The following is a 115,343-nucleotide window of genomic DNA, read 5'->3' on the forward strand; positions in this document are numbered from 1 at the left end:
AAAGTGTGCCGGTTTCCTATCGCGGGATCTTGCCTGATCTGTTTCGCGAAGGTCAGGGTGTTGTCGCCGAAGGCCATATGAACAGCGACGGTACCTTTGTCGCATCCGAAGTTCTGGCCAAGCATGATGAAAACTACATGCCGCCTGAAGTCGCCGAATCGCTTAAGAAAAGCGGTTATTGGGAAGAAATCGAAGCCAAGAACGCCGAACAAATGCGCAATTAAGCCACATTCTGCCGCCATAAAGCCCGACCATACGCGCAAGAAAAACATAGCCGCGACCATTGCCCCTTGATCTGTACCCGACCGATCGGGCAATAGGGCGCAGGGGAACTATTGGGGAAGTCATAGACGCACATGTTTGCAGAGTTAGGACATTTTGCCCTGCTGCTGATGGTGGTCACGGGAATTGGACAGGCGATCCTGTTCAGCCCGCTTTGGCTACGTGCATCGCTGCTCATGCTCTCCCCGCAACGGGCTTCTGCCACACCGGCAGGCAGCCCCGCCTTTTCCGATGACGATGATAATGACGGTGCTTTCGGGCAGACTACGGTAAAACCGGCCAGTCTGTTTCTTTTGCCTGCGGTCATTCTGATACTTGGCCTTCTGGCCGAGGGGGCGTTGATCAATGCCTTTATCGTTAGTGACTTCACCCTGCCCATCGTCTCGAACGTCAGTCATTCATCGACACCATTGCTTTATCGCATTGGGGCGGCTTTTACCCCCGATGGCGGGGCCATGCTGCTGTGGCTTCTGGCCCTTTCACTGGTCAATCTTCTGATTGCCATCCAACTGCGCAGTTCTGCGGCCATCTGTACCGATCGCTTTGCGCGCAATGCCCTTTCCGTTCTTGGCGCACTGATCACAATTCTTGGTGTCGTGACACTGATTGATGCCGACCCGTTCCTGCGCGTCACTGTTGCGCCACTTGACGGTCGTGGGATGAACCCGCAAAGCCAGGACCTTCTTAAAGTTCTGCGTGAACCGTTTCTTTATCTTGGTCTGGCGGGGCTTGCCGGTATCTTTGCCATGACACTGGCCGGGTTGCTTGACCGCAAGATTGACCGCCGGTTTGCCGAAACCATGCGATCCTGGACCATTATTTCCTGGGTCTGCCTTGGCACCGCGATTGCGATCAATGCCTATCGCTCCTACAGCGAACAGGCATGGGGTGGCTGGTGGTACTGGGATACGGCGGAAAACAGCCTTCTGTTACCATGGTTGCTGGCAACCGCCCTTTTGCATTGCCGGGCTGTTTTGGAAAAAACCGAAACCCTGCGCGCCTGGACAGCCTTTCTGGGCATCACGACGCTTGCGGTGGGATGGTTCGGGGTCTACCTGACCCGATCAGATCTGTTTGCGCCCCTGCCCGAAACACAGCTTCTGCCGATTGACAGTACCGGACTTCTGGTCGCGTTCTGTCTGGTGTTTGCGGTCGCCTATTACCTGTTCTGGCGATCTGTCGATCAGATGGGCGATGGTCGCGGTTTTGATGTCATTTCGCGCGAAAGTGCGATGTTCCTTAACAGCGTGATGCTGTCGCTGGTTGCTGCTGTCGTGCTGATCGGAACGATTTATCCACTGGTTTTGCAATGGATTACGGGCGACCCGATCACGGTCGGTGCGCCGTTCTATGTCAAAGCTCTGATCCCGATTGTTCTGCCCTTGCTGTTTCTGATGGCCTTTGCGCCAGCACTGCGCTGGCGACAGGATGAAGTCTGGATGATCGGGCGGCGCATGAAGCTTGCAGCCATCCTGTCGCTCATCACGGTGCTGTTCGTTTCCATCCGCTTTATCGACCTGTCCCCCGCACCGCTGATCGGTATCGGTCTTGCCGGTTGGGTTCTGACCGCGTCGCTAAGTGATCTGTGGGCGCGGCTTTGGCGTCACCCTGAATACGGCGAAAGCAAATATCGCAATCTGCAACTTCTGGGTCCGCGCTATATCAGCATGACCCTTTCCCATATCGGCCTTGCAATCCTGATTGCAGGTGGATCGGCCAGCAGCATCTGGGAAGAACAGGTTGTTGTCTCTGCCCGTGCCGGACAAAGCATTCAGGCAGGCCCCTATAACCTGCAATATGAAGGTGTCTCGCTTCTGGCTGGTGAAAACTATGCCACCCGTCAGGCGACCTTTATCCTGTATCGGCACTCCCTGCCGGTCACCGAACTTTTCCCTGAAATTCGCTATTACCCGATCCGTGGCGTTGAAACCCGCGAAGCCGATATCTGGCATGGTCGCGATGGCGATCTGCATGTCTCGATCGGTGACCGTGATGATGACGGCGGCCGGGTGGTAACGGTTCATTATTTGCCCATGATGCCCTGGGTCTGGGGTGGCATGTTATTGATGTTGATCGGTGGATGTTTCAGCATCCTCACGCGCGTAATCCTGCGCTTCAAGAAGACTGGAGTTCCCGCTTCATGAGATTTTCGATCGCTGTCATTCCGCTGGTTTTGTTTGCCGCACTGGCCGGGGTGTTCTTGTTAAACATCGACAAGGATGCATCGGTTGTGCCATCGGTCCTGATCGATAAACCGGCACCGGAATTCTCGCTGCCGCCACTGCCGGGCCGGGACAAGGGCCTGTCGCGTGCGGATCTGACCAAGGGCGAGGTATCGGTTCTGAACGTCTTTGCAAGCTGGTGCGTCCCGTGCCGTGCAGAACATCCGCTGATCAAACGCCTGTCGCGCGAAGCCGACATTCCGGTCTATGGCCTGAATTACAAGGAAAAGGATCCCGAGGACGGCGTGAAATGGCTGGCCGAACTTGGCGATCCCTATGCCGCTGTCGGCATGGATCTGTCGGGTCGGACCGGCATTGATTTTGGCGTCTATGGCGTGCCGGAAACCTTCATCATCGATGGCACTGGCCAAATCCGATACAAGCATGTCGGGCCGGTTACGGTCGAAGTCCTTGAAAAGGTCCTGCTGCCGAAAATCGCGGAGTTAAAGGGATGATAAGCCGCTTTAAACTTGTTTTTGGCGCACTTGCCATTCTGGTTCCGGTCATTGCATCGAACCCGGCATTTGCGGTCAACCCCGATGAAATGCTGTCCAACCCGGTGCTTGAAGAACGCGCGCGTGAAATCAGCAAGGAACTGCGCTGCCTTGTCTGTCAAAACCAGTCAATTGATGATTCTGATGCCGAACTGGCGCGTGATCTGCGCGTGCTGGTGCGTGAACGCCTTGTTGCCGGCGACGACAACGAAGAGGTCATTGACTATATCGTTGCGCGCTATGGCGACTACGTCCTTTTGAACCCGCCGCTAAAACCGGAAACCTATATTCTGTGGGCAAGCCCGGCTGTTCTGGTGCTGCTGGCGTTGCTTGCGGTCTTTGCATTCTATCGCCGCAAGCAGCGCGAAGGTTCCCCGGCATCCGCATCCCTGTCCAAAGACGAACAGGAACGTCTGGACGAACTTCTTGGCACTTCAAATGATGACGGCAAAACCTGATGAAACGTGATCGCCTGACATATCGTCAACCGGTCGGAGGTTTCGCGTGATCTGGGTTGGCTTGACGGTTCTGGCAGTTCTGGCGGGTTCTGCACTCTATGCAAGCCTGCCGAAATCCGACGGGCACGGATCGCGTGCGCGCCGTGTGACGTTTGCCGCACTGCCGGTCATCGCGGCACTGGGTCTTTATGCGATCATTGGCAGCCCGACCCTGCCATCGCGGCCCTATGCAGACCGTGCCGGTGAACGCAACCTGGCCGCAGCCGCGGCCGTTGCTGATAATGCCACCGACCCGGATTTCAAAACAGATCAACAGATCAGACGCTTGCTTAATCAGATTGTCGTCTCGCTTGAGGTAAACCCGCGCAATCTTCAAGGCTGGGTCGCGTTGGCCCGTGGATCGCTCCGCCTTGGCAATATTGAACGGGCCGTTGCCGCCTTTGCGCAGGCCTATGCCCTTTCGGGGCACAATCCGTTACTTGCCATTGAATATGCCGATACCCGCATCACCGCCCAGGATGGCCAGATCGATAGCACATCACGCGATCTTGTACTTCATGCCCTGGGGCAAATGCCCAACCATCTGTTGGCGCGCTACTATTACGGCATGATGCTGAAACAAAATGGCAAGTCCGATCAGGCACTTCGCGTGCTTAGTGACCTTTATCGCGACCTTCCCAAGGACGACCCGCTGGGCAATGCCACTGAAAGCGAAATCAAGGCCCTGCAATCCAGTGCCGATGCCGTGATCAGCGCCGACTAGTCTGGATTGCGGGAACTAGGCCGCAAACAGATAAAGCACCCCGAGCAACACCGCGACAATCAGAACCAATGTCCCGCCCAGTGCCATTAGTTTGATGATCGGATGAAGATTATCAAGCTCGCCCGGCTGCGGCGCATTCCCGCCGCCATTTGCCGATGACTGCCCCTCGTTAAACCGTCGCAAAGCTTCTTCGCCGCTCATGGGCGGCATCTTGATACGATCAAGGACCGTCCCCTGATCCGGGCGGCGGTCCTTGTCATTGGATGGATGCTTTTGCGGGGTGTCGCCGTTACTGGCTGTCATCGCAGGTGATTGTGCTTAACGCTGCGCTGTCAGGCCGCGATCATTTTCCTGATCCTGCGGCTGATAGGTTGGCCATTCACCGGCCGCCAGAAGATCAAGCGACGGCGTTTCCTGACCGAACCGCGAACGATACATCCAAAGGTTTGCCATCACGCGTTCGATGAACAGTCGGGTTTCACGCGACGGAATGCTTTCGATGAAATACAGCGGATCGACATTGTCCTTAAGCGCCTTCTGCCAGCGGCCAAGATTGCCAATGCCACCGTTATAGGCTGCCATCAACTGCAAGAAGCCGTTATCAACGCCATTCTGTTCAAGTAGGTGATCAACGTATTTCTGCCCCAGCGACAGATTGATTTCCGGCTGATACAGCTCGGCACGCTTTTCACCCCGGTAACGGGTATTGCCGATATAGCTTGCCGTTGCCGGCATCAGTTGCATCAAACCACGTGCACCGGCATGACTACGGGCGTCGGTATTGAAACCTGATTCCTGACGCATGAAGGCATAAATCACCGCCCGGTCAACTTCGTAACCACCTTCCGGCTCCCATGGCGGGACCGGATAAAGTGCGTTTACAAACACATCACCTGTCTTCTGGGCGATGTAGCTGCCAAGGCGCATGGTCAGCGATGCAAAGTTGGCGGTATCGGTCAGCGCAAGAACTGCACGGCGCAGCGAATCATCATCTTTTGCCGCGGCCTTGCGCAATTCACGTTCGGCTTCATCGCGCTGCCCGATCTGCAACAGCGAAAGCGCACGGCGCCCGTGCGGATCAAGCTTCAGCTTGTTGGCGCGGTTTTCATCAAGCTCAAGGCTGTCCCAGTCAAAGACATCATCACGGCCAAGGGCGCGCATCGCCAACTGACCATAGAACGAGCGCGGATATTCCGCCGCGCGGTTCAACATGGCATCGGCCTCTTCGAACCGGCCTGCGGCCAGATCAATACGCCCCGCCCAGAACGCACCGGCGGTCCGGGTCCAGCTGGATGCATATTTGTTGGTGCTCAGCGCTGCGAAATGGGCGTGCGATTCATCCATCTTGCCCAGACGCCACGCGGTCAGGCCCGCCGTCCAATGCGCCTGCGGCAGGTACTTGCCCGAACGCTTTGCCGCTTCACCGGCATATTTCAACGCAAGGTCCGGTTTGCCAAAGTAATAGTAACCAGATGCAATTGCCGCCTTGGCATGGTCCTGCTCATAGGCATCAAAAAGACGCTGCGCCTCGTCACTTTCAAGAACTTCCAGCGCGCCGGTCGGCCAGCCACTGCCGATGCGATGGCGAATACGACTTTTCAGGGTCGCGACGCGCGAACGTTGCTTGGACGACAGCTTCTTGGACGACTTGTGATAATAGGGTGTGATGTTCTCGTAATCATAACCAGCACCCGAAACATAACTGCCCACAGGCTTTTTCGGATAATTGGCCGATCCGCGACGTGTCAGCGCAAGTTTATAGATGCGCGGTGCCTGCGGATGATCGGCATAACTGGCAAGCCAGTCTTTTAGTTCCTTGTAACGCGAACGGTAGGCCGTCGGATGCAGATAACGCTGCGCCATCACGTGCCCCATCAGGACATCATCAGACAGGCGCGAAATCAGGCGGTCGGCATCTTGCCAACGGCCCTGTTCCTGAACGGCAAAAATCTGTTCGTAAAGTTCGGCGTCACGTTCGGAAAGTGGCTTGGGGATTACGGTCGAAAGCGCGTCATCCAGAACCGGGCTGCCAAGGGCTGCCTGTTCCTGCGTGCTCGCAGCAGCAGGTGACGTGGCCCCCATGACGGTCATGGTGCCAAGAAACGCGAAGAATAGGCCCTGCCTTAAGGTGCTTTTGACACCCGGCAGGCGTGTTCTTATTGCTTCGATCAAAATTAGTTTCCCCAACGAGACTTGTTTTCAAGCCGCGTGTTTATCCCGAAGCAGTTTGGTCTCGCAACCCGTTGCCTGCGGTGTTCCCCCTCGTGCAACGGCGTCCCTTATAGCAGCAAATGGCCAAACCGCGAAATCATTTATCTGGAATCAAGCACTTGGCCCACCCCAGAATACGCACCTCGAACGCATGCATATCTCCCATGCATACAGTCAGTTTATCGCCAATTCCTTAAAGCTTTTGTGCGATCGCGCGCAAATCACGCCAGGCAAGGCGTTTCTGTTCCGGCGTACGCAAAAGATAGGCCGGATGGAACATCGCGGTCAGGTCGACCTTTTTGCCATCGGCAAAGGAAACTTCCTTCCACGTGCCGCGCAAACGCGTGATTCCGCGATCTTCTTCCATCAGGGTCTTGGCCGAACTTCCGCCAAGACACACCACAACCTTTGGCCCGATCAATTCAAGATGTCGGCGCACAAACGGTTCACACACCGCGACTTCGGCTGTGGTTGGCTGTCGGTTTCCCGGTGGCCGCCATGGCAGGATATTGGTGATGTAAACTTCTTCACGCGCCAAGCCGATGGATCGTAACATGGCATCCAGTAACTTGCCACTGGGCCCGACAAACGGCAGTCCCTGACGGTCCTCTTCTGCCCCCGGCGCTTCGCCGACCAGCACCAGCTTGGCCTCGACATTGCCGGTGCCAAAAACGGTATTGCTGGCGGACTTCTTAAGGGCACAGCCTTCAAACTTTTCAATTGCTGCCTTGAGCTCCTCAAGACTGTTTGCCGCGGCGGCCGCATCACGTGCGGACTGGCGTGCTTCATGCGGCGTGTCAGACAGTAAAAAACCACCATCCGCGCCAGCCAGGATTGGCGCCGGGCCGTTGCCTGCCGCCTGTGCCGGACGGGCCGACGCCCCTGCCGGACGTTGCGGGTTGGTACCCGCATTCGCACCAAAGCCCGGCCGGTTCGCCGCGTTCTGACGCAGGCTTTCGGACGCCTTGAAACGGTCAAGCGGCTCGTCGGCAATGGCCTCGTCCGCGCCCATTTCAAATTGCCAGACAAGGGCCTCGAACGGGTCAAGATTATTTACATCAAAGTCTGTAATTGGTTTGCTCATCTACACTAAGGCGATGTATGTTGCACCGCGAACGGGATCGCGGCTGCTGCTTGGGACGACCTTATACGATTTTGGGTCCTTTGTGCCAGAGTACAAACGCGACACCGTTCGTGACTATGGATTGTCAACTGATCCCATGATCGGTATAGCTGTATTCATAGAGAATTATGAGAGAATTCAGGGCTTGGGCGAGACTCTGAACGGTGAATACCGGCTCACGGCCAACGAACGGAAACAGTTCGATACGGTCGCCAGCCAAAGGAGAGAGGCCAAATGGAACGGGAATCCATGGAATTTGACGTGGTCGTTGTTGGCGCCGGTGTATCCGGTCTGTCAGCGGCCATCAAGCTGATGCAACTCGCCCAGGAACAGGAAAAAGAAATCACCGTCTGTGTGGTTGAAAAAGGTTCCGAGGTCGGCGCACACACCCTTTCAGGTGCCGTGATGGAGCCGCGCTCGATCAATGAACTTTTCCCGGACTGGAAAGAACGCGGCGCACCGCTGAACGTGCCGGCTGGCGAAGACCAGTTCATGATGCTGAGCGAAACCGGCGCTAAAAAGCTGCCGACCCCGCCGCAAATGCACAATAAAGGCAACTATATCGTCAGCCTTGGCAATGTCTGTCGCTGGCTTGGCGAACAGGCAGAGGCCCTTGGTGTCGAAGTTTATCCGGGCTTTGCCGCCGCCGAAGTTCTGTTTAACGAAGACGGATCGGTCAAGGGTATCGCCACCGGTGATATGGGCCTGCAACGTGATGGCACGCCGGGCCCCAACCACGAACCGGGCATGGAACTGCATGCCAAATACACCTTCTTTGCCGAAGGGTGCCGTGGTTCGCTGTCCGAACAGCTGATCAAGAAATTTGATCTGCGCAAAAATTCCGATCCGCAAACCTATGGCATCGGCATCAAGGAGCTTTGGGAAGTTGACCCCGAAGTGCACAAGGAAGGCCTGATCCAGCACACCGTTGGCTGGCCGCTTGATAAGGACACCTATGGCGGGTCGTTCCTCTATCATCTTGATAACAATCAGGTGGTTGTCGGTTTCGTCATCGGTCTTGATTACGAAAACCCGCATCTCAGCCCGTTTGATGAGTTCCAGCGTTTCAAGACGCATCCGGAAATCCGCAAGATTTTCGAAAATGGTCGTCGCATCTCGTACGGTGCACGTGCACTGAACGAAGGCGGGTTCCAGTCGATCCCCGATCTTGTCTTCCCGGGTGGTTGCCTGATCGGATGTTCGGCGGGCTTCATGAACGTGCCGAAAATCAAGGGTTCACACACCGCAATGAAGACCGGCATGCTGGCCGCCGAGGCCGCGTTTGAGGCCCTGACGGCCGATGAAGTTCCTGCAAAGATGGAAAGCTACCCGCAGCGCCTCAAAGACAGCTGGGTCTATCCGGAACTGCACAAGGTGCGTAACATCCGACCGAGCTTCGCCAAGTGGGGCTTCTGGGGTGGCATGGCCTACAGTGCGGTTGATACCTACCTGTTCGGCGGCAAGGCCCCATGGACCTTTAAAAATCATGCCGACCATGCCTGCCTGAAGCCGGCGAGCGAAATGCCAAAGATCGACTATCCGAAACCGGATGGCAAAATCAGCTTCGACAAGCTGTCATCGGTCTTCTTGTCGAACACCAATCACAGCGAAGATCAGCCGATCCACCTGACGCTGAAAGATGCAAGTGTTCCGGTAAACACCAACCTTGCCGTCTATGACGGGCCCGAAGCCCGTTTCTGCCCGGCCGGTGTTTATGAATTTGTCGAAGACGAAGACAATGGTGGCAAGCGTCTGCAGATCAACGCGCAGAACTGCGTGCATTGCAAAACCTGCGACATCAAGGACCCGACCCAGAACATCGTTTGGGTCGTGCCCGAAGGCGGCGGCGGACCTAACTACCCGAACATGTAAGCCTTTTGGCTTTCCTCATACAAATAAGGGCCGCTTCTTGCGGCCCTTATTATTTAGTCTGATGATTTGATCACTTGGTCATTTGATCATTTGATCATTCTGGCGCATAGCCAAAAGCAACCGGCGGGTTTGCTGCGGTTTCGGTCCAGACACTTTTGGGCTGCATATATTCCATCAAGCCTTCCTTGCCGCTGGATCGGCCATAGCCACTATGTCCAAATCCGCCAAATGGCGACATGACATTGATGGTCTTATAGCTGTTAATCCAGAACGTCCCGGCCCGCACGTTCGCAGCCACCCGATGCGCGCGATCCACCGCACCGGTCCACACCGCACCGGCCAGACCAAATTTGCTGTCGTTGGCGATCGCAATGGCTTCGACCTCGTCATCAAACGGGATGACCGAAACAACCGGTCCAAAGATTTCGTCGCGCGCAATCGACATGTCGTTGCGAACATTGCCAAGAACCGTCGGACGCAAGAAATACCCATCGGCACAAGCGCCCCCATCCGGGCGGACACCACCTGCAAGAATTTCAGCCCCTTCGGCACGCCCCGCCGCGATCAGGCGATTTACCGTCTGATACTGGGCATCATTGTTGATCGGCCCAACCTGAGTTGCGGCATCAAGCGGATCGCCCACTGGAATATGATTGGCACCTGTAACCAGCATTTCCTGGAACTGATCCAACACGGAACGCTGAACCAACAGGCGCGAACCGGCAACACAGCTTTGCCCGGCTCCGCTAAAGATCGCGGCCTGCGCGCCAGTCACGGCACGCTTAAGATCGGCATCTTCGAACACGATGTTTGCCGATTTCCCGCCAAGCTCAAGAACACAAGGCACGATATTCTGGGCGGCTTGGGCCGCGATAACAGAGCCGGTTTTGGGGGATCCGACAAAGACAACCTTACGGGTGGCATCGTGGGTTGTCGCCGCAACACCCGTGGTATGGCCCAATCCTGCCAGCACCGAAATCACCCCATCAGGCAAACCTGCCTTTTTCGACAGAACACCAAGCGCAACAGAGGTCAGCGGCGTCATTTCCGACGGTTTAAGAACCGCTGCATTGCCCGCACACAAGGCCGGGGCCAACTGCCAACCGGCCGTGAAGATCGGCGCGTTCCAGGGCGTTATTTGCGTAACAACGCCATATGGCTCGGGGCGGGTATAGTTCAGATGGCTTGTCGGCACCGGAATGACATCGCCATGAAGCTTGTCCGCCCAACCGGCATAATATTCAAACATCTCAGCGACTTTAAGCACCTCGACCCGCGTATCGCGGATCGGTTTACCGGCAGAAACGCATTCCAGAAGTGCCAGCTGTTCAAGATGATCGCGGACCTGGGCACCAATTTTCCAAAGAATACGGCCACGTTCAGCTGCCGTCATTGCCCACCAGGCACGCTGTCCGGCAACCGCCGCCTTCATAGCAGCGTCCACGACATCGCCACCAGCATCCTTGAAGGTCATAAAAGCCTTGCCGGTTGCAGGATCGATCAATTGGACATCATCACCTGTGCCCGGCATGATCGCACCATTGACCCAACTGCCAACAACACCATCCGCAAAGAACGGTGCCATGGCCATGGCATAGTCAGGCGTCATCAGTTTATCTGCGCTGCTCATTGTCATTCTCCTGCCTGGGCGGTGTTGGTGCTCGCGGTTAATTCGGTGATGCGATTGAAATCCATGTCATCGGAAAGCGCCGCTGCACTGTCCTGCCAAATCTGTCCCGCCAGTTGACTGACCGGAAGCGCCACGTCCTTTTGCGATGCCAAGGCCATGGCAAGGCGCATATCCTTGCGCATCAACCCCATGGTAAAGCCACTGTCAAACTGCCCGGTAAGAACCCATTTCGGATAATTGACTTCGCTAACAGCACTGCGCCCGGAACCGGCATTAAGTGCGGAGATCAGGTAGTTGGTATCCACCCCGGCCGCCTTGCCCAGCGCGACTGCTTCGCGCATGGTCAAAAGATGGGTCGCAACCAGCATGTTGTTGATAATCTTGACGGCGTGACCAGCCCCCACCGGGCCAACATGGGTAATCTTGCCACCCAGAACTGAAAGTATCGGCATCGCCTTGGCAAAATCGGCATCATCGCCGCCAACCATCATGGTCAATTGCCCACTATTGGCACCAGCGGGGCCACCACTGACCGGCGCATCAATCAGGACATGACCGATCACACGCAAAGCCGCGTCAAGTTCGCGGGTCACATCGGGTTCAGACGTTGTCGTATCAATGATCAGGCGCGGCGCAAGATCACAAGATACAAGGCCATTATCCCCGATCAGAACGGTTTGCACGTGTCGTGCAGTCGGCAAGGAAAGAATGATGGTCTCACAGGCGCTAAAAAGTTCCTGCTGGGTGGCAACGATGGTCACACCATCGCGCGCAGCATCCGCCTGGCGTTCGACGGAAAGGTCAAACCCGGTTACCGCGTGGCCCTCGCGCAAAAGTGTGCGCGCCATACCAAGTCCCATATTTCCAAGCCCAATGACCCCGACGGTTCCGCTGCCATTGATGTGTGTTTGTGTCACGATTGCTGCCTCTTTGCTGCTTTGGGGTCGTTACGCGCTGTATCAAAGGCGACAACCTTCACCTTTGAACGCCCTTTTCCGCCCTTTTCTGTTTTGATTTCCTGATCAACTTCCGGCGGAAGCACCGCTGTTTCAAGATCAATTGCCGGAACATGTTGTTGCCGAAACAGCAACAGATATGCTCTGATTACGACATCGCCCCACAATTCGAAGCCCCGATATGAAGATCGATGACAAACCTCTCCGTTATTTTTTGGCTGTTTTCGAAGCCGGCTCGATCCGGACTGCCGCCGAGAACTTGCGCATTGCCCCCTCGGCGATCAGTCGACAGATCTCAAGCCTTGAGGCTCATCTGAATACGCTTTTGATGGAACGCACCAAACGCGGGATCATCTTTACCGAAACGGGGCATATGGTTGCGGCACATGCACGCAAGCGCATTGAAATCGACGAAGCATTTGCGGTTGATCTTGCTGCGGCCCGTGGCGCCATTGCCGGGACGGTGCGCATCGCAACCGGGGAAGGCTTTGTTGTCGATCTTGTTAATCACGTGATCCGCCCGCTGCGCGACGAGTTCCCCGACATTCGGCTTGAAGTCGATGTTGCCGGAACCGAGAAGATCACCCATGGCATTCTGCGCGATGACTATGATCTGGGGCTGGTTTTCAACCCGCCGCGCACGCCAGAGCTTGAATTACTTGCCGAAAACCATAGCCCGCTTTGCGTGCTGGTCCCGCCGGAATTTGCCCTTGCCTCCAAGCAAAGTTGCAAACTGAATGAAACGCTGAATTATCCGGCCGCCTTGCTGGATCAGAACTTCGGGGTATCCAAACTTTTGGCAAATGCCGATCCGGGGAATCGCGTTGCGCGGGATGCTTTTCTGACCGCCGATTCGATCAATGTTGCCATTCACTTTGTCCTGTCGGGGGGCGGTATTACCTATCTGCCCGCATTTGCGGTATCACGACAACTACGCAGAGGAGAAGTCGTTGCCATCCCGATGACCGATCCCTTCCTGGCGCGTGTTCCTTCACACTTGCTGGTGCGCAAGGAGCGCCCCAAAACCGCCGCAGTGCGGGCGGTTACAGGCATGATCCGGGATCGGATGGAGGCATTTGGCTCCGCCTGGTATCCCGAAGAACATGAATAACCTTGCGTGACCTGTTGCCATTTCGGCAACAGAAGCATCCCAAAATGGCACTTGCCCATGAATCGGCATGTTCCCATTCTCGGACGGAAATTCCGGATCTAAAAATGGCAAAACGATGAATTTTGCGTCGCCGGATTTTACAGGGATGACAAGGCGCGTTTGGTTTCCCGCATCAATGGGAAAGGTGTCCTTGCGTCGTAAACGCCACTGTCTGTCAAGGAGACTGGGAAATGAATGCGCTTCGGGGACAAATGGGGCTATGGAAGCTCCATTTAGCCGTTATCATCATTGGGGCAATCGCCGAGCTGATCGGCATCCGCAAAATTCCGTTGGGAATTGGGGCAATCCTTCTGTTGCCGCTGCTTTATGCCTTTATCATGGCAGCCCTTATGAATCCGAATGTCATGCCGAAATTTGGCAAGTTCATCGGTGAAAAAGAAGTCAAGGCAGCCTCACCGCTGATCGTCATTGCGATCATGCCGTTCATCGCCAAATTCGGAACCACCATCGGCCCGGCAATCGAAACCATCATCGAAGCGGGTCCTGCGCTGTTGCTGCAGGAACTCGGGAACCTCGGCACGATTGTTCTGGCATTCCCGCTGGCGGTTTGGGGCCTTAAAATGGGCCGTGAGGCCATTGGTGCGACCTTCTCGATCGCACGTGAACCGAACCTTGCCATCATTGCCGACCGTTACACGCTTAAAAGCCCGGAAGGTGCGGGTGTCATGGGCGTTTATGTGATCGGTACGCTTTTCGGCACCTTTATTTTTGCCATTCTGGCGTCACTGTTTGCCAGCATTGATGTTTTTGATCCGCGCGCGCTTGCAATGGCATGCGGGATCGGCAGCGGATCAATGATGGCGGCCTGCACTGGTGCGCTGACGGAAGTTGTCCCGGGCATGAAGGACGAAATCCTTGCACTTGCCGGGGCGAGCAACCTTTTGACCTATGCAACAGGTCTTTATGCCGGACTGTTTATTGCTCTTCCGATCGTTGAAAAACTCTATAACGCGACGGCTGGTAAGCGTGACCTTGCCGCTGCTGACAACAAGGGGGCTTGATCATGTCTGATAGCGTTGTTGCAAAAGAAACCACCCGCCCGAAAATTGATCTTGTCGATCATGCCATCGTCCTGATCATTGTCTGCCTTGTGGGACTTGTGATGAACACAGTTGGACCGGCGATACCGTTGATGGACGGATTTATGGGCATGATCGTGATCTATTTGATCTCGATGGTTGGCCTTATCCTGACCCGCTTTGCGCCGTTCTATCTGCCAAGCGTTGCATGGATTTCATTGGTTGGCATTGTCGCGACCCTGCCCTGGACCCCGGGTTCGGAATGGATTGTCGCACAGGCCAAATCGGTTAACTTCCTGGCCCTTGCAACCCCGGCTCTCGCCTATGCCGGCTTTGCGATTGCCAAAAAGGAAATCGAAGTTGCCAAACATTCCGGCTGGAAACTGGCACTGGTTGCCTGCCTTGTCTTCCTTGGCACCTATGCCGGTTCGGTTCTTGTTGCCGAAGCGATCCTGAAACTTCAGGGTATCTGATAACATCCTGTAACCGGGACCATCTGAAATATGGTGGTCCCGGTGCTAAGTTACCGGGTTTACGCCCGCACATATCATCCAAAATCGAGTATGCAGATGACTGTCCCTTCTTGCTCCCTTCATCCTCGCACCACCGAACTTGTCGATGAATTCATCAGCTGGCGTCACCATCTGCATGCTCACCCTGAAACCGCATTTGAAGAAAACCTGACCAGTGCCTTTGTCGCAGAAAAGCTGAAATCCTTTGGCTTGGAAGTCAAAACCGGCATCGCCAAGACAGGCGTTGTCGCAACCCTGCATGGCAACAAAGGGGCAGGAAAGCGGATCGGGCTTCGCGCCGACATGGATGCACTTGATATCCATGAAACAACCAATCTGCCTTATGCGTCAAAGCATCCGGGTAAAATGCATGCCTGTGGCCACGATGGGCACATGACCATGCTGCTTGGTGCAGCCAAAATCCTTGCTGAAAACCCGGATTTTGCCGGAACCGTCGATTTTATTTTCCAGCCTGCCGAAGAAAACGAAGGCGGCGGGCGCGAGATGGTCAAAGAGGGCCTGTTTGACAGCCATCCGGTCGATACGGTTTATGGCATGCATAACTGGCCGGGCCGCGATATCGGCACCATGGCCGTCAAGGCTGGCCCGATGATGGCAAGCTATGACGTGTTTGAAATCGTGATTGAGGGCAAAGGGTGCCACGCGGCCATGCCCCATCTCGGACATGATCCGATTACGACAGCAGGTCAGGTTCTGCTGGCACTGCAAACCATTGTCGCACGCGAAATCAATCCTTTGAAAAGCGCTGTCATTTCGCCCACGCAGATTTTCGGCGGTGACACATGGAACGTAATCCCCAATACCGCAACCATTCGCGGCACTGTGCGCACGTTTGATCCTGATATTCAGGATGTTATCGAAGCGCGTCTGGTCGACACAGCCAAACACACGGCACAGGCCCTGGGCTGCGATGCCCGCGTGAATTATCAACGCCGCTATCCGGCAACAATCAACAGCCCGGCAGAATCCGAAATTGCCCTTTCGGTGGCATCGAAGATTGTCGGCGCAGATCAGGTGGACACCAATCCGGAACCGTCCATGGCCAGCGAAGATTTCGCCTTCATGCTGAATGTCAAACCGGGTTGCTATATCTGGCTCGGCAATGGCCCGACGGATGGCGACCGGTTGCTTCATAACGCCGCATATGACTTCAACGATGACGCAATCACGCATGGTGTCAGCTATTGGATTGCGCTGGTCAAAGAAGCCCTGTCGCGGGACTGAAGACATATTATCCTGTGCTGCGTATTCCCGTGTCAGTGATCCCATTCAAAGATAGCGGTTTGTCGTTGTTGCAAATGCTTTGCCTTATAATTGCCGACTGAGTAGGCTAATCCCGAAATTCACTATGGCGATGCGCCAGATCTGGCATCGCCGAACCCGAATTGCGGACGCAGGAAAAGCCTTTGAAACGTAAATTGTTACATCTCCTCATCCCGATGACGGCTATTGCGCTTTCGGCCTGTGGCACCATGCCACAGAACAGCGGCGATGCCGTTTTCGAGTATCCGCAATCCAACGGGTTTTCGGGCAACTTCCTGGCTGGCAAGGCCGCCCAGATGGAAAGCCGGTCGGACTACGCAGCGCAATATCTATTGCGCGCCCATCAACTCGACCCCGATAACGCCGAATTGCGCCGCCGTGCCTTCCTGGCATTGATCAGCGACGGGCGCATCAGCGATGCCGTCGACATTGCCACCAGCTTGCAATCCGAAAACGATCAGGACCTGTTTGCGGCCCTGACGGTGATGGATGCTGCCATTCGTGAAGATCGTTATCAGGATGCGCTTGATATTGTCTCAAGCCTGCCAGAACGCGGCATCAATGCCCTGATTGCTCCGCTGGCAAAGGCCTGGCTTTACACCGGCCTTGATCAAAAAGACGCGGCAATGACCGCCCTTGATGGCATGCAGGGCAATGGCGCGCTTAACCCGCTTTCTGAATACCATCGCGGTCTGATCCTGGCGCATTTTGGTGATTTTGATGCCGCCGAACGCGCCCTTGCCAGTGCCTATGGCGATCCGGCCGACGCGCCGCTTCGCGCCGCCGAGGCCCTTGGCGCTGTTTACGAGCGTAAAGGCCAAGTGCAAAAGGCGTCGCTTCTGTATGAAAGCTATATGGATCGGCATCCGCAATCGCTTGCCATGCCGTTCCATCTCGCACGGCTTGATCGCAAAGAACCACCGATCGCCACCATGCTGACCCCGGCAGAGGGTCTGGCAGAGGCCTATCTCGATATCGCCACCCTGCTTAGTCAGGAAAACGCGGTTGATCCATCCTTGCTGATGGCGCGCTATTCGCTGTCGCTGCGTCCCGATGATGACATTACCCGCCTTCTGGTGGGTGAAGTGATGGAAATTCAGAACCGCTTTGAAACGGCAATTGAGGTTTACAAAGGGATCCCGCGCTCATCCCCGCACAGCTGGAACGCACGCCTTCGTACCGCCTCAAGCCTTGAGCAGATCGGCCGCGCGAATGAAGCGATTGATATCCTCAAAGACATGGTCAGCGAACGCCGAGATCGCCCGGATGCGCTGATCCAGCTTGGCGATATCCTCCGCATTCAGCAACAATATGGCCCGGCCGCAGACGCCTATGACAAGGCGATTGAACGGCTTGGTGGCCAGACACAGGTTGGCTGGCGTTTGCTGTATCGTCGCGGCATTGCCCATGAACGTGCCGGGGACTGGGCCAAGGCCGAGGCAGATTTCCTTCAGGCCCTCGAAGTCGAACCGGAACAGCCCTATGTGCTCAACTATCTTGGTTATAGCTGGGTTGATATGGGCATGAATTTCGAACAGGCCGAAGACATGCTTAAACGCGCTGTCGAATTGCAGCCTGATGATGGCTATATCGTCGACAGTCTGGGGTGGGTTTACTACAAGCTTGGCCGGTTCGAAGATGCGGTCGAACAGCTTGAAAAGGCGGTCGAACTGAAACCCGACGATCCGACCATCAATGATCATCTGGGGGATGCCTATTGGCAGATCGGGCGCTATCACGAGGCCCGCTTCCAGTGGCACCGTGCCCTGTCCTTCAATCCGACCGAAGAACTGCGCAGTACCGTCGAAGCCAAGATCAATGGTCATGTACCAAGCGTGGCCCCGACCGTCGTAAACTGACGCATTTGGGAAGAAACGTTCATGTCTGCGACCTATCGCCAGCAGGCACCTGCCAAGGTTAACCTGTTTTTGCACGTCACCGGCAAACGCGATGACGGCTATCACCTGCTTGAAAGCCTCGTCTGCTTTACCGCATCCGGCGACGTGGTAAGTGGTGAGGTGCGCGACGATGGCAACATCACCCTTTCGATCACAGGCCCCATGGCCGCCAACCTCGCCCTTGAAGACACCAGCGACAATCTTGTGATGCGTGCCGCCCGGATGCTCCAGGCCGAAAGTGGCACGACACAGGGGGCCGACCTGATCCTTGATAAGCGATTGCCGATTGCATCGGGCATCGGTGGTGGGTCGGCTGATGCGGCGGCGACGATCCGGTTGCTGTGCGAAATGTGGAAACTTGATCTCGACGCAGACACCCTTTCACGTATTGCCCTGTCACTCGGGGCAGATGTTCCGGTTTGCCTGCATGGTAGAACCTGTCTGATGTCGGGCATTGGCGAGGAAATCACCGCACTGCCCGACCTGCCGTCCGTCCCGATGGTCCTGATCAATCCCGGCAAGGCGGTTTCAACACCCGAAATCTTCAAGGCCCGGGCGGACGAGGAGTTTAGTCCGACCGGCGCATGGGATACCCAGCAGACCTTTCAAAGTGGTGCGGCCCTTGCCGATGCATTGTCGGAATGCGGCAATGACCTGACCCTGCCGGCCACAGGTATCCTTCCGGAAATTTGTGATGTGCTAAATGCGCTTGCCCGCGAAGAGGGATGCTTGCTGGCCAGAATGTCAGGCAGCGGGGCGACGTGTTTTGGAATTTACGACACAAACGATCAGGCCGAACGTGCGGCAAATGCCATTGCGGCACAGAACCCGGACTGGTGGATTTCGCCCACCCATATCCTGACGGAAAAGAGCCGCGAGCAGGCAGATATGGGGGCTGCCTTCCCCGACTGAGCGCGAGATAAAAAAACCTTCAAATAGAGGGTTGCACTCTTGTCATGAGGGCGCTATTTTCCGCGCCACGCACGCTGATGGGGCGTGGCCAAGTGGTAAGGCATCGGTTTTTGGTATCGTGTACCGTAGGTTCGAATCCTACCGCCCCAGCCAAGACAAACCGCTTTGAGGTTTTCCTCAAAGCGGTTTTCTTTTGCCCGCTTGATGCAACATGGCCGCACACGAAGGTGCGACCACACATTATCCGTTCAAGACTGCTTTGACTGGTGCATGGCTATGCTGGCGCGCGACACCAGTTTATCAAGCGTATCGCCCGCCTCGGCGATGCCAAGGCCGATGCTGAGTGTAAGCTTCGGGTGTGCGCTTCCGGCCTCGAAATCCTCGGCACCAACGCGCTCGGTCAGGCGCTGTAGGTAGTTAAGCGCACCTGCGGCCCCGGTTTCAGGCATCAGGATAATGAATTCCTTGTCGCTCCAGCGCGCGATGACATCGGTTTCGCGCTTCATGCCCGATGCCACCTTGGCAAACAGTTTCAACGCCGCATCACCGGCATCATAGCCAAAGTTCTCATTCAGGTTCTTGAGATTGTCGAAATAGACCATCCCGATCACAACCGCATTGCCATAACGGTTTGAACGTTCAAGCTCGGTGCGCAAGATACCTTCCATGTAATGGCGATTGTAAAGCCCCGTCAGCGGATCGGTATTGGTCGAAAGCTCGATATCCTTGCGCGCCTGATCAAGTGCCTTGCGATCATGGATATGGGCAACCGCCTGCCCGATTGAGTCTGCAAAAAGCTGCACCAGATCGATATCATGCTTGGCAAACGCCTTCACCGGTACCGGGCTGCCAAATGCAAGGGTCCCGATGCATTCACCTTCGACAACAATCGGTGCGCCAAGATAGGCGGCAAACCCGAATTTCTCGCCCGCCGGATGCGACCCCAGTTCGCTTTCACTGACATCATGAAAGGCAAAGACTTTACTGGCCGAAATAACCTGACTGCAGAATGTCTCATCAAGATCGAATTCCATGCCCGGGGTCAGGACATTTTCCGGATGAAACACCTGTCGAATTTCATAGGTCTGTTCGCCAATCGCACTAAAGATGCCGACTGGCAGACCGAACTGCTCAATACCGAGCTTCAGGATCCCCTCAACACGCTGTTCGAACATTTTGGCCATTTCGCCTTGATGATCGGTCTCAAACTCGGTGGTCATGTGATTTCCCATTTTTTGACTGGCACGGCTTTGCGCAAAAACGCCAGTCATAAAGCCTTGTTATAGTGCGACAATTAAGTCCGATAATCGCATGCGGCAAATTCTAAACCGTAAGCATACCAAGGCATAGGCCATTCTTCTGATTGGATAATATTTTTCTGATATGACCGGATCGGTTATGCGAATTTCGGCCGGGCTGTCATCTGGTGCAACAGGGCCGCCCCCCGCAAACCGCCATCCCTGGCATAGGCGCCGGGCACCACCAGCGGCCCGTCATATCGCCCCAGGGCATGCTTACGCACCCGGGTGTCAATCTCTGCGATCAAGGCGGTCTCGGATGCCAATCCGCCGCCCACCGGGACACAGTCCGGATCGAGAACATTGATCATCAATGCCAATTCACGGGCAACCAGATCACAATAGATGTCGATAACCCGCGCTGCCTTGTCATCCCCGGCCATCCATGCAGTTGTGATGTCGTGGCTTGCAGGTGCCTGATCATGGAGTTGCGCGTAAATCCGTTCAAGCCCGCGCGCCCCGCCCCAGCTATCAAGGCACCCTGTGCGCCCGCAGCCGCAGGCAACCGCCGACAGGCCATGTTTGATGAGGCTACCGGTAACATCATTGCCATGCCCCCATTCGCCGCGAATACCGCTGTTGCCGCCAACGAACTGACCATCGAACACAATGCCGCCACCAACCCCGGTGCCAAGGATTATGGCAAAGACGGTGCGTGCGTTTTGGGCGGCACCTGTTGTTGCCTCGGCCAAGGCAAAACAATCGGCGTCATTTTCGACCAGAACAGGACGGTCCAGAATGGCTGAAAGCTCGGCCGACAGCGGCCAATCCTTGATGGCCGGAATATTGGCAGAAATGACCGCCCCGCTTTGCGGATCCATCCCGCCGGCAAGACTGATGCCAACATCGCATCTGCCATATTGCTCATCGGCCTCGTGCACAAAGCCCGCCAGGATTTTGACAAAGGCATCTCGGTCACCAAGCGGTGTTGATGCCTTGCGATGAAGCACCATCGCCCCACCCGCATCAAAAACACCGAACTCGATATTCGAGCCCCCTATGTCAAAGGCATATTGCATGCTGCACTTTCCACGAACTGTCCTGCTATCGGGATACACCAGCCGAAGCACCGCCGCAAAAAGAAACGGCACCAGCCGGGTCAGGCAGGTGCCGTTAATGCGTTCAAAGCCCGCCGCATCCTAGCTACGCAGGCGTGCCGCCAGATCGTCGTAGGACGGCATCTGATCGACAGGGCCGAGGGCCGTCACGGTCGGCGTGCCATCCAGCAATGCCTTACCCGAACGTCGCACGCTTTCAAGGTCAACACCGTCGATCTTTTCAACGATTTCTTCCATGCTTTGCGGGCGGCCGAAAATCTGGATCTGACGGGCAAGTGTTTCACAGCGGCCGGAATTGCTTTCCATCGCCATGACCACAGATGCCTTGAGCTGCGCACGTGCACGTGCGACTTCTTCTTCGGTCAGATCCTCGGTCGCGCGGACCAGTTCATCACACATGACGGGCATCAATTCGCCAACGTCATTGGCACCGGTCCCGGCATAGATCGAGAACAAGCCACCATCAACATAGTGCGACGAGAAGCTATAGACCGAATAAACCAGCCCGCGCTTTTCGCGGATTTCCTGGAACAGGCGCGATGACATGCCACCGCCCAGCAGGGTGTTGAACACCTGCAGGTCATAGAAACTGTCATCGGTGTAGGACACGGTCGGCAGACCAAAGATCACATGCACCTGTTCAAGCTTGCGGTTTTCAATCCGGCTGCCGCCTTCGTATTTAAGCGGCTCCATCTCGTGATCTTCATGGGCCGGAAGACTGTCGAATTTCTTGGCGACCATATCGACAACGCGATCATGTTCAACCTTGCCCGATGCCGAAAACACCATGCGTTTCGGGCTGTAGCGGCGCGACATGAAATCAAACAGATGATCACGGCTAAGCGACGATACATTTTCCGGACTGCCCAGGATTGAGCGCCCCAGTGCCTGATTGGGCAGGGCGGTTTCCTGGAAATAATCGAAAATGATGTCGTCAGGCGTGTCATTGGCCTGACCGATTTCCTGCAGGATCACCTGGCGTTCGCGTTCAAGTTCCTTCGCATCCAGTGTGGAATGCTGAAGAATGTCGGCAATCACATCAATTGCCAGTTCCTGATCTTCGTGCAGGACCTTGCAATAATAGGCCGTGTTTTCACGCGACGTGTAGGCATTCATCTGCCCGCCAACTGCTTCGATTTCTTCGGAAATCTGAAGCGCGGAACGACGACGCGTGCCCTTGAACGCCATATGTTCAAGCATATGGGAAATGCCGTTAATGTCGGGCGTCTCATTGCGCGCCCCGACATCAACCCACGTGCCCAAGGCAACCGACTGCACATGATCAAGGCGGTCAGTCGCGACAATCATTCCATTGTCAAGCTGGGTGAGCTCGACTGTCATATAGCATTACTCCTGTTTCGCATTCTTTTCCCAACCACGGCTGGTCTTCAGGCTGCACGCCGGTTCTTGCGGACATGCGCCATCAAGGCCGCCACATCGTTGGACATTGGTTCGACCTTTTCAGGTCGGTCATATAGATCAGAAAGACGCGGCGGCAAGTCCGGGTAGATACCCGACGCCTGCTTGACCGCATCCGGGAATTTCGCCGGATGTGCGGTTGCCAGTGCCACCATCGGTACCGATTTGTCGCGATTGCAGTGACGGCCTGACACGATACCGATCACCGAATGCGGATCCACCAGTTCGCCGCTGGTTGCCAACACATCCTTGATCGCGGCTTTCGTTTCTTCGTCATCCAGTCGATAGCCATCGAAATGTTCACGCGCGCGGCCAAACTGGCCCTGCGACATTTCCATAACACCGGTTTCACGGAACTTGGTCAGCATCTCGGCAATCGCAAGCCCATCACGATCATAAAGATCAAACATCAGACGTTCAAAATTCGAACTGACCTGAATATCCATCGACGGGCTGAGCGACGGCTCAACGCCTTCCATCTTCATGGTCCCGGTCTCAAAGAAACGGGCAAGGATGTCATTGCGGTTGGCACCGACCACGAACTGCTTGATCGGAAGGCCCATCTGCATGGCGGCATAACCGGCATAAACGTTGCCAAAGTTGCCCGACGGCACCGAGAACGAAATTTCGCGTTCCGGCGAGCCAAGCTGCACACCCGCCCAGAAGTAATAGGCGATCTGGCACATGATGCGCGCCCAGTTGATCGAATTCACCGCCGACAGACCAACCTCATCGCGGAAGCCATGGTCGTTAAACAGCGCCTTGACCAGATCCTGGCAATCATCAAACGATCCTTCGACGGCAACGTTGTGCACATTGTCCGAAAGGACTGTCGTCATCTGACGACGCTGAACTTCAGAAACGCGGCCTTTGGGATGCAGAATGAAGATGTCGATATTTTCTCGATCCCGGCAGGCCTCGATCGCTGCCGACCCGGTATCACCCGACGTCGCCCCCACAATCGTGATACGCTCGCCACGTTTGGCCAGAACATGATCAAACAGACGGCCAACCACCTGAAGCGCGTAATCCTTAAACGCCAGCGTCGGACCATGGAACAGCTCCATCACCCAGTCATTCGGGCCAAGCTGTTTAAGCGGAGCGACCGCTTCGTGATTAAAGCCGCGATAGGTATCTTCGAGAATGGTCTTAAGGGCGTCGTCATCAACAGTGCCGGCAACAAACGGCTGGATGACTTTAAAGGCCACTTCGGCATAAGTCAGAGTTCGCAGCGCACGAATGTCATCCTTGGAAAAGGTCGGCCAGGTTTCGGGAACATAAAGCCCCCCGTCACGGGCCAGACCGGCAAGAAGAACTTCATCGAACTGCAAAACGGGGGCGCTTCCCCGCGTGCTGACATAGCGCACTAGACCTGCTCCTGCATAAGGCGAATATCGGTTGCGTGCATTTGGGCGCAAATCGCCCCCAAACAACACGCCAAAGCCTGATTTAGTGAGGGTTTGAGCAGATATAGTCAAGGGACAATCCAGCAAGCCTGCCGTGCTTTACGCATTATCGCGCAAGCCACGGCCCCACCCCGCATTCAGCCCACCCTAACCGTCAAGCGGAATGCCATGTTCCTTGAGCTTCGACTCAGCCAATGCCGCCCGGCGCACAACCGTGCGGTAGTTGCCCAAAAGGATTCGCAACACGGCTTTGATAAACCGGTCCGACCCCGACATTTTCTTTTCAAACGTCTGGCGGCTGATCGCGATCAAAACGGTACGTTCTTTGGCCCGGGCAGAGGCCATTCGCGGCTGATTATCGACAAGTGCAAGTTCACCAAAAAGACCACCGGCCTCGATCGAGCCGAGAATAACCTCTTTGCCTTCGCCCAGCGTCTTGAAGATTTCGACTTGGCCTTCCTGCACCACATAGGCAGCGTTTCCAGGCTTTCCTTCGCGGAAAATAACCTGATCGATGGCAAAGACCTGTCGGTCCATCACCTTTTTGTTGCCGTCGGTTATGCCCATGTGTTTGCAGAGCCCATGAAAGGTTTGGGAACTTCTTGTCCCGCGGATCGATGGCAGCGTGTATCACCGATCAATAAATCAATGCTAGCAGATTGCCGGGCCCATTCAATTGAATTTACTGGCCGTACCTATTCTCAAGATGGGTCCTGAAGGCATCCACGCCAAGGGGCTTTCCGGTCGCGGCCTCAAGGATTGCATCGGTGGATTTTCTTGAAGCCTGACTGTGAATGTTTGTGCGAAGCCAGCCCATCAACGGGGCGAAATCACCACGCGACAACGCGTTGGGTATTTCAGGGTTGGATTCCTTGGCTGCGGCAAAGATTTGCGCTGCGGCCATCGCCCCTAACGTATAGGTCGGGAAGTATCCCCACGCGCCCGATGGCCAGTGGATATCCTGCATGCAGCCATTACGGTCATCTTCGGGGACAATGCCCAGAAGTTTTTGCATCAACTCGTTCCAGGCGCCCGGCAGATCGGCAAGCTTCATATCGCCTTCGATCAGCGCACGCTCCAACCGATAGCGCAAGATCACATGCGCCGGGTAGGTCACCTCGTCGGCATCAACACGGATCAGGCCCGGCTCAACGCGGGTATAAAGGCGATGCAGGTTTGCGGCCCCCCACGCGGCATTGTCACCGCCAAAGGCTTCCTTGAATACGGGGCCGGCATAGGTCAGGAATTCTTCCGACCGGCAGGCCTGCATTTCCACCAGAAGCGACTGGCTTTCATGCATGGTCATGCCACGCGCCTTGCCCACCGGCTGGTTCTGCCAATCGGCGGGCAATCCGCGTTCATACATCGCATGGCCGGTTTCGTGCAGAACCCCCATGATGGCCGAGGTAAAATCGTTCTCGTCATAGCGCGTGGTCAAACGCACATCTTCCGGAATACCGCCACAGAACGGATGATGGGAAATGTCCAACCGTCCGTGGTCAAAATCGAAACCAACCGCCTTCATCAGATCAAGGCCAATCCGGTTTTGGGTTGCAACCGCGAACGGACCGGTTGGTTTAAGCGGCTTGTCTTCGGATTTCTGGCGTTCGATCACATCGGCGGTAAAATCGGGCAGGAAGCTTTCCAGCTCGGCAAACAGGCTATCAATCCGATCAGAACGCATCATCGGATCATACTGATCCAACAGCGCATCATATACCGAGGTACCCAATGCCTCTGCCTTGGCTTTGCCCGCCTCGATCGACAGATCAAGCACTTCCTGCAAGTGCGGCAGAAGCCCCTTGAAATCGTTGTCGGCGCGCGCCTTGCGCCATGCCACTTCACAGCGTGTTTCCGCCCGTGACATTTTCTCAACCAGATCGACTGGCACCGCCGTTCCATGAACCCATGCGCGCTTCATCTCCGCCAGATTGGCCTGCTGCCAATCGTCAAGGCGCTCACTTTCCGCACTGCTGATCAAATCGCCCAGATCCGGTGCATTGATCAGCTCGTTTTCCAGAACACTCAATGTTGCAAGCTGTTCGGAACGGGCATCTGCACCGCCATCCGGCATGATCACAGCCATATCCCAGTGCAACATCCCGCCAATACCGGACAGGACACTCATGCGGTGAAAACGGGCTTCGAGCTTTTTATACGCTTCGGTCATGGGAACTCCTGCGCGGGCAGTCTGGCTGCTGTCCGCAAAATATCAGTCAACTGGTGGCGACAAGATCAGGCTTACGCGTCTTTTTCGTCATCGCTGCTTGGGCGACGGTGATAAAGGACAAACATCACGATCAGGGTAAGTGCCAGGCTATACCAGGTGATGGCATATTCCAGATGGTTGTTGGGCAACTCAACCTTGGCCTGCCCGCCAATCGGCAATCCGCCGGGGATCGGCGTATCGTCGAGTTCGAGATAATACGGGCTTGCAAGGTCGGCACCGGTATCTTCGGCCATGTGATTGACATCGACATAGAACCATTGATTGCGGATCGCGTCATTTTCCGGCTGCGCCCAATGCTTTTCGCTTGGCAGGCGCAAAACACCTGATACCCGCACCGGGCCCTCGATCAGGCTGTCGGGGCGGGTTTCAGGTTCGCGGTAATCCTGGGGCACCCAGCCACGATTGACCAGAATGATGCGGCCATCTTCCTGTTCAAGCGGGGTGATCAACTGAAAACCGACATTGCCACGCCGGGTGCGCGCCATCAGGTATTTTTCCTGATCGTTCAGGTAACGACCTTCGGCGTAGGCTGCGCGAAATGCCATATCAGGATCAAGGATGGTATCGGTCGGCACGGCAATTGGTGGCATTTGTGCCTGCGCCTGGCGCATTTCGATCAGGTCTTTTTTCCAGAACAGTCTGTCAACCTGCCAGGAACCAAGCCCCAAAAGAATGATCAGAGACAGTCCGGCGGAAATTTTCATCGCCAGACTCGGACGCGTTTTAAGAAGTGGCATGAAGGGTCAGTCCTGTTCGGATGTCGATCGGTGGCGGTATTGCAGCGCCACCATGATGCCTTTAAGCGGCCTTAGCAAGACCAGCGTCAAACCAATGATCACCGGTCCCCACACAACCGCGTGCAGCCAGAGTGGAGGCATATAGGTCATTTCGACCCATAGCGCCATCGGCACCACCAGAAATCCGAGAATAAAGATGATGAAAACAGCCGGACCATCACCGGAATCATGGCCACGCAAATCCAGTCCGCAAACCTCGCAGGTTTCACGCACTGTCAAATAGCCCGAAAACAACTTTCCCCCACCGCAGCGGGGGCATTTGCATACCAACCCGGTACGAATGGGGGAAAGGTTTGGATAATAATCATCCATGATCTTTTATGTCACCTGACGACGGCTTATTCGCCACCCCAGATGTAAACGGCAAAGAACAGGAACAGCCAGACAACGTCAACGAAGTGCCAATACCAGGCTGCTGCCTCAAGGCCGAAATGATGATCCTGTTTGAAGCCATCTTTCATTGCGCGCACAAGGCAGACCGCCAGGAACACCGTTCCGACAAACACGTGGAAACCATGGAAACCGGTCGCCATGTAGAAGGTCGAGGAATAGATGTTGTCAGAGAAGCCAAATGCCGCGTGGCTGTATTCATATGCCTGCAGGAACAGGAAGATGACGCCAAGACCAACGGTCAGTGCCAGACCCTGAACAAGGTCCTTTTTCTTGCCTTCAAGGATGCCATGATGCGCCCAGGTCAGGGTGCAACCCGACAGCAGCAGGATCAGGGTGTTCAGGAACGGCAGATCCCACGGATCAAGCACTTCAACGCCTGCGGGCGGCCATTCGGTAACACCGGGGCTGAAAATCACAAACGCGTTGTGGAAGAATGCCCAGAAGAAGGCGACAAAAAACATCACCTCGGATGCGATGAACAGCGACATCCCGTAACGCAGGCCGATCTGAACGACCTTGTTATGATAGATGTGTGATTCGCTGATCACGTTGCTCCACCAACGGAACATCACAAACAGAATGCCTGCAATGCCGATCGCCGCCAGCCAGAAGTCAGCCGGCGCACGGTCCGAATGCATGAACATGACCATACCACCGGTGAAAAGACCGGCTGACGCCGCAGCCACCAGTGGCCACGGGCTCGGGTCTACCAGGTGGAACGGATGCTTTTGTGCATGATCACTCATTCCTTGCCCCCCTCAATCCTTACAAAAGAAACTCTAAGTTCGCTTTGTTAACCAAAGACCGTCCAGTTCACGAAACCGTGTTCTGTCAGCCTCCCTGATCTTCGTTCCCGTCATTTGCTTCCACCGATGCCTCGGATTTGAAGAAAGTGTATGACAGGGTAATCGTCTTCACGTCCTGGGTATTGATGTCGTCGGCAATCGCCGGATCGACATAGAAACTGACCGGCATGTCAACGCGCTCGCCCGGTTGAAGGGTTTGCTCGTCAAAACAGAAACATGCGATCTTGCTGAAATACTGCCCGGCTTTGAGCGGCGTCACATTATAGACAGCCTGACCGGTGATCGGCTTGACCGACATGTTTTCGGCCACGTAATGGGCCAGATTATCTTCGCCAAGACGCACCGTGATTTCACGCTGTTCGGGTTTGAACTGCCACGGCAGGCCGGAATTCACATCGGCATTGAACCGGACCTTGATGGTCTTTTCCGAGACTTCAACGCCGGTGTCTTTGCCCACCTGCGGCGTCCCGCCAAAGCCGGTGACCTGACAGAACAGTTCATAAAGCGGTACGGATGCATAGGACAGACCGATCATGCCGCCAACGACGACAACACAGCTCAGCAAAACGCGCTTGTTGCGTGCCTTGATACTATCTGTGTGTTTCTGATCAGCCATGGTTTCCTAGCTCATCTTCAAAATCGTGATCGCAAAGAACAGGACGATCAGGCTGGTCAGGATAACCAGAAAGGCCCAGTTCTTCTTTTTGCGCTTGGCATAGAACGCGTCGAGTTCCGCCTTGTTCATTTTGGGTTCCTCACTCATGCGATCAACCCGCCAAGCCAGACGTCTGCAACCATCGCCCCGAACAGGACAAACAGATACAGGATCGAATAGCCAAACATCTTGTGCGGGGCGCGTTCCTCGGCATTGCGCAGAACACGAACCGCATGACGCAGGAACCAAAGCCCGGTCAGGCCCGCGGTCACCGCGTAAAAGACACCAAGCAACCCGGTCGCGACCGGCACAAGCGTCACCGGCAACAGCAGGATGGTATAAACCAGCATCTGCTTTTTGGTCGCGGCTTCACCAGCGACCACCGGCATCATCGGCACGCCGACCTTGGCGTAATCGCCACAACGGAACAGTGCCAGCGCCCAGAAATGCGGCGGTGTCCACATAAAGATAATCATGAATAGCGCGATTGAATTGATATCAATCCCGCCGGTCACCGACGCCCAGCCGATCATCGGGGGAAAGGCCCCGGCGGCACCGCCAATGACGATATTCTGTGGTGTGCTGCGCTTAAGCCACATGGTGTAAACGAACACGTAAAACGCAATCGACACCGCAAGCAAAGCCGCAGCTGCAAAATTGATGGCAACCGCCATGACGGTTACTGAAACGATCGACAGGGCAATGCCAAGTGACAAGGCCTCGTCTGCGGGCACCCGCCCTGCCGGGATCGGTCGGTTCTGAGTGCGTTTCATGTGGATATCGATATCGCGATCATACCACATGTTAATCGATGCAGCCGCACCACTGGCAACGGCAATACAGGCGATTGCGACGAGTCCAAGGAACGGATGAATGGAGCCCGGGGCAATCAACAGACCAACAGCACCGGTGAAAACCACAAGGGTCATCACGCCCGGCTTAAGCAATGCGATATAGTCGCGCACATCGGAAACCGGCAGCGATACTGCGTTTTCGAGTGCGATGGTCTGGTTGGCAGCCTGCTTGGTCATTTGAACTCTGGTCTTCTCTTTCGGGGCGGTAGGATGTCCCCCGCAAACCGGGGTCTGCGGGGGACTTAAACCAGGATCACTTACTTGATACGCGGCAGTTCGTCAAAGGTATGGAACGGCGGCGGAGAGCTCACAGTCCATTCCAGCGTATCGGCACCTTCACCATACGGATTTGCTTCGGCCTTCTTGCCACGGATGAAGGCATGCGCCACCACACCGAGGAAGAAGATGGTCGCGGCAAACGAGATGTAAGCGCCATAAGACGAAACCATGTTCCAGCCTGCAAACGCATCCGGGTAGTCGGCATAGCGACGGGGCATGCCAGCAAGACCCAGGAAGTGCTGCGGGAAGAACGTCAGGTTAACGCCGATGAAGAACAGCCAGAAGTGGATCTTCGCACCGAGATCGGAAATCTCGTAGCCCGACATTTTGCTGAACCAGTAATAGAAGCCAGCAAAGATCGAGAAGACCGCACCAAGCGACAGCACGTAGTGGAAGTGCGCCACAACAAAGTAGGTGTCATGCAGTGGCAGATCCATGCCCGAGTTCGCCAGCATCACACCTGTCACACCGCCCACAGTGAACAGGAAGATGAAGCCGATCGCCCAAAGCATCGGAGCGCGAAGCGAGATCGAGCCGCCCCACATGGTCGCAATCCACGAAAAGATCTTAACCCCGGTCGGCACCGCAATCACCATCGTTGCCGCGGTGAAGTATGCACGGGTGTCAACATCCATGCCGACCGTGTACATGTGGTGCGCCCACACGATAAAGCCGACAACACCGATCGCCACCATCGCATAGGCCATCCCGAGATAACCGAAGACCGGCTTGCGCGAGAAGGTCGAGATGATGTGACTGATGATGCCAAAGCCCGGCAGGATCATGATGTACACTTCCGGGTGACCGAAGAACCAGAACAGGTGCTGATACAGGATCGGGTCACCACCGCCGGCCGGATTGAAGAAGTCCGTGCCAAAGTTACGGTCGGTCAGAAGCATGGTGATCGCGCCACCAAGAACCGGCACCGCCAGCAGAAGCAGGAAGGCTGTCACCAGCATCGACCATGCAAACAGCGGCATCTTGTGCAGGGTCATGCCCGGCGCACGCATGTTGAAAATGGTGGTGATGAAGTTCACCGCACCAAGGATCGAGCTGGCACCGGCAAGGTGCAGCGCAAAGATCGCAAGGTCAACCGACGCATCCGGATGCCCCAGCACGCCCGAAAGCGGCGGGTAAACCGTCCAGCCGGTGCCTGCACCACTGCCGACCACTGCTGAAAGCATCAGCAGGATAAAGGCCGGAACAATCAGCCAGAACGAAATGTTGTTCAAACGCGGGAACGCCATATCCGGCGCGCCAATCATGATCGGAACGAACCAGTTGCCGAAACCGCCAATCATGGCCGGCATGACAACAAAGAACACCATGATCATGCCGTGTGCGGTCACGAGCACGTTGAAGAAATGGTGATCTTCAATGATCTGCGTTCCCGGCTGAGCCAGTTCCATACGGAACCAGACCGAGAATGCGCCACCGATCAAGCCGGCGATCACAGAGAAGATAAGATAAAGCGTCCCGATATCCTTGTGGTTGGTCGACAGGAACCAACGGGCAAAGAAGCCGGGGGTATGATCGTGATCATGTGTGTCAGCGTGAGCCATCAATCTCTCCCTCACTCTGCCGATGCCACTGATACCGCAGACGGCAAATCAGCAGATGCGAACTGTTCTTGGGCCTTGGCTACCCAGGCCTCGTATTCTTCCATCGTAACAGCTTTGACAGCGATCGGCATATAGGCGTGGTTTACGCCGCAAAGCTCGGAACACTGACCATAGAATGTCGTACCGGCATACTCGCCTGGAATGCGGGTCCAGGTTTCGTTCAGTCGGCCAGGAACGGCATCAAGCTTGATGAACAGCGATGGCATGGCCCAGTTATGGATCACGTCGTCAGAAGTCATGATCAGGCGGATATTCTGATCCACCGGCAAGACGACCGGATTATCCACATCCAGAAGGCGGTTCATGCCCTCGGCAACAGCGGTTTCTTCATCGATCATCAAAGAATCAAAGGTGAAGTTTCCGTTGTCCGGATATTCGTAGGTCCAGTACCACTGCTTGCCAATGATCTTGAGCGTAAGATCGGCATCCTCAACGCGGTCTGCAAAATACAGAAGGCGGAAAGACGGGATCGCGATAACAAGGAGGATCAGTACCGGAACAACCGTCCAGACCACTTCAAGAAGGGTATGGTGGGTCGTTTTCGACGGCACAGGATTGCGTTTCGCACTGAAGCGGAAAAGCACATACAGCAGCAAAAACAAAACGATCACGGTAATGATCGTCATCAACCAGATCAGTAGATTAAAGAATTTCTGGCCTTCAACAGCCACCGGTGAAACCGGGTCCTGCAGCCCAAGCTGCCACGGCTCGGGCTGACCAACGGCAGCAATCGCTGCACTGTCTAACCCGGTAAGTACCGCCAATCCCAACAACAGAATGGGAAATAGCTTCTTGATCGACATGCGAATCTGCCCCCTCGCATTACATCTCAAGGCGATATGCCTCACTCTTCCCCACCCCCGTGTGCTTTTGTTGACCCGGCGTCATGTGCCCTGCGGGGGACATTTCACCGCTTCAACCAAAGATTAAAAATCAACGGGCCGGAGCATTTCCTCTGACATATCTTATTCTTAAATAGCCTGCACATGAAAGTACATTGGTAACGCAGGCAAATAGCGTATCTTCGACACCTGTTCCAGAAAAAACCTCGCTGCGTTGCACAAAAAATGTATTTGATAATCCATCAAATTAGCGCAGTGGTTTTGGCTGAAATCGTTCTAAACACCCACCCTTGGATAGAAAAACCGCCATTCCGCATGGCCGATTTTCACCTTCCCAACGAATGCTGCTTTGCAATATATGCGCAAAACTCGTTAGAATCACTTCAACCAATGGCTAAAGCCGTTTCTTTTCAAATCCTACGCGATCCGCACATTACCGGATCAACACGACGTTACGTCATCCTGACAGCGTCCTGATCCGGGCTGATTTTTCGCAACAGACCGCTCCAGGATCGATTTTGCCAACGATTCGGACACGGGCTTGACGCAAGCCGTAAAAAGCCAAATGCAAAAATACTGTCCGAACCCTTTAATTGAGCGGACTTTTCCCCAATATCACGGATAGAAATTCGGTTGGATATATCAGCTTTGCGGACTATTCTACCAAAACGTATGCATTCCCGATGTTCCGTGCACCGCAACCAGCCAGGTTGCTGCCCGATGCAGACGGTTCAAAGACAGAGGTTCGTCTATGGCACGCTCAGGAAGTAAAAGACTATTTACCGCGGAAATGCGGTTGCTCAACAAACTCGAAACCATGAGCGACATGGTCGCCTTGCCGACCGACATGCCGACTGATGCGAATGGCTCTGTCGGCGGGGCCGACATTTCGAGCCTGCATACCGCGATTGAGGATCTCAAGCTTGAACTGCTTACCGACATCCGCGTGATGATCGAGGAGCAGAAAAAGGCGAACAAGGCAATCGACCCGGAAGACGACGAACAGGCCGACGCCCGCAATGAGCTGCGTCTGGTCAAAAACGAAGTTCGCGCCCTTGCCAATTCCATTCAGGAAACAAAACGCGAAATCGCGGCCCTTTATACCGCGCCCGAAGATGACAGCGGCACGCGTCTTAATATCGTAAAGGGTGAACTTGATTCCGTCGTCGCCGCCACCGAGGATGCGACTGCCAACATCCTTGAAACCGTCGAAAAGATTGACGCGGTTGCCCACAATATTCGGTCCGCCGCCCCGGATGACTACACGCAAGGGCTGGCCGATGACATTGTCGAACTGGTGGTGAAAGTCTTTGAATCCTGTAACTTCCAGGATCTGACCGGGCAGCGGATTACCAAAGTCGTCAATACCATGAAGTATATCGAGGAACGCGTGAACCGCGTGATCGAAATCTGGGGTGAGGATGACTTTGGCGACTTTGATCTGCCGCCAGATCCCAAAGGCCTCGACAACCTGGACAAAACCGTCACCAAGGCACCGCAGAATGCCAATCGCGTGTCCCAGGATGAAGTCGACCAGATCTTCTCACAGGAAGAAATCGACGCCCTGTTTGATTGATCGATCACGACGCTACGAAATGCAAAAGCCTGCCAATCTGGCAGGCTTTTCTTATGGCGGGTTCCTCGGGTTTCAGCACAGAACGCCTTAAGCGTGTCCGGCTTCCCCCGAAAGCAGTTCCGGCGCAAAGCCAAGCCGTGAAAACGCCTGTTCCCACTTGTCTTCGCAATCGGTATCAAACAGCAGATCCGCATCGGCATCGACATGAAGCCAGCCATTGGCAAGGATTTCACTTTCAAGCTGACCGCTGCGCCAGCCGGCATAACCAAGGGCAAGGATGCGGTTTTGCGGACCTTCGCCGACGGCAATCTGTTCAAGAATATCAACCGTCGCTGTCACCGACACGCCACGATCAACATGAAGGGTCGCCTCGTTCGAGAAATCGGTCGAGTGCAGAACAAAGCCACGGCTGCTTTCAACCGGTCCACCGAAATGGACCTGAATGTCTTCGATGGTCGGTGCCGGGCGTGCAATGCCAAGCTGTTCAAGCAATTCCGGGAAAGTGATGCTGTCGATCAGGCGGTTGATCACCAGCCCCATCGCACCGTCTTTGTTATGCGCACAGATATAGACCACACTTTGCGAAAAGCGCGGATCACGCATGCCCGGCATCGCTACCAACAGCTTGCCGCCGAGATAATCACCCGTGCCTATACCTTCTGCCATGTCGCAACTCTCTTTATCCTGTTTCACAGAGCCTAGCGCGAATACCTGCCCATTTCCATCAAGAACCCGGAAAACCGTGTTTTTTGTCGTTTGACATTCCGGATTCCCATATACCTCATGTAGGTAGGAACGCACTGCCATGGCAATGGATCCATCTCGTTTTGCGTTGGATCAGGACAAGCCCCTGCCTGCATGTGCTAGTGATAGGGCGTTCACACAGTCGTGGCTTGATTTGAACGGGGACTGGAATTACGCCTCTTCTGTGCCACAAGTTTGGCCAACACTGCGCAAATCGGTTTTTCGTGCTTAAGGAACAACACGTGCTCCGCCACCTTATCACCCGCTTGGCTCTTTTGATTGCCATCTGCCTTTCATCCATCGGTGCAAGTTCTGCTGCACTGGCGGCATCGGATATGGCAACCGACTGGGTCGATGAGGACTTCACATCAGTCCGCCTGATCAGTGCGCAAACCGAAACCGGTGGCAAACAGACACTCCGTCTTGGTCTTGAATACGAACTGCAACCCGACTGGAAGATTTATTGGCGCAGCGCAGGCGATGCCGGTTTCCCGCCGCAACTTGACTGGACCGGTTCCGAAAATGTCGGCGACGCAAACATCCTTTGGCCGGCCCCTTACCGCTTTTCGATCTTTGGCCTCGAAACATTCGGCTACAAGGATCACATCATTCTGCCGATTGATGTTGCGATCCCCGATCCGGCCCAGCCGGTCGCGATTCGCCTTGATGTCGATTATCTGGTGTGCAGCGACATCTGCATTCCGGCAAATGCCAGCTTTAATCTTGATGTCCCGGCAGGCGCGTCCGCAGGTGCAGGCACCTCGATCGCCAGCAATCACGCCCACCAGATCGAAAAATTTGTTTCCAAGGTGCCGCTGCGTGGCACCGGCCTTCCCATCGAAGTCACCAGCGTTTCCAGCATCAGTCAGGGCGATGCGCACAGCCTGCGTCTGGGTGTTCGCGGCCTTGATGATGCCGGGGTCGACATTGATGACATCCTGATTGAAAGCGACCTGCGTGCGGGTTTCGGTCTGCCCGAACCGCAAACGACCGCGACGGGCAGCAACGAGGATATTCAGTATTTCGATCTGACCGTCATGGGCTTGGCCGAAGACCAGACACTGAAAGATCAGCCGGTCACCGTCACCGTCATCGCCGGTCCGCTTTCTGTTGAGCAAAACCTTGTTGTCGGTAATGGCAAAGCCGCCATAAGCACAGCATCCAGTGCGGGCGCAACGGCGGGCATGAGTTTCGCGATGATCGGATTGTTTGCCCTGCTTGGCGGCCTGATCCTGAATGTCATGCCCTGTGTGTTGCCGGTCCTGTCGATCAAGGTCATGTCAGCCCTTAAAGCCCGCGAACAGGACATCAATCGGGTGCGCATCGGTTTCCTTGCCAGTGCGGCCGGGATCATCACATCCTTCTGGGTGATTGCCGCTGTTCTGGTCGGCATCAAACTGGCCGGGGGCACCATTGGCTGGGGCATTCAGTTCCAGCAACCTCTGTTCCTGACGGTTATGACGATCATACTCGCCCTGTTTGCGCTGAATATGTGGGGGCTGTTTGAAATTTCCGGCCCGGATCAGCTTGGCAACGCGGCAAATGACGCCATCACACGCAGCGAAAGCCACGGCCACCATATCAGCAGCAACTTCCTGACCGGTATGTTTGCCACCTTGTTGGCAACCCCCTGCTCTGCCCCGTTCCTTGGCACGGCGGTTGGTTTTGCACTGGCGGGCAGTGTGTTTGATATCTTCTGCATATTCACCTTGCTGGGGATCGGCTTGGCCCTGCCGTATTTTGCCATCGCCATCCAGCCGCGTGTCGCCCATATCCTGCCCAAACCCGGACGCTGGATGAATGGTGTCAAAGTTGTTCTGGGTCTGGCCCTGATCGGCACGGCGATCTGGCTTCTGGGTATTCTGTCGGTCCAGATCGGCATGGGTGGTGCGATTGCTGTCGGGCTTGGTTTGATTTTGGGCGGTGTCTTTATCTGGGCCCGCAAACGCACATCAAACCTGCGTCCACGCTTTGCCTTTACGTCACTGGCCGTGTTGGGCTTCCTTGTTGCACTGTTTGCGCCCGGCTTTTCACAACCGCCGTCGTCGCCGCGCGCATCATCGGACAATGGCACACTTGTCTGGCAGGCGTTTGCACCTGAAACCATTGATGGTTTGGTTGCCGATGGAAAAACGGTCGTGATCGATGTTACCGCCGAATGGTGTGTGACCTGTCAGGTCAACAAAAAGCTGGTTCTCGAAAAACCCGACGTCCGAAATGCATTGATGCAGGATGATGTGGTTCTGATGCAGGCCGACTGGACCCGCCCGGATCAAAAGATTGCCGACTACCTTGCCTCTTATGGCCGGTTTGGCATCCCGTTCAATGCGGTATTTGGTCCGGGGGCACCGGATGGCATCCTGCTTTCAGAATTGCTCGGTGTGGACGAGGTTCTTGGTGCGCTTGAAGATGCAAACGGTTCGGCAAGCCTTGCCAGTTCCGCAAAGTGATCACATCTGATTGAGAACGCGTAGTGATTTGGCGCCGGTCAGCAGGCAGGCGCTAAGGCACACACAGGCCCAAAATTGCTGCCAATTGAAGTCAGGCAGATGAAACCTGTTAAAAACTCTGCGTGAAAGCATTGAATGCCAAGCAGATTTGGTGTTTGATTCCGGCATGCGATCCAGCGCGCAGTCAACGGGATTGCGCCAAATAACGGAGATACCCATGACCATTTCAGTCGGTTCCGAACTCCCGGAAGTTACCCTTTTCCGCGCAACCAGCGACGGTCCGGAAGCCGTCAATTCCAAGGAATTCTTCGCAGGTCGCAAAGTTGTCCTGTTTGCCGTACCGGGCGCCTTTACCCCGACCTGCTCGGCCAAACACCTTCCGGGCTTTGTTGCCAAATCCGATGAGATCAAAGCCAAAGGTGTCGATGAGATTGCCTGCCTTGCATCAAACGATGCCTTTGTCCTTCAGGCATGGGCCGATGCGGAAAAGGCCAACGACGTCACCATGCTTTCGGACGGGGATCTGGCGTTTGTCGACGCAACCGGGCTTGGACTTGATCTGACCGGCCGCGGCCTTGGCAAGCGTGCCAACCGTTTCGCCATGATTGTCGAAGACGGCAAAGTCACCGACATTGCCATCGAAGAACCGGGCGCGTTTGAAGTTTCAAGTGCCGAAGCTGTTCTGAAAAAGCTTTAAAACCGGAAACTTTCCCGGAACAAGCGCTTAAAGCTCCGCAATCATTTGCGGAGCTTTTTGCTTTGAATGTAGGGAATATTATTGCCTGATCAGCGCGGAAGCAGAACCGGTATCGGGTCTTCCTTGCTGTCATAATCGCATTCAAAGGTCGGGTTGGTGTGCTTGGCAATGAAATGCACAACACCTTCCCGGAAACTGTCTTTGATCGGTGACCAGCTCATATAGACCCCGCCACGGGTGTCATATTCGCGAATATCCGGATCTCGCATCAGTTCAGAAAAACTGTGTCCAAGATCTTCTGTTGCACCAGCCACCAGCCAAGACGGCTTCAGGCCACCATGCCACAGCAAGTAAACGCCACCGACCCCATCCAGGCTAAGCTCTGAAATATCGTCGATCATGAACAGGCGGTAGTACTCCCCACGTGGGCTTTTTCGCCATTTTATATCTTGTGCCTTTGGCTGGCGAATAGCACCGAGAGACCAAAATCCCATATTAACCTCCAAGCACGCCAAAACGCGTGCAACCGTATGTCACACGCATCCCAACATAGCTTCTTATTCTTATAGGTAAGAACTTACCTTACATATGTAAACTTTTGATTGACAAAAGACTGGGCGAAAACGCCCGAGGCGCTCTTTGCCAAGAAGATATAGCTCACGCTACTACCTTAAATCACAGCACAAAACCAAGCATTTTTCGAATTATTCGAACAACTTGTCGATATCGTCCTGACTGATGCCTTCCCCTTCGAGCTGCGGACCATTCAGAAGATCTGCATCCTCGGGCCGTGATTCTTCCTCGACCTCAGGAACCGGCAGTTCGGCAAACGCATCTTCACCCCAGATCGAGATCATGTTGTGGACGCGCTCTTCAACGAACTCAAGCGTGCTGACCACCTTGTTGATGCGCTGGCCGGTAATGTCCTGGAAGTTACAGGCTTCAAAGATCTTGGTCACGATGAAGGCAATCTGTTCGACGTGATCGGCGACAAAATCGCTCGGCGCCGAGTTTTTAAGCGTCATCGTCAGATCGTCAATCTGCTCGGCGGATTCCAGAATGGTGTGGGTCGCCATTTCGGTATCTTTGACGATGGCATCAAGTTCCGAGGTCGCACTTACCAATCGGTCATCCTGTGCCTTTGGATGGCGCAGCGACGCAATCTGAACCTTGGCACGGTGGATGTGCTCGTTCATTTCCGCGATCTGGGTGCGGATCAGTTCCAGATCGTCACGATCGGGCTCTGCCGCACCCGGGCGATTGGAGTGACTTGGGTTACTTGAAACCGGTTCGGGCAATTCATCCATCGGCGCATCGTTTGATGCAAACGGGGCGGCGACATCACTGGCCGGAACACCACCGGCTGCCACCGCCTGACGCAGTTGTGAAACTTCACCACGCAGGGCTCTGATTTCATCAAGAACAGCCTGGGTAATACCGGATGTTTCCGGGGCACTCGTCGCTGCCGGCAAGGATGCCTGCATCGGTTCCCCTGCCCCCATGCCGCTTTCCAGCGTCGGGTCAAAAAAGGAGTCAGACCAATCCTCAACAACACCACCGGTGCGTTCTTTAAGACGACGTTCGGCAGTGAATACTTTTTGCACGCGACGAGACATAACTGACTTTAACCCTCCGGAACGGACATGCGTCCGATCACTAAATCCCCAAACGCACCTTTTTGACGGCGTTCATTACTATTACGGCAAGTATAAGGGTGCAGATTGCGACAAGTCCAATGGGTTTCAAGTCCAAGTCTTTGAAAAAGAACACCCCGGCCAAAAGACCGGGGTGCTCCAAAAGGTCAGGTTGCGTTGGTTATCAAGCTGTTTCAGGCTTCCAGCGCAAAACCGGCTTACGGGCAGCCGCCGTTTCATCAAGGCGTCTGCGCGGGGTCAGGTACGGTGCATTCTTGAAGAATTCTGCATCGCCCGACTCGGCCTTGGCCACAAGCGACAGAATCGCATCACAGAACTGATCGATCGATTCCTTGGTTTCGGTCTCGGTCGGTTCGATCAGCAACGCCCCATGAACCACCAGCGGGAAATACATCGTCATCGGGTGGAACCCTTCGTCGATGATTGCCTTGGCCAGATCCAGCGTCGAAACACCGGTATCTTTCAGGAAGCCGTCGTCAAACAGGGCTTCATGCATGCAATAGCCCGGGAAGGCCACACTGAGCTTGTCCTTAAGACGCGCCAGCAAATAGTTGGCATTCAGAACCGCATCACCCGATGCCTGACGCAGGCCATCTGCACCATGGCTTTTCATATAGGTCAGGGCACGAATGAACATCCCCATCTGACCATGGAAGCCCTTCAGACGGCCAAACGGCTTCATGCCGTCTTCTTCGTCTGCGGTTTCGACCAGATGGAAACCCTCACCCTTTTTCACGACATACGGGATCGGGGCAAACGGTGCCAGTGCCTCGGAAAAGACAACGGGTCCTGAACCCGGTCCACCGCCGCCATGCGGGGTCGAGAACGTCTTGTGCAGGTTGATATGCATGGCATCAATGCCAAGGTCTGCCGGGCGCACCCGACCGACAATGGCGTTGAAGTTCGCACCATCACAATAGAAGTAACCACCCGCTTCATGCACCAGATCGGCAATCTTGCGCACATCGCGTTCAAACAGACCGCAGGTGTTCGGGTTGGTCAGCATGATGCCAGCCACATCGTCGCCAAGCTTGGCTTCAAACGCCGCCAGATCAACCCGGCCATCTTCGGTCGCCGGGATCGAATCAACTGTAAAGCCACAGGCGGCTGCGGTTGCCGGGTTGGTCCCGTGGGCTGATTCCGGCACCAGAACACGACGACGGTTTTCACCGCGTGCATCAAGGGCCGCGCGAATGGCCATCATGCCGCAAAGCTCGCCCTGCGCACCCGCTGCCGGGGACATGGAAACCGCCGGCATGCCGGTCAGGACTAGAAGCCAATGCGCACACTGATCAATCAGTTCCAGCGCACCCTGAACGGTGCTTTCGGGCTGCATCGGATGCAGATCGGCAAGACCGGGCAGACGGGCGACTTTTTCGTTCAGGCGCGGGTTATGCTTCATCGTACACGAACCAAGCGGGAAGAAACCGGCATCAATGCCGTAGTTCTTTTGCGACAGGCGCGTGAAGTGACGCACGACTTGCGGCTCCGAAAGCCCCGGAAGACCAACGTCGCTATCACGGTCAAGACCGCCAAGGCGCGATTTGGTGCCCTTTGGTTCCGGCAAATCAACGCCGGTTCGGCCGGGCTGGCCCTGCTCGAAAATCAGCTGTTCTTCAAGAACAAGTCCACGGTTGCCGGTATGGGTTGTAAAGGTCATGCCAGCGCCTCCTTCAATGCGGACGCAAGGGCCGCGATATCCTCGTCCGTGTTGGTTTCGGTGACCGCAACCAACAGGTAGTTATCCAGATCCGAACGGTTCGGATACAGGCGCGACAGCGGCACACCGGCAAGGACGCCCTTGGCAACCAGTGCTTCAACCACTTCGGCGGCCGGCTTGGAAAGCTTCACGGTGAATTCGTTAAAGAAGCTGTCATTGACCACAGATGCGCCTTCAACGGCGTCAATCGCATCGGCTGCCTTGCAGGCATTTTCATGGTTCAAAGTCGCCAGACGGCGATAACCATCTTCACCCAGCAGGCTCATATGCACCGTAAAGGCCAACGAACACAGGCCCGAGTTGGTGCAGATGTTCGAGGTCGCCTTTTCACGGCGGATATGCTGTTCGCGGGTCGACAGCGTCAGAACAAAGCCACGTTTGCCGTCCTGATCGACCGTTTCACCACACAGGCGGCCCGGCATCTGACGCACGAGCTTTTGCGTGGTGGCAAACAGGCCAACATACGGCCCACCATAATTCAGCGCATTACCGATCGACTGGCCTTCGCCGCAAACGATGTCTGCGCCAAAGCTGCCCGGTGATTTCACTGCACCAAACACCACCGCCTCGGTAAAGACCACCACCAGAAGCGCACCCTTGGCATGGCAAAGATCGGCCAACTGGGTGTGATCCTGAATGCGGCCAAAGACGTCCGGGTACTGCACCACAACGCAAGCCGTCTGATCATCAATCAGATCGTTGAGTTCTTCGGCAGTTGCCTGATGTTCCGGATGCCCATCACGTCCGGCAACTTCGGTGTCGCTATACTGGCAATAGGTTTCGGTCACTTCGCGGTAATGCGGATGCAAACCACCCGAAAGAACTGCCTTCTTGCGACGGGTCGCACGGCAGGCCATCAGCACCGCTTCGGCACAGGATGTCGCACCATCCCACATCGACGCGTTGGCAACATCCATCCCGGTGATCGAGGCAACCTGGGTCTGGAATTCAAACAGGTATTGCAACGTGCCTTGCGCGATTTCCGGCTGATACGGGGTATAGGCGGTCAGAAACTCACCGCGCTGGATCACGTAATCAACCGTCGCCGGAACATGGTGGCGATAGGCACCGGCACCCAGGAAACTGGGCACGCTTGATGCGCCCATGTTTTTGGCGGCCAAGGCCATCATATCGCGTTCGACCTGCATTTCGCCAAGGTGGGATGGCAAATCAACAGGTGCATCAAGCAACGCGCCGTCCGGCACATCACAGTAAAGTTCATCAACCGATGATGCCCCGATGGTATCAAGCATCGCAGCACGATCAGCGCGTGTCAGTGGGAGATAACGCATGTTTTAAAGGCCTTCGACGAAGTCTTTGTAGGCAGCTTCATCCATCAGCTCATCAAGCTGGGATTCATCGGTCAGTGTCATTCTAAAGAACCAGCCATCCGATTCCGGGGCTTCATTGACCAGTGCAGGATTGTCATCGAGCTCTTCGTTAACCTCGACAATTTCACCATCGAGCGGGGCGTAAACGTCGCTGGCGGCCTTGACCGATTCAACAACTGCGGCGTCGCCATCCTTGGTCAGTTTCTTGCCAACTTCCGGCAGCTCGACATAGACGATATCGCCCAGCGACTGCTGCGCGTAATCGGTAATGCCAACGGTTGCCACACCGTCTTCAAGCTCGATCCATTCATGTTCCTGCGAAAATTTCTTAGTCATCTTCCATTGTCCCTGTTGATCAATTCAGTGCCAATGCAGCGTAGCGCCGCTCTCTCTATGATAAATTCTGGTTCTCAACCGCGGAAATAACGATGCGGCGCGAACGGAAGTTCGACCACCTCGGCCGGGCGCGCCTTGCCACGCACCATAAGATCGACCTTGGTACCCGGTTCGGCAAATTCAATTGCGACATACCCCATGGCAATCGGGCCATCGACGGTCGGGCCAAACCCGCCCGATGTAATCTCGCCGATTTCTTCGCCATCCGCGTTCAAAATCTGGGTGTGTTCGCGTGCAGGTGCCTTGCCTTCGGGCTTGATGCCGACACGTTTGCGATCCGCACCGTGTTCAAGCTGATCAAGGATCACATCCGCGCCCTTGAAACCACCCTCGGCCCGGCGACGTTTATTAATGATCCAGTTCAGATCCCCTTCAACCGGGGTCGTGGTGGTATCAATGTCGTTACCATACAGGCAAAGACCTGCTTCGAGGCGCAGTGAATCACGTGCACCAAGGCCAATCGCCTCGACCTCTTCCTCGGCCAACAGCTTGCGTGCAAGCGCCTCGGCATCGGCGTTGGGTACAGATATCTCAAAGCCGTCTTCGCCAGTGTAACCCGAACGGGTGACAAAGCACGGACTGCCAGCGATGTCGACTTCGGCAAAGCTCATGAATTTCAGATCGGCAACCGATGGTGCAAAGCGTGCCAGAACCTTGGCCGCGTCCGGGCCCTGAAGCGCCAGAAGCGCGCGGTCATCGATTTCTTCAAGCGATACACCATCGCCAAGGTTGGCACGCATGTGAACGATATCATCGTCCTTGCAGGCCGCATTGATCACCAGAAACAGGCTGTCACCCGCATTGGTAATCATCAGATCATCAAGGATCGTGCCGTCGTCCTGGGTAAACGCGGAATAGCGGGTGCGACCGGGTTTGAGGATGGCGATATCACCGGGCACAAGCTTTTCAAGCTCCGCCACGCGGTTCTCGCCGGTCAAACGCACCTGCCCCATATGGGACACATCAAACAGGCCTGCCTTCGCACGGGTATGAAGATGTTCGCCCTTCACACCAAGCGGATATTGCACAGGCATGGCATAGCCAGCGAACGGCACCATTTTGGCACCGAGTTCCACATGCAAATCATAAAGGGCAGTTTTTAGAAGTTCGGATTCTTGATCCGCCATCAGGTTCTCCAGGACAATCGTTGCGAAATATAGCCGACCAGTGGCCAACCACATTCCCCCTCTGTCTTTGGAGCCTGAAAGAATCACATCCGGGGTAGGAAGCCGGTCTGCTTACATCTTCGGCGAGGTGTTCCTGATCAGAAATTCAGGTCACCTGCTTTCCAGAGTCCCATCTCCACGCGGTCCTGTTGCCTGAGAGTTTCCGGGGTGGTTGCTCCTTCGGCGTCCGCTCATCCGATAAGGACTGCGGCCTCTCCCACGTGCATCATTTGGGTATGTTTCTGTTATACGGGTTTCCGCGCAAACCGACCAGCCCCTATTTTTCGGGCACGATCGGCCTGCCGCGTCTCAGATGACCAAACCCGAATAAAATCAATCGGTTCCGAAGCGGCGATTATACTCAAGTTGGTCCGCGCTCAGCTGGAAACCAAGATAGATTTCGTAATCCGGACCGGTCCAGACATCGTCCAGCGGCACCGACAGGGTCACCTGTTCGTCCCGGATGCGTGCCATGTTCAGATTGTCGGCAAACGCCATATTAACGTCAAACACCGACTTCTGAATGAAGGTGCCGTTCGGGTCGCGCAGGGCGACGAAATATTTAAATTGAACGTTGCGGTTCTGGGCTGCCGGTCCAAGCTCGGCGGTAATGATCGGGCTGATGATGACATCAAGTTCCTTGTCATCAAGGTCATAGCCGCAATCACCGAGGTATCCGGTAAATTCGGCTTCGACGATCACATCGGTCAGGTCACGGCCAGCACCACTGAACTGGACAAGTTTTGCCGTATCCTTTGGCAGATAGGCCGCCGGACAAACCGGGACCGGCTGTTCTTCGAACGGGTTGCCACCGCCGCATGCGCTTAGCAATCCACCAAGCGAGACCATACCCAATGCATAAACGCGCCGAAGTCCGTTACCGATTGTCATCCAAGCCTCTATCAAACCAAATGTTTTCGGGCCGCATCGCGACGACCGGCCCGCGCGCAGTCTATTCTGTCGCGGATGTCGGCACAACCCGCTTCAAAGGCCTTGGGCCGTGTAAAACGTCAAAAATTCGGCCAACCCGCACCGACCATTTACCCCAGAGTCATTGCACCGCATGATCAGGCAGGTTATGTAACGTGAATGTTTGAAAAATGCGTCGGCAACGCCCGCACGCAATTGGGAAAGCCGGACCTGTATCATGTCTGACAAAGCCAGCCTTCGGATCGTTCTTGCCAATCCGCGCGGTTTCTGCGCGGGGGTTGATCGCGCCATCGAGATCGTCGAAAAGGCACTCGAAAAATATGGCGCACCGGTCTATGTCCGCCACGAAATCGTGCATAACAAATTCGTGGTCAATCGCCTGCGCGATATGGGTGCCGTTTTCGTTGACGAACTTGATGCCGTTCCCGATGGCGTGCCGGTGATCTTTTCGGCCCATGGTGTCCCGAAATCCGTGCCCGAGGCGGCCGAAACCCGCAAACTTGAATATCTTGATGCGACCTGCCCGCTGGTCTCCAAAGTCCATCGCGGGGCGGAACGCCATCACGCCGATGGCAAACATATTCTTCTGATTGGTCACGCTGGTCATCCCGAAGTCATCGGCACGATGGGCCAGTTGCCGCCCGGCAGCATGACCCTGGTCGAGACCGAGGAAGACGCCGAAACCATCGAAATCAGCGATCCGGAAAATCTGGCCTTCGTGACCCAGACGACCTTGTCACTTGATGACACCGCCAAGATCATTGAAATCCTGCAACGGCGTTTCCCGTCAATCGCGGTGCCGAAAAAGGAAGATATCTGCTACGCCACGACCAACCGCCAGCATGCGGTCAAACTGATCGCGGAAAAGGCCGATGCCATTCTGGTCCTTGGCGCGCCGAACTCTTCGAACTCCAACCGCCTGGTCGAAGTCGCCAAGCGCGAAGGCTGCACACGGTCGGTTCTGGTCGAACGGGCAAAGGATATCGACTGGTCCAAGCTTGACGGTATTTCAAGCCTTGGCATCACGGCCGGCGCATCCGCGCCCGAAATCCTGGTCGAGGAAGTCATTGATGCCTGCCGCGAACGCTTTGACGTGACGGTCGAAACAATCACGCTGACCAACGAGAATGTCACCTTCAAACTGCCGCGTCAGCTTGCCAGCTAGGTCTGCGGACATGCTTATTTTCAGCTCAGGACGACGATAGAACTCATGGCCGTCTATACCGACGTTTCAGACGAAGATATTTCCCGCTTTGTGGCCGAATACGATATCGGTGACGTGGTGTCGTTCAAGGGGATCGCAGAAGGCGTCGAAAACACCAATTTCCTGCTTCAGACGACCAAGGCTCCTTATATCCTGACCCTGTATGAGAAGCGGGTAAATCCCGATGATTTGCCCTTCTATCTTGGCCTGATGGATCACTTGTCGGCCAAGGGACTGAATTGCCCGACCCCGATCCACGGCAAGGACGGTGTTGCCCTGCGACGCCTTTGTGGTCGCCCGGCTGCCATCACGTCTTTCCTGCAGGGCATGTCGCCCAGGCGCATTCAACCCCATCACTGTGCCGGGGTTGGCGCCGCACTGGCAGAGTTGCACTCAGCCGGTCAGGACTTCGAAATGCATCTGCCAAATGCGCTGAGCATCAAGGGATGGCGTTCGCTTTTTGACAGCTGCGCTGAACATGCCGACGATGTCGAACCCGGCCTTGGCAAGATGATTGGCGAAGAGCTCGCATTTCTTGAAGAAAACTGGCCGCACGCCCTTCCAAAAGGGGTCATTCATGCGGACCTGTTCCCCGATAACGTCTTCTTCTTTCCAAACAAGGAAGCCGTTTCCGGGCTGATTGACTTCTATTTCGCGTGCAATGACCTGTTTTGCTACGACGTTGCCATCTGCATGAATGCCTGGTGCTTTGAACCAGACAACAGCTTCAATGTAACCAAGGCCAAAAACCTTCTGTCGCATTACAGCAAGGTCCGTCCGCTTTCGGACGTCGAAAAGGCCGCCCTGCCCATTCTGGCGCGCGGCGCAAGTCTTCGGTTCCTTCTGACACGGCTGTATGACTGGGTGAATACACCCAAGGATGCGCTGGTCACCCCGAAGAACCCGCGCGAATACATCAACAAATTGCGGTTCCACCAACGTGTGGAAAACGCAACAGCCTATGGCCTGGATTAGGCACAAAGGCGGGGAACACGACAATATGACTTCAAGTAACGGTGACGATAACCGCGTCGAGATTTACACGGACGGCGCGTGCAGCGGCAATCCCGGCCCCGGTGGCTGGGGCGCTATTTTGCGCTTCAAGGGTGTCGAAAAGGAAATGTCGGGCGGCGATCCGGAAACCACCAACAATCGTATGGAAATGATGGCGGCCATCAGTGCGCTGGAAGCCCTGAAACGTCCCTGTGTCATCGATATCTACACCGACAGCAGCTATGTCCGCGACGGCATTACCAAATGGATTTTCGGCTGGCAGAAACGTGGCTGGAAAACCGCCGATAAAAAGCCGGTCAAGAATGTGGAACTATGGCAACGTTTGCTCCAAGCCCTTGAACCGCATAAGGTCGAGTGGCACTGGGTCAAGGGTCATGCCGGTCACCCGGAAAACGAAAGATGCGACGAATTGGCCCGCCAAGCCGTGCCCCGATAACGAATTTTTCGCGGTTATCGGGAAAACCGCTTGAAGCTGAGGGACTTCGCTACAAGATAAATAGCTTTGCTGGCTTGTGTCAGATAATTGAATGTTTAACGAAATCAAACTTGCGTTTTCATCAAGTTGCGGTTTGACTTGAGACTAATTCAAGGGGGTGTTGGCACCCATACAAAGGTCGAGTACATTATATTCGACTAGCCTAAAGTGGGTGTCAGGGAGAGAACGCTTGTCACGCGGATCGTACGGGTTTTTACAACGAAAGTCCTTGAGCAGTCGGCTGCTGTTTATCGCATTGCCGCTGGTTTCGCTGTTCTCGCTCGCGCTTTTCATCGTCTTTGGCTATGTCAGCTACAAGGTGCTGCGCGACGACCTGAATGGCAAAGTCGAACAGACCGCCGACATCAACGCCCGCGTTCTGGCCACACCTTTCTGGTATCTCGACGTCGATAATATTGAATCTGCCCTAAACGCCATGGCGCGCGATCGCGACATCGTTGCCGTGCAGGCACTGGGCGCAGACGGCACCGAATTTGCCCATACCGGCGTATCGCAATCCGAATTGACCGACACGCTTCGACTTTCGCGCCGTGTCTATTTCGAACGCAACAACGTCCGCCATGACGTTGGCGAACTGGTGATTTACTTCACCGACGCCCGCGTTCAGGATTTGCTGTTCCGCCGTATTGCGATCGACATGATCCTGTTCGGGCTTTTGATCTCGGTCGTGGCCGCAAGCCTTCTGATCGCCAACAAACGCTCGATCAAGGAACCACTCAACCGATTGCTGCATTCCATTCGAATGACCAAGCACGGCCGTCTGCGCCGTCCGGTGGAATGGAACAGCTCGGACGAACTCGGGCTTCTGATCCGCGAATATAATGAAATGGTCGCCCTTCAGGGGCAGGCGCAGGAAGAAGCCCAGCGCAAACAGGCCCTGCTGGAAGCAACCCTTCACAATATCGGTCAGGGCATCTGTCTGTTCGATCAGGACCTGAACCTGATGGTCTGGAACGAACGCTATATCGAATTGCTGAACCTGCCGCGCGATCTGGTCAAGGAAGGCACCCCGCTTTCCGATATCCTGCGCTATAACGGCGAACGCGGCGAATACGGCGATGTCAGCATTCAGGCACTGATTTCCGACCGCGTTGCGATTGCCCGGCGTCGTGAACCCTATCGCATGGAACGGACCCGCCCGAATGGTCGTGTCATTCAGGTTGATCACAACCCGATGCCGGGCGGCGGTTACGTTGCGACCTACACCGATATTACCGAACGTAAACAGACCGAAGCCCGCATGCGTCACCTTGCGGTCCATGACGTTCTGACCAGCCTGCCGAACCGCACCCTGTTCCTTGACCGCCTGCGTCAGGCGCTGCTGTCGGCCCGTCGTTTCCAGCGCGGCGTGACGGTTCTGTTTGTCGACCTTGACCGGTTCAAGGATATCAACGACCACTTCGGCCACGATGTTGGCGATCTGATGATCCAGGAAATGGGGCAGCGTCTGTCGCGTATCATCCGGGATTCGGATACCGCCGCCCGCCTTGGTGGCGATGAATTCGCAATCATCCAGACCGATGTCCAGAACATCGAAGACACCATCGCCCTTGCCCAACGCATCATTGACGAGCTGTGCCAGCCATTTGATTGCCGCGGCATCCGCCTGCATTCGACCGCCAGTGTCGGTATCACCCTGTTCCCGGAAGACGGCGAAAACCCCGAACAGCTGGTCAAGAACGCCGATATGGCGATGTATGCCGCCAAGGCCGAAGGGCGCAATAATTACCGCTTCTTCCTGCCGTCGATGCACGAACGGGTCAAGGAACGCAAAACCATCGAGGAAGATCTGCGCAACGCGCTCGAACACGATCAACTCGAACTTTACTATCAGCCGAAAATCGATTGCCGCACCGAACGCGTCGTCGGTGCCGAGGCGCTTGTACGCTGGCATCACCCGGAACGCGGCCTGATCCTGCCCGGCGAATTCATTTCCGTTGCCGAGGAATGCGGCCTGATCAACCGTCTGGGTGCATGGGTTCTTGAAAAGGCCTGCCGTCAGACACGCATCTGGCGCGACTCATCACTTTCCGATCTTCGGATTGCCGTCAACCTGTCCCCGGCACAGTTCCAGGATGCCGAACTGGTTGATAGTGTGACCAAGATCGTCAAGGAAACTGCCCTGCCGCATGGCACGCTGGAACTTGAAATCACCGAATCCATTCTGATGAACAACCCGGAAAAGGCCGTCTCGACGCTCAAGGAACTCAAGGAACTTGGTGTTCTGATCGCGATTGATGATTTTGGCACCGGCTATTCGTCGCTGAACTATCTCAAACGTTTCCCGGTGACCTCGATCAAGATCGACCGATCCTTCGTGAACGACATTCATGTCGATGTCGATGACAAGGCGATTGTCGATGCCGTCATCGGCCTTGGCCACAGCCTTAACCTCGAAGTCGTTGCCGAGGGCGTGGAAGAAGTCGAACAGCTTGTCTATCTGCAGGAAAAGGGCTGCGACTTTATCCAGGGCTTCCTGTTCTCCAAACCACTGCCCGCCTCGACCTTTGAAAGCTGGGTCAACGAGCGCCATGGCACCGAACAGGAAACTGTTTCAGCCAAGTCCTGATCCGGGCACATCCAAAAAGAACCGGTCGCACCCGTTGTTGGGTCCGACCGTTTTTTTGTCAGATGGTTCTGCCCGCATGGACGTTAATAAAGCGCTGCATCCCCATGCGCATCGCTGGCACCATTTGATGAAACCGCTGTTTTGTCAGATGACTTGCGATCCACAAGATCAACAATCTCGGAAATCACCTTGGCCAACTGATAATCCTTGGGGGTATAGACCGCGGAAACGCCCATCTGGCGCAGCACCAGCATATCAGATTCCGGGATAATCCCGCCGACAACGACCGGAATATGACCGGCCCCTTGGGCACGCAGCCCGTTGACCACTTCACGCACCAGCGGCACATGCGACCCGGACAGGATCGAAAGACCGATGACATGCGCGCCGTCTTCGATGGCATTGCGCACCAGCTCCTCTGGCGTCCAGCGTATGCCTTCATACAAAACCTCGATCCCGGCTTCGCCCGCCTTGACCGCAATCTGTTCGGCGCCGTTGGAATGACCATCCAGACCCGGCTTGCCGACCAGCATCTTCATACGTTCGCCAAGCTTGTCGGAAACCTCATCAACGCGTTTGCGCAAATCCTGAAGGTTTTCGGCATCCCCGGTCACGATCATCGATGTAATCCCGGTCGGCGCACGGTATTCGCCAAACACGTCGCGCAGGGTTTCCGACCACTCGCCGGTGGTGACCCCGGCATGGGCGCAGGCAATGGAACTTTCCATGATGTTGCGACCTTCGCTGGCGGCTGACTTCAAATCGGTCAGCGTGGCATCGACTTCGGCCTGATTGCGCTCTGACCGCCAGGCTTTAAGTTTTTCGATCTGGTCCTGTTCGGCCATGTCATCGACGGTCAGGATCGACTTTTCCCCCGATGTCAGCGGCGAAGGTTCGGTTTCGGTAAAGGCGTTTACACCGATCACCTTTGTCAGCCCGCTTTCGATATCGGCCAGACGCAGCGCGTTGGACCGCACCAGTTCCTGTTTCATATAGCCGCGATCAACTGCGGCAATCGCCCCGCCCATCTCATCAATCTTTGCAAGTTCTGCCCGCGCACCTTCCTTAAGCGCGCCGACCTTGCGTTCAATCGCCGGGTTGCCATCAAACAGGTCTTCATATTCCAGAAGATCGGTTTCATAGGCCATGATCTGTTGCAGGCGCAGCGACCATTGCTGATCCCATGGACGCGGAAGGCCAAGGGCCTCGTTCCAGGCGGGCAACTGCACGGCGCGCGCCCGCGCATTCTTTGACAGAACCACTGCCAGCATCTCGATCAGAATACGATAGACGTTATTTTCGGGTTGCTGTTCGGTCAGGCCCAACGAGTTGACCTGAACGCCATAGCGGAACCGGCGATATTTGGCGTCTTCGATGCAGTAACGATCACGGGTGATTTCATCCCAAAGTTCGCAGAATGCCCGCATCTTGCAGATTTCAGTAACAAAGCGAATCCCGGCATTCACAAAGAACGAAATGCGACCGACCACCTTGGCAAAGTCCTCTTCGGGCACCTGACCCGAATCGCGCACCGCATCCAGAACCGCAATCGCCGTTGCCAGCGCATAGGCCAGCTCCTGCTCGGCCGTCGCCCCGGCTTCCTGCAGATGGTAGGAGCACACATTCATCGGGTTCCATTTCGGAACCTCGCGATAGGTAAAGGCCGCGACATCCGTAATCAGCTTAAGGCTGGGCGCTGGCGGAAAAATATACGTCCCGCGTGACAGATATTCCTTGATGATGTCGTTCTGGGTCGTGCCCTGCAGGCTGGCGCGCGCGGTGCCCTGCTTTTCGGCCACCGCAATATAAAGCGACAAAAGCCAGGCGGCTGGTGCGTTGATCGTCATCGACGTGTTCATCTGATCAAGCGGGATACCGTCAAACAACGTCATCATGTCACCCAGATGGGACACCGGAACGCCGACCTTGCCGACTTCGCCGCGTGCCAGAACATGGTCAGAATCATACCCCGTCTGGGTCGGCAGATCGAAGGCCACCGAAAGCCCGGTCTGCCCCTTTGCCAGGTTCTGACGATATAGCGCATTCGATGCCTGTGCGGAGCTGTGCCCGGCATAGGTCCGGATCAGCCACGGGCGATCGCGTTCCGGCTTTGCTGCGTTGCGCTTGTTTTCCATCGACATCGCGACCTCTTGTATTTTTATTACTCAATGTCTTTACGATAATTACGCCTGAACGTTATTAAATTATCTACTAGACATCACTTGGGTAATTATATAACAATTTGTGCAACGCGATAAAAGCGAAAACAAATATCGCCCAGGTTATCCTTGCTGAAATTCCGCAGGAAACCGGGAGATGCCCGGGGAAAATAAAATAAATTCCGTGGCTTGGAGGATCCGTCGACCGCAACGCAGCATTGGTAATTTAATTACCCTGCAAACCGGATCGACCCCGAACAAGGAGTGAAGGCCATGAATACGTCTGCTGAAGTGCTGCCTTTCCGTGGCGGTCAGGAAGAAAAAGATCTTTATGAAATTGGCGAAATCCCGCCATTGGGCCATGTGCCAAAGAATATGTATGCATGGGCGATTCGCGAAGAACGCCATGGCGAGCCCGATACGGCCATGCAGTGCGAAGTTTTGCCGGTGACCCAACCCGACAGCCATGAAGTGCTTGTTCTCGTGATGGCGGCCGGGGTGAACTATAACGGTGTCTGGGCATCCCTTGGCAAACCGATCTCGGTCTTCAACGTCCATGATTGCCCGTTCCACATTGCCGGATCGGATGCATCGGGCATCGTCTGGGCGGTTGGATCGAAAGTCACCCGTTGGAAAGTCGGCGACGAAGTGGTCATTCACTGCAACCAGGATGACGGCGACGACGAAGAATGTAACGGCGGCGATCCGATGCTGTCCCCGACCCAGCGCATCTGGGGCTATGAAACACCGGACGGATCCTTCGCGCAGTTCACCTGTGTTCAGGCACAGCAGCTCATGCCGCGTCCCAAACATCTGACCTGGGAAGAAAGTGCGTGCTACACGCTGACCCTTGCCACCGCTTATCGCATGCTGTTTGGCCATCGTCCGCACATCCTGCGTCCGGGGCACAATGTTCTGGTCTGGGGCGCATCGGGTGGTTTGGGCTCGATGGCGATCCAGCTGATTACAACGGCCGGGGCCAACGCGATTGGTGTCATTTCCGATGAAACAAAGCGCGACTTTGTTCTGGGACTGGGTGCCAAGGCCGTGATCAACCGCAAGGATTTCAATTGCTGGGGACAGCTTCCCACCGTCAACGGCCCGGAATTTGGCGATTACATGAAAGAAGTCCGCAAATTCGGCAAGGCGATCTGGGACATCACCGGCAAGGGCAATGACGTCGACATCGTCTTTGAACATCCCGGCGAACAGACCTTCCCGGTATCGTGCAACGTTGTAAAACGCGGCGGCATGGTTGTGTTCTGTGCCGGCACCACCGGCTTTAACCTGACCTTTGATGCGCGCTTTGTCTGGATGCGCCAAAAACGTATTCAGGGCAGCCACTTCGCCAACCTGAAACAGGCGGCGCAGGCCAACAAGCTCGTGATCGAACGCCGTCTGGATCCGAGCATGTCTGAAGTGTTCAGTTGGGAAGACATTCCGCGCGCTCACATGAAGATGATGCGCAACGAACACAAACCCGGCAACATGGCCGTTCTGGTGCAGGCAAAGCGCCCGGGCATGCGCACCCTTGAAGAAGCAGTCGAAGGCTAGTCCCACATTAATCTTCGACTGATAGCTGGCACCCCGAGCGCATTCTCGCCCGATCTGCGCATGGGGTGCCACCACCCTTGATGCTTTGATGCACTCATAACTGATCCGCGCAATCGCCCCACAAGATTGCACGACGAGGACCTGATCCGAGGACCCGAAGAATGACGAACAACGCCCTTTTGCCTGACCTCGAACGTTTGTGCGATGACGCCCTTGCGGCACTCAGCCCGGTTTATGATGCGGCCGAATATGCGCTGCGGACAGCTGTAACGGTCGATGGCCGGGTTAATGCCGATGCCTTTGATGACAACCAGTTTGCCGCACACGGCTTTGCCTGGTTTACCACCTATGTCACCGCCCTTGGCCAGATGAAGGCATGGGCAAATCGCCTTAAGGACCAGGGCAAATTCGGCAATCTCGAACAACTGATCCTGCAATCGGCGTTTGGGGAATATCTGGCGCAGATCATCGGTGGCATTCCGATGTCACAGGGCGAGATCATCCGTCTTTCGACCCTTGGCGTTTCTGATGACCTGATTGCATCCCTTGCCGCCAACCCATCGGTCGCGACCCTTGCACGTGGTGGCAATTCCGATGCCGCACGCCGGGCGATTGCCGCTGAAATCGAAGACAGCCTTGATACCGGTCGCTTTGGCGAAACCGGTCTTGAAGACGAAACCCTTGATATGGTGCGCGATCAGTTCCGCCGCTTTGTCGAGGAAAAGGTATCGCCGCATGCCCATGGCTGGCACGAACGTGACGAGCTGATCCCGATTGAAATCGTCAATGAAATGTCCGAACTCGGCGTTTTCGGCCTGACCATCCCCGAAGAATTCGGCGGCCTTGGCATGGGCAAAACCGCGATGTGCGTTGTCACCGAGGAACTATCACGTGGCTATATCGGTGTCGGGTCGCTTGGGACACGTTCTGAAATTGCCGCCGAACTGATCCGCCTTGGCGGAACCGACGCGCAAAAGGAACATTACCTGCCCAAACTGGCATCGGGTGAAATCCTGCCGACCGCCGTCTTTACCGAACCCAATAACGGATCGGATCTGGCACACCTGCGCACGCGTGCGGTGAAGGATGGCGATACCTATAAGGTCACTGGCAACAAGACATGGATCACCCATGCCGCGCGGTCTGACCTGATGACCCTTCTGACCCGCACCAACCCCGACGAGTCCGGTTATCGCGGCCTGTCGATGCTGTTGGCCGAAAAACCACGTGGCACCGATGATAACCCGTTCCCGGCCAACGGTATGTCTGGTGGCGAGATTGAGGTGCTTGGTTATCGCGGCATGAAGGAATACGAGCTTTCCTTTGACGGGTTCGAAGTCCCGACCGAGAACCTTTTGGGCGGCGAAGAAGGACAGGGCTTCAAACAACTGATGGCGACCTTTGAGTCGGCCCGTATCCAGACCGCAGCCCGTGCTGTCGGCGTCGCCCAGAACGCGCTTGAGATCGGCATGCGTTATGCCAAGGATCGCATCCAGTTTTCCAAGCCGCTTTACGCCTTCCCGCGGGTGTACGGCAAAGTCGCATGGATGGTGGTTGAAACCATGATCGCCCGCCAGCTGACCTATTTCTCGGCCTTTGAAAAGGATCAGGATATCCGCTGCGACATTGAGGCCGGCATGGCCAAGCTTCTGGGCGCACGCGTCGCATGGTCGAATGCTGATAACGCCCTGCAGATTCACGGCGGCAACGGCTATGCGCTTGAATATCAGATCAGCCGCGTGCTGTGTGATGCGCGCATTCTGAACATTTTCGAAGGGGCTGCCGAAATTCAGGCACAGGTGGTCACGCGCGGCATTCTGACCCGGTGAACGACATAACATTCTGAAATACTGATGAAATTCTCATCCGAACCGTGGCCCCTGTGAACAACGAGGGCAAACTTGGCCCGCCAACACTGGCGGGCCTTTTTCCATATCAACCTAAAGTATGATATATTTTGGACTTACCAGTAGTGATACACTCCCCAAAAGCACACACAGACCACTGAAAGTCTGTGAAAAAATCGGGCCAAAAGGTCCGCCGGGAATAAGGGAGAGAATGGCAAATGAATCACAGCTCTGCAATGCCAGAAAGTACAATCTATGCGCGTATAAATGCCGCCACGGATTTGTTTGCGCAACATGGAGAACAGCTTGCAGAAAATCTGGTCACCGAACTGTTGGGGACCGGCCAAAGCAGTGCTGCGCCAAGTGATCCGCAACATCATGTTGCCGAACTGTCCCGACGTTTTGCAACACTGATCAATGCAAACAGCTCCGATGCATTCAACCAATGCTTTAACGAGCATGTTCTGGCCAATGCGGTCATCGGACTGGCTCCCGATCATATTGTACTGGCCTACCACAAGGTTTCAGCACTTTGCGCAACGCTTGCCGCGCGGTCCAAGGGCGGCACTGCCGCGGCTGATGCGGCGCGATGCCTGCTGATGGCGGATATGGGCAGCCTGATATCGGCGCGCCAGACCGTTTTGGCCAACCAGCGCTCCGCCTCTGAAATCCAGTCGATGTCGGAAATCATTGAACGCGAAACCGACAACATCATTTCCGAGGTCGGCTTCCAGGCCGGGCGCACCAATGACGTGGCGCAGGCCATGGAAAGTGACGCCAGTGAACTGTCCCAACTGGTCGAACGCATCACTGCCACCACGGAAGTCGCCAGCAGCAATGTCGCAACCGTGGCATCCGCGACCGAGGAATTGCAGGCATCCAGCCACGAAATTGCCGAACGCATCCACAAAACCAATGACATTGCCAGTCAGGCCGTCACCCGCGCCCAGGAAACATCCACCACCATGGGCAGCCTGTCGGAAACCGCGACCGAGATTGGCAAGGTTGTTGATATCGTCAAACGCATTTCCGATCAGACCAAGATGCTGGCACTCAACGCCACCATCGAGGCCGCGCGCGCCGGCGACGCTGGCAAGGGCTTTGCGGTCGTCGCCAACGAGGTCAAGAACCTCGCCACCCAGACCGAAAAAGCCATCCTTGATATCAACGCCCAGATCACCGCCATTCAGGGCGCCACATCCGAGGCGGTTACCGCGATTGAGGGCATCGGCGGCGCGATTGACGAAGTCAGCCAGCTTTCAAGCGATATCTCAGCATCGGTCGAGCAACAAACAGCGGCGATTGCCGAAATCTCGACAAGTGCGCAGGAAGTCTCCACCCACATGCAGGGCATTTCCGGCGACATCGAACTGGCCAGCCACAAGTCGCACAATGCCAGCCAGACGGCGGAAAACCTTCGCATTCTGTCTTCGAATATCCGCAATGATATCAACGAAATGGAAACGCGCTTCCGCATGGTTCTGCGCAGTGCAGACAACACTAACCGCCGTCACGAAGAACGGGTTCCGATTGCAGTTGATATCAAGGTCGACTTCGGCAACGGTGATGTGCGCCAGGGTGTCACCGCAGACATGTCGCTTGCCGGCCTGCTTGCGCGTATTGATGCCAGCGAAGATGACCGCAACAAAGCAATCACGATCACGATGACCGACGGCACCCGGCTTAAGGGGACGGTCAAAGCGTACTCGACACTCGGAACCCACATCCAGTTCACCGAAATCGACGACGAAGCAACCAAGGTCATCTTGGGATTGCTTAAGAAAACCCACGAACATGACGCCAAGATTGCCGACCTCGGCAAGCAATTGGCCGGCGAGTTGGGCAAGGTTCTTGAAGGCGGTTTGCGCAGTCACGAATTCACCCATGATGATCTGTTCAACACCCGGTACGAGCCGATTGACGGCACCGATCCCAAGCAGTTCATGACGCCGTATGTGCCCTTCACTGACCGCAATTTCACCCCGCTACAAGAAGCCATTCTTGCAAAGGACGAACATATCGTCTTTGCCGCCGGGGTGGATACCAACGGCTATCTGCCGACCCACAACAAGGTTTACAGCCAACCGCAAAGACCGGGCGAACCCGCCTGGAATATGGGCAACTGCCGCAACCGGCGCATCTTTGATGACCGTGCCGGTCTGATGGCCGGGCGCAACACCAAGCCCCACCTGCTGCAGACCTATTTCCGTGACATGGGCAATACCGTCGTCTTCATGAAGGAATGCGACGTGCCGATCATGGTCAATGGCGAGCAGTGGGGCAACCTTCGGATCGGTTACAAATCCTAGGCATTGCCAAACCAATCAGGATAACGAGCAAACGAAAAGCGGGCGGTTCCATCACGGACCGCCCGCACTCTATTCAACGCCAAACTCTGGTTTTCCTATCTGAAATCAAACAGCTCCTGATGGAAGGCATAGCTGTGCAATCCGGCTGCGACCAAATCGTTTTTGACATCTTCGCCAAATTGGCGCGGCCCGCAGAACCAGACTTGGGCTTCTTGCCAATGGGCCACATCAGAACGGATTTTCTCGCCGGTCAGAAAACCATCACGCGCATCGCGCCATTCACGCAACCGAACACCGGCACGCCCGGCCAGATCGTTGATCCGCGCCATCAATTCGGGATCGCAATGCGGCGCAACCTGATAAAAATCGATCTCAAGCTTTGCCGGATTGGCCACCAGATCTTCAAGCCAGGCAACAAACGGCGTCAGTCCAATACCCCCGGAAATCCAGATCTGATGGAGCTTTTCCCGATCCAGTACAAAGGTGCCATAAGGACCCTCAAGCGCCACCCGGTCGCCCGGCTTCAATGTTTCGTAAAGCGTGTTGGTATAGTCGCCGAGCTTCTTGGCGATAATGGTCAGGCCCGGAACCCCGTCACGCCAGGCAGACGCAATGGTAAACGGATGCGCTTCGTTGCTATTGCCAAACCGGACAAAGGCAAACTGCCCGGCAAGGTGGCCTTTCCAACCGCCATCTGATCTGATCGCGATCTGAAGCGATTTCATCTCCGGAAGATAATCAACCTCGATCACCTCGCCGGTGGATCGGCGCCCGGCCCCGATTTGGCCAAACAGAACAATGATGGATGACACCGTGCCCACCAGCAACATCACCGCCAAAACATAGCCAACCGGTGTTGCCCAGTTGGTGAAATCAAGCAAAACGATGCTGTGATAAACCAGCACTAGATAGATCACGGCCAGAACCGTGTGTGTTCTGGCAAACCAGCGATACGGAATGCGCTTAATCAACGCGATCAGGATCAAGGCAACGGCAACATAAAACGCCCATTCCCCGACCGTTTCCGCCAGCCCGCGCTGCTCATTAAACAACGATTGCGCCCAATGCAGGCCCGCCCCATCGGGCCTCGGTCCACGCCGCCCCCGCTCCAGAAGGCCAAGTGCAACACCCCATTTCGGTGCCATCCGCCAGGCCCAGTGCAGGGTCGCGACGACAAGCACAGCAATGCCAAGCCACTTGTGCTGGCGATACGCCTTGTCCAAGCCGCCCAACCGTCGCGTCAGCCACACAGGTCGAACCGACAACAACAAGATCAGGCTCATCATGCTGATCGCAAGGAAGCCAGAATACTGGACCATGAAATGGCGAAGGCTGATGAAACTGGATGCCGCAAAAAGATCGGGATTTGAAACCAGCCAGATACCGGTCACCGCCAGAACGAACCCAACAAAGACCTTTGAAATCGTTCTCATGACCGGCCTCCATCCTCAAATGAGTGATGCCGTGGGCGATTGAGCGCAAATATTTGCGCGCGCCCCGACATCAACCCGTTAAGGTTACCAGACCGCACTGGGTGGTTCGTTGCGATTCGTCAGTTCAGCGAAATAGATCAGCTGTGCGATTGCAGGATCGCTTGGGCAATTTCGCGTTCGACATCTTCCGGATAGGCATAAAAGCCCGGCTTGAACGACGTCGCCCCGCCCGATGCCAGCCAGTCGATCCCGCGGATCAGAATGGCCGAGAACGGATCAAACAGATCCTTGCCCGATCCCCCCATGCCGGGGGCGAGGTTCAGCAAGCTGCCCCGGTTCAGCAGATACACCTCGCGACTATTATCCAGCTCGAACCGTTCGATATGGCGGCGCATTTTCGTGCGCGTCTGGGTATCAAGCCATTTGACGTCAATCTCGGTATTGGAATGCCCGACATTGACCAGGATCGCGCCGCGACGGCACTGCTTGATCTGCGCCGCACCCAGAATGCCCGAAAGGCCGGTGGCGGTCACAATGATTGCGTTTTCTTTCAGGCCATCTTCAAGGCTGACAACCCGGCAGCCATGATGCTGCGCCTCAAGGGCACGGACCGGATCGCGTTCGGCGACAGACACCACCGCACCCAGATTGCGCGCCCGTTCGGCCACACCACGCCCGACCGGGCCAAAGCCGATCACAAGAACCGTGCGCCCATAAAGCGCAAGCCCCGTGACATTCGAAAAGACCGGCCACATTTCCTGTGCCACGTGGTGGCGGTTATGCAGGCGATCCTTGATCGCGATATCGTTCCAGTTAAAGACCGGGAAGGAATAATCAAGCTTCTCAACGCGATGTACACCAGTCGTGGTCGCTTCAAGCGCGCCATCGACCTTGTGGCCCTTCTTCACGAACGCCTCAATCAGCTCCCCGCCCATATCAGCAATGATGTCTGCGGGCTCGGACGACAGGATATCGATGCTTCGGGCATATTCATCGGGCGTCATGCCGGAAAAGGCATGGACCTCGACCCCATGGGCGGCAAGGTAGGCGGCGGCCGCGTCATCGGTGCTGTCAGGGTTACATGCGCCAACCTTGACCTTGGCGCCGGCCTTCACAAACGGCAGCAAGGTGGGAATGGTATCTTCAAGAACGTGCTGGAAACTGACGATGGTTTTGTCGCGCAGATCACGCTTGGCAACATAGTTTCCGTATTTCGCCGTCACCGGACAAATCACCTCGCGCCAGGCAAGGGTCTCGTCAGTGATCTGTTGGGCAAGGGCGGCGTCCTTGATGCGGCTGGTCATGAATTAGTCTCTTAACTTCGTGGGACAATGAATGCCCTCCTAATTAAGGCCAGCCTGACCGGATGAAAAGCATTTGTCTCCATCCGGTCAAAATCAACGGGGATTAATCGCGGGCCGGGATGTTCAGTCCACGCTGAACGGCCGGCCGATCAAGGCCGCGCTCCAGCCACGCCGGAACGTTTTTAAACTCGTGATAATCAACAAGACTACCCGCGTCATAGAAACCGATCAGGTTGCGCACCCAGCCAAGCGACGCAATGTCGGCAATGCTGTATTCATCGCCCATGATCCAGTCACGGTCCTCAAGGCGGGTTTCAAGCACGCCCAGAAGCCGCTTTGATTCCTTGCGATACCGATCCAGCGGACGCTTGTCCTCGATCTCCTTGCCGGCAAATTTGTGGAAGAAGCCAAGCTGGCCAAACATCGGGCCAAGCCCGCCCATCTGGAAATACACCCACTGGATCGCCTCGATCCGTTTGGCCGGATCGACAGGCAACAACTTGCCGGTCTTTTCCGCCAGATACTGAATGATCGCACCCGATTCAAACAGACCAAGCGGTTTGCCATTCGGTCCATGCGGATCAATGATTGCCGGGATTTTGCCATTCGGGTTCAGCGACAGAAATTCCGGGGTCCAGGTTTCATCCTCACCGATATTGATCAGATGCGGCTCATAGTCCAGACCGGTTTCTTCCAGCATGATTGAAACCTTCACCCCGTTGGGCGTCGGCAGGGAATAAAGCTGGATAACGTCCGGATTTTGCGCAGGCCAGCGTTTGGTAATCTCGAAGCTCGACAGATCAGCCATGATAAAGCCCTTTTGAAATCGTTATAGTGTTGACCATAACATTTAGATGATCCTTCGAAATGCGCCACCGGAAATCTGGCAACTTATTGTTTCCAGTCCGGTGCTCGCTGCTTTGGAACCTTGCAAAAAACAAAACCGGCCTGCTTAAAACAGACCGGTTTCGTCTTCTGCGACTGCTCGTACCAGGTGACTGCGAACCACCGATTGGCTTGAATTACCAGGCGCGGTATTTCAGGAATTTACCATCAAGGGTAATGACAACGCGGTCGCCCTTCGGGTCTTCCTTGCGTTCGATATACATTTCGTAGTCGATCGCGCTCATGATGCCATCGCCGAATTTCTCGTGGATGATTTCCTTGATGGTTTCGCCGTACACACCAACGATTTCATACAGGCGATAGATCGCAGGATCGGTCGGCACGGCCTGATCCCAGATCTTCATCGGGCATTCCTGCATGACAGCCGATGCTTCAGGCGGCAGGTCAAACAGGGCGACCAGCATGTCGGCCTTGTCCTTTGGCGCGGAATTCATGCCAAAACAGACCGAAGTCGTCCACACCGGCGACATGCCGATTTTGCTGGCAACTTCTTCCCAGCCAAGGCCTTTGGCCTTTTTGGCTTCGATGATCATTTCTTTGACATCTGCTTTTTTCACAGCTTTTCTCCTTCTAAGTAATCAGCGTGCAGGTGATTTATTCCACCGGGCTGGTGGCCGGTTTGCGGTTGTCTTTGGGATCTGAAACCACCCCATGTGCGCCAAAACGCACGATGGATGGCTCGCTTGGCGTGCCTTCCTCCTGCTTGCCGGCAAGCGCCTTTGAGCGGGTGGCAAGGAATTCGACCAAGTGGTTTCGGATGTCGTAATAGTCGGAATGGTGAATGATGTTGGCCCGTTCGCGCGGGCGCGGGATATCGACCTGAACCGATTCTGCGACACGGGCATAGGGCCCGTTGGTCATCAGCAAAATACGGTCAGCCAACAGGATGGCTTCATCCACATCATGGGTGATCATAAACACCGTCTGGTCCGATCCCGACCAGATGCGGATCAATTCATCCTGAATGCTGCCACGGGTCAGGGCATCAAGGGCCCCGAACGGCTCATCCAAAAGCAACAATTCCGGCTGGATCGCAAAGGCACGCGCGATCGACACACGCTGACGCATCCCACCCGACAATTGCGACGGCTTGCGAAGCTCTGCCCCGCCAGCCAGCCCGACCATTTCCAGATACTTCATCGAATGATCGTGAACCTGTTTCTTGCTCCAGGATTTGTATCGGGCCTGAACGGCAAAGGTGACGTTCTTAAGCGCTGATAACCACGGCAGCAGGGAATAGTTCTGAAACACGATCCCGCGATCAAGGCTGGGACCCGACACTTCCTTGCCATTCATGATGACCGCCCCTTCGGTCGGCTCATCAAGACCAGCCAGAATGTTCAGGATTGTCGATTTGCCACAGCCGGAATGGCCGATGATGCAAACAAACTCCCCCTTCTCGATCCCCAGATTGACGTTTTCAAACACCGTCAGGGCTTCACCGCCCTTGGGTGCCTGAAAACGTTTGGTCAGGTTCTGCAAACTCAGGAATGGTTTCGACATATCAGGTCTCCTTATTCCTGGTACTGCACAAGACGTGCGCAGTAGGCAAAGGCGGTATCAAGCAACATGCCGACAACACCGATCATCAGGATCGAGAACACCACGCTGGTCAGATCAAGGTTGTTCCATTCGTTCCAGACGTAGTAGCCAATCCCCGTCCCGCCCACGAGCATCTCGGCTGCGACAATCACAAGCCATGCAATGCCGATTGAAATCCGCATGCCGGTCAGGATGGTCGGTGCCGCAGCCGGCAAGATGACGATCCAGGCGGTTTTGAGCGGGCCCAGTTCATGGGTGCGCGCCACATTGACCCAGTCCTTGCGAACCCCGGCCACACCAAAGGCTGTGTTGATCAACATCGGCCAGATCGAACAGATAAAGATCACAAAGATCGCCGATGCCTGACTGTCCTGAATGACAAACAGCGCAAGTGGCATCCATGCCAGCGGGGAAATCGGGCGAAGGACCTGAATAAACGGATCAAGCGCCTTGTACATCAAGGGCGACATCCCGATCAGGAATCCGACCGGAATGGCAATTGCCGCCGCAAGGAAATAACCGCTCAACACGCGATAAAGCGAATAACCGATCTGGATACCAATGCCCTTGTCGTTGGGACCGGCGTCATAGAACGGATTGCTGAGCTCTTCCCATGCCTTGGCGATCACGTCCGAGGGGGGCGGCACAGCGGCCTTTGGCTCTGCCCCGCCCATCAGAAGTTCATATTCCGTAAGTTCGCCAGCGAGTTGTTGTTTTGGGCTGGCGGCCTCCCAAAGACCAAGGAAGACCGCCAGCAGTACAAGTGACAACACCAACGCCCTGGCATTGAGCGATGCCAGCATATCAGCTTACCCCTTTGCCGATGGCAAAGCTGTTGACATAGGCTTCAGGCTGATCGGGATCGAACGTCTTGCCCATGATGGTATAGCTTTTGTAAGTCTCGGTCGGCGCTTCATAGCCAAGCTCTTTCATGATCTTGGCGCAATCGCTCGCGACATAGACTTCTTCGGCGATCTTCTTGTAATCGACATCGCCCTCGATATAGCCCCAACGTTTCATCTGGGTCAGAATCCAGACACCCATCGAGTGCCACGGGAACGGATCGAAATCGATGCGATCCGGGACGTTTTTCACTTCGCCCAGACCATCGGCGTAACGGCCGGTCAAGACTTGCTCGATCACCGGAACCGGCTGGTTCAGATAGTTGGCCGGTGCGATGGCAGCCGAGATTTCCTTGCGGTTTTCCGCCTTGGCGGCGTACTGGGTCGCGTCCACGATGGATTTCAAAAGCGCGCCATAGGTGTTCGGAAGTTCTTCTGAAAACGCCTTGGAACATGCAAATGCACAGCACGGATGGCCTTCCCAGATATCTTTGGTCAGCGTGTGCAGGAAGCCGATCTTTTCCCAAACCGCACGCTGGTTAAACGGATCCGGTGACAGATAACCATCAAGGTTACCAGCACGCAGGTTTGCAACCATCTCGGGCGGCGGAACGACACGGATCTGGATGTCTTTATCCGGATCCAGGCCATGCTCGGCGACGTAATAACGCAGCAGGAAGTTGTGCATCGAATATTCGAACGGCACACCGAACTTGAAGCCCTTCCACTGCTTGGGATCACGTTTATCAAGGTGATCGTTATGCAGGACAATCGCCTGACCATTGATGTTTTCAACGGCCGGCATCAGGAACGGCGTTGCGGTCGAACCGGCCCCCATCGAAATCGCCAGCGGCATCGGGGTCAGCATGTGCGACGCGTCATATTCATTGTTCAATGACTTGTCACGCGCGACCGCCCAACCGGCTGTCTTGATGACATCAACATCAAGGCCGTATTTCTCATAAAAGCCCATCGGCTGGGCCATGATGATCGGCGTTGCGCAGGTGATCGGCACAAAGCCGATATTCAATTTGGATTTTTCCGGCGTGCCCAGATCATCAAGGATGGCCGCCTTGACCTTGTCGATTGGCAGGACCGAGGCAAGGGCTGCCATCATGGTGCTGCCACCGACCATCTTGGCAAACGAACGACGCGAAATATCGTTGTGACCAAACACCGAACGCACAATTGCGCTGTCGATGGCACGATCAAGCATTTCTTCGCTGCTTTCCGGCGTTTTGGCATCCATATCGCCCATATCACTATGGGCCGGCATGGTGGCCAAATCGTGTTTTACGCAATGGTCATGGTCTTTATGTGATGCATGTGTATGCCCATCTTTTGACGAACAGACATCACAGCCGCATGATTTGCTGTGACGCAGATCGGTATCGCCACTAAATGGATTGCCCAGACTTTTGACTGACATGTGATCACCCCCTGTGTTGTTACGCCGCCAGAAAGGCAGCACCAGATGTTCACAGTCCCTACAGCAACGGGCGTGCCATTTTGTGCAATGCGTCATTTTTCGTTGAAAACGCTGGACTCTTGCGCCTTTGAATGAGACGCTAGCCACATACGAAAAATCGTAATTCACGAAATATCGTAGTAAATATTACGATATTTCGTAGGAGTGTGTGATGAGGATCAGTGAAATCAATCCCCTACCGGTGATGATTGAAAACCTGCACTTGCAGGCATTGCTCGCCCACACCCATCCAACCTTGCTCATTCACCCCAAAACGGACCGGATTGTCTTCGCCAATCAGGCCGCTGCGAACCTGTTGGGGCGCAGCATCGAAGAACTTCTGGCAACCTCGATGAGTGCGCTGCACAAAGGTCAGGTGCCCAGTCTGGTCGTATTTAGCGAGGCCGCCTTTTATCACGGATTTGCCTGGACCCGCGGGCTGGACCTGACCCGTCCGGACGGCACGGAACTGAAACTCGAGCACGAAGCCCGGCCGCTCATTCTGGACGGCGAAGACTATCTGACCGTCACGATTTCCGATCTCGATGCCCGCCATCGTCGCGATGTGGACTCCGAGGCCGATGATTACCTTCGCGAAGGCATCGCCGAATGGCGCCGTGCCGAACGGTTTTTCCGCGAGATTGAACGCGAAAACCAGCTGATCCTGGGTGCCGCTGGCGAAGGCATTTACGGGGTTAACAGCGACGGCATCACGACATTCGTCAATCCGGCGGCCGAACGCATGTTGGGCTGGACGGCCGAGGAACTGGTTGGCCGCGAAATCCATTCGATCATCCACCATTCGCACGTCAATGGCGATCCCTATCACGCCGAACAATGCCCGATTTACAACGCGTTTCGCGAAGGCATCGTCAGGCGGGTTGATGACGAGGTCTTCTGGCGCAGCGACGGCAAACCCATCCGGGTGGAATATACCTCCACCCCGATCCGTGACCATGGGCTGGTGATCGGGGCGGTGATTGTTTTTCGCGACATCACCGAACGTAAAATTGCCGAGGAAAAGCTGCACGCCGCCCTTGCCGAGGTCGACCGGCTGCGTGAACGGCTGGAGCTTGAAAACGCCTATCTGCAGGAAGAAATCCTTTCAACCAACAACCACCATGAAATCATCGGCCAGTCCGATGCCATTCAGGGCGCACTCAAACAGATCGACCTTGTCGCGCCCACCGATGCCAACGTTCTGATCACTGGTGAATCCGGTACGGGCAAGGAACTGATTGCGCGCGCCATCCATCAGGCCAGCGCGCGATCCGATCGCGTTCTGGTGCGCGTGAACTGTGCTGCAATCCCGCATGAACTGTTTGAAAGCGAATTTTTCGGCCATGTCCGCGGTGCCTTTACCGGTGCCGTGCGTGATCGTGTCGGGCGGTTTGAATTGGCTGATGGCGGCACGCTATTTCTCGATGAAGTCGGGGAAATCCCGCTGGAACTTCAGGGCAAGTTGCTGCGTGTTTTGCAGGATCAGAAGTTCGAACGCATCGGCGAAGAACGCACACGCGAGGTCAATGTCCGCCTGATTGCCGCCACCAACCGCGACCTAAAGGAAGAAGTCCGTCAGGGACGTTTCCGCGAAGACCTGTATTTCCGTCTCAACGTTTTCCCGATTGAATGCCGCCCCTTGCGCGAACGGCCCGACGATATCCCGCCGCTTGCATCGCACTTCCTGCGCAATATCTGTCAGCGTCTTAATATCGCCCAGCCGACACTCACCAAGGGGCAAGTCCGCACCCTGCAAAACTATGGCTGGCCGGGGAATGCGCGTGAACTGGAAAACGTCATCGAACGCGCTGCGATCCTGGCCCATGACGGCAAGCTTCATTTCGACCTGCCCGAACAGGGCGGGCGCGACAGCCGCAAATTAGCAGCGCCGACGACAGAGCCCGACAGCAAACCTGAAAAAACCGTACTGACCCGGGGTGAGCTGCGCCAGACTGAATATGACAACATCATCCATGCGCTGACCATGACCAAGGGCAAGGTGTTTGGGGAAAATGGTGCGGCCGCCCTTCTCGATATCAAACCAACCACGCTGGCCTCGCGTATCAAGAAATTCAAAATCGACCGTCGCAGCTTTGCGGCAAACGAAACCATCGACTAATTGCCAAAATTGCCATCGTCTGGTTGCCTGTTGCGTGCATTTGGCGCAGCATGTCGCCGCCGGGCGGGGTATAAGGCAGCAGGCAGAAACAGGGAAGAAACAGGAATGGCTGGTTTTTTACAGATTGGTGTTTTGCTTGCGATGGCAGCTGTCGCTGGGGTCCTGATCATGGGCATCGTTTCGATGGCACGCGGCAAGGATGCGCGCAAACAAAACAAACTGATGCAAATGCGCGTCCTTTTGCAGGGCCTGGCCCTGTTGCTACTTTTCATTCTGTCGCTGATGGCGGTCGGTTCCTAAGCCAGGCATACGCCTTGAACACACAAACCAGGATTACGGACGGCACATGGTTCAACTGACTCGTATCTATACAAAATCCGGTGACAAGGGCAAAACCGCCCTTGGCAATGGCACGCGCGTTGCCAAAAATGATGTGCGCGTAGAGGCCTATGGCACCGTTGATGAAACCAATGCCGTGATTGGTGTCGCCCGCCTGCATGCGGACGGCAACGTCGATGAGATGCTGGCCCGAATCCAGAACGATCTTTTCGATCTGGGGGCTGATCTGTGCACACCCGGCGATGGCAGCGACGATAACCCCGAACGGCCCGCCCTTCGCATCACCGCCAAGCAAACCGAACGCCTAGAGGCCGAGATCGATCAGATCAACGAAGCCCTTGATCCACTAAAATCCTTTGTCCTGCCCGGTGGCAGTGCGCTTTCGGCACAGCTACATGTCGCGCGCACCGTTTCGCGCCGGGCCGAACGCCTTATCGTCGAACTGGCCGGGATCGAGAAGATCAATCCCGAGGCCGTGCGCTATATCAACCGGCTGTCAGACCACATGTTTGTTCTGGCCCGCCACGCCAATAATGGCGGCAAGGATGATGTTCTCTGGAAGCCCGGGCTGACCCGATAAACTGACGTGATAACAAGATTATCGGACAAAATCCTTGTTCCCTTGCGGATTTTTGCCGTATCAAGACGGCGAAGGGCATCAAGATTTTCGTGAAGTAGTTGTCGTTAACGTCAACACCTTTACGTAAATTGACAACCTGCGTAGCACTACCTATTGTGCGTCGCGGGGAAAACATTACCATGCGGGCCAACGCAAACTGCCTTGGCAGGGAGCAAACCCGCAGTTTCGACAACAAAAACGAACAGGTCTGTCATGAAGGTTCTTGTCGCCGTTAAGCGCGTTGTGGATTACAACGTCAAGATCCGTGTCAAACAGGACCAGTCTGGCGTTGAGTTGAACAACGTTAAGATGTCCATGAACCCGTTTGACGAAATCGCCGTTGAAGAGGCCATCCGCCTCAAGGAAGCGGGCACCGCCACCGAAGTGGTTGCTGTGTCGCTCGGCGTTAAACAGTGCCAGGAAACCCTGCGCACGGCCCTCGCCATGGGTGCCGATCGCGGCATTCTGGTTGAAACCGAGGACGAACTCCAGCCGCTGGCTGTTGCAAAGCTTCTGAAAGAAGTCGTTGCCAAGGAAAGCCCGGATCTCGTGATCCTCGGCAAACAGGCAATTGACGATGACGCCAACCAGACCGGTCAGATGCTGGCCGCGCTGCTGGATTGGCCGCAGGGCACCTTCGCGTCCAAGGTTGTCGTTGCTGACGGCAAACTTGATGTCACGCGTGAAATCGACGGTGGTCTTGAAACCATCAAGATTGATCTTCCGGCAATCGTTACCACCGACCTGCGCCTCAACGAGCCGCGTTATGCGTCGCTGCCGAACATCATGAAAGCCAAGAAAAAGCCGCTCGATACCCTGAGCCCGGCCGACCTTGGTGTTGATACCGCGCCGCGCCTGAAAACCCTGAAAGTTTCCGAACCGGAAGCACGTCAGGCAGGTGTCAAAGTTGCCGACGTCGCAGAGCTTGTCGACAAGCTCCGCAACGAAGCAAAAGTAATCTAAGCGGGGATCAATCAAATGAGCATTCTTGTTATTGCCGAACACGACAATACCGAACTGAAGGGTGGCACGCTTAACACCGTTGCTGCTGCTCAGAAAATCGGTGGCGACATCACCGTTCTCGTGGCTGGCGAAGGCTGCAAGGCCGTTGCCGAAGCTGCTGCCAAGGTCGAAGGTGTCTCCAAGGTTCTCCTCGCAGACAACGCAGCCTATGGCCATTTCCTTGCGGAAAACATGGCGGGTCTGGTTGGTGAACTGGCGGGCGATTACAGCCACATTCTCACCTCGGCTTCTTCGACGGGCAAAAACTTCATGCCGCGCGTTGCTGCCAAAAAAGACGTCGCACAGATTTCCGACATCACCGATGTTGTCGATGCCGATACCTTTGTGCGTCCGATCTATGCCGGTAACGCCATGGCAACCGTGCAGTCGGCAGACGCACTCAAACTGATCACTGTCCGTACCACCGGCTTTGATCCGGTCGCCGCCGAAGGCGGTTCTGCATCCATCGAAGACGTTGCTGTTGCATCCGATGCCGGCAAGTCGACCTTCGTAGGTCAGGAACTGACCGAGTCGGAACGTCCGGAACTCACCGCTGCAAGCATCGTCATCTCTGGCGGTCGTGGCATGGGTTCAGGTGAAAACTTCCACCTGATCGAACCGATTGCCGACAAACTCGGCGCTGCGATTGGCGCTTCTCGCGCTGCGGTTGATGCGGGCTATGCCCCCAACGACTGGCAGGTCGGCCAGACCGGCAAAGTTGTTGCACCGCAGCTATACATTGCTGTAGGCATTTCGGGTGCTATTCAGCACCTTGCCGGCATGAAGGACAGTAAGGTCATTGTCGCGATCAACAAGGACGAAGAAGCGCCGATCTTCTCGGTAGCGGATTACGGACTTGTCGGTGACCTGTTCGAGGCCCTTCCCGCTCTGGCGAGCGAACTCGACAAATAATCTGATCCCCTTTAGGGTCAAGGCAACGCATACTCTTGTTTTGACCCTTGGGGACGAGTGGGGAACAAATGGCTTCGTTGGAAGATATCAAAACCATTGGCGTAATCGGCGCCGGTCAGATGGGCAATGGTATTGCGCATGTGATCGCACTGGCCGGTTACGACGTCCGAATTCTCGACATCTCGCAAGATGCCCTTGATAAGGCCATCGGCGTGATGGAAAAGAACATGGACCGTCAGGTCAAAAAAGAGATCATTACCGCAGCGCAAAAAGATGCGGCTTTGAAACTGATCTCAACCGGAACGGAATATACCTTCCTGTCTGACTGTGACCTGGTCATCGAAGCGGCAACCGAGAACGAAGAGATCAAGAAACAGATCTTCAAGGCTCTGTGCCCGGTGCTCGGCCCGGAAGCGATCATCGCGACCAACACCTCTTCGATTTCGGTCACCCGTCTGGCGTCCTATACCGACCGCCCGGCGAAGTTCATGGGCATGCACTTCATGAACCCGGTGCCGCTGATGAAACTGGTGGAACTGATCCGTGGTATTGCCACGGACGAAACCACCTATCGCACCATTCATGAACTGACCAAAAAGCTCGGAAAGGACACGGCAAGCGCCGAAGATTTCCCGGCCTTTATCGTCAACCGTATCCTGCTTCCGATGATCAACGAGGCGATCTACACCCTTTACGAAGGCGTGGGGAATGTCGAGTCCATCGATACCGCGATGCGTCTGGGTGCGAACCATCCGATGGGCCCGCTGCAACTGGCAGACTTTATTGGTCTCGATACCTGCCTGTCGATCATGCATGTCCTGCATGATGGTCTGGCCGATACCAAGTATCGCCCGTGCCCGCTTCTGGTCAAATATGTCGAAGCCGGATGGCTTGGCCGCAAGGCTGGCCGTGGCTTCTATGACTATAGCGGCGACGAACCGACCCCGACCCGCTAAGCGGTTGCACGCCAGGACTGGCGTTACGACATCAAAGCCGCTGCCCCGCAGCGGCTTTTTTTGTTGCAATCCACTGCCCAACCATCTGGAATAGACCTTGCTCTAACCCGCACAATCATGATGTCGGGAAAAATCAAACGGTTCTGGAGGCCGTCCGAACATGTATCTCGGAATTGATGTCGGCACATCGGCAGTCAAGGCACTACTGATTGACGAAAACTCGGTCACCCTTGCCGAGGCTGATGTCCCTTTACGCGTTTCCAGCCCCAAACCGTTCTGGAGCGAACAAAACCCCACCGACTGGTGGGACGCAACCTTGCGCGCCATCGATGACTTGCACCGCCAAAACCCGACGGCAATTGCCGCAACCCGTGCAATCGGTCTGTCGGGTCAGATGCATGGTGCGACATTGCTGGGCGCGGATGACAAGCCACTTCGCCCGGCGATCCTGTGGAATGATGGTCGCGCCACCCGCGAATGCGCTGAACTTGATGCCGCCCTGCCCGATCTTGGCCAACAGGCGGGCGTTGCCACCATGTCGGGCATGACGGCGCCCAAACTGATCTGGCTGCAAAAACACGAACCGGATGTCTTTGCCAAAATCAAAACCATCCTGCTGCCCAAGGATTACATCCGCTTTTGCCTCTCAGGCGATAAGGCCACCGAAATGTCGGATGCGGCGGGCACGCTTTGGCTTGATGAACAAAGCCGAAGCTGGAACCAAAGTGCGATCGAAGCCTGTGGTTTGACCCGCGATCAACTGCCGCATCTGGTCGAGGGATCGGATATCACAGGTACGCTGCGCGCAACATTGGTCGACCGTTGGGGCATGCGGGACGACGTCATCATTGCCGGGGGTGGCGGTGATGCGGCAACCGGTGGCATCGGGGTCGGGGCGGTTTCCCATGGCGATGGCTTCATTTCGCTGGGCACCTCGTCGCAGATCTTTGTCGCCTCGGACAAATACCGTCCCAAGCCCGAAGAACTGCTGCACAGCTTTGCCCACGCCATCCCGGACCACTGGTTCCAGATGGCGGTCCTGCTTAACGGGGCCAGTTGCCTGAAATGGGCGGCCGACCTTCTGGGCGAGGCCGACATTACCGCATTGCTCAACCGGGTCGAGGCCCAACACGACGCCCCATCTGATATCCTGTTCCTGCCCTACCTCAACGGCGAACGCACCCCACACAACAATCCGCATGCCCGGGGCGTATTCTTTGGTCTGGGCAGCGATACGGACCGCGAAACCATGGTTCAGGCGGTGCTCGAAGGGGTCGGCTTTGCCCTCCGCGATGCCAAGTCCCGCCTGCACAAGGCCGGAACCCAGTGCGACCTGCCCGGCGTGATCGGCGGCGGTGCCCGCAGTCGCTACTGGATCAAGATGATCGCCGACATCCTGGGCAAGCCACTTGCCCGCTATGAAGGCGCGACCAAGGGCCCGGCCTTTGGTGCCGCCCGACTGGCCCGTCTGGCCCTGACCAAGGAACCGGTTGCAGACGTTTGCGTCAAACCCGCAATCGAAGAAGTGATTGAACCTGACCTAACCCGCCATGATGCCTACCAGCCGCGCTTTGCCAAATTCCAGCGCATTTACGCTGCATTGTCAGACGAATTCACCCCTGACTGACCGTCTGATCGCCTGATCAGACGGACCGGCTGCAACGCGGATCCATAACATTTTGATGATCTCGATAGATTTTGGCGACATCGCCCTTTAAACCCCTGATCTGAGAACAACATTAACTTAGTGGAATTCATTTATAAACGCGGACGATTATGACGATTGCAGTTGTTGGAAGCTCGAACTTTGATTTTGCGGCCCGTGTGGCGAAGCTTCCTGTTCGGGGACAAACGGTTTCCTCCCGGGCTTACAAGACCGGACCGGGCGGCAAAGGATGCAATCAGGCACTTGCCGTCGCCAGACTTGGCGTTTCCCCTGTGTTCATCTCCAAGCTTGGCGATGACATGTTGGGCAAACAACTGATCGAAACCCTTGCCACCGAGGGGCTGGATACCACCAACCTGATCGTCGCCGACGAAGCACAAACCGGCATTGCCCTGATCTCGATCGATGAGGCGGGTGAAAACATGATCACGGTCGTGGGCGGGGCCAACATGACCATGACCCGAAACGACCTTCATGAAAAACAGGAACTCCTGCGCAACTGCGACTATCTGCTGTTGCAGCTTGAATGTCCGGTGGTGGCCATTGACTGCGCGATCAAATATGCCCGCGAAGGCAATGCAAAGGTCATTCTTGACCCGGCCCCGGTCGCCGATCTGGTCGTCATGCGCGACCTGTTGGCCCTGACCCATATCGTCACCCCGAACCAAAGCGAATGCTTGGCCCTCACCGGCATTGATCCGGTGGATGAGGCCACCGCCCGTGCCGCCAGCATCAAGCTGCATGACATGGGCCCGGAAACCGTCATCATCAAAATGGGCGGCGATGGTGCGTTCTATTCATCGGGTGGGCAAACCGGCATGGTTCCGGGCTTTGTGGTCAACACGGTTGATACGGTCGGAGCTGGCGATTGCTTCAACGCTGGCTTGGCCGTCGCCCTGCATGGTGGTCAGCCGCTCAAGGATGCCGTGCGCTTTGCCTGCGCCACCGGTGCGCTTTCCACCACCAACAATGGCGCAGCCGAGGCCGCACCCCGCCTTGCCGATGTTCTGTCGCTGATCGAAGGCAACGCCTAAGACCGTGTCAGTTGGGCTCAGGACGTCTGATCAATCAACTGATCGAAATAGGTGATGACCTCTGGCGCATCCCAACGCGCAATGCCTTCAAGCTTGCCGCGCAAATCACCCTTGGCGTCATAGACAAAACTGGTCGGAAGGCCGCGTGCCCCCATCTGGCGCGCAATCGCACCACGCGGATCAAGAACGATATCAAGGTTCTCGATTCCATTGGTTTCAAAGAATTCGCGGACCGCATCGGCCCCACCGCGGTCCTGACTAAGGGCCAGAACCCGGAACGGCTTATCGGCCATCTCGACCGCCAACTGATCAAGTTCGGGCATTTCCTTGACGCACGGCACGCACCAGGTCGCCCACAGATTGACCAGAACAACCTGTCCTTTCAGGCTGTTAAAGGCGACCTCATTGCCATTTTCATCGACAAACGCCAGATCTTCGGGCAAAGAACCCCCATCCGATGGCATGACCATCTTTGAAAGTTCTTGCGGTAATTGCGTATCAGCAAAGGCAGGGGTTGCATAAATGCCCGAGATGGCGACAATCACGCCAAGTTTTACGTAACGAAGCAATGCTTTCACAACACCCACCTTTCCAAGACTGCGGATCACGATGACCGATCAAAACGCCACTGACCAGAAAAACGCAAACTCCCTTTGGGGCGGCCGCTTCGAAGCAGGCCCGTCAGCCATCATGGAAGAAATCAACGCTTCCATCGGTTTTGACAAACGCCTTTACGCCCAGGACATTCAGGGCTCCAAGGCCCACTGCGCCATGCTGGTCAAGCAGAACATCATTCCTGCTGAAGATGGCGAAAAGATCACCAACGGTCTAGACCAGATTCTTCAAGAAATCGAGAGCGGCGAGTTCAAATTCTCCGCCGCCCTTGAAGACATCCACATGAATGTCGAAAGCCGCCTGCGCGAATTGATCGGCCCGGCGGCTGGTCGGCTGCATACCGCACGTTCACGCAATGATCAGGTCGCGACCGACTTCAAACTCTGGGTCCGTGACGTTGCACTTGGCGATCTTGAGGTCGGCCTCAAAGGCCTTCAGGAAGCCCTGATTGCACAGGCTGAAACCCATGCTGAGACCATCATGCCGGGCTTCACCCACCTGCAGGCCGCCCAGCCGGTCACCTTTGGTCATCATCTTCTGGCCTATGTCGAAATGTTTGGCCGTGATCGCGGGCGTGTTGCCGATTGCCGCACCCGTATCAACGAAAACCCGCTAGGCTCAGCCGCCCTTGCTGGCACACCCTATCCGATTGACCGTCATATGACGGCAACTGCGCTTGGCTTTGATCGCCCGACGGCGAACTCGCTCGATGCGGTATCGGATCGTGACTTTGCGCTTGAATACCTTAATGCCGCATCGATTGCTGCCATGCATCTGTCGCGCTTGGCCGAAGAAATGGTCATCTGGTGTTCGGCCCAGTTCCGCTTTATCGGCATGTCTGACAAGTTTTCGACCGGCTCATCGATCATGCCGCAAAAACGCAACCCGGATGCGGCGGAACTGATCCGCTCCAAGATCGGGCGTATTGTTGGCTGCTATAACGGTTTGATGCTGTCGATGAAGGGGCTGCCACTGGCCTATTCCAAGGACATGCAGGAAGACAAGGAACCGGTCTTCCAGGCCCATGACCATCTTGGTCTGTGCGTTGCGGCCATGACCGGCATGATCGCCGACATGAAGGTCTTTGCCGATAATATGCGTGCCGCTGCCGGTGCGGGTTACACCACCGCCACCGACCTTGCCGACTGGCTGGTTGCCGAACTTGGCATGCCATTCCGTGATGCGCATCACGTGGTTGGCGCGACCGTGAAGCTTGCCGAAACCAAGGGCTGCGACCTTGATCAGCTGTCGCTTGAAGACCTGCAGGGCATCGAACCCAAGATCACCAATGCGGTTTATGATGTGCTGACAGTCGAGGCATCGGTTGCCGCCCGCCAAAGCTTTGGCGGCACCGCCCCGGTCCGGGTCAAGGAATCCGTTGCGGCGGCAAAGGAAAGGTTCCTCAAATGAACAGTAACCTGTTGAAACGCGGCACCATTGTTGCGCTTGCCATCATGTTGGGGCTTTCCGTTGCGGCGTGCGGCAAAAAAGGCCCGCTCGAACCGCCGACCGACAAAGGTTATGAATATCCAAGGGATTACCCGGCCCAATGAACCATTTTGAATATATCAACAGCGAACTTTACGCCGAAGGCGTCTCGATCCGGGAAATGGCTGACAAGGTCGGAACCCCGTTCTTCTGCTATTCGACCGCGACACTGGAACGCCATTACAAGGTCTATGCCGACGCATTTGACGGCCTTGATGCCACCGTGTGCTTTGCCGTTAAGGCAAACTCCAATCAGGCAGTCCTGAAAACACTCGCCAATCTTGGTGCGGGTGCGGACGTTGTTTCGGTTGGCGAAATGCGCCGTGCGTTGCGTGCGGGCATGCCCCCGGCAAAGATCATCTTTTCCGGGGTTGGCAAGGCCGATGCCGAAATGCGCGAAGCCCTTGACGCCGACATTGCCCAGATCAATGTCGAAAGCATCCCCGAACTGGTTGAGCTGAACCGTGTTGCCATCGACATGGGCAAAAAGGCGCGCATTGCGCTGCGCGTCAACCCGCATGTCGATGCCAAAACCCACGAAAAGATCGCGACCGGCAAGGCTGAAAACAAATTCGGCATCGACTGGACCCGCGCGATCGAGGTTTACCGCGAAGCCGCCGCCATGGACGGCATCGAGGTTACCGGGATCGCCATGCATATCGGCTCCCAGTTGACCGACCTTGCCCCCTTCCGCGAGGCATTTACACGTCTGGCCGGTCTGGTTGAACAGTTGCGATCTGAGGGCATCGATATCCGCAATCTTGATCTCGGTGGCGGGCTTGGCATTGCCTATCAGGGTGAAACGCCGCCGCTTCCCGATGCCTATGGTCAGATGGTGCGCGAAACCGTCGGCCATCTTGGCTGCCACATCACGCTGGAACCGGGCCGTTTGATTGCCGGCAATGCCGGGATCATGGTATCGCGCGTCATGTATATCAAAGATGGCGAAGCCAAACGCTTTGTCATTCTTGATGCCGCGATGAACGACCTGATCCGCCCGACACTGTATGGCGCCTATCACGAAATCATCCCGGTCGATGAACAGACTGACGGTGACAAGCAGGTCAAGGTTGATGTGGTCGGCCCGGTTTGCGAAACCGGTGACACATTTGGCAAGGACCGCGACCTTCCTGATGACCTAAAGGCCGGTGATCTGGTCGCTGTCATGTCGGCGGGGGCCTATGGCGCGGTCATGTCATCGACCTACAACACCCGTGCGCTGACACCCGAAGTACTGGTCAAGGGCAACAACTTTGCCATCGTCCGCCCGCGTCAGGAAATTGACGATCTGATCAATATGGATCTGGTCCCCTCCTGGCTCAGCAACGCATAAGACCGGCATTTCGTTTCGGCTTTTAACGCTTTCGGGGCGGCTGGCCATTTGTCAGCCGCCCTTTTATTTTGCCCAATCCCGTCGAATTGCTTGACCCGCCCTGCCAAAAGACCAAGCTTTAAAGAAGCGGGTTGTGCCAGAATGCCGGATACAACGCGCAATATGTCGGCAAGCAGGGCTCAAAGGCATGTCGTTGATACCACCTTATCCCAAGATGGAACGCCATGTGCGCAAGACGCGCTTGGTGATGGTGTGGGAATCTGTCTGGCCCTGTCTGATCCCGGCCCTTTCGATCGGGCTTTTGGTCGTGGGTCTGACCCTGACCGGAACGTTTGAACTTCTGCCTGCCACCGGGCACATCATGTTGCTGTCTGTCCTGTCGGTCGCGGTCATGGTTGCCGTGGTCGCCCCGTGGCGCAATTTCAAAATGCCCACGCGCCGGGACGTCCTGCACCGGATCGAGGTGGACAACCATCTTGATAACAACCCGCTGCAAAGCCTTGAAGATCACGTCCCCGAAACCGACGACCCACTGACCAGCTACCTCTGGCAGCGTCAACTGGGCCTGCATGAAGCCGCACTGGCAAAGCTCCGACTGTCGCGCCCCCTGCCCGCGATCACCCGCGTCGACCGCTTTGGCCTGACCGCCATTCCTGTGTTGCTGGTGTTTGTCGGCCTGATGACCGGCCTTGACCATGCCGAGGAACGCTTTTCAAAGGCCTTCAGCCCGCTTCAGCGCCTTGGTGCGGCCGACTTCAGCGCGACCCTTTGGGTCACCCCACCGGCCTATACCGGGCAAATACCCCGCATCTTACAGTTCAGTGCCCTGTCCGATACCGATGCCTCAGGTGCTCGCCAATCCGAAAACGCAGGTAATGCGACCTCTGACAAGACCAGCGACGTCATCACTGTTCAGGTCCCGGCGGGATCGACCCTTGATGGCAGCATCACAAGCATCTGGGAGCCGACCCTGACCACCCCGACCGGCACGCAATCCTTTACCGAGGGGGCTGAGAACAGCTATGTGCTGTCCACCGCCATTGACCAGCCGGGCCAATGGCGCATATCGGTCTGGGGCAATGATCGGCTGACCCTTGATATCGAATTGCTGGCCGATAATGTGCCAAGCTTGTCCTTCGTCAGTCCGCCAACCATCACCCGGCGCGATCACGTGCGCCTTGATTACGTTGCCAGTGATGATTATGGCCTCGCCAGTCTTGATCTGGTGATCACGCCTGCGGCCGAGGACGGCACGATCAAACAATATGGCCCGATTGATCAGGTGGTAATTGATCTCAAGGGCGACGCCGCTGGCGTTACAAGCAGTGCCGGTGCCATGCCGACCCGCATCGAAGGCCCGCGCTTTATTGATCTTGTCGCCCATCCCTGGGCGGGCTTGCCGGTCAATATCCAGATGGTATCAAACGATAACGCCGATCAGCGCGCCGAAAGCGATATCCGTTCCCTGATGCTGCCCGAACGGGAATTCAGCCATCCGGTGGCGCAAAAGCTGATTGATATCCGGCGTGGTTTGCTGCGCTATCCAGACCGGGCGCTAGAAATGCATCAGGCGCTGTTGCCGATCCTGTTCGCCCCGCAGGCCTTTAACGGCCATCTTGGTGTGTTCCTGACCCTTTCCGTGGCCGAAAGCAGGTTGGCATCGAACCTGCAAAACCGCGCCACCCATCAGGATGTCGCAGGCCTTCTGTGGCATGTCGCCGAGGAGATCGAGCGTGGTTCCTACGGCATTGCCGAACGCAACCTGATGGAGGCCGAGGAACGCCTGCTGGAGGCCCTTGCCAACCCCGATGTCACCGAAAGCGAAATTGCCCGCCTGATTGAAGAATATCGTCAGGCGCTGAATGAATATCTTGCCGCCATGATGCGCGAAAGCCCGGAACAGGCCGAAGAAGAACTCCCGCCCGGCAGTGCGACACTTGAACAACAGGACCTGTCACGCATCATCGATCAGATCGATGCCCTGATGCGTGCCGGTGCGCGTGATCAGGCCCGCCAGTTGATCGATCGTCTGCGCGAACTGGTCGAAAACATGCAGGTCACCACCGGTCAGGGCGGCATGGATATCACATCGACCCTGCGCGAAATGCTGGACGGCATGCGCGATCTGTCGCGCCGTCAGCAGGACCTGATGAATGAAGGCGACAATGCCTCCACCCAGAACGGCAATGGCCCGCGTGCAAACCAGCAACAGGGCCTGGCCGACGATGCCGGTGAAATCCTCAACGATCCCGGTCTTGGCCAGTTTGGCGATGTCAGCGGCATGAATTCGGTGATTGATGCCATGCGCGGCGCGGCAGAGGCACTTGGCAACAACCGATCGCACGAGGCCCTGCAATATCAGCGACAAGCCATGGATGCCCTGCAACAGGGCATTGGCGAAATCAGCCGTGCGCTTGAAGGGCTCAGCCAGCTCGCCCCGATGCTCGAAGACCTCGAAGGGTCCGGGCGCCGTGATCCGCTGGGCCGGCCCGTCGGTGGCGATGGCACCACCACCATTCCGGATGTGAATACGCTCGAACGGGCCTGGCGCATCTTGCAGGAGCTCCGCCGCCGGTCCGGTGATCCCGAACGCCCGGAGATCGAACAGGAATATATCGACCGCTTGCTCAAACGGTTCTGAGTGGTCACTGAAACCCCCAAAACAAAAAAGGCAGCACGCGTTGTGCTGCCTTTCTCATAATCAGGGTGTTTGCGCGAACCGCTTAGGGCTCAACCGCCTCGCGCGGGTCAAGGAAGGTGACCTGCAGGCGGGTCGCCGTCGGGTTCGGACGCCGGATCTTGGTTTCGACTTCCATGCTTTCGCCAACCGGTAGCATCTGTTGCACCATTGGCATTTCCGCACCGGACTGAACCAGCGATTCATCATAAATCAGCGGCACCTTCTTGCGCTGGACCACACGATCAAGCGGATCAAGAAGCTCGATCAGAAGGTAAGGAAGCGCACGCGGTTCTTCACTGATATTGACGATCTCGGCGCGAACAACAAGAACGTCAACGCCGTCCTCTTCTTCGCGGGTCGGCGGCAATTCGCGGATATCAAGGCCTTCGCCGACATGCGGCACATCAAGCCCCACCATGTCATAGACCTTGGCAATCGGCGGCCACAGTTCGATGATCTGATCCTTGGCGAAATAGCCGCCCGCACCAATCCCGCCCAACACCAGCAGGAAGATGATCCAGCCAACAATGCCCTTTTTCTTTTTGGGCTCCGGCTTTGGATTGTTGCGAATCAGCTGCTGGGGAATCGGGGGCGGATCGGGGATCTTGTCGGCTTCTTCAAAGCCCGGATCAACCGGCCCACCGCCCATCTGATCTGCATTGAAATCAGCCCCCAGCGAGCCTTCCTCGTTAAACGGGGCCGGGATATCACTTTCGGGTGCTGGTGCCGGAGCTGGCTTCTTTGCGCCAGGCGGGTCCTGATGCCAGCTATTGCCGCAGCTTTTACAGCGCACGGTTCGGCCTTTCGGACCGATTGCTTCTGTTTTAACTGAGTATTTCTTTGAACACTCTGGGCAAGTAATGATCATTGCAAACCTGGCATATCGATGACGGCGGCATCAAACACGGGGGAAGGCGTGAAACTGTCTGCGACTGACGGTCCCCCTGTGCCGTCAGTGAAGCCTTACACTATATGTAAATAGCGGCGATTTAACAGACTGTTAAGCAGAGATAACAGAAGCTGCCCGGATTTGGGTATCAAACCTCTGGCTGATCGGGCTGTTAATGGTATCCAAAATAGACGACAAACCGTCCAAACCGGTTAATTCATTTTCGATATTGTCACGACAAGGCTACTTTCCAACCCTGTCGGATCATGACGAAAGCCGATATAAACACCGATGTATCAACCGTCATTCGCCCAGATGGAGCAAGAATTTTGACCGACGTTGTCAGTTTCAGGAATGTCGGAGTCCGGTATGAATCCGGGCCGGAAATCCTGCGCGACCTTAATTTTACGCTCGGTCGCGGCAGTTTTCATTTCCTGACCGGGGCATCGGGCGCGGGCAAGTCGACATTGATGCGACTTTTATTTTTGGCATTGCGCCAGACACGCGGCGAAATTTCGATCTTTGGACGCGATAATATCCGCATCCCGCGCGAAGAACTGCCGGCGATTCGCCGCAAGATCGGCGTGGTGTTTCAGGATTTCCGGCTGATCAATCATCTGACGACCTTCGAAAACGTCGCCCTGCCGCTGCGTGTTGCCGGTGTCGAAGACCTGCAGATTCGCAAAAACGTCACCGAACTTCTCGAATGGGTCGGGCTTGGCGATCACATCAACGCAGTGCCATCGCGCCTGTCCGGCGGGCAGCAACAGCGCGTTGCCATCGCACGCGCCGTCATTGGCCGCCCCGCCCTGCTTCTGGCCGATGAGCCGACCGGGAACGTCGATGATCGAATCGCCATGCGATTGCTCTATCTGTTTGAAGAGCTCAACAAACTCGGCACCACCGTTCTGATCGCAACCCACAACCGGCAACTTGTCCGGCGGTTTGGCCATACCCAATGGCTGCTCGAAGGTGGTACCTTGCACGACGTCACCAACAGCGGCTGAAACCCGACACACCAAGTCCAAGCTTCGTAAACACGGGATCAACAGGACCAACACACGATCATGGCATTTCGCGCACCTCCATCGCACCTCCCTCTTGAAAGCGATTCGTCCTCGCGCTTTTTGCCGAGCATCGTCGCCCTGATGGTTGCGCTCCTGACCTTTTCTATCGTCGGGCTTGCTGCCCTGCATGACAGTGTCGGCCAATGGTCCGGCCAGATCGAAGGCAGCCTGTCGATCCAGGTCCCCCCGACCGAACTTGCCAACCGATCCCCCGCCGAACGTGAAGCCGCCCTGCAAGGCACGGTCGATAGCATCATCGAACAGGTTTCCACCCTGCCCGGCATCGCCCGGATCGAGGAACTCAGCCCCGATACCATGGCAGCCCTGCTTGAACCCTGGCTGGGCCCGGATGAAGTCATCAGCGAACTGCCCATTCCGCGCATTATCGAAGTCACCCCCGAAACCGGGTTTAACTTTGATGCGCTCGAAAGCCGCCTTGGCGTCATCGCGCCCGAAGCCGTGCTTGATGATCATCGCATCTGGATTGAACGCATTGCCGATGTCGCCTTTTCGGTTGAACTGGCATTGGCCCTTTTGATTGTTGTGCTGTTTGGTGCGACCATGCTCTCGGTGGTGTTTGCCACCAGATCAGGGCTTTCGATCCATCATCGCATCATTGAATTGCTGCATCTGATCGGGGCACAGGATGGATATATCGCCAGTCAGTTCGGCCGCCATAATCGACGCCTTGCCTTCTTTGGCGCACTGATCGGTCTTTTGATCGCGCTACCGGTTTCCGCCTTGATTGGTTGGCTTGGATTGCGCGCTGGCTGGCCGGTACCGTCACTGGTTCTTAGCCCGACCTTTGTTGGCCTGATCGTCGCCATTCCGTTTATTGTCGCATTGGTGGCGGGCATCACCGCCAACCGAACTGTGCTTCGTGTCCTACACCGGATGTTGTAACCCGCTCACGGTCTTCGTATAGTCGGTTGTTACCACTTCCCTTTTGGGATCATGGCCTTGGCCCTCTTTGTCCCCTTGAGGAGATCCGAATTCATGCCAGACCGCCGCTATTCAGGCACGCCTTCATGAACAAGCCCCCGCTGAGTGTGCAACATCGCCGCCGGTTCCGGCGGTTTCGTTTTTTGCTTTCCACACTGATTTTCTGCGCGCTGGTCTGGGCGGCGGGCTTCATCTGGTATGTCGATTACATCCCCAAAACGGTTGAAAACGCGACCCAACGCACCGACGCCATTGTCGTTCTGACCGGCGGCAGCGAACGCCTGTCCGAAGGCCGCCGGCTTCTGGTGCGCGGTCTTGCCGACAAACTGTTCATATCGGGTGTCTATCGCGGTGTTGAAGTCGACGAACTTCTGTCCGTCGGCAAATCCGATCCGCGCCTGATTGCTTGCTGTGTCGTTCTGGGCCATGTTGCTGAAAACACGCGCGGCAATGCGATTGAAACCGCTGTCTGGATGTATGAGGAAGGTTTCAAAAGCCTGCGCATCGTGACGGCCAATTACCACATGCCTCGATCCCTTCTGGAATTCAAAAGCCTGATGCCCGATGTTGAAATCGTCGCACATCCGGTCTTTCCCGATAACGTCAAGGTCGACAATTGGTGGCGCTTCCCCGGCAGCAGCGCCCTGATCGCCAGTGAATACAACAAATACGTCTTTGCCAGCCTGCGCAACGCGTTGCTCAACTGGTTGCCAAACGGTGACCGCGCCGCACTGCGCAGCCCCGGTGATCCTGCGAAGGATGCACCAGACCTTGATGACTATTCCGCCTCAAACGCGGCGCGCAAGGATGGCTGAACAATCGGCATTTTCTGATCGTCATATTGCTGTTACAAAACAGTGAATATTTAAGGTCAGGACCATGGCTGTAAGGAATTTGTCTGAATGATTACCCTGCGCGCGTTACTGTTTAACGTGTTGTTTTTCGGTGGAACGGCGCTTTTGTGCATTGTTCTGTTGCCGCTGATGCTGTTTGGGCGCAAGGCCAATCAGTTCGTCGGCCATGCCTGGTGTCGCCTCATTCAGTTCATGCTGCGCTACTCGGTGGGCATGCGCAAACGCTTCACCGGTCTGGAAAATCTGCCAGACGGTCCCTGCATCATTGTCGCCAAACATCAATCTGCTTGGGAAACCCTGACCTTCCATACGGTGGTTCCTGATCCTGCCTATATCCTGAAAAAGGAACTCACCCGTATTCCGCTCGTCGGGCAGTTCCTGATCCTGTCAGGCCAGATTGCCGTTGATCGGTCGGCGGGCAGTCAGGCCCTCAAAGACATGATCAAGGGTGCTGCCAAGGCGCTTGAGGAAAACCGTCAGGTGATCATTTTCCCCGAAGGCACACGTACCCCGCCGGGCTCAAATCGTCCTTATCACCCCGGGATTTTCGCGCTTTATAAGGCCTTCCCGGATACCAAGGTTATTCCGGTCGCCCTTAATTCCGGCATGTTCTGGGGCCGCGACAGCTTTATGAAATATGGCGGTCGGGTCACCATGGAATTCTTGCCGGCCATGGAACCGGGCCTTGATCGCAAGACCTTCATGAAGGAAATCAAGCACCGCATCGATACCCGCACGCGCGAGCTTGAGGCCGAGGCACAAACAGAATTCCGCCTGCCGACGCTCACCACCGATGATATCGAAGCCAAGGTGGACGACACTGACAGCGTGGATCAAAAAAGCGCGTCTTAACTCTGCCAATTGCAGATATTAAACCAACGACCGATGTGCAATTCGCACCTCGGCCTTTTTCATGGTGGACTGCATCCCGTTTCAAATCCGGCGCAACTTCAGCGACCAACCATCATCAATTTCTGGATGCGTGCCGACAGATATCGATAAAAGCGCGCAACGGTGCAGGGGCCGACCGGCTGGGATAATAAAGACGCGGACCCTCCATTTCCGGCCAACATTCAGGCAGAACAGGCACAAGGTTTCCAGCCGCGAAGTCTTCTTCCAGCCAGTTGCGGAAAGTATGGATGATCCCTACTCCCGCGTGGGCAAAACGAAGACCCGTATCAACTGCAGCAACGCTTAGTACCAGAACATTGGATGGCTCCACCCGAACCGATCCTTGTGCGCTCATAATATCCCACGGTAATAGTGGGCCCCCATCAAGGCGATAGCGGATCGCATCATGATGTATCAAGTCTTCCGCTGTGTCAGGCATCCCGCGCGCTTCCAGATACGCCGGGGCCGCGGCCAACGCCATCTGCTGGCGACGCGGACCAATCGGAATAGAAATCATATCCTGTTCCAGAACGCTGCCATAACGAATCCCGGCGTCACAGCCCTCTGCAACGATATCGACAAGATCGCTCTCCACGACGATTTCAACCTCTACGGCTGGATGGCGCACACGATATTCGGCAATCAGCGCAGGAAGAATGTCGCGCATGACCGCACCGGGTACGTTCAGCTTCAACCGTCCCTGAACCTGACCACCGAGGGCCTTCACCTCGTTACAGGCCGCATCCAGTCCCGAAAGCAATGGATCGACACGATCCACAAGCACTTTGCCCGCATCGGTCAGATGCAGGCTGCGTGTCGTTCGGCGCAAAACAGGAATGCCCAATTGCTCCTCAATCCGCGAGACCGTCGTACTGACATTCGAGGCGGCCATACCAAGCCGTCGGCCAGCAGCACGAAAGCCACCTTCGCGCACAACCGCGACCAGGACAGTCAGATCATCCGCAGAAACACCGTTCTTCATAGAGAACAACCTGTTCAGAATTTACCCACTTAATTCGATAATCCAGAACAGTCATCCTGTCGACGACAAATCCAAGAAGCGTCCAGTGGCGCGCCAAGGTAATTGGAGATCAACCAATGTTCATCGTAACAGGGGCCTCGGGAAAACTCGGCAGCCTTATCGTCGAAGCGCTAAAGCGCCTCGTTCCAGCCCATCAAATCAGTTTGAGCGTCCGCAACCCCGAAAAGCTTCCTGAACGGCTAGCCGCGGGCGTTCGTGTCAGGCGGGGCGACTACAACGATGCCGACAGTCTTCGCCATGCTTGGGCGGGGGCCAAACGACTATTGCTGGTATCATCCAATGCCGGGGCAAGTGGCGACAATCCGCTCGATCAGCATGAAAAAGCAATTTCAGTGGCAAAGGAAATCGGCATCGAACGTGTGTTCTATACCAGTCAGGTATCAAGCAACCCACTCTCTCATTTCCCGCCGGGCCGTGATCACGCCGCGACTGAGGCGATGCTAGCGGACTCCGGCCTGGCATGGACTTCAATGCGCCACGGCTTTTACGCCGACAGTATTCTGAGCATGCATGAACATGGTTTTGCCACTGGCACGCTGACTGGCCCCGAGGATGGCAAGGTTGCCTGGGTAACCCACGAAGATCTGGCAGAGGCTGATGCACGGCTGCTAAGCGGGCATGAAACCATCGAAGGCATCACACCGCCCCTCACCGGAAATCACGCCCTTGACCTTGCAGATCTGGCACAGATGGCAAGCGCGGTCACAGGCAGAACCATCGAACGTCAGATTATCGGTGAAGATATGATGCTCGAAAGCCTGCACCGCGCAGGACTCTCAGGAAACGTGCTTGAAATCATTATCGGTTACTACCGTGCGGCCAAGGCTGGTGAATTCGAAACCGTCGACCCAACACTTAGTCGCATACTGGGGCGTGATCCGCGCCAGATACCCGATTTCCTTAGCGAAAAAATGCCGCGCACCTGATCCCACAAATGTTCGCATTCAGGTCGGCTTTGCCACCCGCCTTTTACGTGTCACAAGCCAGATACCCGACACGATCAAAACAATCCCCGCCAGATGATAAAGATGCAGCGCCTCACCCAGAAACGCGATGGCAAGGCCGCTTGAACAGACCGGGATCAGATACATGAACACCCCCGCCTTGGCCGGGCCGACCAACGACACACCCCTGTTCCAGAACATGTATCCCAGAAACGCCGGACCCGCCCCGATATAGAAAATCTTGAGCATATCGGGCCAAACCGGATCAAGGCTGGTAAAGAACGGCTTTCCATCGACCACCAGCGCCCAGATATAAAGCGGCGTTAAGAAACACAAACCGATCAGGGCCGATACAAATACAAGGCTTAGCGGATGCACACCCTTGGGCGCGCGTTTCAAAAACATCGAATAGGCCGCCCAGACCATGGCCGACATCATCGCCAGCACATCGCCCAGAACAAAATCCATTCTGGCAAAGACTGACGGGTCGCCCTTGGCGATAATCGTCGCGGTTCCGGCCCCGGCCACCAGCACGCCCAGCCATTGGCCAAGTCGTGGTTTGTCTGCCGTCAAAAGGGCTGCAAACAACAACACCCAGATCGGTGTCGTCGCGTTCAGAAGGCCGGTATTGACCGCCGTGGTGTTATAGGCCGCCAGATAAATCACCACCGAAAACAGGAACACACCGGTAAAGCCGATCAGGAACATCGACAATTTGTGGTCCGCCATGATTTTCAGATCGCGACGCAGATATTTAAAGCAGAACGGCAACAGCAAACAGATCGCAACGATCCAGCGCCAGAATGAAAGTGCCTCGAACGGGACCGTTTCATTGATGCCGCGCGCCACCACGTGGTTTGACCCCCACATCAACGAACAGGCCACCAACATCAGATAGGCCATCGTCAGTGGCGTCTGCGACCCGCTCTGGGTGGCAGAAACAGTCGTTCCGTTTGACTGGCTCATCAGATTCCCGCCCCCATATTGATCTCGCCATATTCGCGCCGCACCAGATCCATCAGATCGTGCAGGGGCGGATCAATGATGCCCATTTCATCAAGATGGCGCACCGTGTTTTCCAGATATTCAAGGTTCGGCCCGACATTGCCATGGGCCGCAACAATGATTTCAACCGCGGTGCGGACCGGCAGGTTACCGGCATATTGTTCATGTGTCGGATCGGCGACATAGGTGTGCGCAATCACCGTGCGCCCGTCTGCAAGCTCAACCTCGACATCGGCGGGGATATAGGTGTTGGTCACAAGTTCGCGCTCATCAAGATAGGCCTTCACCTTTGACCAGTTTTCCTCAGCAATGAGAAACGCGTTGCCAACACATTCCCCGCCCTTGTTCAGGCCAAGAACCAGCCCCGGATTTTCCGGCGTGCCGCGATAATGATGGGAATAGATACAAAACGACCGGTGATAGCCGGGCAGCAACGCACGTGCGCACTCGACAAATTCAAAGCCCGGCCGCCACAACAGCGACCCGTATCCAAACACCCATTTTTCGCGCGCGTCGCTCACGCATTCCTCCGCTAACTAGCTTTCTGATCTCTTAGAATTACGCGAAACTAACGCTTCATGATCACCAATGCCACCCCAAGGGCGGCAATTGCAAACCCGGCGAAGCCAAGCACGCCAAGTTGCTCGTCAAACAGAAGCCACGCAAAGAACGCGGCTGTCGGCGGCACAAGGTAGAACATGCTGGCCACACGTGTGGCTTCGCCCTGCTTGATCAGAACCATCAACAGCATGATCGCCCCGATGGATAAAACCAGCACCAGCCACGCCATCGCCAGAATGAAGTCCATGCTCCATTCAACATGCAGCGGCTCCTTGAACAGCGCGACAACGCCGACAAACACACTGGCAGCAACATATTGAACGACTGTGCCGCTCATCAGTTCCATGCCCGTGCAAAAACGTTTCTGATAAAGGGTGCCCGCAGTCATGCCAAACAGCGCAAAAACCGCAAGCCCGATGCCAAACGGCGTAATGCCAACACCATCGCCAATCTTGGGCAGCAAAACCAGCGCCACCCCGATCAGACCCAGGATCAACCCGCCCCATTGGCGCATCGAAACCCGTTCGCCCAAAATGGAACCCACGACCGATGCGGTCACAACCGGCTGCAAACCAACGATCAATGCGGCAAGCCCGGCGGGCAACCCGGTATCAATCGCCCAGAACACCCCGCCCAGATAAACACCATGCACCAGCACCCCGGTGGTGCCGATATGGGCGGCCTCACGCCAGGTTTTTGGCCATTTCGCGCCCATCAGGAAGATCACCGGGATCATCAGGATCAGGACGATGACAAATCGGACAAAAAGGAAAACGAACGGATCTGCATAGGGCAGGCCAAACTTGGCACCCACAAAGCCCGTGCTCCACAGGAACACGAACACAAATGGCATGATCCGGGCGAACGCCGGATGATTGGTGGCAGACATTTCATTCCCCTAAGGTCGGTCCGTAAAGCTTGGTGGGGCTGCTTGGTGGACCGCACAGGATGACCGACAGAATGCCGGTCACTCCCAAATTACTCAGCAGGCTTTTTCTTGCTCTTTTCGTCGCTTTTTCGGTCTTCGCCTTCGGCCGAGAAATTGGCGAAATACTGACCGGCATCAACAATGCCGCGGCGAATTTCACGGGTGCGCGAAAACAGCTCAAACAGCTTGTCGCCCTCGCCCCAGCGAATGGCGCGTTGCAAGGCCATCAGGTCTTCCTGAAAACGTCCCAGCACATCAAGCACCGCTTCACGGTTATTCAGGAACACATCCCGCCACATGGTCGGATCAGACGCAGCAATACGGGTAAAGTCACGGAAACCGGTTGCGGAAAACTTGATCACTTCCTGACGCAGCGCATCTTCAAGATCGGTTGCCGTTCCGACAATCGTGTAGGCAATCAGGTGCGGCAGATGCGATGTAATGCCAAGGATACGGTCATGATGATCGGCATCCATGCATTCAACATACATCCCGCAGGCTTCCCAAAGGGCTTTGACCTTGGCAATCGCAGCTTCGTTTTCGCCCGGGATCGGGGTCAGGATGCACCAGCGTTCCTCAAACAGTTCCGGAAAACCGGAATCCGGGCCGGAATGTTCGGTCCCGGCCAACGGGTGACCGGGCACGAAATGCACACCCTCATCCAGATGCGGGGCAATATCGCGGATGACCGATTGTTTGACCGAACCAACGTCGGAAACAATCGCACCTTTTTTCAATGCACCAGTCAATTGTGCCCCAATGGCTTCATTGGCACCGACCGGAGCACACACCATAACCAAATCCGCATCGCCAACCGCCTGCTTGATGTCGCAATAGGCCTCATCGGCAATGCCAAGTTCAAGTACCCGGTCACGGGTCGCTTCTGATCGGACCGCGCAGGTGATTTTGTTGGCAAGGCCGTCACGCTTGATGCGACGGGCCATTGACGAGCCGATCAGGCCCATGCCGATAAAGGCGACAGTTTCAAACAGCGGTTGGGATGCAGTATTGGTCATTTTATGCGTTCACAAAGTCTTTGATGGTCTGCAGGCAGATTTCCATTTCTTCCTTCGTACCGATGGAAATACGAAGCATCTGCGGCAGGCCATAGGCACCGATTTTGCGCGGGATCACGCCACGGGCCATCATGAAATCATTGGCAGCATCGGCGTTCTTGCCTTCTTCTGCCGGGAATTCAACGAGAACGAAGTTGCCATAGCTCGGATGTGCCTTAAGGCCCGAAATCGCGTTCACCTCGTCGCGGAACCACGAAAGCGTTTCCGCATTGTGGCGCACGCATTCATTGACGAAATCATCGTCATCAAGGGCGGCGGCACCGGCTTCCTGGGTCGGCAGCGGCACGTTGAACGGGTTGCGCAGGCGTTGCAGCACATCGGCAATCGCCGGCGGCGCATAGCACCAACCCAGACGAATACCACCAAGACCATAGATCTTGGAAAATGTGCGGGTCATCACGGTGTTGTTGCCTGCTTTCACAAGCTCCTCACCGGCCGAATAATCTTCCTGACCGGTCATGAACTCGGCATAGGCCGCATCAACCACCAGAACGATGTCTTCACGCAGGCCATCGCGCAGGCGCTTCATTTCGGCATCCGAAATATAGGTGCCGGTCGGGTTGTTCGGGTTGGCAACAAACACGATCTTTGTTTTGTCCGTCACCGCCGCCAACAGTGCATCAACATCGGTCGTCATGTTGGTTTCAGGCGCGGTTACCGGCGTTGCACCAACGCCCATGGTCGCAATCGGATACATCAAAAAGCCGTGCTGCGAATACAGCACTTCATCACCCGGACCGGCATAGGCGCGGATCAACAGGGTCAGAAGTTCATCAGAACCGTTACCGCAAATAAGCTGATCAAATTCCAGACCGTATTTTTCGGCCAGCTTGTGACGCAGAACGTCGCAACCGCCATCCGGATAACGATGCAAACGGGTTGCCGTGTTACGCAGGGCTTCCATGGCCTTGGGGCTCGGGCCGAGTGCGCCTTCGTTCGAAGACAATTTGATCACGCGCTGAGCACTGTCAGCACTGGATTTACCGCCTTTGTACGGCGCGATATCAAGAATTCCGGGGCGTGGGGTGGGCGCAGACATCAGGTATATTCTCCCTGGGGAAATTGCAGCCAGTCGCGGCTGCCAAGCATGTTTAACTCAGTGCGTCTTCGGCAAGCGGCACGGCATAGGCCCCAACAACCCGCAAACTTTCGGGGCGAAGGCCTTGCGCGTCCAGTGTGCTCTGAAACGCATTGGTGCGATTACAAAAGAATCCCGGCACATCAACAAGCACAAAACGCCGATCCGTCGCCTCATCGTCAGAAAAGCCAAGGATTACCGATCCGTCGATGCCATCCGCAATTTTTTTGCGCACGGTATCCATCGAAATCTCTTTGGACAGGCTGACCACAAACAGAGTCCGGTCATCGCCACTGTCTTCAAGTTCAATCGCGGCCAGAACGAAACCTTCGGTATCTTCGCCGCGTCCAACCGGGCGACCGCCAAAGGGCAGTTTTGAAACCACCCGCACCGGGCTTTGTTCGCTCAGATGGACCCACCATGGCTGGGCCTCGCCCAGTTGCGGTTTGGGAAACACACCAACCGCCGCCCGACCGTCTTCAACGGCGTTGAACGCTTCGCGCGGGGTATCAAATTCAATGATTTCGTTAAGGCACCCGAAATTCAGGCGTGCCAGTTCCCAGCAATCCAACCCGTCAGCATTGCGGCCAAGTGCCACCGTATACGGCGCTTCAAGGCGGGTTCCGGCTGCGATCATTTCGCGCCAGATCTGGATCAGGGCGGTTTTGGGAAAGGCCCCTTCATGACGTTCAACAAGCGTGCGCATGATGCGGGCTTCACGGGCCGGGCGATAGGGCACCTTGACCTTGCCACCCGCCGCGATCATCCGGTCCTTGTAGGCCCCGACGGCCTGCACAACCTTTGTCCGGCGAATGATCAGCGACTGCAAAGCCTGATCGATCTCGTCGATCTCTCCGCGCAGCTCATTCAGGTCAAGATTTGCCAAATTTTTATCGTCAGACGCCATAATCTACTCTTCTTTTGAACGGCGCACAGTATTAGGACAGGGCCGCAGAAATGCAAAGAAAAGATTGACTAACCCCGGCTCTGCTTCATAGCTAGGGTCAGGACTCATTAATTTGGTTTCAATGGTTCATCGGATTTGTGCGGATACGCGAAGCAAAGCCGCAGGAAGATATGTATCTTTCAAGGCTTTGCGACAAAGTAGGCCGTGCAAATCCGATGAATCCGAAGGACAGACGTTATATTTGCAAACTCCGGCGTCAAATCCCTTGCGCGGGGAGCCACCCCGCTCTACGGCATTTTCCTTGGATTTCACAAATATAACGTCTGCCATTGATATCAAATTAATGGGTCCTGACCCTAGAGAACTAATTTCCGTAAAACCGACGATGAAAGCATGGCGCGTTGTCGGTTTGCCCACGGAAACAACGAATAACCAAGGAAACCGCAATTCATGTCCACCGCGACCAACACGGAAAAGCGCCCCCCGCTTCCAGGCCACCACATGGTGCTTGGCGAAACGGAAAAGCTGCGCCTTGATAGCGGTGTGGAATTCGGTCCGTTTACCCTGGCCTATCAGACCTACGGCGAACTCAATGCCGACAAATCCAACGCGATTCTGGTCTGTCATGCCCTGACCGGGGATCAATATGTTGCCGATGATGTGCATCCGATCACCCGCAAGGAAGGCTGGTGGTCCGAAATCGTCGGCCCCGGCAAGATCATTGATACCAACAAGTATTTCGTCATCTGCAGCAACGTGATCGGCGGCTGCCTTGGCAGTACCGGGCCCAAGGAAATCAATCCGGCGACCGGCAAGCCGTGGGGTCTTGATTTCCCGGTGATCACCATTGCCGACATGGTGCGTGCGCAAACCATGCTGATTGACGCGCTTGGCATCGACATGCTGTTTGCCGTCATTGGCGGATCGATGGGCGGCATGCAGGTTCTGGAATGGTGCAAAAGCTATCCCGAACGGGTTTATGCCGCCGCCCCGATTGCGACCTCGTTCCGTCATTCGGCGCAAAATATCGCCTTCCATGAAGTCGGGCGTCAGGCCGTCATGGCCGATCCGGACTGGTGCGGGGGCAATTACCTGCTGGAAGGCAAGAAACCGTCACGCGGATTGGCTGTCGCGCGCATGACCGCGCACATCACCTATCTGTCGCAACCGGCCCTTCACCGCAAATTCGGGCGCAAGCTGCAAAATCGTGGTGCAATCACCTATAGCTTCGATCAGGATTTCCAGGTCGAAAGTTACCTGCGCCATCAGGGCAAAAGCTTCGTCGACCGGTTTGACGCCAACAGCTATCTCTATATCACCCGTGCGATGGATTATTTCGATCTGTCGCTTGAATATGACGGGCGACTGGCCGAGGCGTTTCAGGGCTGCAAAACCCGGTTCTGCGTCATTTCGTTTTCCAGCGACTGGTGCTTTACCACCGCCGAAAGCCGGATTGTCGCCCATGCGCTCAATGCCGCATCGTGCAATGTCAGTTGTGTCGAGATTGAAAGCGACAAGGGCCATGATGCGTTCCTGCTTGATGAACCCGATTTCCACATGGTGCTGAGTGGCTTCATCGAAGGTGCCGCCGAAGGCCGGGGGCTGAAATAATCATGAATGAGACTTTGAATCCAAACAGCGCAGCCAACGTTGCGCATAGCGACCGCATCCGTGTCGACCTGCAACTGATTGCCGACATGATCGAACCGGGCACGCGCGTGCTTGATATTGGCTGTGGTGACGGCGAACTTCTGGGCTATCTCACACGGACCAAAAAGGTTGATGGCCGTGGGCTTGAGCTGTCCAACGAAGGGGTGCGCAACTGTGTCGCACAGGGACTTCCGGTGATGCAGGGTGATGCGGATCGGGATCTGCGCGATTACCCGGACGGGGCGTTTGATTATGCCATCCTCAGCCAGACCTTGCAGGCAACCCAGCGCCCGAAAGAGGTGCTGTCGGAATTGCTGCGCATTGGCACCAAGGCGATTGTGTCCTTCCCGAATTTCGGCCATTGGCGTGCACGGTTTGATTTGATGTTCCGGGGCCGCATGCCGCAGAACCCCAACCTTCCGATCATGTGGTACGAAACGCCAAACATCCATTTTTGCACGGTTTTGGACTTCGTTGCGCTGTGCAAAGAGATGGATTTGACGATCGAACGGTCGATGGTTCTCAATGAAGCGGGATCGAAGCTCAGCCTCGGCAGCCAGACCCGATTTTCCAACTTTTTGGGCAATCAGGCACTTTTCATGCTCAGCAAATAATCAGATCGATTATTCGTTTTCATTGAACAATCGCCCCTGCCCGATCACAAACTGATCGCGTCCCCGTCTGAAATCTGATGCCCGATCGGGCAACTTCATCAGACGGGGCCGATATGACCAATTCAATCCTCATACAATTTGTTCGCCGTACTTTTCTGATCGGTGCGATCACCCTGCTTGCGGCCTGTTCGCAGAAGGCCGAGACGCTGAAACTTTCGGTCACCCAGTTTGGCAGCGCGACCGAGCAGGCGTTCGATCACTATGACGCGGCCTATAGCACGCAATTTGCCCCCTTCCCGAAATCCGACACGGCAAAACGCAGCGCGTTTGTCACCAACATCACCGATTTCACCGGCACGATCACACCGGCCAATATCGATACCTTGCTTGATCCCGATGCGGTGAAGATTGATCCAAGCGTCGCGCGCCAGTGGCAGGATACGCTGAAGGGCCTCCGCAGCCAGTATCAGCAGTTTGTCGCGATTTTCGATAATATCGAAGCCGGATCGGCATTCGGTGCATCGGCGGTCACAGAATCCGGACCCATCTTGGAAAAACTGCGCGCCCAGCTTGCCACCATCAGCGAAGAATTTGCGCGCACCCCACCGCAATTCCTGACCCGGCGCAGCACCCTGATTGCCGAACTGAACCTGATCCGCACCAAGGACCACAACAACCCCGAGGCCGAAAGCCTGTTGATCGAGGCCTGGTGGCAGCAATGGAATAGCCTGATCGCCGCCGAACGCGCGATGCAGACTGATACTCTGCGCGCCTTTGTCACGGCCTCAGCCCTTGGCAGCAGGTTGCAGGGACAGATCGACAACTATGCCAAGCTTGATGTCGGGTCGCTGATTACCGCAGTCGAAGACGGCATCAAACTTTCCAGCCAAATCGGCAAGCTGAGCCCAGCCGAACTGGTCACCCAAGGCACCGGCCTGCTTGAAACCGCAACCAACTAGATAAAGAGGGAGATTTCACGATGAGCCAGACACTCGGTGCCCTGATTGCCGATGCACAGGAAGCCTATGCCACTGCGGCTGTGACCTATCAGGGGGCAACGATTGACCAGAAGGTCAAATCCAAACCCGCCCTTGATAAGGCCGCCAGTCAACTGGTCGCCCTTCAGGCCAAGCAGCTTGATGAAGCCAAGGAAGTCGACGCCGAGGACGAAGCGGCGATGAAGCAATTGCGCCAGCAGGTCAACAATGCCGCAACCTTGCAAACCGGGCTGATGACACTGGTTGCGGTGCTGACGAAATTTATCTGATGGGCCGCTGTCGGGCAGTTATTTCCAGCGGTCGGCATCGGCATCATCGGATGCCTTTGCCGTCACCCATTTATCACCGCCATCCGGGGTTTCTTCGCGTTTCCAGAACGGTGCGCGGGTTTTAAGAAAATCCATGATGAAGTCGCAGGCCTCGAACGCGGCACGGCGATGGGCCGAGAGCACGATCACCAGAACGATGCGTTCACCGGGCAACATGCGGCCAAAGCGATGAATGATGCGAATATCGTCAAGCGGCCAGCGATTGGCGGCCTCATCGGCGATCTTTTCAAGTTCGCGTTCGGTCATGCCGGGATAGTGATCAAGCGTCAGGGCCGAAACATTTTCGCCGCCATGAATATCGCGCACCAGCCCGACAAAACTGACCGCCGCCCCGATATCGGTACGACCATCGGTCAGGGACGCAAGTTCGGCGCCCGGGTCAAAATCATGTTGCTGAACAGAAACGCGTGACATGGTCGCCGTCCCGTTAATCAATCGAGGTGTTTAAGACCGGTGCGCAGATAGATATAGCCGGTCTGAACCGTGACGATCCCGGCAATCCACAGCAGGATATCACCAATCAGGATCGAGGGGATCAGATCGGGTGATGCGTCGCCGACCAGAAGGAAGCCGATGGCGAGAATCTGGGCCGTGGTTTTCCATTTGGCAAGGACGGTGACCGGCAAGGGCACTTTAATCTCGGCCAGATGTTCACGCAGGCCCGACACCATGATTTCTCGGCACATGATGATCACGGCGGGCAATACCGCCAAACCAGAAATGCGTTCAAAGGCCACCATCATCATCAATGCGGCAGCCACCAGCAGCTTGTCGGCAATCGGATCAAGGAACCGACCGAGCGGGGAGACCACATTCATCGAGCGCGCCAGATAGCCGTCAAAGAAATCGGTCACCCCGGCAAAGGCAAACAGGGCAAAGCCGATCCAGTTGCCAACCGGACCATTGATGTAAAACGACGCAATAAGCGCCGGAATTACGAAAATGCGCGACATGGTCAGCAGATTGGGAATCTGGTTCTTCATAAACGGGGCCTGTTTGACGGATTTTACGGCAATGACATCAAGGCCCTGATGCGCAATCGCCCAAGGCCGCGCAATTATTAAAGACTTGAAGCACATACCACAAGGGCCGTGTTGATGACGGATTAGCGTCAGAACACGGCCCGTGCGATTTATCATCTCATCGCGTCTGCGCGATTATTCTGCCGCGACATCTGCCTCGGCCGGATGGGCGGACTTGCCGCGTCCGATGCTGAGCGCCTGATAGAGGATGATGGCCGCCAGGGTCGCGGTGCCGATCCCGCCCATGGCAAAGCCACCGAAATTGACCGTGAAGTCGCCCGCACCAAAGATCAGCGTGATGCCCACCGTAAACAGGTTGCGCGGATCAGAGAAATCAACGCGGTTATCGACCCACAAACGGATCATGGCAGCAGCAATCAGGCCAAAGACCGCAACACCCAATCCGCCCAGAACCGGGCCCGGAATGGTGTGCAGCAATGCGCCAAATTTCGGCGAGAAACCAAGCAGGATGGCAATCACGGCGGCAATGACAAAGATCAGGGTCGAAAACACGCGGGTAACGGCCATAACACCCATGTTTTCAACATAGGTGGTCACCCCGGTACCGCCGCCCGATCCGGCCAGCATGGTTGCCAAACCATCGCCGACAAAACCACGGCCGATATAACGGTCCATGTTCTGTTTGGTCATGCCGCCAATCGCCTTGATATGGCCGAGGTTTTCGGCCACCAGAATGAAGGCCACCGGCGCGATCAGGAACATGGCAGAACTTTCAAAGCGCGGTGCGACAAAGGATGGCATGCCAAACCACGCGGCCTGGGAAAGTTCGGTAAAATCAATCGCCGGCATCAGGCCAAAGCCATTGCCCAGAACCAGAACCAGCACATAGCCCGCCATAATCCCGACCAGAATGGAAATCCGACGCAACGCAATCGGCGCATAGACCGAGACAAAGGCCACCGACAGCAGGGTCAGCAGAGCGACCAGCATATGCATGTTATCACCCGTGATGCCATTGATCCCGACCGGGGCGAGGTTCAGGCCAATCGCCGCACCAACCGCACCCGTGACCGCAGGCGGCATCAGTTTTTCGACCCAGCCAGTCCCGGTTGCCATGACGATCAGGCCGATCGCGACATACAGCGCGCCAGCAGCAATAATCCCGCCAAGGGCCCCGCCGATATCGGGGTTTGGTCCCGATCCGGCATATCCGGTGGCGGCAATGACGACGGCGATAAAGGCAAAGGACGAGCCCAGATAACTGGGCACACGGCCCGCCGTGCAAATAAAGAAGATCAGGGTACCGATACCGGAAAACAGGATCGCCAGATTGGGGTCAAACCCCATCAGAAGCGGCCCAAGGATGGTCGCCCCCGACATGGCAACAAGATGCTGCAAACCCATCGGGAACATAGCACCCCAAGGCAGACGTTGATCAGGCATGACTGTGGAAGACCGGGTCACAGACCAGGAAGGAAAATATCGCATTTATGGCAAGCCGATTATTTATGGACGTTTCGCGCGAAAATGCCCCGCCGGGCGGCAGGGCGTACCGGGTATCGCGCCAAGGGCAGCAAAAAGCAAGATGCCATCCGATGCTTTTTTAGTCGTTGCTGTGGAAATGGTCGTAAATCTTGCGCGCCAGGGCGGCACTGATGCCATCGACGGCCTCGAGATCGGACAGGCCGGCATCGGCCACCCCGCGGGCGGAGCCGAAATGGTGGAGCAGTGCCTTTTTGCGCGCCCCGCCGACACCGGGGACTGAGTCGAGCACGCTTTTGCCCATCTGTTTGCCACGTTTGGCGCGATGGGTGCCAATCGCCCAACGGTGGGCCTCGTCGCGCAGACGCTGAATGAAATAGAGCACCGGGTCTTTCATATCGAGGCGTACCGGGGCCTTGCCGGGGATGTGCAGCACTTCCTTGCCGGCATTACGATCAACACCCTTGGCGACACCGACCAGCATGACGTCCTCGATACCAAGGTCTTCGAGCACTTCACGTGCCACGCCAAGCTGGCCCAAACCGCCATCAATCAGACACAGGTCCGGCCAAGTGCCGTTTTCGCGGTCCGGGTCTTCTTTTTGCGCCCGGGCGAAACGGCGGGTTAAGACTTCGCGCATCATGGCAAAGTCATCACCCGGCGCGATATCGCCCTTGATGTTGAATTTGCGATAGGCGTTTTTCATGAAGCCTTCGGGCCCGGCGACAATCATGCCGCCGACCATGTTGGTCCCCTGGGTGTGGGAGTTATCGTAAACCTCGATCCGTTCCGGCGTGCTTTCGAGATCAAGCTTGTCAGCAAGGTCTTCAAGCAATTTGCGCTGTGTTGCACTTTCGGCCAGACGACGGCCAAGCGCGTCCTTGGCGTTGGTCAGGGCATGTTCGACCAGTTTGCGTTTGCCGCCGCGCTTGGGCACGAGCAATTCGATCTTGCGGTCGTTATTGATGCCAAGCGCGTTTTCGACCAATTCCTGACCTTCGATTTCATGCGACAGGAAGATCTGTTTGGGGGCCGGTTTATCGGCATAGAACTGCCCGACAAAGGCCGAGAGGATTTCGGGGATTTCAGCCGACTGTTCATGACGCGGGAAGTAGGACCGGTTGCCATAGTTCGAGCCCGAGCGGAAGAAGAACACCTGCACACAGCTTTGCCCGCCTTCCTGATGGAGCGCAATCACATCGGCCTCTTCGACACCTTCGAGGTTGATGTCCTGATGGGAGCGTATCTGGCTGAGCGCGCGGATGCGGTCGCGATACATCGCGGCCTGTTCGAATTCCATCTTTTCAGACGCATCCATCATGTCGGCTTCGAGCTGCTTGAGGATTTTCTGGCTGCGTCCGGTCAGGAAGTCGCGGCAGATATCGACAAGCTCGTCATATTCCGGCTTGGAAATGCGATCGACACAAGGGGCGGCACAGCGTTTGATTTGATAAAGCAAACAGGGGCGCGAGCGGTTGGAAAACACCCCGTCGGTGCAGGAGCGCAGCAAAAAGGCGCGTTGCAGATGGTTGATGGTGTTGTTGACCGCCCAGGCCGAGGCAAACGGGCCAAAGCAACTGCCATCCTTGGCGCGTGCGCCACGATGTTTGACGATGCGCGGATAGTCGTGATCCTCGGTGATCAGGATATAGGGGAAGCTTTTGTCATCGCGCAGCAGGATGTTGTAGCGCGGCTTGAGCTTCTTGATCAGGTTGGATTCAAGAAGGAGCGCCTCGGCCTCGGTATGGGTGGTGATGATTTCCATCCGCACCGTCTGGGCCACCATGCGGGCAATGCGGATCGGCAATTGCATGATACGGGTATAGGCGACCACGCGTTTCTTGAGGTTCTTGGCCTTGCCAACATAGAGCACGCGTTCCTTGTCATCGATCATGCGATAGACACCCGCCGAACCCGGCATGGTTTTCAGCGCATTTTTGATCGCCTCCACCCCGCGTGCTGCCCCGCCGTCGATTTTATCACCATCAAGCGACAAACCGATTTCCCGTTTCGGGGCATCATCCCCGGTCGGGTTTTCGGGGGAAACAGGTGGCTTCATCAAGGCACTCCGAGATCAGGAGAATCTGTTGAGGTTAAAGTGCAGAGCAACAGAGTCTAAAATACATTCAAAGTTGTGACGGCCGTCACAGGCAAACGCGATTTGAAACATAGCTGAAAAGATTAACATCGCAACCGCGCCGAGGGGAATCGCCATGCCAAAAAAGATGTCCACCACGACTGTGGATAACTATGTGGGTAATCGGGGGGTGACTTCCTGCACCCCTTGAGAGTCTTAACGTTCTATGAAGTGCACAATTATTGAGCAAAACAGTTAAGTTATTGATTTAAAACAATAAAAATACTGTCAACGTGAAATCATTCGGTAATAGAGTCGTAAAAAATGAATATTTTCCTTTGAATCATATTCGCCAGATGCTTGTGAATAAGCGCCATAGCGATTCGCGCCAGAGGAATCAAAGAGTCCCTTGGATTGGCCGTCTGGAAAAGTAAATTTTTTCTGGAAATCGCGTATCGATCAGCGCGCGATATTGTGGCGTTCGATTTCCACACCAACCGCAGCAGCATCTTCAAAAACGTCGAGCTTTTCAACCCTGACGATCACCTTGCGGACGCGCGGATCGGCAAGACACATGTCGGCGAGTTTTTCCCCAAGGGTTTCCACAAGGTTGGTGTGACCATCCTGGCAGATGCGGCGCGTGCCGACGACCAGATCCTCGTAGCTCAGCACGGTGGTGATATCATCATTCTGAACACCGTCTCCTTCGAGCACGGCAAGGTCGAGATTGATGCGCACGCGTTGCGGGGCTTCTTTTTCGTGTTCGTAAACACCGATGGAGGTGTGAATGATCATGTCACGCACGAAGACACGGCGCAGGTTGCCTGCACGATCTGCATGGGGCACATCGGCAAAGGGCAATGTCGTAATTTTGGCATCCTGTTTAAGGCCTGCGGTCATATTCCGGTCTTCCTTGTGCTGCTTTGTTGCGGGTGCCTTAAAAATCACCACGCAATTCCGGCCCGATGTCTGGCAGCGATTTAATGATCACTGCCGGGCATCATTCGTTGGGCGCATCTTCTTCGCCACTGGGCGCCCAATCGAGGTGCTGCCCGCCGTCAAGCGCTAACATTTGCCCGGTGATGGCCGGCGCGGCAAGGAAAAATCGAACCGCGTCGCAAATCTCTTGCGGGTTTGTCCCTATTTTCAGGGGTGTTTTTTCGCACTGCGCGTCGAAATCTTCCTGTGTTTGTCGGCTACTAGGCAGTGCCGGCCCCGGCCCGATGGCATTGACGCGAATTTTTGGCGCAAGGGCCAATGCCAGCGTCTGGGTCAGGGTCCAAAGGCCGGCTTTGGACAGGGTATAGGTCATGAAATGCGGGGTCAGGTTCCAGACACGCTGATCAATCAGGTTGAGGATCATGCCCTGACAGCCGTCTGGCAGATGCTTTGCAAATTGCTGCGAGAGGATAAACGGCGCGCGCAAATTGGTTTCCATATGCAAATCCCAGCTTTCGCGGGTTGCGGTTTGCACATCATCAAATTCAAAGGTCGAGGCGTTATTGATCAGAACCCCGATCGGGCCAAGTTGCCTGGTCGCATCGGCAACCAATTGATGGGTTGCATCCTCGTTGGTCAGATCGGCCGAAACGACGCAGGCCTTTTGGCCAAGGTCACGGACCTCGTTGGCGACAGCTTCGGCGTCTTGTTTCGAGCTGTTGCAATGAAGGGCGACGTCATAGCCGTTGCGCGCCAGATCCAGGGTCAATGCACGACCGATGCGTTTTGCGGCACCGGTGATCAGAACGGATTTCGGGAATTGACCTGTCATTGTTGCCTCGATCCTTCGCAAAGTGTGCGGACCATCATGAGACGGCCCGCGAACTGATTGAACTGATTAAAGCATGTTGCATTTAATCTGCTCCATTTTGTTTGTTTTTGGCGTGTCGTTTGGCAAGGCACAGCGTGCAGAGCGATGCGGTGCATCGGTCAAACGGTGTAACGCCGCGAAACCTCGCCAAAAGCAAACCCTTCGGGCCGGGACAACCTTCCGCCCCGCAGCGTCAAGCTCCTTGCACGTAGCCCCGCTATGTACTGCGATCCTTTCCTCGCCGGACAGAAGGTTCTCTCCGGCAAAATGGGGCAGATTAGATGCAATATGCTTTATGCTACGACAAGTTGGAAGACATAGACCAGATAGGCAATCACGAATGCAACGCCGGTGATGCGCGAAATCTTGCGCATGGCATAGGCAACACCGAGCAAGCCCACGGTTACCGCCAGCATGATCCAGATATCGGAATTCATGATCTGTTCAGGCACCGGGATGGGGGCGATCAGCGATACACCGCCAATGATCACAAGCAGGTTCAGAAGGTTGGAGCCAAACACGTTGCCCAGCGCCACATCGGAATGCCCGCGGAAGGCGGCAACCACCGATGCGGCCAGTTCCGGAAGCGACGTGCCAAAGGCGACAAGAGTCAAGCCAATCACGGCTTCGGATACGCCGAACTGTCGGGCAACCGAAACCCCGCCTTCGACCAGCCATTCGGCGCCAAACATCAGCGCCACAATCCCGATGACAGTGGCGATGATCGGCCTGGTCCAGCCTTTGGGCTTTTCGCCGACTTCGTCGACTTCTTCTTCGTGAAGGTGGCTGGCTTCGCTCGGTGAATTTTTGTCGTGCTGATAGGTGAAGTACCAGATGGCCGCCAACACACAAAGCATCACCGCCCCGGCCCAGCGTTCAATCACGCCAAACATGCAAAAGGCAATAAACAGGACCGTGCCCAGCAACATGGTGCCGCCATCACGGACCACAGTGACCCGCGAGGCCGCTACGGGTTTGAGCAAGGCAACGGCACCCAAAATAAGCAGGATATTGGCAATGTTGGAGCCAACAACGTTGCCCATGGCGATATCAGCCGTGCCCTTGAGCGACGCATTGAGCGAGACGACAAATTCCGGTGCCGATGTCCCGGCGGCGACAATCGTCAGACCGACAATCACCTTGGAAACGCCCAGCAAAAGTGCAAGACCAACCGCCCCCCTTACGATGAATTCACCACCTGCTGTCAGCAATACAAGGCCCGCGATGATCTGAAGATAGGGGATTAGCTGTTCCAAAATATCTGCTCGTTTCAAAAGCGATTAAACCGGCCCGTTGTCAGGCCCGCGGAAGATGGCATTTGGCAGCGCGAATGGCAAGTCATCAGGCGGTGACAATCCACACAGCACCTGATCACATGATTCCTCGGTGAATTTCGCCAATGCCGCAAATTTACCCACGACTGGCAGGGTTATTTTCGTTATCGTTGTAATCTCGTTATTTTCAGGCATTTAGGTCCTGATACCCATTGATTATTTGACCGCCTTCCGGAACGAATTTCGCCATGCATCACAGCGTCCTGTTTGAGCTGTTTCTTATTCTGACTGCCGCGATCATTGCGGTGCCGATTGCGCACAAGCTGCGTGCGAATTCGATCATCGGCTTTCTGATTGGCGGGTTCTTTATCGGGCCGTTCGGCTTTGGCCTGATTTCCGAACGCGAAGACATTTCCACCGTTGCCGAACTGGGCGTGGTTTTCCTGCTGTTCATGATCGGGCTGGAGCTTTCGCGTGATCGTTTGCGCGTGATTGGTGGGCGGTTTGCCGGTCTGGGCGTTTTGCAAATCCTGGTATCGATGGCAGCCCTTCTGGGGCTTCTGGTTGTCATGGAATTCCCGCTGCCGACGGCCCTGGTGATTGCCGGTGCGCTTGCGCTTTCATCGACCGCGATCATCCTCAAACAGCTTTCCGATGACAAGCAGCTCAATACCCGGTTTGGCCGTGCGGCCCTTGCCATTTTGTTATTGCAGGACGTGGCGGTTGGTCCGTTCCTGATCATGGTTCAGGCCGCAGGTGATGCTGGCACGGAAACCAGCCCGTGGATGAGCATCCTGCTTGGTTTCGGGTCGGTCGCGTTGTTGTTACTGGTCGGGCGCTATGTGTTGCCGCGGCTGTTTCGCTATATCGCATCGCTCAAGAACCCGGAACTGTTTGCCATCGGCACGCTGTTTGTTGTGCTAGCCGCCAGCACATTGACCGAGGTTTCCGGGCTTTCGATGGCGCTGGGTGCGTTTATCGCCGGGGTGATGTTGGCCGAAACCGAGTTCCGTCATCAGATCGAAGCCGATATTTCACCGTTCCGCGGCGTGTTCCTGTCGCTGTTCTTTATGTCGGTGGGCATGTCGGTTGATGCCGACGTTGTTTATAACGAATTTGGCACCATCGTGATGTGGCTGGTGCTGTTGCTGGTGATCAAGACGGCGGTTTTGTTCGTTCTGGCGCGCGCGATCCGGTTTGAAACCGGCCTTGCCATCCGGGTGGCGATGAGCCTTGCCGCCGGGGGTGAATTTGCCTTTGTGATGTTTGCCCTGGCCGCCCAGAACGGTGCGGTGCCGCTTGAAATGGCCGCCATGCTGATCCCGGTGGTGGCGATTTCGATGGCGCTGACCCCGACGCTGATCAGCCTTGGTCACAAGATCGAGGAAAAGCTTCATCCCAAGGAAGAAGACCAGCTTGGCAAGATTGCCGAAGAATCCGAGGGCATTCACCAGCATGTTCTGGTGATCGGAAGCGGCCGCGTTGGCCGGGTTCTGGCCCGGTTGCTCAAGACACGCAACATTCCGTTCCTGGTGCTGGATAGTGACGCACAGCAGGTTTCACGCGGGCGGGCAGAAGGCCTTCCGGTTTACTTTGCCGACGGGTCCCGCCCGGAAACTTTCCGGGCCGCGCACACGGATGAGGCAAAAATTGCGGTTGTTGCCATGGGGAACCCGCATGCGACCGAGAAGACGGTCGCCCTTTTGCGCCAGCATTACCCGCATCTGAAGATCTTTGCCCGTGCGCAGGACATCACCCATATCGGGCCGCTGTCGCGCCACGGGGCGGATGCGGCCATTCCGGAGGTTCTCGAAACCGGGTTGCGGTTATCTGATCACGTTTTGGCCGCCTGTGATGTGCCGCAGGAAGATATTGATGCCGAAATCGCCAAATTCCGCCGTGCAGACATGCTGTTGATGAACGAACTGGCGCCGCGCCCGCAGCGCAAACCGTCAGGATCGGAGAATGCCGACAAACCGGCGAAGAAAGAAACCTGAAGACGTTACGGCCTTAAAACAAAAACCCCCGCAGCAAATCGCTGCGGGGGTTTTTTTAATTGGATCAGGCTCTAAACCGGCTTAGGCGGCGGTTTCAGAGTCCAGCGCATAGCCCGCGGCACGGACGGTGCGGATGATATCGCGCGTGCCCTTGACGTCATTGAGCGCCTTGCGCAGGCGACGGATATGAACGTCGACGGTGCGGGTTTCGACATAGATGTTCGGGCCCCAAACCGCGTTAAGCAACTGTTCGCGCGAGAAAACCCGCCCCGGATGTTCGAGGAAATAGCGCAGCAGACGGAACTCGGTCGGGCCAAGATGGATCGATTTTCCATTGCGGCTGACCCGGTGGGCGGCGAGATCCATTTCGATGTCGGAATAGATCAACTGCCCTTGTGGTTGCGCCGGACCGGACCGGCGCAAAAGCGCGCGGATACGGGCGAGCAGCTCGCCAATGGCAAATGGCTTGGTGACATAGTCATCAGCCCCGGTATCCAGACCGCGGATGCGGTCGCCCTCTTCACCGCGCGCAGTGACCATGATCACCGGCAAATCGCGGCTTTCAGGCTTGCGGCGGATCTGACGGCAGACCTCGATCCCCGACATTACCGGCAGCATCCAGTCGAGCAAAACCAGATCGACATGGGTTTCAGCCAGAATTTTCAACGCTTCGTCACCGTCACCGGCTTCGACAACCTGCATCCCCTCGCGTTCGAGGTTGTAGCGCAACATGGTTACGATTGCTGCCTCGTCCTCGACGATAAGAACCGTTGGGTCCATCTTCCTATGCTCCCGTGTCAGTCATTCGGTTCGACAACAGCGAAGTTCGCTGCGTCGTTTTTTGGCCGGTCAATCCCCGGCAGGTCTTCGCCCTTGATCCGGTAATAGATCGTTTCGGCGATATTGGTTGCGTGATCACCGATACGTTCGATGTTCTTGGCAATGAACAACAGATGGGTCGATGCGGTAATGTTGCGCGGATCTTCCATCATGTAGGTCAGCAATTCGCGGAACAGCGAATTGTACATATCGTCGACTTCCTGATCGCGTTCCCAGACCCGGTGGGCCTTTTCGGCGTCGCTTTCGATATAGGCATCCAGGACATCCTTGATGATTTCCTGGGCCAGCTTGGCCATGTTCGGGATCGCCTGAACCGGGCGGATCGGCGGGATCTGGTTCAGCACCTGCGCGCGTTTGGCGATGTTTTTGGCAAGATCACCAATGCGTTCAAGATCGTTTGACAGCTTAAGGGCCGTCACCACCTGACGCAGGTCATCTGCCATCGGCTGACGCAGGGCCAGAAGACGCACGGCAAAGTCCTGGACTTCCTGTTCGAGTACATCGATGCGCTGATCGGACAGGATGACTTTCTCGGCCAGTTCGGAATCGCGTTTGACGATGGATCTGATCGAGGAAATAAGCTGGCTTTCGGCAAGCCCGCCCATTTGCGAAATGATGTTGTTCAGACGGGTCAGTTCCTCGTCGAACGAACTTACGATATGGGTATGTTCATCAGCCATTTATGCGTACTCCTGGCGTCGCTTAACCGAAGCGGCCGGTAATGTAACCCTTGGTGCGTTCGTCCTTCGGGTTGGTAAAGATCTGATCGGTTTCACCGACTTCAACCAGCTTTCCAAGGTGGAAGAACGCGGTGCGCTGCGACACACGGGCGGCCTGCTGCATGGAGTGGGTGACGATCACGATCGTGTAGTTCGAACGCAACTCGTCTATCAGTTCCTCGACCTTGGCGGTCGCAATCGGATCAAGGGCCGAGCACGGCTCATCCATCAGGATGACTTCCGGGCTGACGGCAACCGCGCGCGCAATGCAAAGGCGCTGCTGCTGACCACCGGAAAGACCGGTTGCCGGTGACTGCAGGCGATCTTTGACTTCTTTCAGAAGACCGGCACGTTCGAGCGAGGTCATGACGATTTCATCAAGTTCGTCACGCGAATTCACCAGACCATGAATACGCGGGCCATAGGCCACGTTGTCATAGATCGATTTCGGGAACGGGTTCGGTTTCTGGAACACCATGCCGATGCGCGCGCGCAACTGAACCACGTCGATCCGCTTGTCATAGATGTCGCGACCATCCAGGGTAACGTCACCTTTGATCGTCACACCGTCAATGGTGTCATTCATCCGGTTCAGGCACCGCAGGAAGGTGGATTTACCACAGCCCGACGGACCAATCAGTGCGGTTACCTGCTGTTCGGGGATATCAAGGTTGACCTCATAGAGGGCCTGATTGTCGCTATAGAAAAGATCGAGCTTGCGCGCGGTCATTTTCGGGTTTTCGACCGACGGCTCCGCCGTCATTGCGCTCTGGGATACAGCAGCCATTTTACCACTTCCGTTCAAATTTTTTGCGCAGATACACAGCCAGTCCATTCATCAGGACAAGGAAGGCCAGCAACACCATAATCGCTGCCGAGGTTTTCTCGACAAAGGCACGTTCCGGGCTGTCTGCCCACAGATAGATCTGGACCGGCAGAACCGTTGCCGGGTCAAGCGCCCCGCCCGGAATATCAACAATAAAGGCCACCATCCCGATCATCAGAAGCGGTGCAGTTTCCCCCAATGCCTGTGCCATACCAATGATCGTGCCGGTCAGAATGCCCGGCATGGCGAGCGGCAAGACATGGTGGGTCACGGTCTGAACCGGTGATGCGCCAAGGCCAAGAGCGGCCTGACGGATCGATGGCGGCACCGCCTTGATCGCCGCACGCGATGCGATGATGATCGTCGGCAAAGTCATCAGCGCCAGCGTCAAACCACCGACAACCGGGGCCGAGCGCGGCAAATGCATGACATTGAGATAGACCTCAAGCCCCAGCAGACCAAACACGATGGATGGAACCGCGGCCAGGTTGTTGATATTAACCTCGACAATCTGGGTGAAGCGGTTCTTGGGCGCGAATTCTTCAAGATAGACCGCGGCCAGAACGCCAATCGGGAAGGACAATGCCAGGGTCACAAGCAGGGTATAGAACGAGCCGACAGCCGCGCCCCAGATACCGGCAAGTTCCGGTTCGCGGGAATCGCCACTGGTAAAGAAGCGGGTGTGGAACTGTTTTTCCACCGCACCGTCAGCAACCAGTTCGTTATACCAAGCGACTTCCTTGTCATTGAGGCGACGGTCGCCTTCGTCAACGGTGGGATCGATATAGCCCTTGTTGAGCATGTCGAAATCATCACCCGAGATCAGCCAGATGGTGCGCGTTTGGCCAATCAGGCTCGGATTTTCGAGAACCCGTTCGCGCAGATCATAAGATGCGCCGCCTGAAACGATGCCATAGAGATCACGCTTGTCACTGCGCGAGGTCACATCCGGGAACCGATCACGCAGCGCCTGTTTGATCAGAGCATCAAAGTTCGCGCGCCCGATCACGTCGGGATCGCCGGTCCGTTCCGGATCGATCACAGCCGGATCAAAGGTCACTTCGAGCTGAACATAGGTCTGGTAAAAGGCGCTGTAGCCTTTAGAGCCGATGGAAAGTGCCAGCGTGCAAAGCGCCAGCAGCGCCAAACAGATCGCAACCAGACCATAGCTTTTAAAGCGGCGTTCGGCCGCGTAACGTTTCTTGATGTTACGGGCGATTTTCGGGCTGTCCCAGTCAACCGGCTTGCGCAGATTGTCAGAGATCACTTTGGCCGCAGCTCTGTCTTCCATAAGAGATGCCATATCAGTCATATTTCTCGCGATACTTCTGAACAACCTTAAGGGCAAATACGTTCAGCCCCAAGGTGACAAGGAAAAGAACCAGCCCCAACGCGAAGGCCGAGAGGGTTTTTGCACTGTCGAACTCCTGGTCGCCGACCAGAAGCGTCACGATCTGCACGGTAACAGTGGTCACCGCCTGAAGCGGGTTCACCGTCATGTTCGCGGCAAGACCAGCGGCCATCACAACAATCATGGTTTCACCAATCGCCCGCGAAACGGCCAACAGAACCGCCCCGACAATACCGGGCAAGGCGGCCGGGAAAATCACCTGCCGGATGGTTTCCGATTTGGTCGCCCCCAATGCATAGGACCCGTCACGCAGCGATTTCGGCACCTGCGACATCACGTCATCAGACAGCGAGGACACAAACGGAATGATCATGATGCCCATGACAAGACCGGCGGCCAGCGCACTTTCCGAACTGACATCGAGGCCGAGCATCGCGCCATTGTCGCGCAAGAACGGTGCCACGGTGAGCGCGGCAAAGAAGCCATAGACAACCGTTGGCACGCCCGCCAGAATTTCAAGTGCGGGTTTGGCAACAGCACGAAATTTAGGCGCGGCATATTCGCCCATATAAATGGCCGAAAACAGGCCGACCGGCACCGCGACACACATGGCAATCAGCGTAATCAGCAAGGTACCGACAAACAGCGGAATCATGCCAAACGCCCCCTCGGACGCCACCTGATCGGCACGGATCGCGGTTTGCGGGCTCCATTCCAGACCAAACAGGAAGTCGAGCGGGTTGATCTTGCTAAAGAAATGCAGGGTTTCGAACATCAGTGAAAACACGATGCCGACCGTTGAAAGGATCGCAATCGCCGAACAGACAATCATGATCGCGCGCGAGATGCGTTCAACATTGTTGCGCGCGCGCATATCCGCTTCAATCCGTCGATAGGACAGGACAAGACCGGCAAGCGCAACCGACAGCATGACAACCACCAGCGCCGCATTGGCGATGGTTTGCAAGTTGGCAAGTCTGCGCCCGGCATCAACAATTTCCGGCGACACGGTGAGATGTTCACCGCCACCGGCGGCGATCTGGGAAATGCTGTTGAGCGCCAGCGACAGACGACCGGAGTCACTAACTACTTCCTGCGGCAGGTCCGACACGATCAGGGCTTCAATCACCGAGCCCTGGAACATGTACCAGATCAAAAGCAAAAACAGCGCGGGAAGCCCGCACCATGCTGCTGTGTAAGCCCCGTAGTGAACCGGCAAGGAATGAAGATTGCTGTGCCGGCCACCAGAAAGGGCAACAGCCCGCTGGCGTCCGAAATAAAAGGACAGCGCGCAAAGTGCGGCAACCGCGAGCAACAGGAAAGACAGGGACATTATTTGAGATCCGTTCGCCAGATGAGCCTGCAAAGATCAGTTCGTGAGGCCAATAGGACAGAAACAATATAGAAATCAATACAAGAAACAAAGAAACCGGTGGCAGCATTTGCTGCCACCGGTTGAAAGATCGCGTTACATGCTCAGCGGCGAAAGGTTCATCGCAGCGTTACGAACAGCTTCACGCTCAGCAGCATCCATCGGGATCAGGCCACGGTCAGCAAGGTAACCTTCGTCACCCCAAGCTTTGTCAGCGGTGAATTCAGCAAGATATTCCTTGATGCCCGGAATGGTGCCAACGTGCGCGTTCTTCACGTAGAAGAAGAGCGAACGGGAAACCGGATAGTCACCAGCAGAGATTGCTTCGAAGGTCGGAGCAACGCCACCGATCAGCGAGCCCTGAAGCTTGTCGCCGTTCTGGTCGAGGAAGGAGAAGCCGAAGATGCCAAGTGCATCATGGTTGGCTTCGAGTTTCTGAACGATCAGGTTGTCGTTCTCGCCAGCTTCGACATAGGCACCGTCTTCACGAACGCCAGCGCAGACAGCTTTGTGCTGGTCTTTGTTGGTGTCTTTAAGAGCGGCGATTGCCGGGAACTCATCGCAAGCTTCTTCGAGTACCAGCTCGGTGAAGGCATCACGGGTACCGGAGGTCGGCGGCGGGCCGAGAACTTCGATTTTAACGTCCGGAAGGCTCGGATCGATTTCAGCCCAGGTGCTGTACGGGTTGTCGATCAGCGACTGGCCGTCTTTGGACGGAACGGTTTTTGCCAGAGCAAGGAAGATCTGCTCTTTGGTCAGGTCGAGCTGCGGCGCAGCGTTGGAGTTCGACAGAACGATACCGTCGTAACCAACTTTAACTTCGGTAACTTCCGAAATGCCGTTCTTCGCGCAAGTTTCAACTTCGGACTTCTTGATGCGACGCGAAGCGTTGGTGATGTCCGGATGCTGTTCGCCAACACCGGCGCAGAACAGCTTCAGACCACCGCCAGAACCGGTAGATTCGATAACCGGCGTTTTGAAGGAGGTGGTTTTACCGAATTCTTCTGCAACTGCGGTTGCGAACGGGAAGACGGTGGACGAACCAACGATACGAATCTGGTCGCGTGCTTCGGCAGCGCCAGCAAAGGCAACGCTCATAAGCGCCGCAACAGCAAGAGTCTTCTTCATCATAAATTCCCCAATGGTAGTTCCACTTCGGAACGGTGCAACGATCTGCGAGGCGGACTCTACCGCTGGGTGCTTACGGTATTGTGTCGCTTTTGTTAACGTTATGTGACAACGTATCAGAGCAGTAAAAACAGCCAATTATTACCAATACAATCAATAAGTTAGTATTTTACGATAACCATCCGAAAACGGTGATTTTTCACTTCAACATGGCAAAATCGCGATTGTTTGCGAAAGGCTGTAACAAAAACTGTCACATTTCGCCCAAAGGTGGCCTTGGGCGTTGGGGAATGGTGTGAATTGACGATAATTGCCAGCTAACCCTTTACATGACCCCGTTTCCAAGCAACTCTTGTGCGTAGGGACCAAAAAATGCCGCGCACAAATGTGCGCAGCCATAACAGGAGCACTTGATGAGCAACGCTGCACTCGACGAAATTCAGGAACTGATTCAGAAGCTGTCTGGCGAACTTGGAGACATGTCAGAGGCTGCGTCGCGCCATATTGATGATCTGCATGTTGCGGTCAATAACGTCGCATCGCACGTTCTGGCGATCGAGGCCGTTCTGTCACTGGTGGCCCAGAAGGTCGAGGTTGACGAAGCCGAAGCAATCAAGTGGATTCGTGACAAGACAGCGGCCTATGCCGAAGACAGCAGCGAAAGCTCTGCCGCAGAAGGCATTACAAAAAGCCTGCTTGGCAAGGAAGAGTAAGGCGCCCAGTCGCACGGACTTACGAAATCAAAAGGACGGCAGAGGTTATTCTCTGCCGTCCTTTTTGTTTTCTGATGCGGGTTTGAGAAAACCTAGCCTGCCAGTTCGGTCGCCGTCATCCGGCCCCGCAGTTTTTCCGGCACCGGTCCACCCGCCGCCCAATCAAGGAGCTGCACCGTGTGCAGAACTTTAAGATCGTCGGTTTCGATCTGGACCATGCAGCCGATATTCCCCGTCGCCACCAGATCGGGCTGGGTCGCGCGGATATTGCCGCGTTTGCGTTCCTGAAGCTGACCGGCGATTTCAGGCTGCAACAGGTTATAGACCCCGGCAGAACCACAGCACAGATGGCCTTCGGCGATTTCAGCCACTTCATACCCGGCCTGTTTGAGAAGATCACGGGGTGGTCGGGTGATCTTTTGACCGTGCTGCATCGAGCAGGCCGAATGATAGGCAACACGGGGATTCCCGTGATTGGCCCCGGCAAACACCGTGGCATCGATATCAAGGCCAGCCAGATATTCGGTAATGTCCTTGGCAAGACCGGACACCGTCGCGGCCCTTTCGGCATAGGCCGGATCATGGCGCAGCATATGGCCGTAATCCTTGATCGTGGTGCCACAGCCCGATGCGGTGATTGCGATGGCGTCAAGGCCTTCGCCCGCAGCCTCAGCCGTCCAGGCATCAATGTTGGCCTTGGCCTGCGCGTGGGATTGTTCTTCCTTGCCCATGTGATGGACAAGCGATCCGCAACAGCCAGCACCCTTGGCAACAACCACCTCGATCCCGAGCCGGGTGAGTAGACGAACCGTCGATTCGTTGATTTCGGTTTCAAGCACCTGCTGGGCACAGCCGATCAGGATGGCAACCCGGCCTTTGCGTTCGCCAACCGCCGGGATCACCTGTGGTTTATCGACCCAGCTTGGCGGATGCATCGGGCGTGCGCCCATCTTGACCATGCCCTTGAGCCGACCGGGCATCAGGCGCGCAAAGGGGCCGGCGAATTTCGCCCCGATCAATGACAGCCGGAACAGGGTCGGATTGGGCACAACAATCGATAGCAACTTGCGCAGCAAGCGATCACCTAGCGGGCGTTCATAGTTTTGTTCGATATGGGCGCGCGCATTGTCGATCAGGTGCATGTAATCAACACCAGAGGGACATGTGGTTGTACAGGAAAGACATGACAGGCAGCGATCAAGGTGTTTGACCACCTTTTCGGTTGCCGGTTTGTCATTTTCCAGCATGTCCTTGATCAGGTAAATGCGGCCACGCGGGCTGTCGAGTTCATCACCAAGGGTGACGAATGTCGGGCAGGTCGCAGTACAGAAACCACAATGCACGCATTTGCGCAGGATCTGTTCGCTTTCGGCAATCGCCGGATTTTCAAGTTGGGCAGCGGTGAAGTTGGTTTGCATTACGCGCCCTCCCCATTCAGTGACACTGGCGCAATCCGCCCCGGATTGAGAATCCCCTTGGGATCGAGGTTTTCCTTGATCCGGGCATTGATCCGGGCAAGTGCCGGGTCTTCGGGATGGAAGACCGGGGTGGCTTGACGGATTTCATCGGATGCGCGCACCAGATTGGCCTGCCCGCCGACATTGGCGACGATATCGCGGATCGTGCCCGCCATTGCATCAGGCGCACACGCCGCGTCAGATGCGGCAATCTGCAACCAGATCAGGCCACCGGCCCAATCCATCATCGCCCGACCACCGGTTTTTTCGATCAGTTGGGCACAGATATCCCCCCCGCTTGCCGGGGGCACCGATACCCGCCACAAAATGCTGCCGGTATTTTCCGATGCCACGAACGGCGCGACATTGGCGACGACCTTCCAGATGCTGTGGCTGTGACTTTCGGGGACTTCATGGCATTCGCCAAAACCGGCAAGCGCCCGGCACAGGGCATCGGCCCGCCATGCCACAGACGGCTTGGGACCTTCGACCCGCAGGGCCACAAGGCCACTGCCATATTCACCGGCCAGCGGCACATCAAGGTGCGGTGCATCTTCGGGGGCGATCCAGGCGGCGGCGGAGACCTCGTTTTCACTGCCCATGGCAAGGGTCATCGCCTTGCCCGCCGCACGCGGGTCGCTGCAGGCGACAATCACGGTGGCGGATGTTTCGTCATTTGGCATGACCTTAAGCGTTACGGTATGCATCACACCCAGCGTGCCAAAGGAGCCCGCCATCAGTTTTGACAGATCAAAGCCGGTGACGTTTTTCATCACCCGGCCGCCGGATTTAAAATCCTCTGCCCGGCCAGAAACGGCTTCGAACCCCAGAAGGTGATCGCGTGCGGCGCCCACCTTGATCCGGCGCGGTCCGGCAAGGTTGCAGGCGACCAGCCCGCCGATGGTTCCGGCATCCGGCCCACTTGATCCATCCAGCAGGGCCGGGAAGTTTCCGGGCTCAAAATGGAATTGCTGATTTTTCTCGGCCAATGCCACCTT

General features: G+C 55.8%; 104 protein-coding genes, 1 tRNA gene and 1 riboswitch (2 of these 106 cut by a window edge). Of the genes, 46 read left to right on the forward strand and 59 right to left on the reverse strand.

Translation table 11 applies throughout. The annotated features are described in order from the left end of the window. From ccmE to IT893_RS16380, 5 genes are all read left to right on the forward strand, one after another. Positions 1–224, forward strand: the end of a protein-coding gene (gene ccmE, locus IT893_RS16360; RefSeq protein WP_008889225.1) for a cytochrome c maturation protein CcmE. It extends 265 nt beyond the left edge of the window; 224 of the gene's 489 nt are visible here — the last part of the coding sequence; its start codon lies off the left edge, out of view; the stop codon is at positions 222–224. A 132-nt stretch (positions 225–356) separates the two neighbouring features. After that, entirely contained in the window at positions 357–2,426 is a 2,070-nt protein-coding gene (locus IT893_RS16365; protein WP_197146012.1) for a heme lyase CcmF/NrfE family subunit, read from the forward strand. Then, a complete protein-coding gene (locus tag IT893_RS16370) occupies positions 2,423–2,959 on the forward strand; it encodes a DsbE family thiol:disulfide interchange protein (protein WP_197146013.1) in 537 nt (178 codons plus the stop codon). The genes IT893_RS16365 and IT893_RS16370 overlap by 4 nt, the downstream gene beginning before the upstream one ends. Further along, on the forward strand, positions 2,956–3,456 hold the full coding sequence (locus tag IT893_RS16375) for a cytochrome c-type biogenesis protein (protein WP_197146014.1): 501 nt from the start codon (positions 2,956–2,958) through the stop codon (positions 3,454–3,456). The genes IT893_RS16370 and IT893_RS16375 overlap by 4 nt, the downstream gene beginning before the upstream one ends. A 46-nt stretch (positions 3,457–3,502) precedes the next feature. After that, positions 3,503–4,219, forward strand: a complete 717-nt coding sequence (locus tag IT893_RS16380; protein ID WP_063088580.1) for a hypothetical protein — start codon at positions 3,503–3,505, stop codon at positions 4,217–4,219. A gap of 15 nt (positions 4,220–4,234) precedes the next feature. On the opposite strand, the gene IT893_RS16385 is transcribed toward IT893_RS16380, so the two are convergent. The 3 genes from IT893_RS16385 to IT893_RS16395 form a co-directional block, all read right to left on the reverse strand. Next, positions 4,235–4,522 (reverse strand): hypothetical protein, encoded by a 288-nt coding sequence (locus IT893_RS16385; protein WP_197146015.1) that lies wholly within the window; start codon positions 4,520–4,522, stop codon positions 4,235–4,237. Between the two features lie 15 nt (positions 4,523–4,537). Then, complete coding sequence (locus IT893_RS16390; protein WP_197146016.1) at positions 4,538–6,391, reverse strand: lytic transglycosylase domain-containing protein; 1,854 nt, start codon at positions 6,389–6,391, stop codon at positions 4,538–4,540. A gap of 232 nt (positions 6,392–6,623) precedes the next feature. Further along, a complete protein-coding gene (locus IT893_RS16395) occupies positions 6,624–7,514 on the reverse strand; it encodes a uracil-DNA glycosylase family protein (RefSeq protein ID WP_197146017.1) in 891 nt (296 codons plus the stop codon). 273 nt (positions 7,515–7,787) lie between these two features. Between IT893_RS16395 and IT893_RS16400 the strand changes: the two genes are divergently transcribed. Continuing rightward, positions 7,788–9,425, forward strand: a complete 1,638-nt coding sequence (locus IT893_RS16400) for an electron transfer flavoprotein-ubiquinone oxidoreductase (RefSeq protein WP_197146018.1) — start codon at positions 7,788–7,790, stop codon at positions 9,423–9,425. 94 nt (positions 9,426–9,519) lie between these two features. On the opposite strand, the gene IT893_RS16405 is transcribed toward IT893_RS16400, so the two are convergent. After that, positions 9,520–11,055 carry an aldehyde dehydrogenase family protein gene (locus tag IT893_RS16405; RefSeq protein WP_252723985.1) on the reverse strand — a complete coding sequence of 512 codons (1,536 nt, stop codon included), beginning with the start codon at positions 11,053–11,055 and terminating at the stop codon, positions 9,520–9,522. A 2-nt stretch (positions 11,056–11,057) separates the two neighbouring features. After that, positions 11,058–11,972: an NAD(P)-dependent oxidoreductase gene (locus IT893_RS16410; RefSeq protein WP_197146020.1), complete on the reverse strand. Its 915-nt coding sequence runs from the start codon at positions 11,970–11,972 to the stop codon at positions 11,058–11,060. A 220-nt stretch (positions 11,973–12,192) separates the two neighbouring features. Between IT893_RS16410 and IT893_RS16415 the strand changes: the two genes are divergently transcribed. The 7 genes from IT893_RS16415 to IT893_RS16445 all read left to right on the forward strand — a co-directional run bounded on the left by IT893_RS16415 (position 12,193) and on the right by IT893_RS16445 (position 18,960). Continuing rightward, entirely contained in the window at positions 12,193–13,122 is a 930-nt protein-coding gene (locus IT893_RS16415; RefSeq protein ID WP_008889214.1) for a LysR family transcriptional regulator, read from the forward strand. 230 nt (positions 13,123–13,352) lie between these two features. Beyond that, positions 13,353–14,183 carry a DUF3100 domain-containing protein gene (locus IT893_RS16420; protein WP_197146021.1) on the forward strand — a complete coding sequence of 277 codons (831 nt, stop codon included), beginning with the start codon at positions 13,353–13,355 and terminating at the stop codon, positions 14,181–14,183. Positions 14,184–14,185: 2 nt separating this feature from the next. Further along, complete coding sequence (locus tag IT893_RS16425; protein ID WP_197146022.1) at positions 14,186–14,674, forward strand: hypothetical protein; 489 nt, start codon at positions 14,186–14,188, stop codon at positions 14,672–14,674. A gap of 96 nt (positions 14,675–14,770) precedes the next feature. Further along, on the forward strand, positions 14,771–15,958 hold the full coding sequence (locus IT893_RS16430; protein ID WP_197146023.1) for a M20 aminoacylase family protein: 1,188 nt from the start codon (positions 14,771–14,773) through the stop codon (positions 15,956–15,958). A 182-nt stretch (positions 15,959–16,140) separates the two neighbouring features. Beyond that, on the forward strand, positions 16,141–17,856 hold the full coding sequence (locus IT893_RS16435) for a tetratricopeptide repeat protein (protein WP_197146024.1): 1,716 nt from the start codon (positions 16,141–16,143) through the stop codon (positions 17,854–17,856). A gap of 21 nt (positions 17,857–17,877) precedes the next feature. Further along, positions 17,878–18,807 carry a 4-(cytidine 5'-diphospho)-2-C-methyl-D-erythritol kinase gene (locus IT893_RS16440; RefSeq protein ID WP_197146025.1) on the forward strand — a complete coding sequence of 310 codons (930 nt, stop codon included), beginning with the start codon at positions 17,878–17,880 and terminating at the stop codon, positions 18,805–18,807. A gap of 78 nt (positions 18,808–18,885) precedes the next feature. Then, positions 18,886–18,960 (forward strand) — tRNA-Gln (locus IT893_RS16445). Between the two features lie 95 nt (positions 18,961–19,055). On the opposite strand, the gene IT893_RS16450 is transcribed toward IT893_RS16445, so the two are convergent. From IT893_RS16450 to coxB, 14 genes are all read right to left on the reverse strand, one after another. Beyond that, positions 19,056–20,027 carry a sensor domain-containing diguanylate cyclase gene (locus tag IT893_RS16450; protein WP_197146026.1) on the reverse strand — a complete coding sequence of 324 codons (972 nt, stop codon included), beginning with the start codon at positions 20,025–20,027 and terminating at the stop codon, positions 19,056–19,058. A gap of 176 nt (positions 20,028–20,203) precedes the next feature. Beyond that, positions 20,204–21,124 (reverse strand): ROK family protein, encoded by a 921-nt coding sequence (locus tag IT893_RS16455; protein ID WP_197146027.1) that lies wholly within the window; start codon positions 21,122–21,124, stop codon positions 20,204–20,206. A 120-nt stretch (positions 21,125–21,244) separates the two neighbouring features. Next, on the reverse strand, positions 21,245–22,504 hold the full coding sequence (locus tag IT893_RS16460; protein ID WP_197146028.1) for a pitrilysin family protein: 1,260 nt from the start codon (positions 22,502–22,504) through the stop codon (positions 21,245–21,247). A gap of 47 nt (positions 22,505–22,551) precedes the next feature. After that, positions 22,552–23,949 carry a threonine synthase gene (thrC, locus tag IT893_RS16465; RefSeq protein WP_197146029.1) on the reverse strand — a complete coding sequence of 466 codons (1,398 nt, stop codon included), beginning with the start codon at positions 23,947–23,949 and terminating at the stop codon, positions 22,552–22,554. A 186-nt stretch (positions 23,950–24,135) separates the two neighbouring features. Continuing rightward, complete coding sequence (locus IT893_RS16470; protein ID WP_008889204.1) at positions 24,136–24,555, reverse strand: cyclic nucleotide-binding domain-containing protein; 420 nt, start codon at positions 24,553–24,555, stop codon at positions 24,136–24,138. Between the two features lie 115 nt (positions 24,556–24,670). Continuing rightward, a complete protein-coding gene (locus IT893_RS16475) occupies positions 24,671–26,158 on the reverse strand; it encodes a carboxypeptidase M32 (protein ID WP_197146030.1) in 1,488 nt (495 codons plus the stop codon). A gap of 71 nt (positions 26,159–26,229) precedes the next feature. After that, positions 26,230–26,955 carry an SURF1 family protein gene (locus IT893_RS16480; protein ID WP_197146031.1) on the reverse strand — a complete coding sequence of 242 codons (726 nt, stop codon included), beginning with the start codon at positions 26,953–26,955 and terminating at the stop codon, positions 26,230–26,232. A 6-nt stretch (positions 26,956–26,961) separates the two neighbouring features. Further along, complete coding sequence (locus IT893_RS16485; protein ID WP_197146032.1) at positions 26,962–27,327, reverse strand: DUF983 domain-containing protein; 366 nt, start codon at positions 27,325–27,327, stop codon at positions 26,962–26,964. A gap of 26 nt (positions 27,328–27,353) precedes the next feature. Continuing rightward, positions 27,354–28,154 carry a cytochrome c oxidase subunit 3 gene (locus IT893_RS16490; protein WP_008889200.1) on the reverse strand — a complete coding sequence of 267 codons (801 nt, stop codon included), beginning with the start codon at positions 28,152–28,154 and terminating at the stop codon, positions 27,354–27,356. Between the two features lie 85 nt (positions 28,155–28,239). Continuing rightward, positions 28,240–28,830, reverse strand: a complete 591-nt coding sequence (locus tag IT893_RS16495; RefSeq protein WP_197146033.1) for a cytochrome c oxidase assembly protein — start codon at positions 28,828–28,830, stop codon at positions 28,240–28,242. Positions 28,831–28,836: 6 nt separating this feature from the next. Next, on the reverse strand, positions 28,837–28,977 hold the full coding sequence (locus tag IT893_RS16500; protein WP_157097699.1) for a hypothetical protein: 141 nt from the start codon (positions 28,975–28,977) through the stop codon (positions 28,837–28,839). Continuing rightward, on the reverse strand, positions 28,974–29,900 hold the full coding sequence (gene cyoE / locus IT893_RS16505; RefSeq protein ID WP_197146034.1) for a heme o synthase: 927 nt from the start codon (positions 29,898–29,900) through the stop codon (positions 28,974–28,976). Before cyoE ends, IT893_RS16500 begins: the two co-directional genes overlap by 4 nt. Positions 29,901–29,980: 80 nt before the next feature. After that, positions 29,981–31,564 carry a cytochrome c oxidase subunit I gene (gene ctaD, locus IT893_RS16510; RefSeq protein WP_197146035.1) on the reverse strand — a complete coding sequence of 528 codons (1,584 nt, stop codon included), beginning with the start codon at positions 31,562–31,564 and terminating at the stop codon, positions 29,981–29,983. Positions 31,565–31,575: 11 nt separating this feature from the next. Next, positions 31,576–32,427: a cytochrome c oxidase subunit II gene (gene coxB, locus IT893_RS16515; protein WP_197146036.1), complete on the reverse strand. Its 852-nt coding sequence runs from the start codon at positions 32,425–32,427 to the stop codon at positions 31,576–31,578. 829 nt (positions 32,428–33,256) lie between these two features. Between coxB and IT893_RS16520 the strand changes: the two genes are divergently transcribed. Beyond that, a complete protein-coding gene (locus tag IT893_RS16520) occupies positions 33,257–34,042 on the forward strand; it encodes a hypothetical protein (protein WP_064779841.1) in 786 nt (261 codons plus the stop codon). 87 nt (positions 34,043–34,129) lie between these two features. Here the strand turns inward: IT893_RS16520 and IT893_RS16525 are convergent, their stop codons facing one another. After that, on the reverse strand, positions 34,130–34,708 hold the full coding sequence (locus tag IT893_RS16525) for a YqgE/AlgH family protein (RefSeq protein WP_197146037.1): 579 nt from the start codon (positions 34,706–34,708) through the stop codon (positions 34,130–34,132). 320 nt (positions 34,709–35,028) lie between these two features. On the opposite strand from IT893_RS16525, the gene IT893_RS16530 reads away from it, so the two are divergent. Both IT893_RS16530 and IT893_RS16535 read left to right on the forward strand, forming a co-directional pair. After that, positions 35,029–37,236: a protein-disulfide reductase DsbD gene (locus tag IT893_RS16530; RefSeq protein WP_197146038.1), complete on the forward strand. Its 2,208-nt coding sequence runs from the start codon at positions 35,029–35,031 to the stop codon at positions 37,234–37,236. A gap of 217 nt (positions 37,237–37,453) precedes the next feature. Beyond that, positions 37,454–37,933: a peroxiredoxin gene (locus tag IT893_RS16535; protein WP_197146039.1), complete on the forward strand. Its 480-nt coding sequence runs from the start codon at positions 37,454–37,456 to the stop codon at positions 37,931–37,933. Between the two features lie 89 nt (positions 37,934–38,022). Here the strand turns inward: IT893_RS16535 and IT893_RS16540 are convergent, their stop codons facing one another. The 7 genes from IT893_RS16540 to IT893_RS16570 form a co-directional block, all read right to left on the reverse strand. Continuing rightward, positions 38,023–38,427 (reverse strand): hypothetical protein, encoded by a 405-nt coding sequence (locus IT893_RS16540; RefSeq protein ID WP_040822685.1) that lies wholly within the window; start codon positions 38,425–38,427, stop codon positions 38,023–38,025. Between the two features lie 210 nt (positions 38,428–38,637). Further along, a complete protein-coding gene (locus IT893_RS16545) occupies positions 38,638–39,549 on the reverse strand; it encodes a protein phosphatase CheZ (protein WP_197146040.1) in 912 nt (303 codons plus the stop codon). Between the two features lie 202 nt (positions 39,550–39,751). After that, positions 39,752–41,248: an aminomethyl-transferring glycine dehydrogenase subunit GcvPB gene (gene gcvPB / locus IT893_RS16550; protein ID WP_197146041.1), complete on the reverse strand. Its 1,497-nt coding sequence runs from the start codon at positions 41,246–41,248 to the stop codon at positions 39,752–39,754. After that, the gene (gene gcvPA, locus IT893_RS16555) at positions 41,245–42,600 is read right to left on the reverse strand and encodes an aminomethyl-transferring glycine dehydrogenase subunit GcvPA (protein WP_197146042.1); all 1,356 of its coding nucleotides are present in this window, start codon (positions 42,598–42,600) and stop codon (positions 41,245–41,247) included. Before gcvPA ends, gcvPB begins: the two co-directional genes overlap by 4 nt. Positions 42,601–42,603: 3 nt before the next feature. Then, positions 42,604–42,975, reverse strand: a complete 372-nt coding sequence (gene gcvH / locus IT893_RS16560; protein WP_008889187.1) for a glycine cleavage system protein GcvH — start codon at positions 42,973–42,975, stop codon at positions 42,604–42,606. 74 nt (positions 42,976–43,049) lie between these two features. Next, a complete protein-coding gene (gene gcvT / locus IT893_RS16565) occupies positions 43,050–44,162 on the reverse strand; it encodes a glycine cleavage system aminomethyltransferase GcvT (protein ID WP_197146043.1) in 1,113 nt (370 codons plus the stop codon). Positions 44,163–44,332: 170 nt separating this feature from the next. Beyond that, positions 44,333–44,431, reverse strand: a riboswitch (glycine riboswitch). 103 nt (positions 44,432–44,534) lie between these two features. Then, positions 44,535–45,092 carry a hypothetical protein gene (locus tag IT893_RS16570; protein ID WP_063088556.1) on the reverse strand — a complete coding sequence of 186 codons (558 nt, stop codon included), beginning with the start codon at positions 45,090–45,092 and terminating at the stop codon, positions 44,535–44,537. 256 nt (positions 45,093–45,348) lie between these two features. Here IT893_RS16570 and ispH point away from each other — a divergent pair, with 256 nt between their 5' ends. The 4 genes from ispH to IT893_RS16590 all read left to right on the forward strand — a co-directional run bounded on the left by ispH (position 45,349) and on the right by IT893_RS16590 (position 50,414). Then, complete coding sequence (ispH, locus tag IT893_RS16575; RefSeq protein ID WP_008889184.1) at positions 45,349–46,296, forward strand: 4-hydroxy-3-methylbut-2-enyl diphosphate reductase; 948 nt, start codon at positions 45,349–45,351, stop codon at positions 46,294–46,296. Positions 46,297–46,341: 45 nt separating this feature from the next. Beyond that, entirely contained in the window at positions 46,342–47,310 is a 969-nt protein-coding gene (locus IT893_RS16580; protein ID WP_008889183.1) for a homoserine kinase, read from the forward strand. A 25-nt stretch (positions 47,311–47,335) separates the two neighbouring features. Next, positions 47,336–47,785 (forward strand): ribonuclease HI, encoded by a 450-nt coding sequence (gene rnhA / locus IT893_RS16585; RefSeq protein ID WP_008889182.1) that lies wholly within the window; start codon positions 47,336–47,338, stop codon positions 47,783–47,785. A 268-nt stretch (positions 47,786–48,053) separates the two neighbouring features. Further along, entirely contained in the window at positions 48,054–50,414 is a 2,361-nt protein-coding gene (locus tag IT893_RS16590) for a bifunctional diguanylate cyclase/phosphodiesterase (RefSeq protein WP_008889181.1), read from the forward strand. A gap of 83 nt (positions 50,415–50,497) precedes the next feature. On the opposite strand, the gene IT893_RS16595 is transcribed toward IT893_RS16590, so the two are convergent. Next, the gene (locus tag IT893_RS16595; protein ID WP_197146044.1) at positions 50,498–52,555 is read right to left on the reverse strand and encodes a protein meaA; all 2,058 of its coding nucleotides are present in this window, start codon (positions 52,553–52,555) and stop codon (positions 50,498–50,500) included. 291 nt (positions 52,556–52,846) lie between these two features. Between IT893_RS16595 and ccrA the strand changes: the two genes are divergently transcribed. From ccrA to IT893_RS16610, 3 genes are all read left to right on the forward strand, one after another. After that, a complete protein-coding gene (gene ccrA / locus IT893_RS16600; RefSeq protein ID WP_063088554.1) occupies positions 52,847–54,127 on the forward strand; it encodes a crotonyl-CoA carboxylase/reductase in 1,281 nt (426 codons plus the stop codon). A gap of 161 nt (positions 54,128–54,288) precedes the next feature. After that, positions 54,289–55,956, forward strand: coding sequence for an acyl-CoA dehydrogenase family protein (locus IT893_RS16605; protein ID WP_197146045.1), 1,668 nt, complete (start codon positions 54,289–54,291; stop codon positions 55,954–55,956). Positions 55,957–56,192: 236 nt separating this feature from the next. Further along, complete coding sequence (locus tag IT893_RS16610) at positions 56,193–58,283, forward strand: methyl-accepting chemotaxis protein (protein WP_064779852.1); 2,091 nt, start codon at positions 56,193–56,195, stop codon at positions 58,281–58,283. Positions 58,284–58,378: 95 nt separating this feature from the next. On the opposite strand, the gene IT893_RS16615 is transcribed toward IT893_RS16610, so the two are convergent. The 7 genes from IT893_RS16615 to IT893_RS16645 all read right to left on the reverse strand — a co-directional run bounded on the left by IT893_RS16615 (position 58,379) and on the right by IT893_RS16645 (position 65,739). Then, a complete protein-coding gene (locus IT893_RS16615; protein ID WP_064779853.1) occupies positions 58,379–59,716 on the reverse strand; it encodes a ferric reductase-like transmembrane domain-containing protein in 1,338 nt (445 codons plus the stop codon). A 137-nt stretch (positions 59,717–59,853) separates the two neighbouring features. Beyond that, positions 59,854–61,020 (reverse strand): adenosylhomocysteinase, encoded by a 1,167-nt coding sequence (locus tag IT893_RS16620; RefSeq protein ID WP_064779854.1) that lies wholly within the window; start codon positions 61,018–61,020, stop codon positions 59,854–59,856. Positions 61,021–61,123: 103 nt separating this feature from the next. Beyond that, positions 61,124–61,828, reverse strand: a complete 705-nt coding sequence (locus IT893_RS16625) for a glutathione S-transferase N-terminal domain-containing protein (RefSeq protein ID WP_064779855.1) — start codon at positions 61,826–61,828, stop codon at positions 61,124–61,126. 214 nt (positions 61,829–62,042) lie between these two features. Continuing rightward, entirely contained in the window at positions 62,043–62,483 is a 441-nt protein-coding gene (cynS, locus tag IT893_RS16630) for a cyanase (protein WP_008889173.1), read from the reverse strand. A gap of 37 nt (positions 62,484–62,520) precedes the next feature. Continuing rightward, the gene (locus IT893_RS16635) at positions 62,521–63,429 is read right to left on the reverse strand and encodes an ABC transporter ATP-binding protein (RefSeq protein ID WP_063088547.1); all 909 of its coding nucleotides are present in this window, start codon (positions 63,427–63,429) and stop codon (positions 62,521–62,523) included. Positions 63,430–63,440: 11 nt separating this feature from the next. Then, complete coding sequence (gene ntrB, locus IT893_RS16640) at positions 63,441–64,271, reverse strand: nitrate ABC transporter permease (RefSeq protein ID WP_008889171.1); 831 nt, start codon at positions 64,269–64,271, stop codon at positions 63,441–63,443. Position 64,272: 1 nt separating this feature from the next. Then, complete coding sequence (locus tag IT893_RS16645) at positions 64,273–65,739, reverse strand: CmpA/NrtA family ABC transporter substrate-binding protein (protein WP_064779856.1); 1,467 nt, start codon at positions 65,737–65,739, stop codon at positions 64,273–64,275. A gap of 211 nt (positions 65,740–65,950) precedes the next feature. Between IT893_RS16645 and IT893_RS16650 the strand changes: the two genes are divergently transcribed. The 8 genes from IT893_RS16650 to rbsK all read left to right on the forward strand — a co-directional run bounded on the left by IT893_RS16650 (position 65,951) and on the right by rbsK (position 74,425). Further along, a complete protein-coding gene (locus tag IT893_RS16650) occupies positions 65,951–67,897 on the forward strand; it encodes a sigma 54-interacting transcriptional regulator (protein ID WP_064779857.1) in 1,947 nt (648 codons plus the stop codon). Between the two features lie 105 nt (positions 67,898–68,002). Further along, entirely contained in the window at positions 68,003–68,197 is a 195-nt protein-coding gene (locus IT893_RS16655) for a twin transmembrane helix small protein (protein WP_008889168.1), read from the forward strand. A 46-nt stretch (positions 68,198–68,243) separates the two neighbouring features. Then, positions 68,244–68,816 (forward strand): cob(I)yrinic acid a,c-diamide adenosyltransferase, encoded by a 573-nt coding sequence (locus IT893_RS16660; protein ID WP_197146046.1) that lies wholly within the window; start codon positions 68,244–68,246, stop codon positions 68,814–68,816. A 252-nt stretch (positions 68,817–69,068) separates the two neighbouring features. Then, on the forward strand, positions 69,069–69,818 hold the full coding sequence (locus IT893_RS16665) for an electron transfer flavoprotein subunit beta/FixA family protein (protein WP_008889166.1): 750 nt from the start codon (positions 69,069–69,071) through the stop codon (positions 69,816–69,818). Positions 69,819–69,833: 15 nt separating this feature from the next. After that, the gene (locus IT893_RS16670; protein WP_197146047.1) at positions 69,834–70,769 is read left to right on the forward strand and encodes an electron transfer flavoprotein subunit alpha/FixB family protein; all 936 of its coding nucleotides are present in this window, start codon (positions 69,834–69,836) and stop codon (positions 70,767–70,769) included. Between the two features lie 68 nt (positions 70,770–70,837). After that, complete coding sequence (locus IT893_RS16675; RefSeq protein ID WP_064779860.1) at positions 70,838–71,725, forward strand: 3-hydroxybutyryl-CoA dehydrogenase; 888 nt, start codon at positions 70,838–70,840, stop codon at positions 71,723–71,725. Between the two features lie 160 nt (positions 71,726–71,885). After that, a complete protein-coding gene (gene xylB, locus IT893_RS16680; protein WP_197146048.1) occupies positions 71,886–73,352 on the forward strand; it encodes a xylulokinase in 1,467 nt (488 codons plus the stop codon). A gap of 149 nt (positions 73,353–73,501) precedes the next feature. Beyond that, positions 73,502–74,425 carry a ribokinase gene (rbsK, locus tag IT893_RS16685; RefSeq protein WP_197146049.1) on the forward strand — a complete coding sequence of 308 codons (924 nt, stop codon included), beginning with the start codon at positions 73,502–73,504 and terminating at the stop codon, positions 74,423–74,425. A 17-nt stretch (positions 74,426–74,442) separates the two neighbouring features. Here rbsK and IT893_RS16690 read toward each other — a convergent pair whose 3' ends face one another. Then, positions 74,443–75,003, reverse strand: coding sequence for a TlpA disulfide reductase family protein (locus IT893_RS16690; protein ID WP_197146050.1), 561 nt, complete (start codon positions 75,001–75,003; stop codon positions 74,443–74,445). Between the two features lie 31 nt (positions 75,004–75,034). Here IT893_RS16690 and argH point away from each other — a divergent pair, with 31 nt between their 5' ends. From argH to IT893_RS16710, 4 genes are all read left to right on the forward strand, one after another. Next, positions 75,035–76,450 (forward strand): argininosuccinate lyase, encoded by a 1,416-nt coding sequence (argH, locus tag IT893_RS16695; protein ID WP_064779863.1) that lies wholly within the window; start codon positions 75,035–75,037, stop codon positions 76,448–76,450. Continuing rightward, positions 76,447–76,593: a lipoprotein gene (locus IT893_RS16700; RefSeq protein WP_197146051.1), complete on the forward strand. Its 147-nt coding sequence runs from the start codon at positions 76,447–76,449 to the stop codon at positions 76,591–76,593. The genes argH and IT893_RS16700 overlap by 4 nt, the downstream gene beginning before the upstream one ends. After that, positions 76,590–77,861 (forward strand): diaminopimelate decarboxylase, encoded by a 1,272-nt coding sequence (gene lysA / locus IT893_RS16705; RefSeq protein WP_197146052.1) that lies wholly within the window; start codon positions 76,590–76,592, stop codon positions 77,859–77,861. The genes IT893_RS16700 and lysA overlap by 4 nt, the downstream gene beginning before the upstream one ends. 187 nt (positions 77,862–78,048) lie before the next feature. Further along, on the forward strand, positions 78,049–80,502 hold the full coding sequence (locus tag IT893_RS16710) for a DUF4175 domain-containing protein (RefSeq protein ID WP_197146053.1): 2,454 nt from the start codon (positions 78,049–78,051) through the stop codon (positions 80,500–80,502). An 82-nt stretch (positions 80,503–80,584) separates the two neighbouring features. On the opposite strand, the gene IT893_RS16715 is transcribed toward IT893_RS16710, so the two are convergent. After that, positions 80,585–81,409: a DUF3426 domain-containing protein gene (locus IT893_RS16715; RefSeq protein ID WP_083952689.1), complete on the reverse strand. Its 825-nt coding sequence runs from the start codon at positions 81,407–81,409 to the stop codon at positions 80,585–80,587. A gap of 350 nt (positions 81,410–81,759) precedes the next feature. Here IT893_RS16715 and ftsE point away from each other — a divergent pair, with 350 nt between their 5' ends. The 4 genes from ftsE (at position 81,760) to IT893_RS16735 (ending at position 85,145) form a co-directional block, all read left to right on the forward strand. Beyond that, on the forward strand, positions 81,760–82,437 hold the full coding sequence (ftsE, locus tag IT893_RS16720; RefSeq protein WP_008889155.1) for a cell division ATP-binding protein FtsE: 678 nt from the start codon (positions 81,760–81,762) through the stop codon (positions 82,435–82,437). Between the two features lie 60 nt (positions 82,438–82,497). Continuing rightward, entirely contained in the window at positions 82,498–83,400 is a 903-nt protein-coding gene (locus IT893_RS16725; RefSeq protein WP_197146054.1) for an ABC transporter permease, read from the forward strand. A gap of 125 nt (positions 83,401–83,525) precedes the next feature. Beyond that, positions 83,526–84,254, forward strand: coding sequence for a YdcF family protein (locus tag IT893_RS16730; RefSeq protein ID WP_197146055.1), 729 nt, complete (start codon positions 83,526–83,528; stop codon positions 84,252–84,254). Between the two features lie 87 nt (positions 84,255–84,341). Further along, complete coding sequence (locus IT893_RS16735; protein ID WP_008889152.1) at positions 84,342–85,145, forward strand: 1-acyl-sn-glycerol-3-phosphate acyltransferase; 804 nt, start codon at positions 84,342–84,344, stop codon at positions 85,143–85,145. 115 nt (positions 85,146–85,260) lie between these two features. Here IT893_RS16735 and IT893_RS16740 read toward each other — a convergent pair whose 3' ends face one another. After that, positions 85,261–86,166, reverse strand: coding sequence for a LysR family transcriptional regulator (locus IT893_RS16740; protein WP_197146056.1), 906 nt, complete (start codon positions 86,164–86,166; stop codon positions 85,261–85,263). 116 nt (positions 86,167–86,282) lie between these two features. On the opposite strand from IT893_RS16740, the gene IT893_RS16745 reads away from it, so the two are divergent. Further along, positions 86,283–87,152: an SDR family oxidoreductase gene (locus IT893_RS16745; protein WP_197146057.1), complete on the forward strand. Its 870-nt coding sequence runs from the start codon at positions 86,283–86,285 to the stop codon at positions 87,150–87,152. Positions 87,153–87,170: 18 nt separating this feature from the next. Here IT893_RS16745 and IT893_RS16750 read toward each other — a convergent pair whose 3' ends face one another. The 6 genes from IT893_RS16750 to IT893_RS16775 form a co-directional block, all read right to left on the reverse strand. Further along, positions 87,171–88,136, reverse strand: a complete 966-nt coding sequence (locus tag IT893_RS16750) for a DMT family transporter (RefSeq protein WP_197146058.1) — start codon at positions 88,134–88,136, stop codon at positions 87,171–87,173. Beyond that, on the reverse strand, positions 88,136–88,696 hold the full coding sequence (locus tag IT893_RS16755; RefSeq protein WP_120224185.1) for a gamma-glutamylcyclotransferase: 561 nt from the start codon (positions 88,694–88,696) through the stop codon (positions 88,136–88,138). The genes IT893_RS16750 and IT893_RS16755 overlap by 1 nt, the downstream gene beginning before the upstream one ends. Positions 88,697–88,743: 47 nt before the next feature. Next, complete coding sequence (locus IT893_RS16760; RefSeq protein ID WP_008889147.1) at positions 88,744–89,625, reverse strand: DMT family transporter; 882 nt, start codon at positions 89,623–89,625, stop codon at positions 88,744–88,746. 89 nt (positions 89,626–89,714) lie between these two features. Further along, the gene (locus tag IT893_RS16765; protein WP_008889146.1) at positions 89,715–90,680 is read right to left on the reverse strand and encodes a prephenate/arogenate dehydrogenase family protein; all 966 of its coding nucleotides are present in this window, start codon (positions 90,678–90,680) and stop codon (positions 89,715–89,717) included. Between the two features lies 1 nt (position 90,681). Then, the gene (gene hisC, locus IT893_RS16770; protein WP_008889145.1) at positions 90,682–91,779 is read right to left on the reverse strand and encodes a histidinol-phosphate transaminase; all 1,098 of its coding nucleotides are present in this window, start codon (positions 91,777–91,779) and stop codon (positions 90,682–90,684) included. 52 nt (positions 91,780–91,831) lie between these two features. Further along, a complete protein-coding gene (locus IT893_RS16775; RefSeq protein ID WP_231959620.1) occupies positions 91,832–92,704 on the reverse strand; it encodes a chorismate mutase in 873 nt (290 codons plus the stop codon). 471 nt (positions 92,705–93,175) lie between these two features. Here IT893_RS16775 and IT893_RS16780 point away from each other — a divergent pair, with 471 nt between their 5' ends. The 4 genes from IT893_RS16780 to IT893_RS16795 all read left to right on the forward strand — a co-directional run bounded on the left by IT893_RS16780 (position 93,176) and on the right by IT893_RS16795 (position 96,256). Continuing rightward, on the forward strand, positions 93,176–94,336 hold the full coding sequence (locus IT893_RS16780) for a homoserine O-acetyltransferase (RefSeq protein WP_197146059.1): 1,161 nt from the start codon (positions 93,176–93,178) through the stop codon (positions 94,334–94,336). Between the two features lie 2 nt (positions 94,337–94,338). After that, the gene (metW, locus tag IT893_RS16785; RefSeq protein ID WP_064779873.1) at positions 94,339–94,989 is read left to right on the forward strand and encodes a methionine biosynthesis protein MetW; all 651 of its coding nucleotides are present in this window, start codon (positions 94,339–94,341) and stop codon (positions 94,987–94,989) included. A gap of 113 nt (positions 94,990–95,102) precedes the next feature. Further along, on the forward strand, positions 95,103–95,948 hold the full coding sequence (locus IT893_RS16790) for a hypothetical protein (protein WP_252723986.1): 846 nt from the start codon (positions 95,103–95,105) through the stop codon (positions 95,946–95,948). Positions 95,949–95,968: 20 nt separating this feature from the next. Continuing rightward, the gene (locus IT893_RS16795; protein ID WP_063088529.1) at positions 95,969–96,256 is read left to right on the forward strand and encodes a hypothetical protein; all 288 of its coding nucleotides are present in this window, start codon (positions 95,969–95,971) and stop codon (positions 96,254–96,256) included. 18 nt (positions 96,257–96,274) lie between these two features. Here the strand turns inward: IT893_RS16795 and moaE are convergent, their stop codons facing one another. The 7 genes from moaE to IT893_RS16830 form a co-directional block, all read right to left on the reverse strand. Beyond that, a complete protein-coding gene (gene moaE / locus IT893_RS16800) occupies positions 96,275–96,730 on the reverse strand; it encodes a molybdopterin synthase catalytic subunit MoaE (protein WP_197146061.1) in 456 nt (151 codons plus the stop codon). Positions 96,731–96,747: 17 nt separating this feature from the next. Continuing rightward, positions 96,748–97,299, reverse strand: coding sequence for a CDP-diacylglycerol--glycerol-3-phosphate 3-phosphatidyltransferase (gene pgsA, locus IT893_RS16805; protein WP_040822814.1), 552 nt, complete (start codon positions 97,297–97,299; stop codon positions 96,748–96,750). A 174-nt stretch (positions 97,300–97,473) separates the two neighbouring features. Next, positions 97,474–98,742 carry a uracil-xanthine permease family protein gene (locus IT893_RS16810; RefSeq protein ID WP_252723987.1) on the reverse strand — a complete coding sequence of 423 codons (1,269 nt, stop codon included), beginning with the start codon at positions 98,740–98,742 and terminating at the stop codon, positions 97,474–97,476. Positions 98,743–98,902: 160 nt separating this feature from the next. Next, on the reverse strand, positions 98,903–100,840 hold the full coding sequence (uvrC, locus tag IT893_RS16815; protein ID WP_143588672.1) for an excinuclease ABC subunit UvrC: 1,938 nt from the start codon (positions 100,838–100,840) through the stop codon (positions 98,903–98,905). Positions 100,841–101,317: 477 nt separating this feature from the next. Continuing rightward, positions 101,318–101,758: a dihydroneopterin aldolase gene (gene folB, locus IT893_RS16820; RefSeq protein WP_008888328.1), complete on the reverse strand. Its 441-nt coding sequence runs from the start codon at positions 101,756–101,758 to the stop codon at positions 101,318–101,320. A gap of 100 nt (positions 101,759–101,858) precedes the next feature. Continuing rightward, positions 101,859–102,629, reverse strand: a complete 771-nt coding sequence (locus IT893_RS16825) for an SDR family oxidoreductase (RefSeq protein WP_197146063.1) — start codon at positions 102,627–102,629, stop codon at positions 101,859–101,861. Between the two features lie 332 nt (positions 102,630–102,961). Continuing rightward, the gene (locus IT893_RS16830; protein WP_063088525.1) at positions 102,962–103,924 is read right to left on the reverse strand and encodes a calcium/sodium antiporter; all 963 of its coding nucleotides are present in this window, start codon (positions 103,922–103,924) and stop codon (positions 102,962–102,964) included. Positions 103,925–104,190: 266 nt separating this feature from the next. On the opposite strand from IT893_RS16830, the gene IT893_RS16835 reads away from it, so the two are divergent. Continuing rightward, the gene (locus IT893_RS16835; protein WP_197146064.1) at positions 104,191–105,939 is read left to right on the forward strand and encodes a cation:proton antiporter; all 1,749 of its coding nucleotides are present in this window, start codon (positions 104,191–104,193) and stop codon (positions 105,937–105,939) included. Between the two features lie 81 nt (positions 105,940–106,020). On the opposite strand, the gene phoB is transcribed toward IT893_RS16835, so the two are convergent. The 6 genes from phoB to IT893_RS16865 form a co-directional block, all read right to left on the reverse strand. Next, on the reverse strand, positions 106,021–106,719 hold the full coding sequence (phoB, locus tag IT893_RS16840; RefSeq protein WP_008888332.1) for a phosphate regulon transcriptional regulator PhoB: 699 nt from the start codon (positions 106,717–106,719) through the stop codon (positions 106,021–106,023). A 17-nt stretch (positions 106,720–106,736) separates the two neighbouring features. Beyond that, positions 106,737–107,459 carry a phosphate signaling complex protein PhoU gene (gene phoU, locus IT893_RS16845; RefSeq protein ID WP_008888333.1) on the reverse strand — a complete coding sequence of 241 codons (723 nt, stop codon included), beginning with the start codon at positions 107,457–107,459 and terminating at the stop codon, positions 106,737–106,739. A 22-nt stretch (positions 107,460–107,481) separates the two neighbouring features. After that, a complete protein-coding gene (pstB, locus tag IT893_RS16850) occupies positions 107,482–108,285 on the reverse strand; it encodes a phosphate ABC transporter ATP-binding protein PstB (protein ID WP_008888334.1) in 804 nt (267 codons plus the stop codon). A 1-nt stretch (position 108,286) separates the two neighbouring features. Next, positions 108,287–109,636, reverse strand: a complete 1,350-nt coding sequence (gene pstA, locus IT893_RS16855; protein WP_197146065.1) for a phosphate ABC transporter permease PstA — start codon at positions 109,634–109,636, stop codon at positions 108,287–108,289. Then, a complete protein-coding gene (gene pstC, locus IT893_RS16860) occupies positions 109,629–111,008 on the reverse strand; it encodes a phosphate ABC transporter permease subunit PstC (RefSeq protein WP_197146066.1) in 1,380 nt (459 codons plus the stop codon). Before pstC ends, pstA begins: the two co-directional genes overlap by 8 nt. A 135-nt stretch (positions 111,009–111,143) precedes the next feature. Then, on the reverse strand, positions 111,144–112,178 hold the full coding sequence (locus IT893_RS16865) for a PstS family phosphate ABC transporter substrate-binding protein (protein WP_197146067.1): 1,035 nt from the start codon (positions 112,176–112,178) through the stop codon (positions 111,144–111,146). Between the two features lie 410 nt (positions 112,179–112,588). On the opposite strand from IT893_RS16865, the gene IT893_RS16870 reads away from it, so the two are divergent. Continuing rightward, complete coding sequence (locus tag IT893_RS16870) at positions 112,589–112,888, forward strand: hypothetical protein (RefSeq protein ID WP_008888338.1); 300 nt, start codon at positions 112,589–112,591, stop codon at positions 112,886–112,888. A 92-nt stretch (positions 112,889–112,980) separates the two neighbouring features. Here IT893_RS16870 and glcF read toward each other — a convergent pair whose 3' ends face one another. Next, a complete protein-coding gene (gene glcF, locus IT893_RS16875; protein ID WP_197146068.1) occupies positions 112,981–114,306 on the reverse strand; it encodes a glycolate oxidase subunit GlcF in 1,326 nt (441 codons plus the stop codon). After that, a protein-coding gene (gene glcE / locus IT893_RS16880) for a glycolate oxidase subunit GlcE (RefSeq protein WP_197146069.1) crosses the window boundary here: on the reverse strand, positions 114,306–115,343 show its 3' portion. The gene runs 231 nt beyond the window's last position; only the last 1,038 of its 1,269 coding nucleotides appear in the window; its start codon lies beyond the right edge, outside the window — the gene reads right to left on this strand; it ends in the stop codon at positions 114,306–114,308. Before glcE ends, glcF begins: the two co-directional genes overlap by 1 nt.

It is taken from the genome of Thalassospira sp. A40-3 (assembly GCF_015871485.1).
Taxonomy (GTDB): Bacteria; Pseudomonadota; Alphaproteobacteria; order Rhodospirillales; family Thalassospiraceae; genus Thalassospira; species Thalassospira tepidiphila.

Bases quoted from the DNA above. Each gene is read 5' to 3' on its own strand.
- IT893_RS16500 (WP_157097699.1), bottom strand. From the start codon at position 28,977: ATGAGTGAGGAACCCAAAATGAACAAGGCGGAACTCGACGCGTTCTAT.
- IT893_RS16400 (WP_197146018.1), top strand. From the start codon at position 7,788: ATGGAACGGGAATCCATGGAATTTGACGTGGTCGTTGTTGGCGCCGGT.
- ispH (WP_008889184.1), top strand. From the start codon at position 45,349: ATGTCTGACAAAGCCAGCCTTCGGATCGTTCTTGCCAATCCGCGCGGT.
- IT893_RS16440 (WP_197146025.1), top strand. From the start codon at position 17,878: ATGTCTGCGACCTATCGCCAGCAGGCACCTGCCAAGGTTAACCTGTTT.
- IT893_RS16535 (WP_197146039.1), top strand. From the start codon at position 37,454: ATGACCATTTCAGTCGGTTCCGAACTCCCGGAAGTTACCCTTTTCCGC.
- IT893_RS16730 (WP_197146055.1), top strand. From the start codon at position 83,526: ATGAACAAGCCCCCGCTGAGTGTGCAACATCGCCGCCGGTTCCGGCGG.
- IT893_RS16525 (WP_197146037.1), bottom strand. From the start codon at position 34,708: ATGGCAGAAGGTATAGGCACGGGTGATTATCTCGGCGGCAAGCTGTTG.
- IT893_RS16470 (WP_008889204.1), bottom strand. From the start codon at position 24,555: ATGGGCATAACCGACGGCAACAAAAAGGTGATGGACCGACAGGTCTTT.
- gcvT (WP_197146043.1), bottom strand. From the start codon at position 44,162: ATGGCGGATCAAGAATCCGAACTTCTAAAAACTGCCCTTTATGATTTG.
- IT893_RS16370 (WP_197146013.1), top strand. From the start codon at position 2,423: ATGAGATTTTCGATCGCTGTCATTCCGCTGGTTTTGTTTGCCGCACTG.
- IT893_RS16810 (WP_252723987.1), bottom strand. From the start codon at position 98,742: ATGCCTGATCAACGTCTGCCTTGGGGTGCTATGTTCCCGATGGGTTTG.
- rbsK (WP_197146049.1), top strand. From the start codon at position 73,502: ATGACGATTGCAGTTGTTGGAAGCTCGAACTTTGATTTTGCGGCCCGT.
- IT893_RS16635 (WP_063088547.1), bottom strand. From the start codon at position 63,429: ATGTCGAAACCATTCCTGAGTTTGCAGAACCTGACCAAACGTTTTCAG.
- IT893_RS16625 (WP_064779855.1), bottom strand. From the start codon at position 61,828: ATGGCTGATCTGTCGAGCTTCGAGATTACCAAACGCTGGCCTGCGCAA.
- IT893_RS16520 (WP_064779841.1), top strand. From the start codon at position 33,257: ATGCGGTTGCTCAACAAACTCGAAACCATGAGCGACATGGTCGCCTTG.
- IT893_RS16475 (WP_197146030.1), bottom strand. From the start codon at position 26,158: ATGACCGAAGCGTATAAAAAGCTCGAAGCCCGTTTTCACCGCATGAGT.
- IT893_RS16870 (WP_008888338.1), top strand. From the start codon at position 112,589: ATGAGCAACGCTGCACTCGACGAAATTCAGGAACTGATTCAGAAGCTG.
- IT893_RS16825 (WP_197146063.1), bottom strand. From the start codon at position 102,629: ATGACAGGTCAATTCCCGAAATCCGTTCTGATCACCGGTGCCGCAAAA.
- IT893_RS16480 (WP_197146031.1), bottom strand. From the start codon at position 26,955: ATGCCACTTCTTAAAACGCGTCCGAGTCTGGCGATGAAAATTTCCGCC.
- IT893_RS16740 (WP_197146056.1), bottom strand. From the start codon at position 86,166: ATGAAGAACGGTGTTTCTGCGGATGATCTGACTGTCCTGGTCGCGGTT.
- IT893_RS16415 (WP_008889214.1), top strand. From the start codon at position 12,193: ATGAAGATCGATGACAAACCTCTCCGTTATTTTTTGGCTGTTTTCGAA.
- IT893_RS16450 (WP_197146026.1), bottom strand. From the start codon at position 20,027: ATGACCACCGAGTTTGAGACCGATCATCAAGGCGAAATGGCCAAAATG.
- IT893_RS16485 (WP_197146032.1), bottom strand. From the start codon at position 27,327: ATGGATGATTATTATCCAAACCTTTCCCCCATTCGTACCGGGTTGGTA.
- IT893_RS16710 (WP_197146053.1), top strand. From the start codon at position 78,049: ATGTCGTTGATACCACCTTATCCCAAGATGGAACGCCATGTGCGCAAG.
- IT893_RS16595 (WP_197146044.1), bottom strand. From the start codon at position 52,555: ATGTCGATGGAAAACAAGCGCAACGCAGCAAAGCCGGAACGCGATCGC.
- IT893_RS16490 (WP_008889200.1), bottom strand. From the start codon at position 28,154: ATGAGTGATCATGCACAAAAGCATCCGTTCCACCTGGTAGACCCGAGC.
- IT893_RS16765 (WP_008889146.1), bottom strand. From the start codon at position 90,680: ATGACCAATACTGCATCCCAACCGCTGTTTGAAACTGTCGCCTTTATC.
- phoU (WP_008888333.1), bottom strand. From the start codon at position 107,459: ATGGCTGATGAACATACCCATATCGTAAGTTCGTTCGACGAGGAACTG.
- IT893_RS16395 (WP_197146017.1), bottom strand. From the start codon at position 7,514: ATGAGCAAACCAATTACAGACTTTGATGTAAATAATCTTGACCCGTTC.
- IT893_RS16665 (WP_008889166.1), top strand. From the start codon at position 69,069: ATGAAGGTTCTTGTCGCCGTTAAGCGCGTTGTGGATTACAACGTCAAG.
- IT893_RS16495 (WP_197146033.1), bottom strand. From the start codon at position 28,830: ATGGCTGATCAGAAACACACAGATAGTATCAAGGCACGCAACAAGCGC.
- moaE (WP_197146061.1), bottom strand. From the start codon at position 96,730: ATGTCACGCGTTTCTGTTCAGCAACATGATTTTGACCCGGGCGCCGAA.
- pstC (WP_197146066.1), bottom strand. From the start codon at position 111,008: ATGTCCCTGTCTTTCCTGTTGCTCGCGGTTGCCGCACTTTGCGCGCTG.
- IT893_RS16605 (WP_197146045.1), top strand. From the start codon at position 54,289: ATGACGAACAACGCCCTTTTGCCTGACCTCGAACGTTTGTGCGATGAC.
- phoB (WP_008888332.1), bottom strand. From the start codon at position 106,719: ATGGACCCAACGGTTCTTATCGTCGAGGACGAGGCAGCAATCGTAACC.
- rnhA (WP_008889182.1), top strand. From the start codon at position 47,336: ATGACTTCAAGTAACGGTGACGATAACCGCGTCGAGATTTACACGGAC.
- metW (WP_064779873.1), top strand. From the start codon at position 94,339: ATGAATGAGACTTTGAATCCAAACAGCGCAGCCAACGTTGCGCATAGC.
- gcvH (WP_008889187.1), bottom strand. From the start codon at position 42,975: ATGACTAAGAAATTTTCGCAGGAACATGAATGGATCGAGCTTGAAGAC.
- cyoE (WP_197146034.1), bottom strand. From the start codon at position 29,900: ATGACCAAGCAGGCTGCCAACCAGACCATCGCACTCGAAAACGCAGTA.
- uvrC (WP_143588672.1), bottom strand. From the start codon at position 100,840: ATGAAGCCACCTGTTTCCCCCGAAAACCCGACCGGGGATGATGCCCCG.
- IT893_RS16610 (WP_064779852.1), top strand. From the start codon at position 56,193: ATGAATCACAGCTCTGCAATGCCAGAAAGTACAATCTATGCGCGTATA.
- xylB (WP_197146048.1), top strand. From the start codon at position 71,886: ATGTATCTCGGAATTGATGTCGGCACATCGGCAGTCAAGGCACTACTG.
- IT893_RS16790 (WP_252723986.1), top strand. From the start codon at position 95,103: ATGACCAATTCAATCCTCATACAATTTGTTCGCCGTACTTTTCTGATC.
- IT893_RS16760 (WP_008889147.1), bottom strand. From the start codon at position 89,625: ATGTCTGCCACCAATCATCCGGCGTTCGCCCGGATCATGCCATTTGTG.
- argH (WP_064779863.1), top strand. From the start codon at position 75,035: ATGACCGATCAAAACGCCACTGACCAGAAAAACGCAAACTCCCTTTGG.
- IT893_RS16405 (WP_252723985.1), bottom strand. From the start codon at position 11,055: ATGAGCAGCGCAGATAAACTGATGACGCCTGACTATGCCATGGCCATG.
- gcvPB (WP_197146041.1), bottom strand. From the start codon at position 41,248: ATGACCTTTACAACCCATACCGGCAACCGTGGACTTGTTCTTGAAGAA.
- IT893_RS16725 (WP_197146054.1), top strand. From the start codon at position 82,498: ATGGCATTTCGCGCACCTCCATCGCACCTCCCTCTTGAAAGCGATTCG.
- IT893_RS16620 (WP_064779854.1), bottom strand. From the start codon at position 61,020: ATGACCAGCCGCATCAAGGACGCCGCCCTTGCCCAACAGATCACTGAC.
- coxB (WP_197146036.1), bottom strand. From the start codon at position 32,427: ATGTCGATCAAGAAGCTATTTCCCATTCTGTTGTTGGGATTGGCGGTA.
- IT893_RS16660 (WP_197146046.1), top strand. From the start codon at position 68,244: ATGGTTCAACTGACTCGTATCTATACAAAATCCGGTGACAAGGGCAAA.
- gcvPA (WP_197146042.1), bottom strand. From the start codon at position 42,600: ATGCGTTATCTCCCACTGACACGCGCTGATCGTGCTGCGATGCTTGAT.
- IT893_RS16675 (WP_064779860.1), top strand. From the start codon at position 70,838: ATGGCTTCGTTGGAAGATATCAAAACCATTGGCGTAATCGGCGCCGGT.
- pstA (WP_197146065.1), bottom strand. From the start codon at position 109,636: ATGACTGATATGGCATCTCTTATGGAAGACAGAGCTGCGGCCAAAGTG.
- IT893_RS16795 (WP_063088529.1), top strand. From the start codon at position 95,969: ATGAGCCAGACACTCGGTGCCCTGATTGCCGATGCACAGGAAGCCTAT.
- pgsA (WP_040822814.1), bottom strand. From the start codon at position 97,299: ATGAAGAACCAGATTCCCAATCTGCTGACCATGTCGCGCATTTTCGTA.
- IT893_RS16650 (WP_064779857.1), top strand. From the start codon at position 65,951: ATGAGGATCAGTGAAATCAATCCCCTACCGGTGATGATTGAAAACCTG.
- ctaD (WP_197146035.1), bottom strand. From the start codon at position 31,564: ATGGCTCACGCTGACACACATGATCACGATCATACCCCCGGCTTCTTT.
- IT893_RS16425 (WP_197146022.1), top strand. From the start codon at position 14,186: ATGTCTGATAGCGTTGTTGCAAAAGAAACCACCCGCCCGAAAATTGAT.
- glcF (WP_197146068.1), bottom strand. From the start codon at position 114,306: ATGCAAACCAACTTCACCGCTGCCCAACTTGAAAATCCGGCGATTGCC.
- IT893_RS16540 (WP_040822685.1), bottom strand. From the start codon at position 38,427: ATGGGATTTTGGTCTCTCGGTGCTATTCGCCAGCCAAAGGCACAAGAT.
- ntrB (WP_008889171.1), bottom strand. From the start codon at position 64,271: ATGCTGGCATCGCTCAATGCCAGGGCGTTGGTGTTGTCACTTGTACTG.
- IT893_RS16430 (WP_197146023.1), top strand. From the start codon at position 14,771: ATGACTGTCCCTTCTTGCTCCCTTCATCCTCGCACCACCGAACTTGTC.
- IT893_RS16700 (WP_197146051.1), top strand. From the start codon at position 76,447: ATGAACAGTAACCTGTTGAAACGCGGCACCATTGTTGCGCTTGCCATC.
- IT893_RS16455 (WP_197146027.1), bottom strand. From the start codon at position 21,124: ATGCAATATGCCTTTGACATAGGGGGCTCGAATATCGAGTTCGGTGTT.
- folB (WP_008888328.1), bottom strand. From the start codon at position 101,758: ATGACCGCAGGCCTTAAACAGGATGCCAAAATTACGACATTGCCCTTT.
- IT893_RS16865 (WP_197146067.1), bottom strand. From the start codon at position 112,178: ATGATGAAGAAGACTCTTGCTGTTGCGGCGCTTATGAGCGTTGCCTTT.
- IT893_RS16460 (WP_197146028.1), bottom strand. From the start codon at position 22,504: ATGACAGTCGAGCTCACCCAGCTTGACAATGGAATGATTGTCGCGACT.
- IT893_RS16570 (WP_063088556.1), bottom strand. From the start codon at position 45,092: ATGACAATCGGTAACGGACTTCGGCGCGTTTATGCATTGGGTATGGTC.
- IT893_RS16750 (WP_197146058.1), bottom strand. From the start codon at position 88,136: ATGAGCCAGTCAAACGGAACGACTGTTTCTGCCACCCAGAGCGGGTCG.
- IT893_RS16655 (WP_008889168.1), top strand. From the start codon at position 68,003: ATGGCTGGTTTTTTACAGATTGGTGTTTTGCTTGCGATGGCAGCTGTC.
- IT893_RS16365 (WP_197146012.1), top strand. From the start codon at position 357: ATGTTTGCAGAGTTAGGACATTTTGCCCTGCTGCTGATGGTGGTCACG.
- IT893_RS16645 (WP_064779856.1), bottom strand. From the start codon at position 65,739: ATGTCAGTCAAAAGTCTGGGCAATCCATTTAGTGGCGATACCGATCTG.
- IT893_RS16420 (WP_197146021.1), top strand. From the start codon at position 13,353: ATGAATGCGCTTCGGGGACAAATGGGGCTATGGAAGCTCCATTTAGCC.
- IT893_RS16580 (WP_008889183.1), top strand. From the start codon at position 46,342: ATGGCCGTCTATACCGACGTTTCAGACGAAGATATTTCCCGCTTTGTG.
- IT893_RS16735 (WP_008889152.1), top strand. From the start codon at position 84,342: ATGATTACCCTGCGCGCGTTACTGTTTAACGTGTTGTTTTTCGGTGGA.
- IT893_RS16615 (WP_064779853.1), bottom strand. From the start codon at position 59,716: ATGAGAACGATTTCAAAGGTCTTTGTTGGGTTCGTTCTGGCGGTGACC.
- IT893_RS16375 (WP_197146014.1), top strand. From the start codon at position 2,956: ATGATAAGCCGCTTTAAACTTGTTTTTGGCGCACTTGCCATTCTGGTT.
- lysA (WP_197146052.1), top strand. From the start codon at position 76,590: ATGAACCATTTTGAATATATCAACAGCGAACTTTACGCCGAAGGCGTC.
- IT893_RS16715 (WP_083952689.1), bottom strand. From the start codon at position 81,409: ATGATCATTACTTGCCCAGAGTGTTCAAAGAAATACTCAGTTAAAACA.
- IT893_RS16745 (WP_197146057.1), top strand. From the start codon at position 86,283: ATGTTCATCGTAACAGGGGCCTCGGGAAAACTCGGCAGCCTTATCGTC.
- IT893_RS16780 (WP_197146059.1), top strand. From the start codon at position 93,176: ATGTCCACCGCGACCAACACGGAAAAGCGCCCCCCGCTTCCAGGCCAC.
- pstB (WP_008888334.1), bottom strand. From the start codon at position 108,285: ATGGCTGCTGTATCCCAGAGCGCAATGACGGCGGAGCCGTCGGTCGAA.
- IT893_RS16385 (WP_197146015.1), bottom strand. From the start codon at position 4,522: ATGACAGCCAGTAACGGCGACACCCCGCAAAAGCATCCATCCAATGAC.
- IT893_RS16545 (WP_197146040.1), bottom strand. From the start codon at position 39,549: ATGTCTCGTCGCGTGCAAAAAGTATTCACTGCCGAACGTCGTCTTAAA.
- hisC (WP_008889145.1), bottom strand. From the start codon at position 91,779: ATGTCTGCGCCCACCCCACGCCCCGGAATTCTTGATATCGCGCCGTAC.
- IT893_RS16835 (WP_197146064.1), top strand. From the start codon at position 104,191: ATGCATCACAGCGTCCTGTTTGAGCTGTTTCTTATTCTGACTGCCGCG.
- ccrA (WP_063088554.1), top strand. From the start codon at position 52,847: ATGAATACGTCTGCTGAAGTGCTGCCTTTCCGTGGCGGTCAGGAAGAA.
- IT893_RS16670 (WP_197146047.1), top strand. From the start codon at position 69,834: ATGAGCATTCTTGTTATTGCCGAACACGACAATACCGAACTGAAGGGT.